Below are 111128 nucleotides of genomic sequence, written 5' to 3' on the forward strand. Positions count from 1 at the left end.
GCTTAACTGACGAGGCGATTAGCATGCACCAGCAGAACAATAACAACAGCGGTTGGATGATGCCGGCAGAGTGGGTGAAACACGCCGCGACGTGGATGGTCTGGCCACACAATCAGGCGTTGTGGGAGTCGGGCTGGCGCGTGACTTTGCCGCAAGTGCAGGAAGATTTCGCCCGTGTGGCCAACGCCATCGCGCGGTTTGAACCGGTGAAACTGGTGGTCGATCCATCGGCGTTGGCCAGTGCCAAAGCCCTGTGCGGGCCGAACATCGAACTGATCCCGCTGGCGGTCAATGACAGTTGGTGCCGCGACTCCGGCCCAAGCTTTATCTGCCATCCGCAGCATGGTTTGGCTGGGGTGAGCTGGCGCTTCAACGCCTGGGGCGGCAAATCCGCGCACGATCTGGATGAAAGCCTGGCGCGCCGTGCACTCAATCATTTGCAGCTGGAATGCTTCGGCACGGCGCTGAGTAACGAGGGCGGAGCGATTCACGTTGATGGCCAAGGCACGTTGATCACCACCGAATCGGTGCTGCTCAACCCCAACCGCAACCCCGGCGTGAGCAAAGCCGAGATGGAAGACATCTTCAGCCGTCTGCTCGGCGTGAAGAAAACCATCTGGCTGCCCGGCGACCCGGACTACGTGACCGGCGACATGACCGACGGCCACGTCGATGGCGTCTGCGCCTTCGCCCGTCCCGGCGTGTTGTTGGTGGATGCCACTCACGATCGTAGCTCGGTGTACGCCGAAGTCGCCCGGGAAAACCGCCGCGCGCTGGAACTGGCCACCGATGCTCAGGGCCGCAAGTTCGAACTGATCGAACTGTTTGAAGCGTCCGATGCGGTGGACAGCGAAGCCGAAGTTTTCTGTGCTTCGTACACCAATTTCTACATCGCCAACGGCGCGATCATCATGCCGGCGTACGGCATCGAGGCCGACCACATAGCCGCAGAAACCTTGGCCAAAGCCTTCCCCGGGCGCGAAGTGGTGCCGGTGCAGATCAACCATCTTGCGCATGGCGGCGGCGGTGTGCATTGCATCACCCAGCAGCAGCCAGCCTGGCCATTGGAGGCTTGAGCCATGACGCTGCTCAAAGTCGCCACCACGCAAATGCCGTGCACTCGTCAGCTCCTACACGGCACGTCGACATTTCACTTTGCGCGCAGGTAGCGCATCAGGTTTGCGGTTTTTGTGATTACGCCATAGGCCACTGCCACGATCATCAATCCGGCCACCGCCACGCCGAGCGCATTGAGGCCAGTGAGGATCTGGATATCGAACGCCAGCAGCAGGATGAATACGACATAGCTTGCGACGGTCTGTCTGAAGAACGCCAACACCAGCGGTATGAGCGCGACTGCCGCCGAGTGCGCAGCAACGCTCAGCAGGATTTCGATGATCAGATCCGAAGACGCATCCTCGACTTGTGCTTGCGCGATGATCAGCATGGGGCCGTCTATCAACCAGTGCAGCCCGCCGATCACCGCCAGGCTGATGGCGATGATCAGCAGAATACTGATCAGCCTGATATTCATTGATCGTCCTTGCGGCCATGCGCGGCGGCTGCCAGTTGTTCGGTATCAACGCGCACAAACACCGAATCACCCACGGCTGTCAGCACCTCTCCGGCATACACCTCGCAAATCACCCGCGTCTTGCGTCCGACTTCTCCCTCGACTTTGGCTTTCAGCGTCAGCGGCACGCCCATCGGCGTCGGCTTGATGAACTTGATGCCGAGGTTGCCAGTGACGCAGTTGATGCGTGGCAGGCTTTCGACGTCGCGCTGTTCGGCGCGGTAGTGGTAGGCCATTGCCGTCCAGTTCGAATGGCAATCGACCAGCATCGCGATCAAGCCGCCATAGACCAGATCCGGCCAGCCGCAGAATTGTGCTTCCGGCTGGTGTTCGGCGATGACGTGCACGCCGTCTTTGTGCCAGAAACTCTTGATGTGCAAACCGTGCGGGTTGCTGCTGCCGCAGCCGTAGCAAACACCGTCGGGCGCGGCGCTGTCTTGCAGGGAGGTGTCGAGCGTGGCCATGCCGGGATCATCCTTAAAAGTGGAAGCTGAACCGGGCTGATATTAACGCTGAATGCAGATCCTCGATATTCACGGACAGAAAACGCAGTACCCGGACCGATCGCGCAGGGATTTTGCTGACAGGCTTTTCTGTCACATTGCCGCTTGGTTGATTGCAGATAGTGGCGGCCCCAACCTGTTTCCCGTGAGGCTGCGCCGTGTTTCAACGTCTTGTGTGTTCGCTGTCCGTTTTGAGCCTGTCCATCGCCGCCGCGCAGGCGGCTGACCTTGATACGCCGAGTCTGCAGGGTATCGACAACTTCCGCGATATCGCCGGCACCACCAGCGCCTATTCAACGGCCAATGACGGCACGATGCGTTCGGGTGTGTTCTATCGCTCGAATGCGCTGACGCCGACTGCGGCAGATCTGACCGTCCTCAATGGCTTGGGGATCAAAGCCATTTACGATCTGCGCACGCCAAGCGAAATTGCCGCCACGCCGGACACACTGATCAGCGGTGCGACCTATCGCAACATCGACATTATTGGCGCCACCACGTCGGGTTCGAACATCACCAACATTTCGTTCCACAGCGCCGCCGAAGCCGTGGCGATGATGCAGGAGACCAACCGCGCCTTCGTCAGCGATGCCGGTATGCGCGGGCAGTTCACCACGCTGTTCAACGAACTCGCCGGAGTCGATGGAGCGGCGCTGTTCCACTGCACCGCCGGCAAGGATCGCACTGGCTGGACTGCCGCCGTGCTGCTGAGTATCGCCGGGGTCGACAGCGCCACGATCATGGACAATTACCTGGCGACCAACGAGTACACCGCCGCGCGCGTAGCGAAAACTCTGGCATCGATGCCTGCAAGCATGGCCGCGATATACGCGCCGCTGCTCGGCGTCGAGGCGAGTTTTTTACAGGCCGGTCTCGATCAAGTGACCACCCAATACGGCAGCATGGACAACTACCTCAAACAGGGATTGGGTCTGTCGCAGGAAACCATTTATGTGCTGCGCGGCAAGATGGTTTATTACAACAGCCTGCCGGGTCAGCAGGGCCTGATCGGCAACGCCGGCGCCGGCGCGCAACTGTTGCAGCAACTGCAAAACAGCAGCCTGTCGGGCAGTTACAGCGACTACAACTATTACCTGCAATCAGCAATCGATGCCGGCACTCTCGGTGGTGTCGAATCCACGGTCGGCGGCCAGGTGCATGCCGATGCCGCGAGCTATTTGCTGCGTCAGGGCGCGATGATTGATCAGGCCGCGGCGCCGTTCACCAGCGGCACCGATCTGAAGATTGGCCAAACCCGGCTGTGGAGCACCGGACTGGCGGGTTATCTCGGCACCGACGGCTCGGCGGATGCTGCCAGCAGCAACGAGCACAGCCAGGGCCTGATGATCGGCCTGACCCAACGTTTCAGCGAACAACTCAGCGCTCACGCCGGTTTCGGTTACAGCAAGGGCAATGTCGGCGGCGCGAGTGGCGAGGCGGATACTGATCTGACGTTCTTCGCGGTCGGCGCACGCTTCGCTCCGAATGGTCTGGAGCGCGGGCTGTTTGTCGATGCGGATGCCAACGCCGGTTGGCTCGACTACGAGAGCAAACGTGATCTCGGAGGCGGCCTCGGCTCAGCCAAGGGCGACAGCCACGGCAATCTCACTGGCGCGACCTTGGCGCTGGGGTATCGGCTGCCATTTAGCGGGATGATTTTTGAGCCAAGCCTCGGTATGCGCGTCAGTCATCTGGACCTGTCGGGCTTCAGGGAGAAGGGCAGCGAACTGGCGCTGGATGTCGACAGCATCCGAGAGACGCGCCGCAGTGCGGTGGCCAACCTCGACGTGTCGTTCGCCCCGGTGGCCTTGGGCGCATGGCAACTGGTGCCGGGTGTTCGTGCGGGTTACGAGCATGTGCTGGGTGATCATCAGGTCGATAGTGAAGGGCATTTGCTCGGGCTGGATATCGAGCAGCGCGCGGCGTTCGACAATCGTGATCAGTTCACGGGTGGGGTGAATGTCATGGCCAACCTCGGCGCGTTCAGCGTCGGCGCGGAAGTCGCGGCCAGTGGCGGTGGGGACAGCCATGGTTTTGGCGGCAGTCTGAAGGCCAGTTACCAGTTCTGACGTTGCGGGTTTCAGCCCTTGCGCACCTGCGCGGGGCTGACGCCGTAGGCGCTTTGGAAATACTGGCAAAACCGGCCGACGTTGCTGAAGCCGAATTGCAAAGCCACATCACTCACTGTCGGTGACCCGTTTGTAAGTGCGTGGTGGGCGCGTTCCAGCCGTACTTGCCGCTGATAACTGACAATCGAAGTCCCGGCAAAGCGCCGAAAACCGTCCTGCAACGCGCGCAGGCTGACATTGCTCAAACGCGCCAGATCCGTACCACTGACCTGATGATCGGGGTGCGCCTGAAGGTAATCGATGGCCTGCTTCACATGCCTTGGTGCGATCAGCGGTTCGGGTCGATTCAGGGCTTCACTGAAGTTATGCGGCCAGGCTTGCAGCACAGCATCGACCAGCATTTCCCTCAGACGCGAGGGCATCAGCGAACCGCTGCTCAGTAGCAAATCAAACTCCGTGCCGGTCGCCAGATCAATCAGCGCGCGAATGCCCTGGAAGGCCTTGATGTTCAGATCCACCATGGGTTCGAAGCGCAGTTTTTGTAGCAGCGGCTTGCCGAGCAAAGTCGACAGTCGCTCGGTCAAAATCCCGCGCCCGATCGAAAGCCCATGCTGCGCGTGATTGTCGATAAAGCGCATCGAACGCAACTCGGCTTTGTCTATGGCCAATCCGACTTGAGTCAAACCGACTGATTCGCTGCTGTGTTCGAAAACAATCTTGCCCGCCGTGGGAATCACAAACGTGATCTCGTCAAACGGCGCCGGGAACGCCACGGTGAAATCGCCGCGATAGTGCATCCGGCGAAAACTTACGCCTTCGTGCCGCCCGTAAACACCACCGATAATGATGTTGCTCGGTAGCGGCGACGAGTCGGCGTAGCGATTGCCGAACATCCGCGAGAACAGTGCGCCGAAGTCGTCGCAGTTCATGGCGTCGGAGCGAAGAATGATCGGTTGGCGCGTCGGGCTTGAGAACACCTTGGGTGATCGCCTTGCAGAGAGGGAGGCGCAAGGACGCTACCAACCAACAATGACAAACCTGTGACCACCACAAAACCCTGTGGGAGATTCTATGTTTGGGGGGAAGCCCCCAAACCTGTTTTTGACTGAGTCCATATCCGTTGCTGCGCTGCACCTCCTCTCGATGTGTTTGGCTGCGCCAAACGGTCGCTGCGCTTCCACCCCCGGATCAATCCCTCCACCCAGCCTGCCGACGGGCGCTCGAGATCAAGAGCCGCAGCCGAGCTAACGCTCATCCTGTTGAGTGGGGCGGCTTCGCCGCGGGGGTGTACGCAAATTTCTATTGTGGGAGCTGGCTTGCCAGCGATGGCGGCCTGACAGCCGACCGATCTCTAGCAGATGTACCCAGTTCCCACTGTGGGAGCTAGCTAGCCTGCTAGCGATGGCGCCAGAACATCCACCCAACATCGTGAATGTCCCAACGCCCTTACAAGCCTCGCCGCCTCAATCCTGATTAATCTCCCGATCCTTGGTCTCCGGCAAGAAGAACGTCCCAAGCACCGCCGTCATCACCGCAATCACAATCGGGTACCACAAGCCGTAATAGATATCGCCAGTCGCCGCGACCATGGCAAACGCCACCGTCGGCAGGAACCCGCCAAACCAGCCGTTGCCGATGTGATACGGCAGCGACATCGAGGTGTAGCGAATACGCGTTGGGAACAGCTCAACCAGCCACGCCGCAATCGGCCCGTAAACCATGGTCACGTAGATCACCAGGATCGTCAGCAGCAGCAACACCATTGGGTAGTTGGTCTTGGCCGGGTCGGCTTTCTCCGGATAACCGGCCTCTTTCAGTCCGCTGGTAAGGGCCGCGGTAAAGGCGTCGTTGCGGGTTTTGAAATCGGCGGCTGGCAGCACACTGCCTTCGAAGCTCTCGACAACTTTATCGCCGATGCGCACTTGCGCCACCGTGCCCGGTTCGGCTTTGACGTTCTCATACGGGATCGCACGCTTGGCCAGAATGGTCTTCGCCAGATCGCAGGAACTGGTGAATTTGGCCTTGCCCACCGGATCGAACTGGAACGAGCAGGCGTCAGGATCGGCAATGACTTTGACCGGATTCTTCTCCTGTGCGATGAACACGTCGGGATTCCCGTACTGCGTCAGCGCATGGAAGATCGGGAAGTAAGTCAGCGCCGCCAGAATGCACCCGGCCATGATGATGCCCTTGCGCCCGATGCGGTCGGACAGGCTGCCGAAGATCACGAAGAACGGCGTGCCGATCAGCAGCGAACCGGCGATCAGAAGGTTGGCGGTTTGCGGATCAATCTTCAGCGTCTGCAACAGAAAGAACAGCGCGTAGAACTGCCCGGTGTACCAGACGACGGCTTGGCCTGCGGTGCCGCCGAGCAGCGCCATGATGACTATTTTCAGGTTGTCCCAACGAGCGAAGGATTCAGTCAGCGGCGCCTTCGACGTCTTGCCTTCAGCCTTCATCTTGAGGAACACCGGCGACTCGCTGAGTTGCAAACGGATGTACACCGACACCGCCAGCAGCAGGAGCGACAGCAGAAACGGAATCCGCCAGCCCCAGGCTTCGAACGCCTCAGTGCCCAGCACGGTGCGGCAGGCGAGAATCACCAGCAGCGACATGAACAGGCCCAGCGTCGCTGTGGTCTGAATCCACGAAGTGAAAAACCCGCGTTTGCCCTTCGGTGCGTGCTCAGCCACATACGTCGCCGCGCCGCCATATTCACCGCCGAGCGCCAGACCTTGCAGCAAACGCAGGGTAATCAGAATGATCGGCGCCGCCACCCCGATGGTCGCGTAACCGGGCAGGAAACCGACGATAGCCGTCGACACGCCCATGATCACAATCGTGATCAGAAACGTGTGCTTGCGCCCGATCATGTCCCCCAACCGGCCAAACACAATTGCGCCAAACGGCCGCACGGCAAAGCCTGCGGCGAAGGCGAGCAGGGCGAAGATGAAGGCAGTGGTCTCGTTGACCCCGGCGAAAAAGTGCTTGGCGATGATCGCTGCCAGAGAGCCGTACAGGTAGAAGTCATACCACTCGAACACCGTGCCGAGGGACGAAGCGAAGATGACCTTGCGCTCTTCGCGCGTCATCCCCTGATTCGGGGCGCTGCCAGTCGATGCTGTGTCGATAACCGCCATGGGTGTTCTCCGTCGTACGTTTTTGTTTTAGGCCGGAGCACCTAACAATGTTGCTGTACCCGTGGCCTGGGGTGTGGCGCTTCGCGGGTTGCGGGAAGCGTGGACAGACTGAGGGCCTCGCGCTGGGGGCGGGGTTAGGTTGAGCTTAATTGGGTTTTTGCGGATTTCCAGTTGATGTACCTGACTGACAGGTGTAGTGCGCGTCGGTCGTGGTAGCGACTTTTAAGGGGATTTAGGAAATTACGGTTATTTCTTATTGTTATTAAAGACTGTCATTTTTATCAGGTGCGGCCGAGTGTGGTTGTGTTGATACTGCTTTTCGAGAAGGGGCGATTTTATTAGGTCGCAAGGCATTGAACTTCTGCGGTGGAAAATAAATCTGTCCCCTTTGTTGCCTTTGTTGCCTTTGTTGCCTTTGTTGCCTTTGTTGCCTTTGTTGCCCCATTTGTTCTTCGTCCCCTTTGTCTGTTCGTGAGTAATAAAATATGCCTTCCAAGATCATTAAAAATATTCCGGTTCATGCCGCTGATGAAGCGCTGCTCGCTTTGTTGAAAGAGAGTTGCGCGGAAAAAATTACTGGGTTAGGAAAATCAAAGGGGACAGATTTATTTAATCGTCCCCTTTGTGCCTTAAGACATTTTCTCTGGTCGCCCTCGCTCTCTAAGCAGGACTCGCCTACCGGTTATCTGCTCAATTTCGTCTACGAATTTCAAACCGCCCGTAAGCTGCCCCCTTTGAAGCGCGCCCCTTATAAGTTGTAATTCGTCCGTTGGCGTAGCCATCTCGACAAATGACTTGTAACGCTCACGCCGGACGGCGTCATTAGGCCCGAGTTCCAGAAAGCAAGGATCCTTGTCCAGCCACGTGCTTTCCGAGAAGTCGTTGAGACGTAGAGCAAAACTCGACCAGCGATAGCCCTCCGCACACGCCACCATATTCGCTCGCACCGGGTTTAACTCGATGTATCGGCTGCACGCCAGCAGATAGGTGTCGGACTGCACAACACTGGATTTGTAGCGGCTCTCCCACAACGTGCCAGTTCGCCCGTCGATCTTGTTGCGATAACGCGTCATCCGACCCGCTAGAGTTTTCATGAACTGTCCAAGGGCGGACGTATCGTCTCCAGGGGCAATCAGCAAATGGACATGGTTGGTCATCAAGCAGTAAGCATAAACTTTTATACCTAATGCTTCTTTGAGTTCGCGCAGGTCAGAAAGATAGTGCTCGAAATCCTCCGGCTCGGCGAAAACGACCTGCTTGTTATGGCCACGCTGCACGATGTGGTGCGGGTAGTTTGCTAGCACAATGCGTCCCGTTCTGGGCATTAGTTGTCCTACATCCTTGTTGAGATCCCTAAGAAGACTAGAAGGGAATGAGTGCGACGCATGGCGGATTTGTCAGGGAATGTATCGAGCAGGACTGGGATGGATTGAATTTTGAATAAGTCAGATTAATTTTACTGATATAGCGTTCGGGAATTTTCGTTGTTCTAAAAAGATATTAAAGACTGTCATTTGTATCAGGTGCAGATGAGCCTCATTGTGTCGATACTTCATTTGGTGAAGGGGGCAGTGGTGGAAATAAATCTGTCCCCTTTGATCTTGCCCTTTGATCTTGTTTCTTGGGAGGTGTTTATTTTGATCAAAACAATTAGTGTTGCTGATGTTTCTTCGGGTGTGAAGGTAGAGGATATGAGTCTTCAACTTGTTAAACAAAAAATAGCAACGAAGGTTTTAGAGGCCTCAATCGATAGGAGTTCCAGAGTCGCAAAATTTATTTTTGAATCTAATGGAGATGGCGACCTCTGGTTCCCGCTAAAAGCGGGCAGTTATAATGATGATTTTTGGAAGAGAAAGTGATTCAGACAAAAATAACCAAAAGGGGGTAGATATATCGCAACCAAAAGGGGGTAGATCTATTTAATCTCTCTTTGTTTCTGGCCCCCTTGGTTTCTGAAAAATCAATCCAATTTTAGTCTGTCTATTTTAATTTTCCCGAGGAATGCAAACATGAATGAATGGAAAGGTGTTGTAACTAATGTTGAGAAAGTCACACAATTAAATCGCTATTCAGGAGAGCCGGATGCGCTAATGAGTATTAAGTTATTTATCACGCTGAGTGATGGTACAAAGATAATGGCGCCAACTTCAAGGTGGGAGATAATGTCAAGGGTGGCGGTCTTAATGGCCCTTTCGTAACAAAAATCTAAGCCAAAAGAGGGGCGATTGCCTAGAAAAAAGTAGAAAAAATGGACGGATTTATTTAACCGTGTCCTTTCTGGAAGTTTGATTTTTTCTATGTCCTTGCTTATCAAGGAAATGAACTTATGAAGCTTCCGGTTGTGCATGCCATCGTTTTGTCTTTCGTCGCTGCGGGTATGCCTGCATTGGCACAAGCAGCTTTAGCCACCTGTGATGGGGTTGTTTTACATCTGAGGACCTCCGACATAGCGATAGGATCGGCCGTTGAGGTGGATGTGACAGTACGCAGCGATCTAGTTGGGAAGGTTAGCGGTGTAGTGCAATTCGCGGCCTTTAAAGGTTCAGGCTCGATACTCAGCTCAGCCAACAAAACATTCTCGGTCGCGAATACTAAGGTCGTAGTAAATACGAAGCCTACATCTATTATTAATAACTACAAAGGCACATTGTTAGGTGTGGTGAATGGTGTTCAATGTGAGAAGAGGGTGGAGGGTGCGCTCGATTTGCACGCTCCATAACAAATCAAAGGGGAGATACCCATTGGACGGTTACTAATCAAGATTAAAGGCTGTCACCTTTGTTTTGCATCGACGAACTTCACTCCGCTCGTAGCGCATATCGTAAGTGCGGCCATGTAGGAGCTGCCGCAGGCTGCGATCTTTTGACTTTGAAGATCAAATGATCGCAGCCTGCGGCAGCTCCTACATTGGTGTAATACGGTATAGATCTATTCGGTCGGGACTAGATTATCCAGCACCTGATTCACCGCCAACTCACCTAACATCACAATCTGCGCAATACCTAGCAGCGTTCTGCGATGTGTGCCTTCAAGCAGTGCGGCAAAGTCGCTGAGCATCACGTTGGCTGAGCCGAGGGTTTCGCTGGCGTCGACCAATAAGGCTTCGTTGCTGGACTTGGGGTTGGCGATGTAGAGGCGGTTGGGGTAGTAGGGCGCGGCCATCATGCGAGCGGCGAGTGGGCCCAAGTGGTAGTCGAGGGCGCGTTCGGCGGCTTCGTTGAATTTTTTTGAGTCAGGACATTCGTAGGGCGATGTCGGGTCTGTGATGTGTGCCGGTTCGGTAACCGGTGGATTTGGCGTGACTTTGAACATATGCATTCTTTTCCGTGGTGAAGCCGCCAGACCCGAGCTACTAAACAGGGGTGGAGGCAGCTGTGCGCAGGTTAGTAGACCGGGGAAAAGAACAAAGCCGGCGTGCCCGAGGGCACCCTGCACACAGCCACCATCAGATACAGGTATGTGATTACCTGAATGACAGACGCCTGTGCACTGTTCAAATACCAACGGGCTACTAAACCCGATCACTGCGAATCAGTGACCCGATCAAAGTTACCGGCCGACCCCAGGTCGCACAAGCCGGCGGATTCTGGCCTAGCGGTAGGTAACGGCGCAAGGAATTGTGGGCATTCGGACGTAACACGGCGTTTCGCTAAACTGTCCTGCACTGATCGGTTTATCAGCTTGCAAGCATCAAAGAAAAGTCCCACAAAACCCCATGCCACTCGTCGGCAGCACCGCACTCAATCCCCCGCACTCCCTCAAACCCCACATGACCAAAACCATCACCGCCCAAGACCTGCACATCGCGATCACCCCCCAAAACGAACCAGCCCTGTTCAAATGGCTGCTCGCCAGTTTCCTCATGGGCAAGCGCATTCAGGCCGACATCGCCGCTGAGGCTTACCGGGTGATTGTCGATAAACACCAGCGCGACACTCCACGCAAACTCGCCAATTGCACCCACCGTGAACTGGTGCGCATGCTCGGCGAGGCGCATTACGTGCGCTACGACGAAACTACCGCCACGCGTTTACTGGCTCTCGCCGCGAAAATCAACGAAGAATACGCAGGCAAACTCAGCGCCATTGTCGAGGCCAGCACCGACCGCAGGGATTTTGAACAGCGTCTGCAAGCCTTCGAAGGCATCGGCCCCAAAACCGTGGAAATCTTCATGCGCGAAGCGGGCAGGGTGCTGTTTTGATGTTCATCGGTTGCGCAGGCTGGAGTCTGAGCCGCGAATACTGGCCGGACTTCCCAACCGAGGGCACGCACCTGCAACGCTACGCCACGCGGGTCAATTGCGCGGAGATCAACAGCTCTTTCTACCGCCCGCACCGCCGGAGAACCTACGAACGCTGGGCAGAATCCGTACCAGCGAACTTCCGTTTCAGCGTCAAGCTGCCAAAGCTGATCACTCACGAACTCCAACTGCAGCACTGCGATCAGGCGCTCGACGAATTCCTGCAGCAATGCTCGGGATTACAAGAAAAACTCGGATGCCTGCTGATCCAACTCCCCCCAAAACTGGCCTTTGACGCACCAGAGGCAGAAGCCTTTTTCAGCAAACTCCGAGAACGCTTCAACAAAGACGTAGTGCTCGAACCACGCCACGAATCCTGGACAACCGCTAACGATCTGCTGATAGAACATCGCATCGCCCAAGCCGCAGTCGATCCCTCGCGCATCAGCACTGACACAACTCCACAAGGCTGGTCGGGCGTGCGCTATTGGCGCCTGCACGGCTCACCCCGCATCTACCACAGCGCATACGACCCAACGTACTTGCAACAACTCGCCAACCAACTGCAAACCACCAACACCTGGTGCATCTTCGACAACACCGCCAGCGGCGCCGCCCTCGGCAACGCGCTGTCACTGGTTACTTGCTGCGAGTCCAGACCTTGATGTAATCCACGCGAAACGTCGAAGGCAGATCTGCATCGTCAACCACCCCAAACCACTGCCACATTGCCTCACTGTCGAACACGATCTGCATCGGAAAATTCCAGTGCGTGTTCTTCGCCTCACGCACCAGCACGCCGTCGACGTACCAGCGCAGCGTGTCCGGTTGCCAGTCAAACCCGTACACATGAAAGGTGCTCGCGAAACGCCACGGCGCGGTCCAGCTGCTGCCTTCGCTCAGGTGTTGATTGTTGCCGGGTCTGGCCCAGACGTGGGCGTTCATGTTGTACAGCCGATCAAACTTGCCATCGCGGGTCTTGCCGCCGATTTCGAAGATATCGATTTCTGTGGCGTTGTCCGTCAGCCCGGTCCAGGCCAGCCAGAATGCACTGGAACCGGCGGAGTTCATCGGTTTGGCGCGGGCTTCGTAATAGCCGTAAAAGCCGCGCTCAATGGTGCGCACCATCGCCGAGCTGTAATCCTTGTACCCAAGGCGCACGTACTTTTCCGGCAACTGCTGTTTGCGGAAGTAGATGTTCAGATTGCCGCTGCCGACCTTGGCGTTCTCCGGCAAGAACAGCGCCGGTTTGCGCCCCAGTGAATCGGTGCCGGTGGCGTCGTTGACGTGCCAGCGGTTGCGGTCGAGCGCCGTGCCGTTGAAGTCGTCGGACAGGCGCGTGTCGAGCAGCCATTGCCCGGCATTGGCTTGATCGGACAGTGGGAAGTTGGGATTAGTCTGAGTTGGAGTCGGACCCAGCGGCCCGCTTCGAGTCCACGCGCTGGACTGCTGCGGGATCGCCACTTCCCACTTTTCAGCGAGGTAGGCGAACACCCGTTCGCGCTCGGCTTGCGACACCAGCGGCCGGTCGTAGACCAGCACTTCGGCGATGTCGCCACGCAAAATCTCCGAAGTGCCGACCACGTTGCGCGCCACCGCGAACGGGCCGATCGGCACGTCGGTGGCTTCGACAAACGCGATGGCCGGTTCATAGGCCGTGGTCTGCTGCACGCTGAGGCCGAAGTTCGGCGCGACGTTGTCGTTGTCGGCCAGTTGCGGACGCGAGCTGAACAAGCGTTGCCAGGCTTTGCCGCCAGCCTGTTCCGGCAAGCGTCGCGACACTACGAACACGCTGACCGGCCCGGTCCCACTACGAATCGACGGCCCGATAAACGCCGACACGCCGCTGAAGCGCACCACCGAACGACCGTTGATGGCGTCGTTGACCAGTGTCGGCAACGCGCTCGCCGCCGGATTATCCAGACTGACATTGACCGCGCGCGGGGATTTATCGCGCCAGCTCAACACGCCGTTCTGCCCATCGATACTCATGTGCGTCGGATCGGCGCCGTCCAGCCACAGCACCAAACCTTCGGTGACCATCGGCGCCGCCAGCGCATTCGTCGACAACAACCACAGCCAAATCACGCATTGCCTGAACATACGAAACTCCTTCCTTGAGTGAACCGGCTATTACTTGCCCGCGACTGCCAGCAACGGCGCAATGGGCGCGTGATAGCCGTGGGGATTGTTCGACTGCCAGCGCCAACTGTCGGTGAGCATCTGCCCGAGATTGCGTTGCGCCGACCAGCCCAGTTCACGCCCGGCCTTGCTCGCATCGGCCCAGCATTGCGCCACGTCACCTTCGCGGCGTGCGGCGAAGCGGTAGGGAATGCTGATCCCGGTGACGTCTTCGAAACCCCGGATGATTTGCAGCACGCTGTAGCCGATGCCGGTGCCGAGGTTCCAGATGTGAATGCCGTGGTCGCCGTGCAGTCGCTCAAGCGCCTTGAGATGCCCTTCGGCCAGATCGCTGACATGGATGTAATCGCGCACGCAGGTGCCGTCGACGGTCGGGTAATCGTTGCCGTACACGGTCAGTTCGCCGGATCGGCCGATGGCGACTTGGGTCAGGCATGGCAGCAGATTATTTGGCACACCGTTAGGGGCTTCGCCGATCAGGCCGCTTTCGTGTGCGCCGATCGGGTTGAAGTAGCGCAACAGAGCGATGTTCCAGCGCGAGTCGGAGCGCGCCAGATCGGTGAGCAGTTCTTCGGTCATCAGCTTGGAGCGGCCGTAGGGATTGGCCGGTTTGCCAGTGCCCAACGCTTCGTCAATCGGCGTGCGCGCCGGCTCGCCGTACACCGTCGCCGAGGAGCTGAACACCAGATTGAACACATGCGCGCGAGCCATCGCCTGGCACAGGAACAGCGTGCCGACCACGTTGTTCGCGTAGTAATCCATCGGTTTGCGCACGCTTTGCGCCACCGCTTTGAGGCCGGCGAAATGCACCACGGCGTCGATGGCGTAGGCGCTGAAAATCTCGTCGAGCAGCAGTGGATCGCGGATGTCGCCTTCGATGAACTCGATCTGCGAGCGGGTCAGTTGTTCCAGCCGCGCGATGGATTCGACGCAGCTGTTGCTCAGGTTATCCAGCACCAGCACGCGATGGCCGGCCTCCACCAGTCTTACTACCGTGTGCGAGCCGATGTAGCCGGCACCGCCCGTGATCAGCGTGGTTTTGCGCATGACGAAATGCTCCAGAGAGACAGCGCTGCTCACCGGGTGGTGAACACCGATTTGAATTCATGCGGCCAGCGCGGATGCAGCACGCTGTAGGCGAGGGTGTAGGTCAGCGCGCCGGCGAGGATGTTGGCGCCCAGATGCAGGTAGCCCGAGAGGCCGGATTGATGCGAGACCCAGACGACTACAGCGGCCATCACCAGCGTCGCGAGGACGCTGCGGTAAGCCGAGTCGAAGAAGCTGCGCCAGCGGTAACCGATGGCGGTGTTGAGGCCACGAATCTGCAACGGCGTGATCGCCAGCATGCGCAGCAGCAGCGCGACGGCTGCGGCCATGCCGCCGTAAACCGGCCCCAGCGCATAGACGAGTGCCAGCGCAAGTACGGTGGTGGCGACTTCAGCCTTGAGCGTCAAATACGTGCGGTTGACCGCCACCAGCGCCGTGGTCGCGTACAGCGCCAGATTGCCCAGCGCGGCGGTGACGGCCAGCACTTGCAGCAGCACAATCGCGTCGGCCCATTTGTCGCCGAAGATCAACAGAATGATGTCTTCGGCAGTCAGGGCGATGCCGACGAACAACGGCGTCAGTAGAAATCCGCTGATGGCCGTCGAGTCGCCGATCAGGCCGATCAGCCGCGACGGTTCAGCGCTGCGCCGGGCAAATGCGGGCAGCGCGTAACTCATCAAGCCGTTATAAATCGCCGAGCGCGGCAGATCGATGATGCGCATCGCCAGGTTGAACATGCCCACCGCATGCGCGCCGGCGGTCATGCCGAGCACGATGTTGACCCCGCGTTGCAGGGTTTGCGAACTCATCACATTGATCGCCACCGGCGTGCCGCTGCGCAGCAAATCGCGCAACACCGCACCATCGATGACGAATGGAATGCGCCGCCGATCACCGCGCATCAGCACCACCAGCGCCAGCAGATCCATGATCAGCGCCTGGGCAATCACCGCCCACGCGCCAAAGCCCAGCAGCGCGACGACGATCCCGGCGCTGCCGCCGGCGACCTTGCCCAACAGGGTACGCGAGGCCAGCAACTTGAAATTGCCGGTGCGGCGCATTTGCGCGACATAGACCCGCGCCATCATGGTGAAGAGGATTTTCACCGAGGCGATGGCCGTCATCCATTGCAGCACTGGCGACGAGGTATACAGGAATGCGCCGAGCGAAATCACCACGATCGAAACAAGGCTGATCAGCACCGAAAACCAGAACGCGCTGCTGATGTGCTTCTCCTCCAGACGCTCAAGCCTGACCAGCGGATCTTCCAGCACTGACGAATACAGAATGCCGACCACTTCGACGATGGCGATGATCACCGTGCCGATCCCCAACTCGGTCGGCGTGAGCAATCGCGCGTAGACAACGAAGGTGATCATCGACAGGAAAATCAGGCCGAATTTCTCGGTGAAGATCCAGATCAATGTCGTCAGGCGATGGTTGGCCATGGCAGCACCCGCGCTTCAGGAGGTCTTGCGCAGGGTCTTCGCCACGGCGTAGACGTAGCGCAGGGTCGGTTTGCCGCGAGAGAAAAACAGCGTCTGCCACGAGTGCCCGAGCATGTTGCGAAAGACCTTGATCACCTGCGCATGCTCGCCGCGCCGGGAGAATGCCGCGAGAAATTCGGCATGGTTGGCCAGCACGAAATGAATACGTTGCTGCTTGCTCAGCGTGGCGCCGTAGCGGGTCAGAAACAGCTCGATGAAACGCATTTTGTGCGGGTAGTACTTGATCGGTTGCGCGGTGATGTTGCCGGCGTTGACCCCGCGCCGATGCAGTATTTCCGGCACCGTGTGGATTTCCCAGCGCTCGGCAATGCGTGTCCACAGCAAGCGGTCTTCGGCAAAGCGCAGGGTCTGATCAAAGCCGTTCAACGCCACCAGCACTTCGCGCCGCACCAGCACGCCGGAGGTGCCGTTGATCACGTTCTCGCGCATGAAATCGGCAAAGTGCTGGCCGCTTTTGCGCCGGTCTTCGAGCTGCCGGCGGCCGTCGCTGAACTCGCTCATCTGATAGCAATCGATCAGCCCGACATCATGGCCGTCCGCAGTCAGCTGTTCGTACAACGCCAGTTGTTTTTCGAGCTTCTGCGGGTGCCATTGATCATCGGCATCGAGGAACGCAATGAAGGTTTCGCTGGCGTTGAAAATCCCTTGATTGCGCGCGCTGGCTGGGCCTTGGTTGGCCTGTTGCAGGAGCAGCACCGGGAACGGCGCCACAAAGTCCCGAACAATTTGCGGGCCTTGGTCGGTGGAGCCGTCGTCGATCACGATCACCTTGTCCGGACGCCGGGTTTGTTCGGTCAGCGAATCGAGCGTCTGGCCAATACTCTCGGCGCCGTTGTACAGCGGAATCACCACGCAGACTGTTGGCTTGTCATTCAACATGTTTTGTACTCCTTGGCCATGACGGCGCGCCGACGCGGCAGTGGCGCAAGGCGTTTGATGGCGTGGTGACGGAACGACAGGGCCAGAACGCAGAACACCAGGAACTCGCCCGAGCGATAGTTGGGGATCACGTAGGCCACGTAATTGGTCACCACGAACAGGCCGATGATCACCAGCGCACAGGCGTGATAGCGCGCCGATTGATCGGCGGTGATCGCGCGGTATTGCTTGGTCAGCGCTTCGGCGAACAACAGAATCAGCGCGATCAACTGGATCAATCCGCCATTGAGCAGGGTTTCGACGTAGCCGCTGTGTGCGTTGCCGATGTAGCCCCAGCGGGTGATGAAGCCGTCAGCGTCGGGGCTGGTCCAGAACGCGCCGAAGCCGTAGCCCTTGAGGAACCGCTCGTCGATCAGCGGCCCCAGCAGCTCCCAGATCAGCGTGCGGTCGGTGAGTGACGGGTCACGCCCGAGCCATTCCAGCAGCAGCGTGTAGTTGCCGTAGAGAAACAGGCAGATCAGCAAGTACACCACGGTGGCGACAAAAAACGCCGACAGCGAACGGTTGATGCGCAAGCGGATCAGCGTGAGGAAATACCAGTAGCTGGCGGTGCCTGTGACGATCAGCGCGATGCCGGTGGCGGACTGCGCGAGACCGATGGCGATCAGCGAAAACATCCCGTAAAGGATGGCTAACGGGTTGCGCTGGCGGATCATTGGCAGCAGCAACAGGATGCCGATTGCATTGAGCCGCGCGCCCGCGTTCTTCTCGGCAAAAATGCCCTTGAACGCGCCGTCGCGGATGCCGCCGGAAATAAACGCGATGTCGGGTCGGATCACGGCGAAGATCAACCCCACCAGCGCAGCGGCGCCGATCACGCAGCCGAGCACGAAGGCGATTTTTTCCAGGCTGTAGTGGTAAGCAATGAACCCGGCGAAGAACACCACGCTGAGCAGCGCGACAAAGCGTTTGAGGCTGAGCATCGGATCGCCGGACCAGCTTATAGAAGCTGCAATACACAGCAGAAAAACCAGTAGAAAGGTGTTTTGCCGGTAGAAGCTTTTGCTCAGGAACACCTTGTTGCGGATGAAGAAGAACAGCGGCACCAGCAATGTAATCAAGCCGCAGACCTGATTGACGACGTTGCCTTCGAGGTCTTTTTGCGCGTCATCCAGACTGGCCGCATTGCCCAGCCCGAGAAAGAAGCCGATCACCTGCAAGTAAAACAGCACGCCGAACAGGGTGAAGGCGTCGCGCAGGCTGCTGTAGCGAATTTGCAGGCGGTTCATGGTGCTGGACTCCCGAGCAACGCCGCCAGATAGGTGTGCACCGCGCGGCCACTGACAAAACGCGCCGCAGCGTCGAGACGCCGCTGGCGGTGCAGATCTCTGGGCAAGGCCAGTTCCAGGGCAATGGCTTGCGCCAGCGCTGCGGGATTTTCCACTTCGACCAGCGGCGCCACCGCGCCGTCGGCGAGGATTTCCTGCGGGCCGTAAGGGCAGCGGGTCGAGATGACGGGCGTGCCGGTCGAGAGTGCTTCGACCAGCGCATTCGGGCTGCCTTCAAAGCGCGACGACAGCACAAAGCAATCCGCCGCGCTGATCTGTGCCAAAGGATCGGCGGCGTAGCCCGGCAGGTCGATGCGTTGAGCGATGCCCAGGCTGGCAGCTTGTTCGAGCAATTCAGCCCTGAGCGTGCCTTCGCCGAAAATGATCAGCCGCGCACAGCGATCCGGCAGTTGGGCGAAGGCTTCGAGCAAGACATCAAAACCTTTCTGCCGCGCCAGCCTTCCGACCGCGACGATAACCGGTGTGGTTTTCTCCAGCAGCCATGGGTGGGTTGGGAGCCTTGGTGGCTTGTCGCGAAAGTCATTGTCGAGCACCGGGTTGTCGGCGATGGTCACGTCCCGCGCGCGGGCCAGTGTGGTATCGACCAGGTCCTCGGCGACCCCACGTGACACGCAGATCACCGGGTTCGGAATCAGCCGATAGAGCAGCGGCGCCAACCAATACGCGAGGCGCACCGGCAGGGCCGGGTTGACGTGTTTGTCGCGAGAAAACGCGTTGCGTTCGCTGACGTGCAGCCGCGCCAAAGTGCCCGACATTGTGGCGGCGGCGATGGCGATCACGTTGACGTGGGTGAGGGCGGCCAGTTGCGCGTCAAAGCGATTGTTGCGCAGAAAACGGGTCAGCGCCGGTACTGCGGCAGCGCTGCGCGGACTTTGCAGCTCGACCTGTTTGACCCGTGGATCAAGCGCCGCGACATTGATCCCGCCACCGGTGAGCATCAGCAAAGTCACGTCGTTGCCAGCCTCGACCAAGGCTCCCGCAAGGCGCGCCATCATTTTCTCGGCGCCGCCCGCGCTGAGATCTTGAAGGATGATCAGCAGTTTTTTCATTGATCCCACACCTGATAGTAGGCCTGCGCCGCGTGCTGACTGGTGTAGGGCAGCACCGCTTCGGCGGTCGCCAGCGCGGCGTTGACGCTGTCGGTGTTCAGGCTGCGCAGCATGGCTTTGGCCAGCGCCGGCACATCATTGACCGGTACCAGTTGCCCGAGTCGACCGTGGTCGAGCAGTTCACGCGGGCCGCTGCCGCAATCGGTGGAGATCACCGGGGTGCCGAGGGCCAGCGCTTCGATCAGCACGGTGGGTAAGCCTTCATGAAATGAACTGAGCACCAGCAGTTGCGCGTGGCGGATCAACGGGTAGGGATTGCGCAGGTGCCCGGTGAAATGCACGCGGCGCTCTATGCCCAGCGCAATCGCCTGGGCTTCGAGCGTCGAGCGTTGCGGGCCATCCCCGGCGAGCACCAGATACGGCACGTCGGCCTTTTTCGCCGCCAGCGCGTAGGCCTCCAGCAATAAGTGAAAGCCCTTGGTTTCCACCAGACGACCGATACCGAGCCAGAATCGCGCCGGCAGATCAGCCGGCAACGCTGCTTGTCCAGCACTGAGCAAATGCTCGCTGACCACCGCGTTCGGGCAGTAGCGAACGCGCGGCCGGCCCCACGGCATCAAACCGGCCAGTGCCTGGCGCAAACCCAGCGACACCGCCACGACTTTGCCGCTGCCGCACAGGTACAAGGCGTACAGCAGGCGCAGGCTGGCGACACCGGTTTTCTGTTCGGCGCAATCGAGTGCGGCGTGGCGCGTGTAGATCACCTGACACGGCGTGCCGAGGGTGGCGATCCAGCTACACAAATTGGCCTGTTCCTTGGCGCTGATCACGTGGGTCACGCCTTCGTGCAGGATCGTCCGGCGCAGTAACCGCACCGATCTGAGCAGGCCGCCGAAGCCATTGCCGCCGCCCGTTATGGTCGGCACGTTGTCTAGTTCCGGTTGTTCGCCGTTCATCACGAAGAAGCTCACGTGCTGGCCGTCCAGCAGGAACTGACGGGCCAGCCGCTGCTGCACGCACTCGACACCGCCGCCGGGCTTGAAGTCTTTCAGAGTGAACAGGATGTGCATGGGAATCCCCGGCGCTCACGGCGCTGTGATGTCGATGGCGACCTTGTGCCGAACAATCATTTCGGCCAGTTGCAGGAAGTTGCGCGGGTAGTCGAGCAGGTAACGCTTGATGGTGTGCGGCTCGCGGTACATGCGGTAGAACGCACGCAGATGCAGGCGATCGATGGCCTCGGGGTAGTAGTGCTCGCTGGCGCTGGCCTCCTGCCGGATGAAGCCGCCGCAGGTGAAGGCCACGCCGTCGAAACCGGCGTTCAGCGCATCGCTGACGAAGCGTTCCTGCAAACCTGCGCCAAGTCCTACCAGCAGCAAATTGGCCTGGCTGTCGCGGATGTCAGCCTGAATCCGCGCTGCTTGTGCCTGGTCGAAATAACCGTTGTGTGTGCCGGCAATGATCAGTTGCGGATAACGCCCGCGCAGCTTGCCGATGAACACATCAAGTTCGGCTTGTCGGGCGCCGATGATGTACACCCGCAACTGCTGTCGTTCGGCGTCGCGGAGCACCGGATCGGCAATCGAGGTGAAGTCGAAACTGACGCGCTGCACCGGTTGCCCGCTGACTTTGGTCATGAAGCCGGACATCAGCATGCCGTCGCAAAAGTAGGCGAGGGCGGCGGGTGGCTGGCGCATGAAGGTGCCGACCGAGGCGAAGTTGATAAAGGAAAACGCCCGGTTGCAGCTCAGCAGGCTCGGTGAATAGTGGCCGACCACTTCGAGGCGGATCATGACGCGTCACTCGCGGCGACGGGTGTCGGGCGGCCGACAGAAATGTAGGTGAAGCCGCGGCTGCTCAGGCGCTGCGGTTCGAACAGATTGCGTCCGTCGAAAATCAGCGGCTGCTTGAGCTGGCGTTTGAGCAGGTCGAAGTCCGGCGCGCGGAATAAGGCCCACTCGGTAACGATGATCAGCGCATCGGCGTTTTTCAGTGCCGCTTCCTTGGTGCCGGCCAAGGTCAGATCATCGCGGGCGCCGTAGTGCCGTTGGGTCTCTTCCATGGCTTTCGGGTCGTAGGCCTGCACGTTGGCGCCGGCGCGCCACAGCGCTTCCATCAGCACCCGGCTTGGGGCTTGACGAATGTCATCGGTATTCGGCTTGAAGCTCAGGCCCCACAAGGCAAAGGTCTTGCCTTGCAGCGCGCCGTTGAAGTGCTCGGAGATTTTGCGGAACAGCGTGGTTTTCTGTTCGTGGTTGCGCGACTCCACCGCTTTGAGCAGCCGCGCGTCGAAGTCCACCGCCTCAGCCGTGTGGATCAGCGCTTGCACATCCTTGGGAAAACACGAGCCGCCATAGCCGATGCCCGGGTAAATGAACTGGTAACCGATGCGCGGATCGGAGCCGATGCCGTGGCGCACTTTTTCGATGTCTGCGCCGAGTTTTTCCGCGAGGTTGGCCATCTCGTTCATGAAGCTGATCTTGGTCGCCAGCATGCAGTTGGCTGCGTACTTGGTCAGCTCGGCGCTGCGCACGTCCATGACAATGACTTTGTCGCGGTTGCGGTTGAACGGCTCGTACAACTCGCGCATGACTTCTTCGGCGCGCGGGCTGTCGGTGCCGATGATGATCCGGTCCGGGCGCAGGCAATCCTCGACCGCGCAGCCTTCCTTGAGAAACTCGGGATTGGACACGACGTCGAAAGTCAGGTCGCTGCGCTGAGTGTCGGCGAGTGCCTGGGCAATGCACTCGCGCACAAGGTCCGCCGTGCCCACCGGCACCGTGGACTTGTCGACGATGGTCGCGTGCCGCTGCAAATGCTCGCCGATGGTTTGCGCCACGCTGAGCACGTGTTTGAGATCGGCCGAACCGTCCTCGTCCGGCGGCGTGCCAACAGCGATCAACTGCACATCACCATGGCGCACCGCTGCGGCCAGATCGGTGCCAAAGCGCAGCCGACCGCTCTGATGGTTCTCGCGCACCAGCGCCTTGAGGCCCGGCTCGTAGATCGGCAGCGTGCCGTCTTCCAGCGCCTGTACCTTGGCGGCGTCTACGTCCACGCACAGCACGTCGTGGCCAACTTGCGCCAACGCAGCGCCCTGCACCAGGCCCACATAGCCTATGCCGAATACACTCACATTCATGGGTAAACCTCGGATGGGGGTGAAGCGGGGTCAGTAGATGTCTTTGGAAAACAGGGTGAAGGGCGTCTTGCAGAGGATTTTTATGTCGAGCCACAGCGACCATTGGTTGATGTAGTTGAGGTCTTGGGCGACCCGCAGCTGCATCTTTTCCAGAGTTTCGGTTTCGCCACGGTGGCCGGTGATCTGCGCCAGCCCGGTGATCCCCGGTTTCAGCCGATGGCGAGCCATGTAGGCGCGGACTTTGCCGGTGTAGTAGATGTTGTGGGTAACCGCGTGCGGGCGCGGACCCACCAGCGCCATGTGGCCGAACAGCACGTTGAACAGTTGCGGCAGTTCATCGATCGAACTGCGCCGCAAGAAGCGCCCGAGTGGGGTAATGCGGTCGTCTTCGCGGGTGGCCTGACGCACTTGCTGATCGTCGTGCACGCGCATCGAACGAAACTTCCAGACCTTGATTACCTGCCCGTCGCAGCCGTGGCGGTTCTGCTTGAACAGCACCGGACCCGGCGACGTGAGCTTGACCGCAAGCGCCACGCCGAGCAGCAGCGGGCTGAGCAGAATCAACGCGACTGCTGCCAGGCTGCGCTCGAACAAGTCCTTGCAGAACAGGCTGCCGGGGTGCGAGGTGATCAGGCTTTCGTTGAGGTAGATCGCCGGCATCCGTTCGATCTCCGAGATCGAATGGTTGAGCAAGACCATGCTGCCGAAATCCGGAATCCATACCACGTCGACGTTCATGTCGAGCAGGTCGATGTACAGCGCTTCGATGGTCGCGGCGTCGGCCATCGGCAGCACGATGTACACGCGCCGCGCTTCGAGGCGGCCGATGATTTCGCGAATGTCATCGACATGCCCGAGCAGCGGCAGAATGCTCGGCGCCGGGCGCACCGGATGGGTGGCGGCAACGAATCCGAGCAGCAGGGTGCGATCCGGATTGATGAGTTTTTTCGCCAGTTCATGGGCGGTCGGGCAGGTGCCGATGATCACTGCGCGACGCTCGTTGCTGATCATTTTCGAGTACAGGCGCGCGATGAAATGCAGCGGCAGGAAACTGCAGGCCTGGACGAGGAACCCGGCCAGCGCCCAGACGATCATTACTTGCCGCGAAAACAGCGCACTGGTCTGCGTGACGAAGGCGATGGCGCTGAGTACCGCCAGCAGAATCAGCCAACCGGCCAGCAAGCGGCCGAGTCCGATCAGCAAGCCGTGACGCTTGTGATAGACCTGCATCAGGCTGTAGGTCGGCACTGAGCCGAGGATGGTCAGGATCATCAGCATTCGGTATTCGCTGGGCAAATAGCCGATCCGCCAATGCACGAGCACGATCAGCAACAGATTGACCAGGGTCATTGCGGCCAGCCACTGGCCCCAGAAAGTCAGGCCTCGACGGTGGGCCATTTGCGCGGTGTATTGCGGCGTCATGACTTGATCTCACAAAAGAGGAATGACCGGGAGCATGTGGCGAGGGAGCTTGCTCCCGCTGGGCTGCGTAGCTGCCCCAAAATCCTGTGAGCGCTGCGCACTCAAGCGGGAGCAAGCTCCCTCGCCACAGGGGGTTGTGTTGGCTGGCTCGGTTGCGGTGAGCAGGGTTTAGCGCGGGGCGAAGTCGTAGTCGTAGAACGAGCGCGAATGGCTGTGGCCGTACTTTCGCGCCTTGCGCAGGTCGACCTGATTGAGCACCACGCCGAACACCGTGCCCTGACTTTGCTGGAGCATCGCCAGGCTTTTTTGCACCTGGCTGACTGGCGTGCTCTCGGCCTTGACCACGTAGATCACTGCGTCCGAATGCCGGGCCAGCAACAGCGCGTCGCTGACCATTTCCGCGGGTGGCGAGTCGATGATGATGTGTTGGTAGCGGCCCTTGAGCGCCTGCAACATGCGCCCCAGCCGTGGTGAGCTGAGCAGGTCCTGCGCGGGTGGCCGATGCGCTGAGCTGAGTGGGTCCCGCGCCGAGGGCAGGCGCGGCGCATCAAACGGATCGAACGGCTCGAGCGACAGACTGCCGGCCGGCAGCATGTCCAGATTGCCCACGGTGCGAATGCAATCCTCAAGTTTGGCAGTGCCGGCAATCACATTCGCCAGCCCCGGATTCTCCGGCGGGAAGTCGAAGTTCAGTGACAGCGTGGGCTGGCGCATGTCGGCGTCGATCAGTAGCACCCGCTCCAGCGAGGTCAGCGAACAGGCGAGGTTGTTGGCGATGGTGCTCTTGCCTTCCCCGGCGACGGACGAGGTGACCAGCACCACTTGCGACGGCGTTTCGCTGCTCTGCAACATCAGCCAGGTGCGCAGGTTGCGGATGGTTTCGCAGAAGCGCGGATGGTCGTTGTCCTCGAACAGTCGCGCCAGTTGCCGACGGCTTTTCTTCATCACTAATGGCACCACGCTGAGCAGCGGCACGCCGAGGGTAGACTCGATGGTTTCATCACTTTTGAAGGTGTTACTCAGGGTCTCGAGCAAGAACGCCAGCGCCACGCCGAGCACCGCAGCGGCCAGCGCGACGATGGCGACGATCAGGCTTTTGCGTGGTTTGCTGGCTTCGGTCGGCACAATCGCCGGATCGACGATGCGCGCCTTGGCTGAATCCATGTCAGAGGTGGCGGCGGTTTCTTTCAAGCGGGTGACGAAGGTTTCGTACAGCGCGCGGGTGCTATCAACCTCGCGCTGAAACTCGCGCAGCTGGAATTCCTTGCGCGAAATGTCCTGGATCTGCGCCTTGTTGGTGTTGAACGACTGACGCAGGGCGTTTTCGCTGGCGACCGAGAGCTGGTATTGACGCTCGATACCGGCGACCACTTGCTGGACTTGCAGACGCAGGCTGTTGGCGGCGGTGCGCAGTTCGGTCTTGGCCGAGACCAGCGCCGGATGCTTGGGCCCATAACGACTGGACAGCTCTTCCACCTTGGCTTGCGACTTGGCCAGATCGGCCTGGAACTGCTGAATCAGCGGGTTGCTCAACACTGCGGGGACGCTGGAGAGGCGACTGATATCGCCGTTGCTCAGCGCTTGTGCCTGACGGAACTGGCTCTCGGCTTCGGCGCGATTACGCCGCGCATCGATCATGCGGTTGCCGGTCATTTGCAGCTCGTTGGCGCTGATAGTGGCGACGCCATCGACATCCACCAGACCTTGCTCTTCGCGATAACCCTGCAGCTTGTTTTCCGCATTGCGCAGGTTATTGCGCAGTTCCACCAGGCGGGTGTTCATCCAGCTGGTGTTGTTTTGTGAGGACTTGAGGCTGGTGTCCTGCTGACTGTCGATAAAGCTCTGGGCCAACGCATTGGCCACGGCCGCAGCGAGCGCAGGGTCAGGCAGTTCGACTTCGATTTCGATCAATTGGCTCTTGCCGACAAACTTGACGCTGGTGTGCAGCATCAGGTTCTGCGTGACGGCGTTGAACACGTCTGCTTCGGTTGGCGCAGGCTTCGCGGCGGGCAGCAGATCCATCCATGGCAACCATTGATCGCGATTGAGTTCGGCCAGCCATTGGCGCGGTGCGAACCATGAGGTCGGCCGCTGGCGCGGGTCGGTGAGCGGATTGCTGGTGAGGTTGAGCTTTTTCACCGCGCGTTCGGCCAGCTCGCGCGATTGCAGCAGGGCCAGTTGCGTCTGCAAATAGTCGGTGGTGGTTGAGCCGCCCGAGTCGTTGGTCTGCTGAAAGCTCATCACCGGTGGGGTTTTATCTTTGATCAGCAATGTGGTGCTGCCGATGTATTGCGGGGTGATGAACGACAGCGCCGCCACCGCCAGTGCGCAACTGAGCGCCACCAGCAGCGCGATGTTCCACTTCGCCGCCCAGACCACGCGCCATAGCTGCAGCAGGTCGAGGGTGTCCGATTCTTCAGCATGCTGCTGATGCATATGCGTCTGGAGCGGGCGTTCGGTGTAAGTGCTAGGGCTGTTATCGATCATCAGAAAAACCCCTGTGCGATGGAAATCGTGTCACCGGGACTGATGACGGTGGTGCGGCTGATGTCGTCGATCACCGGCGGGCCACCGGCGCCGCGCAGGATCGTCACGCGTTTCATCGAGGCGCGCTCGGTCAAACCGCCGCCCAGTGCAATGGCTTTTTCAAGGGTGAGGCCGGGCTGGAACGGATAGCTGCCGGGCTTTTGCACTTCGCCATTGATGTAGAACGGGCGGTATTCGATCTGGCTCAGGCTGACTTTCGGGTCGACCAGATAGCCTTGCTTGAGGCCGTCGACGATCTTGCGTTCGACCTGATTCGGGGTGAGTCCGGCGGCAGTCACTTCGCCGAGAAACGGGTAGGAGAAGGTGCCCGCGTCGTTCAGGCGCACCTTTTTGATGCTCAGTTCCGGCTCGCCGAACACGGTGATGCGCAACACATCGCCGGCGGCCAGTTTGTAGTCGGTGGCGGGGTCGGCTGCATGGGCCGCCGGGATCAGCCACACCAGCAACAGCAGATAAACAATGCGCGAGTTCATGGGCCTGGCCTCTCAGAGACTGACGTCGAAACTGATCTGGAACACGTTGCGGGTGAAGCTTTCATCGTCGGCATCGGAGTCGTTGTCGCGGTAGCGATAGCCGAGCTCGACATCCAGCCAGCGGCGCATCTTGTAGATCACCGCGAGGTTGTAATCCTGCAGGTTGTCGGTGCGGTCCTGGCCTTCGTACTCGTAGCGACCCATGCCGGCCTGGGCGACGGTGATCACCCGTTCCGTCCAGCCGTGGCGCCAACCGACCTGGGTGAAGGTCGACTTGACCGCGTCGGCACCGTCGTCGCCCTCGGCCAAAGCCTGGCGGGCGAGAAAAGTGAAGGTCGAATAGGTGCGCGGCTTGAATTGCAGATCGACTTGCCAGGTGGGGTTGCTCAGGTCGTCGGAGGCGTTGTCATCGAAGTTCTTGCGTTCATAACCGAGCTTGAGCGTGCCGCTGGTGCGCGCGGTCATGTCCCATTCGGCACCGGCGAGCAAGGCGTCGGATTTGCTGCTGCGCAGGCTGTCCGATTGCAGGTAGTCGAAGCGTGTGTGGTCGTATTCGAGCAGGCTGCGGGTCTTGCTGCCGAGACGGTGATACCAGGTGGTGTTGAAACCGCTGGTATTGCGCTCCTTGTCATCGTTGATGCCATCGGCGTTGTCGTAACGCAGTTGCGCATAGTTGGCGCCGAAGTCGAGCTGATTGGCCGCGGTCTTGGCGCCGTAGGTGTACACGCCGTTGACCCGGGTATTTTCGATCTTGTCGTTGATGCCATCGACTGCCGTGGAGGTGGTGCGCTCGTATTTGCGCGCCTCGGCTTCGAGTTTCAGCCGATGACTGTCGGTGAATTCCATGATGCTTTCGGCACGCAGGCGCTGGGCGGTGTTGGAGGCGTCGGAATCCGAGTGATAGATGTAGCGCGTCGGTTGCCAGATCACCCGCGTGGCGCTGTTGCGATCTTCGGCCTTGAGTTCGAACGAAGGCGCCAGCCGGGTGATCATGGTCGACTCGACATCGTGTTCAAGTTCGCGAAAGTTATCGTCGTAGCTTTCCGACATGGAGAAGGTTGGAATGAAGTCGAAGCCATACACATTGATGGCTTGCGGATCCAGACTCCAAGCCGCCTCGGGGTAAGCAAAAGCCAAAAGCAAGGCGACAGGGCAGCGTGACTTCAGGGCCATGAGCCGTGCTCCTGGAGAAGTTTTTGTTGTGCGAAAGGGAGTGTTCCGGCGGTTACTGGCGTTGCCGCTCGACGATGTTCAGCGGTACGCAGACATGTTGTTGGCGGTTGAGAAACTGCAACAGGATCATCACCCGCTCGGCACCTTGCATCGACATGAACACGCCTTCCAGAGGCGAAAACGGACCTTGAACGATATTTAGGGTTTCGCCGGGTTCAAGCGTGTGGTTCGCCGGGGGTAGCACCGGTTTCAGGCTGCGCTCGCGCAGGTGCTCGATCACTTGCCCATGCACGATGGCCGGCTCATGGTTGAACTCGACAATGCGACTGACACCACGGGTCGAGCGGATTGGCGCCCAGTTGTCATCGCTGCTTAGTTGGATGAACAGGTAGCCCGGAAACAATGAGTCGAGCACCTTCAAGCGTTTGCCACGCACAATCTTTTCGCCCATCAGTTGCGGGCGAAAGGTCGTGTAGTCCTGCTGGAGCAAGTTGAATTGAGCCCGTTCATCCTGGCGGGGCTTGCACTGCAATAAATACCAGTTGGAGCCATTGCGGCTAACTGTCTGCATGCTGGAGTACTCCATACATAGCCAAAGTTTAAGCGCGCCAACGCACAGGTCGGTGCGGGTCGGCAGGCTTGCTAGTAGGTAGTAGGCTGATCAAGGCCAAATTGGCGAAACCAGATGCTAAGTGTGTTTTATCGGCAGTTTGAAGTGTTTCAAATTTGAATCACTTGCGCGGGGTATTAGTTATATGGTCGGTTGTCTTGAGCATAAGCCAGCGGCAGTTTTGTTTGGGCAAAGCTACCGCACGGTGTGCATTCGCAACCTTTGATCAATGTACTTGGATATTGGCCCGGCACTGCCTGGATGGAAACCGCCATGTTTGAGCGAGTCAACGCCGGGGTGGGATTAGTTATCAGCCAGTCTTGGCTTGCTGTCAAATGATAACAGTCAAAAAGCGCGCCTTTTATCCAATAGTTAGGGTCGAACGTCATAACCTGCTGTTTCTATTGGACTTAAAATTATAGTTATTTAACATTAAACTTTTTCAGTGCTGTGAAGTCACGTTGGCCGGATTCCCCGGTAGTGGGTGATGTCAAACTAGATACATTGATTGTCATGTTGCTGTGATCTGCTGAAACTTGTGTTGGTGCAACTCTTTGTTGTTGCTGAATTTTAACTCTGGCTGTTGCGTGGTCTACATATGCCTGACTTCGATTAGTTGCTACGCCAGCGCGCCGCGCCTAGATTTAATGCTCTGCCAGATGTTCACTTTGGATCCATGCCGCCATCGAAACACATGTTCTGATCGGGAGTGCTCGTCATGACGATTCTGGTTACAGGTGCCGCCGGATTTATAGGCTTTCATACGGTTCAGCGCTTGTGTCGCGAAGGTTTTGAGGTGGTTGGCGTGGATAATCTCAACGCCTATTACGATGTGTCGTTGAAGCGCAGTCGGCTGGAGCTGTTGCAGACAGCGCCGCAGTTTGAGTTTCTGACGCTGGATATCGTCGACAAGTCGGCGCTGGTCAGCCTGTTCGAAACGCACCGCTTTGAATACGTCGTGCACTTGGCGGCGCAGGCTGGTGTGCGTTATTCGCTGGATAATCCCGACGTTTACGGGCAGTCGAATCTGCTCGGCTTTTTAAATCTGCTGGAGGCCTGCCGGCAATATCCGCCTCAACATTTGATCTATGCCTCAAGCAGTTCGGTGTACGGCGCCAATCACAAGATGCCATTCAAAGAGGACGACCCGGTCGAACAGCCAGTTTCCCTGTATGCCGCGACCAAACGCGCCAATGAATTGCTCGCCTATAGCTATTGCCATCTGTATGGACTGCGGGCCAGCGGACTCCGGTTCTTTACCGTGTATGGCCCTTGGGGCCGGCCCGACATGGCGTTGTTCAAGTTTACGGAGGCGATGCTGAAGGGGCGGGCAATCGATCTGTACAACCAGGGCGAGATGGCACGCGATTTCACTTATATCGATGACATTGTCGAGGCGATCTTTCGCCTGTTGAGCAAACCGCCTGCAGGCGAGGGGCAGCGCGGCGCCAATCGACTGTTCAACATCGGACGTGGCAGCCCTGTAGCGCTGCTGGAGTTTGTCGAGTGTCTGGAGTCGGCGCTGGGCATCAAGGCGCAGCGCAACTTTTTGCCGATGCAGGAGGGCGACGTAGTGCGCACCTGGGCCGATGTCTCGGCGTTGGCGGCACACATCGGCTTCAGCCCGCAGGTGTCGGTGGATGTCGGGGTGCAGGCGTTCGTTGAGTGGTACCGCGCGTACTACCGGCTATAGCGATGTTTTTCACATCGCGCGGCGGGCTGTAGACTGGCTGGCCAGAATTTCGATCACTCCTACAGGATTCTCATGGCCAATCAAGACATCACCTTCACCCCTGATCCGGATGCGGACTCGATCTCCTCCGACGTCACCGAGTTCAACGGCATTCTGATGTCGACGCAGATCCCGACCCGCGCCGATGGAAGCCTGGAACTGGGCGACATCACCGCGCAAAGCGAATGCACATTGCAGGCACTGAAAGTCGCGCTGGAGCGTGCCGGCAGTTCGATGGATCGGGTGATGCACCTGACCATCTACTTGACCGATATGGCTGATCGCCCGGCATTCAATGAAGTCTACAAGCGCTTCTTCGCCAAGCCATGGCCAGTGCGTGCGGCGGTTGGTGTGGCTTCACTGGCGGTTGAAGGGATGCGCGTGGAAGTCACCGCAATGGCCGCCAAGGCCTGATCCAGCGACATATTTCCTTTGTGGGAGCTGGCGTGGGTCAGCCAATACTGATGCTGGATCTGCCGACGCCATCGCTGGCAAGCCAGCTCCCACAGGGATTGCGGTGTCTCCAGCATTGTCGTCAGCTGCCACCCGGCAGCACAGGCGTGCCGGTCGCGCGTTTCGCGGCTACAATGCGCGCCTCGACCGTGACAGCCTGACTAAAAAAATATATGTCCTTGCCCAAGCATCACCTGGAATTGCTCAGCCCCGCCCGCGACGTGGCCATTGCCCGCGAAGCTATCCTGCATGGCGCCGATGCGGTGTACATCGGTGGCCCGAGCTTCGGCGCGCGGCATAACGCGTGCAACGAGGTCAAAGAAATCGCCGAACTGGTGGAATTTGCCCGCCGTTACCACGCGCGCATCTTCACCACCATCAACACCATCCTGCACGACAACGAACTGGAGCCGGCACGCAAGCTGATCCATCAGTTGTACGACGCCGGCGTTGACGCGCTGATCGTCCAGGATCTGGGCGTGATGGAACTGGATATCCCGCCAATCGAGCTGCACGCCAGCACCCAGACTGACATCCGCACTCTGGATCGCGCCAAGTTCCTCGATCAGGCCGGTTTCTCGCAGCTGGTATTGGCTCGTGAGCTGAACCTGCAAGAAATCCACGCCATCGCCGCCGAAACTGATGCCGCCATTGAATTCTTCATTCACGGCGCGCTGTGCGTGGCGTTTTCCGGCCAGTGCAATATTTCTCACGCGCAGACCGGACGCAGTGCCAACCGTGGCGACTGCTCGCAGGCTTGCCGTCTGCCGTACACCCTGAAAGACGAGCAGGGCGGCGTGATCGCCTACGAAAAACACCTGCTGTCGATGAAAGACAACAACCAGAGCGCCAACATCCGCGCGCTGGTCGAGGCGGGCGTGCGTTCGTTCAAGATCGAAGGTCGCTACAAGGACATGGGCTATGTGAAAAACATCACCGCCTATTACCGCCAGCGCCTCGACGCCGTGCTCGAAGATCGTCCGGATCTGGCTCGCGCCTCCAGCGGCCGCACCGCGCATTTCTTCCTGCCCGACCCGGAAAAAACCTTCCACCGTGGCAGCACCGATTACTTCGTCAGCGAGCGCAAGGTCGACATCGGCGCGTTCGATTCGCCGACTTTCACTGGTCTGGCCGTCGGCGTGGTCGAGAAAGTCGGCAAGCGTGACATGCAAGTGGTCACCCACGAGCCGCTGTCCAACGGTGACGGTCTTAACGTGCTGGTCAAGCGCGAAGTGGTGGGTTTCCGCGCCAACATCGCCGAGGCCAAGGGCGAATTCGACGAGGACGGCGAGAAGCGTTATCGCTACCGCGTCGAGCCCAACGAAATGCCCGAAGGCATGCACAAGCTGCGGCCCAACCATCCGCTCAATCGCAACCTCGACCACAACTGGCAGCAGGCCTTGCAGAAGACTTCTGCCGAGCGTCGCATTGGCCTGACCTGGCTGGCGCGTTTGCGTGAAGATCGCCTGGAACTGATCGCCACCAGCGAAGAGGGCATCAGCGCCAGCGTCCGTCTCGACGGCCCGTTCGGCGTGGCCAACAAGCCGGAACAGGCGCTGGAAACCTTGCACGATCTGCTCGGCCAACTCGGCACCACCGAGTACCACGCGACTTCGATCGAGCTGGATGCCCCGCAAGCGTTCTTCATTCCGAATTCGCAGCTCAAGGCTCTGCGCCGCGAAGTCATCGAAGCGCTGACCGCCGCGCGCATTGCCGCGCATCCACGTGGTGGGCGCAAGGCGGAAACCACACCGCCGCCGGTGTACCCGGAATCACATCTGTCGTTTCTGGCCAACGTTTACAACCACAAGGCGCGCGAGTTCTATCATCGCCACGGCGTGAAGCTGATCGACGCGGCCTACGAGGCCCATGAAGAAAAAGGCGAAGTGCCGGTGATGATCACCAAGCACTGCCTGCGTTTCTCCTTCAACCTGTGCCCGAAACAGGCTAAAGGCGTGACCGGCGTGAAGACCAAAGTCGCGCCGATGCAGTTGATCCATGGCGACGAAGTGCTGACCCTGAAATTCGACTGCAAACCGTGCGAGATGCACGTGATCGGCAAGATGAAAGGGCACATTTTCAACCAGCCGCAACCGGGCAGCGTGGTCGGGCATATCAGCCCGGAAGACTTGATGAAAACCATCCACCGAGCGCCACACTAAAAGCGCTGCAAGCGCGACGTTTCGGCGTCGCGCTTGCGTTCGATGGCGCCCGCGCTTACAAGTCTTGTTCCAACAAGAACAGTGGGCAGCGCCTTGATCGAACGACGCCAATTCAGCGGTGGCATGAAGGGCAAGAACCTTCGCTATCTGAACGAGCCTTCCAGCGGCCCGGGGCGCATGACCCGCACGGGGTTTGTGTTGCTCGAGCATTTCTCCTTGCCGGCGTTTACTCAAGCGCTGGACACCCTCATTACTTCGAATCTGCTGCGTCCGGGCTTGTTCTCGACGCGGACCTTTGGCCTGGACGAACACGAAGTCGTCAGTGATCTGGGATTGGTGATTCGCCCGGATGCACGGCTCGATGTCAGCGCACTGCAAGAACTCGATCTGCTGGTGATTTGCGGCGGTTATCGCACCGAACTGAAGGCCAGCGATGAATTCATCGGCGTGCTGAAACACGCGGCAGAGGCGGGCATCATTCTCGCGGGCTTGTGGAACGGCGCCTGGTTTCTCGGCCGGGCAGGGGTGCTGGAAGGCTATCGCTGTGCGATTCACCCGGAGCATCGGCCGGCGCTGGCAGAGATTTCCAGGGCGACTCAGGTCAGCAGCGAGCCTTATGTGATCGACCGTGACCGCTTGACCGCGTCCAGTCCGTCCGGGGCTTTTCACATGGCGCTGGACTGGATCAAGTCGCTGCATGACAAGGCTTTGGTCGAGGGCATCGAAGACATTCTGGCGTTCGAGGAATCGCGCTATCGGCGGATCAAACCGACCGAAAACATCTGCGTCAGCGCGCCGTTGCGTGAAGTGGTGAAACTGATGGATGCCAACCTTGAAGAGCCGTTGGAACTGGAGCAACTGGCGGTATACGCCGGGCGTTCGCGGCGCCAGCTCGAACGGTTATTCAAAGAACAACTCGGCACCACGCCACAGCGCTATTACATGGAACTGCGCATCACCGAAGCGCGGCGCTTGCTGCAACACACCGAGCTGTCACAAGTGGATGTGCTGGTGGCGTGCGGGTTTGTCTCGCCGAGCCATTTCAGCAAGTGCTACAGCGCCTATTTCGGTTATCGCCCCTCAAAAGAAAAACGCCTGATCAAGTAACTTGCGGCGATGGGCTCTTGTGGCGAGGGAGCTTGCTCCCGCTGGACTGCGCAGCAGGCCCAGATTTTAGGGGTCGCTTCGCAACCCAGCGGGAGCAGGCTCCCTCGCCACAAGGTTCGGTTATGCGTCACAAGTGATCCGCGTCGATGATCGCCTTGGCAAATGCTTTCGGGTCTTCCTGCGGCAGGTTGTGGCCGATGCCGCCGTCGATCAAGCGGAACTGGTATTTGCCGGTAAAACGCTTGGCATAGTCCGCCGGCGCCGGATGCGGCGCGCCGTTGGCATCGCCTTCGAGGGTAATGGTCGGCACGCTGATCGATGGCGCGCTAGCGAGCTTCTGTTCCAGCGCATCGTATTGGCTTTCACCCTGCACCAGACCCAGACGCCAGCGGTAGTTGAACACCGTGATCGCCACATGATCCGGGTTGTCCAGCGCAGCGGCACTGCGCTCGAACGTGGCGTCATCGAACGCCCACTTCGGTGACGCCAGTTGCCAGATCAGCCTGGCGAAATCGTGGGTATTTTTCTGGTAACCGGCGGCGCCGCGCTCGGTGGCGAAGTAGAACTGATACCACCATTGCAGCTCAGCCTTGGGCGGCAGCGGGTTCTTGCCGGCGGCCTGATTGCCGATCAGATACCCGCTGACCGACACCAGCGCCTTGACCCGCTCCGGCCACAACGCCGAGACAATGCCCGCCGAACGCGCGCCCCAGTCGTAGCCGCCGAGCACTGCCTGGTTGATTTTCAGCGCGTCCATGAAATCGATAACATCGCTGGCCAGCGCTGCAGGCTGGCCATTGCGCACGCTTTTGTCAGAGAGGAAATGGGTGTCGCCATAACCCCGCGCATAGGGGATCAACACGCGATAGCCCTTGGCGGCGAGCAGCGGCGCGACTTCGTCGTAGCTGTGAATGTCGTAAGGCCAGCCGTGCAGCAGAATCACCACCGGACCATCGGCCGGGCCGGTTTCCGCGTAGGCCACGTCGAGCAAACCGGCTTTGATGTGCTTGAGCGGGCCGAACGGCAAACTGACGCTTTTCACGACCTGCGGCGCAGCACTTTGCGCATTGGCGACGTTGAAAACGCCGAACTGCATCAGTGCAGTCGCGATGATCGACAAGCCCAGCAGGCGCCGGCTGTTGGCGGATGAGGTGGTGCGCAGTGCATGCTTCATCTGAAGTCCCCTTTGCAAGCGACGGGTCAGGGCTCTGGCTGAACCCTGCAAACCTTGAACTTCAGTAAATCTTCTCGACGTATCTGCGCTGTTTCAGTTTTGCTCGCCAAATGCCGTGGGCTGTACCCGCGAGCATTCGGTACACACTGCGATACAAACCCCGGCCAATAAAAAACCCCGAATCATCGGGGTTTGTTTTGCGTCCATGAAGCAGGCGCTAAGCCTGGGTCACGTGCTTCGGCCCGGCCAAGGCCCAAGCGATCAATCCAAGCAACGGTACAAACACGATCAGTACGATCCACACACCCTTGTTGCTCGATTTGCCTGCGCTTTTGCGCACCCGGTTGATGGCCCACAACTCGACCAGCAACAGCACGACGGCCAACACAACCCATATTGTTTCGATCTGCATGAGCTACCTCCTGATGGTCTGTGCTTTAGGCGGGCGTACGGGCGCGGGGTTCATTAATTTTGCGCAGGGCCCCGGTTTCGAAGACATGACGATAGACTCGCCAACTCGCTCGCTCCCTCCTGTAATATGGCCGACCCAACCTCGACGAGCATGAAAATGGACTCTCACTCGCTTCTGGCTTTCACCCTGGTCGGTGCAATTGCCATCGCCAGCCCCGGCCCCGCGACGTTGATGGCGATCAACAACAGCCTGGCTCACGGCCAGCGCAGCGCGATCTGGTCGTCCCTTGGCAACGCGAGCGGTCTGTTCTGCCTGTCGGCCGCTGCGATGCTCGGCCTCGGGGCGTTGCTTGCCAGTTCTGAAGTGCTGTTCAACGCGGTAAAGATCATCGGTGCCTGCTACCTGTTTTATCTCGGGATCAAGCAGCTCACCAAGAAAGGCCCGATGCTTGCGCAAGGTGCTGAGGATGAAGTGATCAAGAGCCGGCCGACGCGCACCAGGCTGTATAAATCGGCGTTCCTGACGGCGGTGACCAATCCCAAGGCGACGATGTTTTTCACTGCATTGTTCCCGCAGTTCATCAATCAAAGTGAGGCGTTGCTGCCGCAGTTTTTGATCCTGACTTCGATCTTCATGGCGCTGTCGGTGACGTCGCTCAGCATGTACGCAGCGCTCGCCTCGCGAGCCAAGGGTTGGTTGACCCGGCCGGAGCTGTCGCGCTGGGTCAGCCGGGTGGTGGGGACGACGTTTATCGGTTTCGGCGCGGCGATTTTGACCATGCGGCGGCAGGCTGCGTAAGCGCTGCGTTTTATCTCTGTTTCAGCACGGTAGAGCGCTTGGTCGGTAACTTCGCGCTCAAGATGCGCCGGGCGGCATGTATCACGTGCCGCGTAAGTGCTTCCATACGCGGTGACTGTACGGCCCAGGCGTGCCAATAGAGCGCGACATCGGCGAAGTGGCCGGGCGCCAAATCCACCAACTCCCGGTTTTTCAGCAAATCGCTCACTTGCAGTTGCGGAATCATGCCGTAGCCGAGGCCGCGGCGAATGGCCTTCAGGCGTGCCTCCGGAAGTGATAAGTAGTGAATCGGGAACGTGTCCGGGTGCAGGCCCAGGCGAGACTGCATGAATTCGGACTGCAACGTGTCTTTGCGCGAGTACGCAAAAATCGGCGCCTTGCGCGCCGCGTCGCGTGTCAGCCCTTTGGCAAACCATCGCGCCTCAAAGGCCGGGGACGCCACCAGCTGATAGCGAACCGACCCCAGAAGCTCTGCGAAACAACCCCGCATTGGCAGAGCGCGCGTGCCGATGCACGCAATGACTTGGCCACTTTCCAACAGCGTGTAGGTGTGATCCTGGTCGTCGACCACGACATCGAGCAGGATATTTTCGCTCACGAAGAACTCGGCGAGTGCCGGGAAAAACCATGTACACAGGGTGTCACCGTTGACGCCGACCACGACTCGCAAGTGGTCTTTTTCATCGCCGGACAGATCATGCAGCAGCTCTTCCTCAAGCACTGTTGCGCGGCGAAGATAGATCATCAGTTTTCTTCCAGTCAGCGTCGCCTCGCACGGGCGCCCGCGCACCACCACTGCACTGCCGAGCCGGACTTCGAGCGCGTGAATCCTCTGCGATACCGCTGAAGGCGTGACACTCAAGCGTTGCGCAGCCTTCTCAAAACTGCCACTTTCCACTACCGCCAGAAACGCCTGCATTTGTTTTGCGTCGAGCTTCATGACTGCAGTCCTGATTAAGTATTTCTAATCGATACTGAAATCTACTTCGTTTTTCTTCATATAAATACCGATTTGCTCAATCATTACCCTGTCGCAATGTGATTACGGTTGCAAATTGCGGTTATTGTTCAGAGTCGAAAGATTAACGTATTTGGTTTTTAGTGTGTCGCAGTCAGATGCTCTGTATCTGTGTCGACGTTATTGCCTGATTTGATTCTGCACATGGATTCTATGAAGGACGTTCGACTCCAAAGGATTTCAGAGATTTAAAGTTGTGAAGGTATCAGGAAATGAACACCGACAAGGTTTTGGTGCTGCGCACATGTGCCAATAACATGGCCGACCACTGCGGTCTGGTCTGGCCCATCTCAGGATGGGTGGAATGCAAGTATTGGGAACCTACGCGAAAGCTTGAAAATGGCTTGACCGGGTTGCTTTGGGGGCAGGGGCCAGACGCTCATTTGAGTATGCAGACAGATGCGCGATGGGTCGTATGTGAAGTTGCGGTGAGTGACCTGATTTTTCTTGAAGATGATGAAGGGGTCAAATTTTCGCGGGCTGAAGTGGTTCATGTGGGTACACGAGATAGCGCAATGGGCTATCTCTGCGATAACGCTGAGAAGTTTGAATCCTCGACGACGAATTTGATTGAGGCATTTGTTTTGCCTGAAGTGCAGCCAGACACCAGTGCGGCAACTCCCGTCCTGGCGCTGACAGCTGACATTGCTCCCGATACCGTCAAACGCCGGACTACTGTGCGGGTTGTGCAAAAACTCGAAACCGCTGTTTATGGAAGTACCCTGACTGGTGCAAATCAGAGTCAGCTCATCGCAGGCTATGGCAGCACTGAAACGGCTGGAGATCGCAGCACGCTGATTGCTGGATATGGCAGTACCGGGACGTCGGGCTCCGATAGTTCGATCATTGCCGGCTACGGCAGTACCCAAACTGCCGGAGATGAAAGCTCGCTGACGGCGGGATACGGCAGCACGCAAACTGCCAAAATTGGCAGCGATCTCACCGCAGGCTATGGCAGCACCGGCACCGCAGGCTCCGACAGCTCGCTGATCGCCGGTTATGGCAGCACGCAGACTGCCGGAGGTGAAAGCTCTTTGACCGCCGGTTACGGCAGTACGCAAACGGCGCAGGAAGGCAGTGATCTCACGGCGGGCTACGGCAGCACCGGCACCGCAGGTTCCGACAGCTCGCTGATTGCCGGTTATGGCAGTACGCAGACTGCCGGGGAAGACAGCTCCCTGACTGCCGGTTATGGCAGTACCCAAACAGCTCAATTGGGCAGCGATCTTACTGCCGGTTACGGCAGTACGAGCACCGCGGGTTCAGACAGCTCGCTGATTGCCGGTTATGGCAGTACGCAGACCGCCGGGGAAGACAGCACCCTGACTGCCGGTTATGGCAGTACGCAAACGGCTCAATATGGTAGCGATCTCACTGCCGGCTATGGCAGCACAAGCACAGCAGGCTCAGACAGCTCGCTGATCGCAGGCTATGGCAGTACGCAGACTGCCGGGGGAGATAGCTCCCTGACCGCCGGTTATGGCAGTACGCAAACGGCTCAATTGGGCAGCGATCTCACCGCTGGTTATGGCAGCACCAGCACCGCTGGCTCCGACAGTTCGCTGATCGCCGGTTATGGCAGCACCCAGACTGCGGGAGGAGAAAGCACCCTGACTGCCGGCTACGGTAGTACGCAGACGGCTCAGGAAGGTAGTGATCTCACCGCCGGCTACGGCAGTACGGCTACTACTGGATCCGGGAGTATGGTGACTGCCGGGTATGGCAGCTCGCAAACCGCCGGGCACGGAAGTGCATTAATCGCTGGTTACGGCAGCACTCAGACAGCAGGCTACAAAAGCATTCTGACCTCGGGCTACGGTAGTACTCAGACAGCCCAGGAAAGCAGCGATCTCATCGCCGGCTACGGCAGTACTGAAACCGGTGGATACGACAGCTCATTAATCGCCGGGTACGGCAGCACACAAACCGCCGGGCACGGCAGCGTTCTGACTGCCGGATACGGCAGTACCCAAACAGCGCAAGAAGGCAGCTCGCTGACCACGGGTTATGGCAGTACAAGCACAGCCGGGCCTGACAGTTCGCTGGTCGCGGGTTATGGCAGTACGCAAACCGCCGGTCAAGAAAGCACGCTCACGGCGGGCTACGGCAGTACCCAGACGGCGCAGGAAGACAGTTCACTCACTGCGGGTTATGGCAGTACTTCAACAGCCGGATTCAACAGTTCGTTGATTGCAGGCTATGGCAGTACTCAAACAACCGGCTATGACAGCACCCTGACTGCCGGCTACGGCAGCACGCAAACCGCTCAGGACAACAGCTCGCTTACCGCTGGCTACGGCAGTACGTCGACTGCGGGTTATCAAAGTTCGCTGATCGCCGGGTACGGCAGCACCCAGACCGCCGGCTATGATTCAACGCTCACCGCGGGTTATGGCAGTTGCCAGACGGCTCAGGAGCAAAGCTGGTTAACTACCGGCTACGGAAGTACATCGACCGCCGGCTGCGAAAGCACGCTGATCGCCGGCTACGGCAGTACGCAAACCGCAGGCTACCAAAGCACACTGACCGCAGGTTACGGCAGTACTCAAACCGCTCAGGAAGAAAGCTCGCTGACCACCGGTTATGGCAGCACCTCTACTGCGGGTTATAGCAGTACGCTGGTGGCCGGTTATGGCAGTACTCAAACCGCCGGTTACGCCAGCATTCTGACCGCAGGTTACGGCAGTACGCTGACCGCTCTGGACAGCAGCACGCTCACCGCGGGTTATGGCAGCACGCAAACGGCTGGTTTTGATAGCTCGTTGATGGCCGGTTACGGCAGCACGCAAATCGCTGGTTATGCCAGTACGTTGACCGCCGGTTACGGCAGTACCCAGATGGCAGCGCGCGACAGCACGCTCACCGCAGGTTATGGCAGCAACGGAACAGCGGGGCAGGACAGCTCACTGATTGCCGGTTACGGCAGCTCCTTGACCAGTGGCATGCACAGCTTCCTCACCGCGGGTTATGGCAGCACGCTGATCAGTGGACTTGAAAGCGTGCTGACCGCCGGTTACGGCAGCAGCCTGACTGCCGGCATGCACAGTAGCCTGACGGCCGGTTATGGCAGCAACCAGATCGCCAGTCACAAAAGTTCGCTGATTGCGGGCCAGGAAAGCACGCAGATTGCCGGGCACAAAAGCATGTTGATCGCCGGCAAGGGCAGTTCGCAGACGGCGGGTTCGCGCAGCACGTTGATCGCCGGCGCTGACAGCATCCAGATGGCCGGTGACCGCAGCAAACTGACGGCGGGTGCGGGCAGTAACCAGACCGCGGGCGACCGCAGCAAACTGTTGGCTGGCAGCAAGAGTTACCTCACCGCGGGCGATCGAAGCAAACTCACGGCGGGCGACGATTGTGTGCTCATGGCCGGTGACGCCAGCAAGCTGACGGCCGGCAAGAACTGCGAGCTGACCGCAGGCGCCAACAGTCGCCTCATCGCGAGCATTGGCTCAACCCTTACCGGCGGCGAAAACTCGACATTGGTATTCCGCTGCTGGGACGGCAAGCGCTACACCAACGTGGTGGTCAAGACCGGTACGGATGGCGTTGAGGCAGATATGCCCTATCAGTTGGATGAGGACAGAAGCGTCGTCATCAGAGCTGATGATCAGGCCGAAAGTGCAGCGATCTGATCGCCTTCATACGGTTGCGTAGCGCTTTAGAACCGCGCCAAGCAACCGCTGCCCATACAACCCGACCCCAAGCCCCGACACAATCAGCACCACCGCAATAATCTTGTTCAGCGACAATTGCTCATCAAAAATCACCACCGAACCCAGCAACCCGAACACCGGCACCAGCAACGACAACGGCGCGACGGTGGACACCGGATATTGCTTGAGCAACGAGTTCCATACCCAGTAGCCGAACAGCGTGTTGGGATAGACCTGAAACAGAATCGACAGGACGGCGCGGTAGTCGAGTTGGCTGACCAATGCGCTGTACCCCGTCGTGCCGTTCACCGCGTAATCCAGTGCAAACAGCGGTATCGGCGAGAACGCACTCGACCACACCAGAAACGCAAAAACCTCGGTGGTTCTGGCTTTCTTGTTGATCACGTTGGCCGCGCTCCAGGCAACTGCGCCGAGCAGCACCAGGCTCAAGCCAAGCGTGGTGACGGTGCCATCGACGATCGAAAGAATGCTCAGCAGACCACACAACGCGAGCGCCATGCCCGCGTATTGAAAGCGCGAAATCCTTTCCTTGAACACCCACGACCCGAGCAGGATGGTGAAGAACGCGCTGAACTGCAGCACCAGCGAAGCAATGCCCGCCGAAAGCCCGGATTTGATCCCGAGATTGACCACGCCCCACAACCCGATGCCGAACACCAGTCCGTAGCCGATGATGTAGCGCCATTGCACGTCAGGTTTCGGGATGAACAGGATCGCCGGCAGCGCGCACAGGGTGAAGCGAATGCCGGCGAGGATGAACGGGTCAACCGTGGTCAGTCCCAGTTTGATCACCGAGAAATTGATGCCCCAGATTGCGGTAATCGCAATGGCGAGTAACAGGTGCCTGGCCTTCATGCGGGTCTTCCTTGAGCGGGCGTTGAGTGATGAAGCGTGAGAAACCACAGGAGCAGGGCGGTCGCGCTGATCGCAGCGCCGAGCAGGCTGACCGCGATCCAGCCCCAGCGCGCGTAAACCTGGGTCGCGGCGACGGCGCCCAGTGCGCTACCGACTGAGTAGAAACACATGTACGCCCCGACCATGCGACTTTGCGCGTCGGGTCGTGCGGCGAAGATCATGCTCTGGTTGGTGACGTGCACGGCCTGCACCGCGAAGTCGAGCAGGATCACGCCGATGACCAGCGCGATCAGCGAAGACTCGGTAAAACTGCTGGGCAGCCATGAAAGCGTCAGCAGCGCGAGGGATATGCCGGTCACCCGTTGCCCCAAACCCCGGTCAGCCCAGCGACCGGCACTTCTGGCCGCCAGCGCACCCGCAACGCCGGCCAAGCCAAACAGGCCGATCGCCGTATGAGAAAGCGACAGCGGCGGGGCGCTCAATGGCAGCACCATCGACGTCCACAGCACCGAGAAAGCGCCGAAGATCAACATCGCCAACAGGCCTCTGACCCGTAACGTGCGTTCGGTGATGAACAGTTTGAACAGAGAACCGATCAGCGCCCGATACGACTCTCGATGGCGCGGCAGCGCGGTGACCGGTGCGACTTTCCACAGCACTGCGGCGATGCTCAGCATCAACCCCGATGACACAAAATAAACCGCACGCCATCCCGCAAGATCTGCAATCACACCAGAAGTAAACCGCGCCAACAGAATGCCCAGCACGATGCCGCTGGTGACCGTGCCCACGGCTTGTCCGCGTTGTGCGGGCGTTGCGAGCATCGCGGTGTAAGCCACCAACACTTGAACCACCACGGCCAACAAACCAACGGCGATCATCGCGCTCAACAGGACCAGCCATTGCTGTGCAGCGCCGACAGCCGCGAGCGCCGCTGACGACAACAGGACTTGAGTCAGAACCAGCCGCTTGCGATTGACCAGATCCCCCAACGGCACGATGAACAATAACCCCAGCGCGTAACCAACCTGAGTCGCCGTCACCACGATCCCGATCATCGACGGCGCTACGCCCAGGCTCTGAGCGATGGAATCAAGCAACGGTTGGGCGAAGTAAACATTGGCCACTGCCAGCGCGCAGGTGACCGAAAACAAAAACGTCAGCGCCGGCGATAGCCCGTCAGTCGCACGCGATGTGTTGATGGCCAATTTTGCATCTGCTGTCATGCACGCCTCCATGGCGTTAAACTGGTTTCAAATTAAAACCTGAGCTGATTGTTGCAATATCAGGTTTCAAATTGCAACCATGTTTCGCCTGGCGGGTCGCTAGACTCGCCAGGATCAAATTTCGGGAGGTCCCAACATGGTCGAAGTCGCATCACCGTCAGGCAACGAATGCCCAGTCGCCAGAACCCTTGAGGCCATTGGCGATCGCTGGTCGCTGATGATCATCCGCGATGCGTTTGACGACATTCGCCGCTTCAGTGAGTTTCAGAAGAGCCTCGGCGTGGCGAAAAACATTCTGGCGTCGCGCCTGAAAGCCTTGGTCGAGGTCGGGGTGTTTGATGTGCAACCGGCGTCGGACGGCAGCGCTTACAAAGAGTACGTACTGACCGAGAAGGGGCGGGAGATTTTTCCGCTGGTAATCAGCATGCGCCAGTGGGGCGAGCGCCATCTGTTCGAGCCGCAGGAGACGCGCTCGCTGTTGCTGGATAACGCCTCCGACCAACCGCTGCTGCCGATTGAAGTGCGCTCGGCAAGCGGTGAGAAACTCGGGCCGCGTGACTGCCACCGGATACGCCTTATTGGCGGCAAGCTGGCTGGTTGATGCGCGCGCTGATCCACTGTCGGCTGTGGCTCAGAACCCGTGCTGCGACAGTTGTGGGGAAGTGAATGAAGCCATGGGGACAGGCCGGCAACAGGTGCAGGTCAACTTCGGCGGCTTGCATCCACTGTTGAGCAATCAGCAGCGTGTCGTCACGCAGCGGATCAAGTTCACCGGCAAACAGCAACGCCGGAGGCAGACCGCTGAAGTCGCCATACAGGGGCGATAGCGGCGGTTGGCGGCGTTGTTCGTCGCTCCTGTCTGGCGTGAGCATGCGCAACGCGTCAAACATGCCTGGGCCATCGAGCAACAGCGTTTCCGGGCCAGCGGCGCGCACGCTGGGCGTTCCGGTCAGGTCATAGACGCCGTAATACAGAACCGTCCCCCGGATTCTTTGCAGCAAGTCAGGCCAGGCTTTTAGCGACAGTAGCGTCGCAGCGGCAAGATGCGCACCAGCGGATTCGCCGACGACGATAACCGGCAGGTCCTTGAATTCTTCGCAGTCGCTCAACAGCCACTGAGCGGCACCCAGGCAATCACCCAGCAAGCCTTCGATCGGCGTCGACACCGCCAACCGGTAATCAACCGACACGGTGATCACCTCGCACGCGTTGACCATCGCCACGTTGAACGCGTCATCCATTTGCGCATTGCCAATCACCCAGCCGCCACCGTGGTAATCCAGCACCACGCCTTTTACCTGGCCTTTGGGCCGGATAATCCGCAAAGGAACGGACACGCCATCCACTGTGATGACCTTGGTTTCGGCAACAACTCCGCGCAATGTCCCCGCGCCAGAGATCTGCGCAACCCGCAACAAACCCTGAATCAAACGCGGCGTCAGACGATTGCGAATGCGGAAACGCGGCAGCCACTTGAGCTTGCGGTTGAACCGCTGCACCTGCTCCAGATCTCTTTGGTCTAATGGTGCAAATTCTTTGCTATCCAATCTCTCACTCCCTTGTCAGGATTAGCCCCCGCGAACCCGCGGATTGTAGTGTGACCGCGCGTGACCCATAAGCGCTTCCTAAAACAAGACAAAAATCAGGAGTCATTGATGCAACCGATCCGTCTCGGTCTGGTGGGCTACGGCAAGATTGCCCAGGATCAACACGTGCCAGCGATCATGGCCAACCCGGCGTTTGAATTGGTGGCTGTCGCAACGCAAGGGCAGCCTTGCGCCGGCGTTGAGAATTTCCGATCCCTGAGCGAGCTGCTGGAAAACGGCCCGCAGGTCGATGCGATTGCCTTTTGCACGCCGCCGCAAGGTCGCTTCACGCTGGTGCAAGAAGCGCTGGCGGCCGGCAAGCACGTACTCGTGGAAAAACCGCCGTGCCCAACCCTCGGTGAAGCGCTGGCGCTGGTCGATCAGGTCAACGCGCAAGGCGTCAGCGGGCTGTTCGCCTGGCATTCGCGTTACGCGCCGGGCATCGAAGCGGCGCGTGACTGGCTGGCCAGCCGCACTCTGCAAAGTGTGCAGATCGACTGGAAGGAAGACGTGCGCAAATGGCACCCCGGTCAGGCGTGGATCTGGCAGCCCGGCGGCCTCGGTGTATTCGATCCGGGCATCAACGCCTTGTCGATTGCCACCCACCTGCTGGCGTTGCCGCTGTTTGTCGAATCCGCCGAGCTGCGCGTGCCGAGTAACTGCCAGTCGCCGATTGCCGCGTCGATCAAAATGTCCGACGCGCGCCAGCTCGATGTACGCGCCGAGTTTGATTTCGATCACGGTCACGATGAGCTCTGGAGCATCGAAGTCCGTTGTGCCGAAGGTGTGCTGCGCCTCGACAATGGTGGCGCACTGATGAGCATCGACGGCGTGCGCCAAGCGGTGTCGGAGGAGGGCGAGTACGCAGCGGTGTACCGACATTTCCAGCAGCTGATCAAGGACAAAACCAGCGACCTCGATCTGCAACCGCTGCGGCTGGTCGCCGACAGTTTCTTCGTCGGCAGCCGCGAGTTGGTCGCGCCTTTTTACGACTGACCGACGCAAGCGTCAGGCGGGCGGTTGGGCCGGTTTTGCCAGCTCGATTCCCGCCGCGCTCAAGCGCTTGAGGATTTCGAACAGCAAATCACTCTTGGTCGTGCCGACAATCCTCGGGCTGGCGACGTAACCGGTCACCGTCAACGTGATCCCGTCCGGCGACAGCTTGCTGAAGCGCACGAATGGCGCCGGGTTTGCGAGGATGGTTTCGTGTTCGGTGTAGGTGTCGAACAGCAGGTTCTGCACTTGCTCCGGGTCGATGTCCAGCGGAAACATCAGCTCCAGCGTCGCTACACCCTGGGCGCTGCCGCCGAGCGTGACGTTGCGCAGATTCTGCGAGATCAGCTGCGAATTGGGCACGATCACAATCGAGCGATCGCTGAGCTGGATCTCGGTGGCGCGCACATTGATGCGGCGGATATCGCCCTCGACGCCGCTGATGCTGATCAAATCGCCAACCTTGACCGGGCGCTCGGTCAGCAGGATCAGACCGGAGACAAAGTTCTTCACGATCTCCTGCAAACCGAAACCGATGCCCACCGACAGCGCACTGACGATCCACGCCAGATTGGTCCACTGCACGCCTAGCGACGACAGCGTCAACAGAATTACCAACGCATAACCGATGTTGGAAAACAGTGTGCTCAGCGAGGCGCACATGCCCGGGTCCATATCGGTCTTGGGCAGAAACTCGTGGTCGAGCCAGCGGCGCAAAGCGCGGATCAGGTAGATGCCGATCAGCAGCGCCAGCATCGCGTTGAGCAAGTGCCCAGGCACGATGTTCAATTTGCGCAGGCCGGCACCGCCAAGGATGGTGCCGATGTTGGCGATCAGTTGCCCGAGAGTCGTGCCGATACCGCCGACGAACATGGTAATTACGGCCAGCAGCAACAATCCGGCGCGCCCCACGCCCGCCAGCAGCGTCGAGGCTTGTTCAAGGCGCCGATCGCCGATGCCCAGCAACTGCTTCAACGCCTTGCCGCTGGAGTGGCGCGGCGAGAACAGGTACTCGCAGCTGTCCTTGAGCAGTTGCATCAGCAGATAAAATCCGCAGAACACGATGAACGCCCACACCAGCTCGTAAGTGATAAAACGCGCCAGCGACACGTAGCCGATCAGCAGCGCGCCGAGCGCAATTACCATTGCCAGAGTGGCGACGGTGTACACCACACCGGCAAATGTATTGCCCGCGACCGGCGCTTCACCGGCCGCCGCCAGCGCCTTGCGCACCTTGCCGAGTCGATACAGCAACGTCGCCACAATCCCCATCACCACCAGCGCTATCACCCCACGCCCGGAGATCACGATCTGGCTGCTCATCCCGGAAGCGTTGAAGATCTGCACCAGCGTGACCAGCACCAACAGCGTACCGGCGAGAATCTGAAAGAATGGCTTGAGTGTGAGTGCGACCTCGTCCGCCATCCCCGGCAAACGCCATGTCGGACGCTCGGTCGAGAGCAACGCGCGGCTCAACCCGGTGATCAGCACACAGGCATAAACCACCTTCTCGAATTCATCGGAAAACGTCGCCAGCATCGGCGGCAACGGTACATGCCGAGTGCAGGCGTAAAACAACAACTCCAGCGCAATCGCTGTGGCCGCCAGCGTTGCCAGCGCGGAAGCGAATGCCAGCGAACTGCGGCGCAAGCGTCCCTCCGGCATCCGATGAATACACACCCATGCCAGCCACCGATCAGCGAACCGCCGGCCCAACGTCCACACCAGCCAGGCCAGCAGCACAAGAACGCCGGTGTAAAACCGCTGTTGCGGCCTCAATGCTTCGGCACCGGTTGCCTTGATGTGATCAACAAAACCCCCCAACCGGTGACGGTCGTCCCACGACGGCGCAACCAGCGGCGCCCAGAACCCGGTGCTCAACACACTGTGGCTGCGCAGGGTCAATTCGCTTTCCAGCAGCGTTCGCCTGATGCCCGCGATCTGGGTGATCAGTTCAGTCGCACTTTGCTTCAGCGTCGCGACATTCTTCAGCGCGGTATCGACCTTGTTCTTTTGCTCGGTCAAGGCCGCACGCTGCGCCACGATATCCGCCTGCTCGGCCGCCACCTCACCGACCGGTGCCGCGCCCAAAACACCAAGCTGCACGGTCAACTGCGCCTGCTGCGGCAACAACGAGGCCGACAACCGATCCAGGTCCAGAATAAACGCCTGCACCCGATCCTGCGGGCCTTCGAGCTGGTTGTAATTGTTCGCGGAGGATATCTGCTGTTTGAGACCGTCAAGGCGCTGTTGCAGTGCCTGCAAATCGGTTTGAGTGACACCGGGGAGCGGGGCAGCGGTGTTGATCTCGGCCGTTCCCGGCAGATCGGCGGCCGACACCGACGCGATGGCTGGGCCGAGGAGGAGAAGCGCGAAGAAAAACAATAATGCTTTTTGCATGGGGGCTCGAACCGGGTTGATCACACAATCCTAAGAGGTTAGGTGATCGAAACGCGGAGCGAGGAAAAGTTTGGGGTGGAGTAGTTGAGCAAATGATTCAGATGCGGATTGATCGTGTCGTTGCGACATGGCGAAAAAACCTCATACCGACGGGCCACTCGCTAAATACGCCGGTTGCGAGTCATATAGCGGCTGTGCTTCGCCGAGTGCGCGCGCGATGATCAGCCGTTCGTAAGCTGCGAGGCTAGTCCTGCAAAGCTGGCAGTAAACGTCCCCCGGATCGCTGTGCCAGGAAAACAGGACGATGATCTCTTCGCTGCTGACTTCGAGGATCAACTGCATAGATGCTTCAAAGCCGGTATTCGCCGTCAGGTAAGTGAACTCCTGAATGACGGCGCTACCGCACCAACTCAATTCTTCCCATGCCCGCAGATTGTCTGGCAGAACCGGCACATGATCGGATTTTGAATCTTCCTGAAACTTGCGCAAAACCGACAGCAATCTTTCGCAAGAGAGAACCTGTAATTCGTATCTGCACTGCCCGTAATGCGCCATATGCACGGTTTCAGCCACTGGAGCGGCATTCAGTACTATGGCCTCTACAAGGTAGCTCTCTGCTATCTCCGAAGGCTGCTCATCCCAACCGTTCAAATCGGCAACAGGCGGGCACCACATGACCCGCACTGTTTCACCGACGCTTACCGGCTCGCGGCTTTCGAACCAGGCGAACGTGCTTTCGCCAACGCTCGGCAAAATATCGCCGAGGCGCAGTTCCTTTGCTCCGTAATCAATGCCGGAGTCTTGCGACCAGAATGTCGGGAAACAGATCTTCATGTCGTCAATCTTCATGCGGTACGGAAATAACGGCCAGATCAGCGCTTGCTGAACGCCAACCGCGCAGCAAACAACACAAAAATCAGTCCCGTGGTGCGATCCATCCAGCGGATCACCTTCTCACGCCGCAGAAACCCTGCCAGCGGCTGCGTAGCGCCAATCAACACAGCAGACCAGACCAAACCGAGCAGCACATGAATGCTCACCAGCCCGAACGTCCACGTCACGAGCGGCGCGCCCTGCGGAATGAACTGCGGCAGAAAAGACACGTAGAAAATCCCGATCTTCGGGTTGAGTACATTGCCGAGCATGCCTTTTAAAAACCAGTTTGAACCCGATTTGCCGTTGGCCTCAACCGCGCCCAACGAGCGGCGAGGGCGCAGCAGCATGTTCAACCCGAGCCACGCCAGATACGCCGCGCCGCAGTACTTCAATACGTTGTAGGCCAACTCGGAAACGGCGATCAACGCACCCAGGCCGAACGCGACCGCAGCGCCCCAGAGCAGACAGCCGGCATTGATGCCCAGCGCGGCGCGAAAGGCTTGTTGCCGGCCTTCAACGGTGGCGGTGCGCAAGATCAACGCGGTGTCGAGACCGGGCGTCAGCGTCAGCACTGTGGCGGCGAGGGTGAAGGCGAGGAGGTTGTCGGCGATGGACATGGATGCGTGAGTTCTTGGTGAGTGTGCGGCTACGTTAGCGGTTTCAGGTGGACGGTTCCAGCAGGGAAATCAGGCGCGGTTCGAGCGATTGCGCGGTTACTTCGAGCAATGCCAGCGTCACCGGTAACTTGAAACGACGCGGGCCGGCACTACCCGGATTTATGTAGAGCCGCTCACCGCGCCACTCGATCAAAGGTTTGTGGGAGTGGCCGGTGATGACGATTTTGATCGCGGGATCGAGGTCGGCCGGGACGTCGGCGATATCGTGGACGAGCAGGGTCTGGTAGCCGTTGAGGTCGAAGGTCAGGACATCGGCCAAGTCTTGCGCCCATGGCGCGGATTGATCGTTGTTGCCGCGTACGGCGTGGACCGGGGCAATCGTTTCGAGCTGGGCGAGAATGGCAGCGCTGCCGATGTCGCCGGCGTGGATGATCAGCTCGCAGGACTGGATCGCCGCCAGGGCTTCGGGGCGCAGGAGGTTGTGGGTGTCGGAGATGATGGCGGTTTTCATGGGGTGTTGAGTCTGGTCAGCTGGGCAATTGGCTGGTATCTAACTACGCTTATGGCTTCTGGGGCAATTTGCGACGGACCGGTCTTGGCCTCGGTTGCGATTTGCACATCGCCACTGTCACCAGTCCAGACGTTCAGAGTAAGGGAGATAAATCTCCCCTTTTTTCTTGTCAGCTTGCTCGCTGAACTCAGCGTCGATCGTAATCCTCTTCCAGACCTTCAGCGTGGAGCGCGGCTTTGACTGCCGGACGGGCCTCGACACGCGCCATGTAGCCTCTGAATTCCCAGAACGTGTCTAGCGAAATCTTGAATTTGGCACACCAGCGTGTGAGGGCGTAGAGGTAGGCGTCTGCCACGGTGAACACGTCGCCCAGAATGTAGGCGCGACCATCGGCCAGCAAGCTGTTGAGGTAAGTCAACTTGGTGATAACCGGCCGCTGAGCGTCAGTGGCATCCGCATCGGTAGCCAGGTAGAACAGCGGAGTGAAAGACTTGTGAAAGTCCGAGGACAGGAAGTTCAGCATCTCGTGCAAGCGTGTGCGTTCGAGCGTGCCATTGGCAGGCACTAATGCAGGGGCGTAGCGGTCCGCCAGGTACTGTGTAATGGCTGGGCCCTCTGTCAGAAGATTTCCCTCGAACTCAAGGGCGGGTACAGTGCCCTTCGGGTTGATCCGGTAGTAATCGTCGCCCGATGCAGTCTTGTGCTTCCACAGATCGACCATCGATAGTTCATGGGACAGGTTGGCTTCGCGTAGCACGATGTGGACGGCCAGTGAGCAAGAGCCAGGGGAGTAATACAGTTTCATCTGAGTGCCTTGAAGATAATTTAGGAGGTGAGCGTTAAGAGCAAACAGCAGCATTGTTCCTTTCGGAGATGAATCTCTGCAGGAATGCGGCCGCGCGCGACTGGTCGATCAGGCGTGAAGTTGCTGTCCAATTCTGGCGACGCGAGCTGCGTAGAGCTTTACGGTTTCGAGGTCTCCTTGCGGAATGCCTTGGGCATCCTGATCGGATGGCGACTGCACCAGCGCGCCGACCGATCCGCCCAGGTTATTCACGTCTGCCCGCGTGGACCCCGATGAATTGGCAGGAGCCAAACCGAGACTGACCCAGATACCGCCGTGCTGCGATGCCAGCGTTTGCAGAAAGATCAGGGAAACTTGTTTGTCACCGTTCAAGCTTGCGCTGTTGGTAAAGCCTCCGAAGGCTTTGTCCTGCCATTGCCGAACGAACCACTTGTTGGACGTGGCATCGGCGAATTTTTTAAATTGCCAAGGCACCGAACCCATGTATGTCGGGGCACCGAAAATGATCGATTGCGCTCCGTCCAGTTGATCCCATACAGTCTCGGGAATGTTGCCCTCGCCATCGATCTCGATCAGCGCTGCCTGTGCACCCTCTGCTGCCGCTTCCGCCACGCGCCTGGTATGGCCATATCCGGAAAAATAAACAACGACCGCTTTTGACATGATGATTTCCAAGTGAGTGAAGTTGACGGCAGAAATCGTAATTGGTCGCGCAAAAAAGAAAAATCTGATCCAGAATGACTCTTGGTTCAATAATTGCGAACAATAGATGGATAAGCTCACCGCCATGGCCACCTTCGTGAAGGTGGTAGGCGCCGGCAGCTTCACGCGTGCTGCCGATGCCCTGAATCTTCCCAAAGCACGTGTTTCCCAGCGCATCAGTGACCTTGAGAAATATCTTGGCGTGCGATTGCTCAACCGTACGACCCGTGCTTTGAGCCTCACAGACGACGGCAGCGCCTACTTCGATAAGTGCCAAATCTTGCTGCAGCAGATTGATGAGCTGGAGGCGACTCTGAATGGAGGGGCTGCAACCCCCATCGGCCGCCTGAGAGTTGACTCTCTGGTCTCCATTGCACGCTGGGTGATTGCTCCAAGGTTGCATGATTTTCAGATGCGTTATCCGAGGATCCAATTGCGATTGAGCAGCTCTGACCGCATCAGTCACTTGCTGGAGGACGGCATCGATTGCACGATCAGGGGAGGTGCGCTCAAGGATTCGAGCATGATCGCTCGACATCTCTGCGACATTCATATGGGGCTGTATGCATCGCCCGAGTATCTTGCTTCTGTCGGGAGTGTGGACACTCCGAATGCGCTGTCGCAACTCAAGCGAATAAGCTGGTTCAGCGGTAGGGAGCGCAACCCGTTTGTCTGGGAACTCGAGTCGGGGACTCAACGCTTCGTGGTGCAGCCTGGCGAAGGTATGCAGTTCGACGAACCCGATGTCGCTATTTCGGCATGCATGGCGGGAGGCGGTATCTGCCCAGGTGCCCCTTTTGCGGTTGCCGGATTCGTCCGATCCGGGAAGCTTGTCCCGGTACTACCCCAATGGCAGTTCTCCCCCCGCCCCGTTCATATGGTCTATCCCGGCTCAAGGCACCTGTCGGTTCGCGTGCGCTGCTTTGTTGACTGGGTTCTGGAGATTTTTTCAGAAAACGGCGAAATCCGACTCACGCCCTTTGCGCTTGCACAGGATTCCAGCCATCCGCGATGAGTGACATCGCCGGTTTGCAGAGTTCTCGGCTGATCAGAGTTACGGCAATATTCCTCCGACCGCTTTTGGCGTCAATGTAAAACCACAATATCCGAGATCGGTTTACGCCGGCGTTTCTCCATCCTCGCGTCATCTGCTCGATAACCCCGTGCGATTACCAAAGGGATAACGCAACCCAGTTGAAGGCCGAGAGGCGTGGCGACTTTGCTAGCCGAAAACCACTCCATCGTCCTGAACAGCCCTTACAAACTCTGATACCGCCGCTCAAAATCCTCCGCCAACTGCTCAAGCGTGACACTCCCCAATCGCTCCAGAAGCAACGCCTGCGCCGCATCAAACGCATCTGTCAGCGCAGCGTTCACCGCTTGCTCGACCAGGCATTTTGGATGGTCGGTCGACAAACCAATGGCAAAAACCGAAGACGAGCCCAAGGCTTGGTGGATATCCAGCAGCGTCATGTCCGCCAACGGTTTCGCCAGTGTCCAGCCGCCACGGTGACCCTTTTCCGAACTTACATAACCCTGTTCCTTGAGCAGCGCCATAGTGCGTCGGACCACCACTGGGTTGGTGCCGAGCATCTGCGCGATGGTGTCGGAGGTGGCCGGTTGTTCGTGGCGGGCCATGTGGATCAGTACGTGCAGCATGCGCGACAGGCGGGTGTCGTTTCTCATGGATGGTGATCTTCTGAATTGCTTGCGCCGAGTATCGCTCGATACTGCATAAGTTACGAGACCGTTGACACCTCAATGTCACGTAACTTACGGTGTGTCTAGAATTCTTCGAGCAGGTCGAAGACTCACGGAGACACCCATGGTTTACGACGTGATCATCGTTGGCGGCAGCTATTCCGGCATTTCCGCAGGCTTGCAACTGGCGCGGGCGCGGCAAAAAGTGTTGGTGATTGATGCGGGGCAGCGACGCAATCGCTTCGCGCGCACCTCACATGGATTTCTCGGGCAGGACGGCCACGACCCCGCAGCGATAGCCGATGAGGCACGCGCTCAGTTGCTTGCCTACCCGACTGTAGAGTGGCTTTCGCAGTCGGCCATGCAGGCGAAGGCGGGCGGCGATGGATTGGTGATAACGGCCGAAAACGGGCGCGAGTTTGCGGCACGGCGTCTGATCCTGGCCACCGGCGTGGTGGACGAATTGCCCAAGGTTCCCGGACTGGCAGAGCGCTGGGGGCAGCGCGTGTTTCACTGTCCGTATTGCCACGGCTATGAGCTCGACAGCGGGCCGATCGGGGTATTGGCCGCGTCGCCTGTAGCGATTCATCAGGCGCTGATGTTGCCCGACTGGGGGCCAACAACGCTGTTGCTCAACCAGGCGTTCGAGCCGGATGCCGAACAGTTGGAAAAGCTCGCCGGTCGTGGGGTTGTGATAGAGCGCGAACCTGTGTTGTCGGTAGGCGGGGAACAAGCCGATGTGTTACTCGCCAGCGGCCGTGTAATCAAATTTGCCGGGTTGTTTACTCAGCCTCTGACGCGCATCGGCAGCCCATTGGCGGCACAACTGGGCTGCGCGTTTGAAGCTGGGCCAACGGGGGAATTCCTCAAGGTCGACGCGATGCGCGAAACAACCGTCCCCGGCGTATTTGCCTGCGGGGATGCGGCCGTTGGCGCGGGCAATGTGGCAATCGCCGTGGGCGACGGTGCACGCACGGGAGGCGCGGTGCACCAGTCGCTGATTTTTCGCTGAATGCAGGCATCGAGACCTGCAAAGCCAATCGAGTGATCAGGTCGTAACCTCCGACCACTCCAGCGACTCGGTCTCGCGCCATTTCACTTCGGTCACCCCGTATTTCTCCGCTTGTGGTTTGGACACCACCTTGAGTGGCGGCCTCCCGGGTTTCGGGATTGGCGCCATCCCCGCATCACAACTCGCCCAGTGCCACGCGTCCGCATTGCGCATCGATTTTGTGCGGATGACGAAGGACTTCGGCGCCCCATGGAGTTTGTATTCGATGACGAAAATATCAGTGTTCATGAGACCCTCCTCTAGCTCATAAGCACAAGGAGTGACTGCGTCAGAAAAAATTCCAAGATTTTTCCGGGCAATTACAAGTCCATGAATCTGCGCGAATATTTTTCATTGTGCGGCCCCTGATGGGCAGTGCAGGCAAGAAGAAAATCACCCCTCGTCGGACGTTCTGAACCGGCCGTCAATTCCGAAGCTCCATTCTGAAACCTATCGGGATCGACGCTGCCATGAGTCATTTCAAAACCATGCTCCTGCCCGTTCAACTCCGGCGACTGCATGCGCTGGATTCCTGGTATCGCACTTTTGAAAATTGCGCGTTGCGGATGGATTGCCCGGACAGCTATCACGAAGAGCTTCTGCGTCAGGCAGATGAGATGGATCGCAAGTGCATCGTTGACTGGGATGAGTGGCGCGAGCTGCGCGTGGCCGCCGATCAGGCTTACTTGCGGGCAGTCGCGGGCGAGGATTACCAGCGGGGCGAGCAAGACACATCGAAGGAGGATTGAATGGATCTGCCGACCGATTTGCGCGCACGCCACGGCGCAATCTTCATGGCTTCGGGGCTGACGCGTTTCGCGCTGTGGGCGCCTGATGCGCAGGCAGTCAGTGTCGTGACCTCCGACGGTCGATCATGGCCGATGCCAGCACAACAGGGTGGCTGGTTCGTGCTCGAAGTCGTGTGCGCGGCGGGCACTCTCTACAAGTACAGAGTTGACGCCCATCTGGAGGTTCCTGATCCGGCTTCGCACGCTCAGGCTGAAGACATTTATGGGTACAGCGTGGTGCTCGATCAAAACGTCTTTCGTTGGCAGCATCAGGCGTGGCAGGGGCGACCCTGGCATGAGGCGATCTTTTACGAACTCCACGTTGGCCTGGTAGGCGGCTATGCGGCAGTGGAGGCGATGTTGCCGCGCCTGGCTGATCTGGGCGTCACGGCTATCGAGTTGATGCCGCTGGCGCAGTTCCCGGGTATTCACAATTGGGGTTATGACGGCGTGTTCCCCTACGCGCCGCAGGCATCCTACGGTTCTCCGCACGAACTCAAGTCGTTGATCGACACCGCGCACGGGCTGGATTTGGCGGTGGTACTGGACGTGGTCTACAACCACTTCGGGCCAGACGGTAATAATCTGAATGCGTATGCCAGGGAGTTTTTCCGCAGCGATAAGGAAACACCGTGGGGCGACGCTATTGATTACCGGCGGCGTGAAGTGCGCGATTTTTTCATCGACAGCGCGCTGATGTGGCTGCAGGACTACCGTTTTGATGGCTTGCGGCTGGACGCCGTCCACGCCATCGAGGATCCGACTTTTCTCGAGGAATTTTCGCAGCGCGTTCGACAGCAGTGCGGCGAGGCTCGCCAGGTCTGGTTGATCCTGGAGAACGAACTGAACGAGGCGCATCGACTTGAACAAGGTTTCGATGCGCAGTGGAATGACGACGGGCATAACACGCTGCACGTGCTGCTCACTGGCGAGACCGACGCCTATTACGCCGACTTCGCGCAAGCCACCACGCAAAAACTGGCCCGGATGCTGAGCGAGGGGTTTGTTTACCAGGGCGAGGCGACCAGCGATGGCCAGCCCCGCGGGGAATGCAGTGTGCATTTGCCGCCGAGTGCATTTGTGCTGTTCCTGCAAAACCACGATCAGATCGGCAATCGCGCTTTCGGCGAACGGCTGGTACATCTTGCTCCCACGCCAGCCTTGCGCGCTGCCACGGTCTTGTTGCTGCTCTCGCCGATGATTCCGTTGATCTTCATGGGCGACGAATGTGGGGCCGATCAGCCGTTTCTGTTCTTCACTGACTTTCGCGATGAACTGGCGCAGCAAGTGTGTGAAGGGCGGCGAGGGGAGTTTGAAAATTTTGCCGCGTTTGCGGACAAAGAAACACGCGAGCGCATCCCTGATCCGAACGCCACATCGTCATTCGAAAACTCGATACCGGCACTGGATGCACCATCAAAGCAAAAAGACCAAGACCTCAATCCCGCCGACTGGTTGGCCTTGTACCGTGAGCTGCTGCAACTACGCCAGCGTGAGATTTTGCCCCGACTGCCTGGCGCCAAAGCGATTGAAACACTGGTGCTGGGTGATAAAGCAGTATCGGCGCGCTGGCGCATGGGCGACGGTTCAGTCCTTCGGATCGATTTGAATCTCTCGGACCGGATCGTCTACCAGTTCGAAAATCCTGTGGGCCGAACGCTCTATGAACTTCCTGCGAGAAATGAGGAAGATTCGCTACGCTTGTCGCTTGATCGCTATGCGGTTTTAGTCACGCTCCAACCGAGCGGGGCGGACGCGTGAAACGCTTCACGCACGCTTCGGCATCGTTACCACGAATGTGGTGCCGCTTCCGTGCTTTGAAATGACCTCGACGGCGCCACCGTGTGACGTAACGATCTCCGACGCGATGAACAAACCCAGACCCAGACTTTCACTGGGCCCATGGTCGGCAACCGGGTGCTGAGAAAACCGGCCCATCGGGTTGAAAATGAACGGCAGCACATCGTCCGGAATCGGTTGACCACTGTTGTGTACCGAGAACGTCACACCGTCCTGCGAAGCATCCAGTGTCACCCTCACAGGTTGCTGGTTATCACCGTGCTGCACGGCGTTGCCGATAATGTTGGAGAACACCTGCTCCATTCGCGCGCCGTCAAATTCGCCCTCACAGGAAGTGCTTTTCTCGAAGAGGATATCCGTGCCTGGATGGAATGCCCGAAGCTCATCAACAATGCGCTCGCACAAAGGCACCAGGTCCAGCCGCTCTCTTTTCACCGGAATCCCCGGGCCCATCTGGCATCGCGTCAGATCCAGCAGATCGCCGACAATCTGGCTGGCGCGTTTGACGCTGGTGTAAATCTGCGATGCGATTTTGGTCCCTCTGGGTCCGATGTCCTCCGAGCGTCGCAACATGTCGGCCCCGAGCAAAATAGCGCCCAGCGGCGTTCTCAAATCATGCCCGAGAATGCCCAGAAAGACGTTGCGTGACACTTCGACCGCGCGTGAGTAGCTGGCGATGGATTCCGCCAGCGCCTGGTCGATTGCTTCGTGAAATCGGGTCATGTCATCCACGTCGAGTGGCGTGCCAGCCTTCATTTGCTTTGACCACTGACTGAGCACGCTCGCCCTGAGCGCACGGTACTCGGACGCCATCTGATCGATGGTGAAACCTGCCATCAGTCGGGTGACAGCGTGGGTTTCCGCAGGCGTTTCGACCGGGCTGGCAGGTGCGTTGCCATGGGATTTCGCAAGCTGCTCCTGGGCCGTTTGCTTGGTGCGCAGATCGACCACGATGGCCTGGAGCATCTGTTCGGCGTGATCACGCAACGCGTTGGTACCTAACGGTGCGCCAGGCGTGTCGATGGTCCGTGCGAAATCTTCCCAGTCCTGCAAGATGGGCTCGATGTTGTCGGTGATGAAATCTGACAGCCGCATGTAGGTGATCCTGATAAAAATACAAAGTACGCGACGGGCTATGGACGCGATGCAACCTCATCCAGATGCTGCAACAGGCTCAAAGGATCCTCGTAAACCCGCAGCGCCCCGGCGCGCTCAAGCTCACCAGTATCGTAGCCGCCCGACAACAGACCGATGCCGGTTGCCTTGCTGCGTCTGGCCGCGAGCATGTCCCACACCGCGTCGCCAATCACCAGGCATTGCTCTGTCGGCGCATCGAGTTTTTGCGCCGCCGCCAGAAACAGGTCGGGATCCGGTTTGCCGTACTTGACGTCATCGCGCGTGATGAGATTGACGCCTTGCGGATCAAGCCCGAGCGCCTTCAAGTTGATGCTCGCCGTTTCGATCCCGCCGCTGGTGGCAATGCACCATTTCAATTTCTCTTCGGTCAACGTGCCCAGCAATTCAATCGCACCGGGCAGGGCGGTGATCTGATGGCGCAGATCCTGATAAACCTCAGCGTGCTTTTTGCTCAGCCTTTGCGCCTGTTCTGCGCTGATCTCTTGCCCGGTTTCCCGCGACAGCGTTTTCAGCATCAGCCCGCCGCTCATGCCGATCTTGCGGTGAATACGCCACATCGCCAGTGGAATACCTTCTGAATCCAGCGCCGCTTTCCAGGCGAATACATTCTGGTAAACGCTGTCGGTCAACGTGCCGTCAAGGTCGAAAATAAATGAAGTCTGCGGGCGCATGCGGATACCTGTCTGTTGCTTGCATCGTAAAAATGAACTTCCTGCACCTCTTGATTAGACGTGCTCTATTTTTCGAAAGCATGAGGGGGGAGTCGTTCATTCTTTTGCTCGAGACAGGCTTGCAATTGCAGACTGATTGCGTCGATTCAGACCACTGGTCAGCCACGTAAAACGTCCAGCAGCCGCGACAGCACTAAGTATCAAGGTCTTGGGATTTACGATATGTCGCTTACGGTGTTGGTAGTAGAAGATGACGAAACATTGCGCTCCCTGATCGTGGAGGCTGTCTCGCTGCTGGGTTTTCGAGTGCTGGATTGTGCCTCTGCGGATGACGCGCTCACCACTTTGGTTGACTGTTCTTCAGTGGCGTTGGTCATAACCGACGTTTGCATGCCGGGCAGTATGGATGGAATAGGGCTGGCGAAAATGATCTGGATACGGTGGCCATCTTTGCCCGTGATCATTACCTCCGGCAACCGTACGATGCCGGAGGACTTACTTCCCGATCACGCAATGTTCCTGCGCAAGCCCTGGACGCTCGATGTGCTGCACAGCGCGATTACGGTGTATTTGCCGGAGTAGGATTGAGCGAGCGCCTATCACGATTCAGCGCGCCGTTTCGTTGGCCTAAGTTAGAATTGCTCTCGGCAGGGTAGACCGCATAAACGTCTTTGGAGGGGCCGCATGATATTGCCGAAGCACGAGCTCAGTGAGCTATTGGTTAACGCCGAATCCCATGGCTTAGCGCTGAGTGATCTGGCAGGCACTTGTGACAAGTTACGTATTGCGCCGACAGACCTGCTGAACGAGTTGTCTGTCGCAGTTGCGCATGGCTACCTACAGAGGGCCCTGAGCTATGATTTTTGCGATGCTGTCATGAACGGGATCATAGGTGCTGTGGTTGAAGTGGGGATGACTGACGATATGCCTCAGCCGGCTTTCGCCCTTTATCAGGCATTCGATCAAGGTGAATGGATTCGCCGTTACGATCCTCCGGAGACCAACCCGGCTGAGAAATACACGAGGCCGATGGTCGAGCAAATCATGCGCAAGCTTAGAGGTTAGTTTCCGCAGATCCCAACGCCAGCAACCCGATATGAGGATAGCGATGCCTGTAGATTTGGATGAATTGTTGGAAAACGTGAACGATGAGCAATCGTTTATCGCGTTTGTTCAGGCGCTGGGTTGTGATTTTGCCAGAGAGCGTGTGCTGGAGCGGTCGCCTCCTTCATCTCCGTATGGGCCCGGGGTTTTGGGTTGGGAGAATGGATCTGTCGATTCGTTTCTGGATGCAGCAGCTGCCTGGGCGATCGCTGACTCCAGGAATACTCCGTCGAGTACTTCGCAACCCAATGTATGGCAGCGTTGTGCGGAAATTCTACTCGCTGGCAAGTTTTATGAGTAAGCGAAGGTAAAACGGAGAGGGGACAGATTTATTATCCGTAAATAAATCTGTCCCCATTTTTACGGCATCTCACTTCGCAAACGCATATTCCCCACCTTGTTCCAGCGCCTTGCAATACGCCTCTCTGCCCTGAAAGCGCTTCACCCACGCCGCGAGATTCGGGTACGCCTGCAACTTGCCCTGCGCCCCGGCGATTTCGCCGATAAAACTCATTTGGATATCTGCGCCGGTCAGTTCTTCGCCCAACAGATACGGCGAGTGTTCCAGCGCGTCGTTCAGGTAACCGAGATAGTTAGCCACTTCCGATTCGATACGCGGATGTAACGGCGCGCCGGCTTCACCCAGGCGTCCAACATACAGGTTGAGCATCAGCGGCAGCATCGCCGAGCCTTCGGCGAAGTGCAGCCATTGCACGTACTTGTCGTAGGCGGCGCTGGCTGGGTCCGGTTGCAGGCGGCCGTCGCCGTGGCGGCGGATCAGGTAGTCGACGATCGCGCCGGATTCGATCACCACGTTGGCACCGTCCTCAATCACCGGTGATTTGCCCAGCGCATTGATCGCCTTGAGTTCCGGCGGCGCGAGATTGGTTTTCGGGTCGCGCTGGTAGCGCTTGATCTCGTAGGGCAGACCGAGTTCTTCGAGCAGCCACAGAATGCGCTGCGAGCGTGAGTTGTTGAGGTGGTGGACGATGATCATGTCGGCGCTCCAATGTGCACGGCCAGGGGGTGTATGAGCAGACTGCTATGCGACAGCAGAGTGCCCTGAATTGATTGACTTGTCTGACGGCAGTGGAGGATTTTGATTCAGGCGCATACCCATCTCGACCGCGCGGTTCTCAAACCCGAACTCTGCATACATGCGCGCCGCACGCTCATTGAACGGCCAGACCGTCAGTCTCAAGTCCTGCGCGTCATGCTCGACCGCCCAATCCCTGACACGCTGAATAAGCCCGCGCCCGATGCCTCTGCCGGAAAACCGTTCGGCGACACACACCGAACCGATGCGCACCACGTTCATCGGCTGCATCAACGGGCCGACGCTTGGCGCTATGTTGGCAGTAATGAACGCGGCAGGTTGCTGATCGACATGCGCGATGAATACAACGTGCCCCGCCTTCTCGAACACGCCTGACCAGTGCGGCAGATCACGCGCAAAATCTTCGGTGGGCGCGGCGTAAATGTCTGGCCGGGCAACGTGGTGGACCGCGTTGAGCAATTGACCCAACTCGCACATGGTCAGTGCGTCGTCTGCGGTGGCGGTTCGGTAGGTGATGGTGTCTTCCATGAGGTGTGGCTCTCGACGAATGGGTAAGGGCTACGCAAATTATCTGGTAAACCGGGTAACACTGACTTTGCATATGAGGCCGACGGCCGCAAGGTCACGCAGTTTTGTCACCACGGCTTCGCGCTCGGTTTTAGGGGTAAATGAATCCTGAACTGCATAGCGACCATCGCACCACGCATTGAGATGGCGGAGCCAGAAATCCTCCACAACCGGCTCTTTTTCCAGTCGCTGCAACAGGTACGCCACCTGCTGCCAACCGGGCCGCAAATGTAGTATTTGTTGGCGGCGACGTGGCGATAACTCATGCCAGTCGCGATCCAGTTTCTCGCCGACCAACGCGTTCACTGCAGACCAGGACTGCTTGTCGAGCCGCACGATTGCTGTGGCGAACACCTTGTCGCACGGGTCATCAAGTGCCCCGAGTAACTCGGGCAGATGCGCCTCGCCAAGCAGGTGCGCCGTTGCCTGACGCACTGTGGGAAAGCTGGAGCGCAGCGCTGCGGTCAGCCATCGTTGGTCGAGGCAGGCGTCAATTTCGCCCGCCAGACCAAGGATGCCTAGCCACTCGCGTTTGCCTGTCGGGTGATCGTGCGCCAACCGTTCATCCAAGACTTCCAGCGTATCGAGGTCGTGACGCGGTGCCGACCAGCGCGCCAGACTGCGGATCGCGGGCGATGCATCGAGCAACGCCTTGCGCAACAGCGGTCGCGGTTCTTCGAACAACGGCAGTAGAGCGCGAAGCACGCACACCCGCACTTTCGCCCCCTGACGCGCCAAAGCCTCAACTAACAAAGGTGAGGCTTGCTGTGCCGGCAATTGCTGGCAGGCAGCTACTGCATCCAAGCGAACGATCAGCTCGCGATGAGCCAAGGCATCGCGCAGGAGGCCTTGCGGGTCGGGATCGTTCTCCAGTAAAAGCGCAAACAGATAGCGCGCGGCTTTACCCTGTCGTGTAAGGAAATCGGCATGGACTTGCGCGCGAGTTTCGGGCAATTGCAGTACGGCGCGAGCGGCATGCAGGGTCGGGCCGTGGTCGGCTCTTTGCCGCGCAGCCAGCGCAATGAGCGGCACCAGCGCGAACAACAACGCCGAAGCGTGCAAGGGCGTCAGATAACGGTTCAGCCCGGCCCGCGCCAGTTCACGGATCTGCGGCACCCAATCATTCAGGCGCACGATCAGCGCCACGAGTGTTTCTGGCGAAGCGTCGTTGCACAGTTCTCTGACTGCGACTTCGCGCACGAAACCGTTGTCGTGAGTGCTGAGCTCTATCCATGATCCGCTGCCCTTGGCGTTCGCCAGCAGCTCCAACGCTTCGGCGCGTCGACGCTCCTCCCATTTGCACTCGGATGTGTGCTTGTTCTTCAACCTGTCCAGCCATTCCCATGTGGAGCTCACGCTGCAATCCTTTCTGTACGCTGGTGCGGTCTGTTTGGCGGATACTCTAACGACTTTTTCCGGCTGGTTGGCCAGTGGCGCAAGGAGATTCAAATCATGGAGATCAAACGCGCCCACCCCGGCGATGCCCAAGTGGCATTCGACATCCGTCTGCGAGCGATCAGGCATCAATGCATCGGCGCCTATACCGAGGAACAAATGCTGATCTGGACCAAAGGCGCGGCCGAGGACGGATATTGCACGCTGATGGAAAAGCACTTCTATCTGGGCTGCGTCGAGGGCGAGCCGATGGCAACCGGGATGCTCGATCTGGAGCATCGGGAGATCGGCGCGATCTTCGTACTGCCCGATTTCATGCAGCGCGGCCTCGGTCTGCAGATGCTGGATTTCCTTGAGTCTGTGGCGCGGGAATCGGGCCTCGAAAAAGTCAGCCTGGATGCCACGTTAAATGCGGCGGACTTCTATCGACGTAGCGGTTATGAAGGTGAGCAAACGGCGATTTACCATTCGCCGTCGGGTCTGCAACTGGCGTGCATTCCGATGGTGAAGCGGCTGTAGCGCCGCGTCACAGTTCTAGCCGCGCGGTGCGTGCGCCAGAAACTCTGTGATCAGCGAAGTCACCTGCTGCTGCAGCACCTCCCGCGCGCGGCCACCCTCGGCATCGCCGCAAATGATGCCATCGCCGGGCGACGATTCTTCGATCAACTCCACCGCACCGGGTTTGCATCGGGCCATGAAGGTGAAGTGGCTGGCGTCCGCGATCTCGACGTAGCGCGACGACGCTGCGGGCAAGCGTTTTGCCAGATCGGCGGATTCCAGCTGCACGGGGAGGTCTACCGACGGCACGCCCGCGCCGATCACCAGCACGGGCACCGGCAGGGCCGCAAGGCTCGCATCGGTGAAGCCGCGGGACAGGCCGAGGTCCAGCGAGACGACGGCGCTGATCCGCTTGTCGCTCAAGTCAGCGGCCAGACGCGCCTCAGGGGTGGGATTGAATTTTTGGTAGTTGATGCAACTGCTCAGTTGCGTATGAACCTTGCAATCCTTGGCAAACAGGTCTGGATCGAAACGCGAGCCGGCGAGTTCAAGCGCGGTCCAGCCTCCGAGCGAATGGCCGACGACGGCAATGCGTTGCTTGGCAACGGCGCCAAACTTTTCCGGTTGCGCCGTCACTGCATCGATGGCCCGGCGAATGTCGTTGGGCCGTTGCCATAGCTGCGCCGCTGCCTGCGGACTGCGATCTTTGCTGGTGGTGCCTGGGTGATTGACCGCCGCCACAATGTAACCCTTATGGGCCAACGCGCTGGCCAGCCACGCCTGGTTGATCCAGTTACCGCCGTTACCGTGAGAAATCACCACCAATGGATGTTCGCCCGCAGTCGGTGGCGCGTCGGGCACAGCAGGGTTACCGACGAACACGATGGTGTCGGCGATCAACTCCGGAGTAGCGGTGGTTGTGCTGGGGTACCAGACGACCATTTCCAGCGGGCGGTTGTTTTGTGCGTCCGGCAGGGTAGTGGTCTGAAAGCCGATAGGGCTGTCGACTGCGAATGCGGGGGTGGTCAGGCAAATCAGAAGGAGTGAGGCGAAAGCTTTTTTCATTGTTTTTATCTTCCTTGAATGGATCAACTCATCGGGAGCAACGCGTCAGGCGAGTCTGCCCCTGAGCGACGCTGCCGCCGATGCTAACAGCGGGGTATCGCGACAGGCTAGTGCCAGGCAGAACCGCTGCGTGATCGATGGTTATCGACGCGTCGAGATGGCGGAGGCCGCGATGTCCCACGTCAGCATTATCTGGGTAATCGCCGCATCGATGACCTCGTGCGATGTGTTGTCCCGAGCAAGGATCGAGATGCCCTGCAAGAAACTGTCAAACACCGTCGCCATGCCGTGCGCGTGGGTATTTCCCGGTAGTTCACCGGCAATGATTCCCCGCTCGACACACGCCAGAATCCCCGCGCGAGTGCGGGCGCGGGAGTGGGACAGCGCCGCGACCACCCGCGCATTTTCCGGGCTGGGTGCGCTCATCACGCCGAGGGTGACCATGCAGCCCTTCGGGTGGCCGTCTTCACACTGCATCAGCGCCGACTGCCGCAGTGCGGTTTCGATGGCGCGGCGGGGCGGCAGGTTCTCGTCCCACAGGCATTCGGTGACTTGGGCAAATGTCGTCAGATAACGCTGTACGCACTCATCAAACAGCGCTTCTTTGGAGCCGAACGCCGCGTAAAAGCTCGGCGCGGAGATCCCGCCACCCATGCCGTTTTTCAACTGCGCGAGCGAAGTAGCGTCGTAGCCGTGTTGCCAGAACAGCAGCAGGGCCTGCTCTACGGCCTGGTCGCGGTCGAAGTTACGTGGGCGGCCCATTTGTGCCATTTCAACACTCCTCTGAGGAAGAGATAAATACTAGTCGATACATAAGTCGTTGACAACGAGGCGTGTCGCCCGCAACATTTGTATCGATCAGTATTTAAATCCGCGATACGCTCTCAAGGAATCTCCCGTGACCCCCTCAATGACCTTATCCGCAGCGCCCGAACGCTTGCCAATCGGAGCCTTGCTCGCGCTGGCGATGACTGGCTTCATCTGCATCGTCACCGAAACCCTGCCCGCAGGTCTGTTGCCACTGATTAGCGAAGGCCTGGCGATTTCCCCGTCGATGGCCGGCCAGATGGTCACGGCTTACGCACTGGGTTCGGTGCTGGCAGTAATCCCGATGACCATCGCCACCCGCGGCTGGCGCCGGCGCAATGTGTTGCTGCTGACTATCGTCGGCTTCTTGCTGTTCAACTCCATTACCGCATTCTCATCGCACTACGGCGTGACGCTGGTGGCGCGCTTCTGTGCCGGGATTGCGGCGGGGTTGGCCTGGAGCCTGCTGGCAGGTTACGCGCGGCGCATGGTCGAACCTCATCAACAGGGCAAGGCGCTGGCACTGGCCATGGTCGGTGCTCCGATTGCGTTGTCTCTGGGCGTGCCGCTCGGGACCTGGCTGGGTGGGCTCGTGGGCTGGCGCACGACTTTCGGCATCATGTCGGCGATGACCCTGGTGTTGATCGCGTGGGTGCTGGTTAAAGTTCCCGATTACCCGCCGCAGGCCGCGCACCAGCGCATGTCGCTGCGCACTGTGCTGACCACTCCGGGTGTCCGACCTGTGCTGGCGGTAGTGATCAGCTGGATGCTGGCGCATAACATCCTCTACACCTACATCGCACCGTTTGTGGTACCGGCCGGGTTGGGCAATCAAGTTGATCTGGTGTTGCTGGTGTTCGGCATTGCCGCATTGCTGGGGATCTGGCTGACGGCCAAACTGGTTGAGCCGTTGTTACGCAAGACTGTGCTGGTGAGCCTTGCAACATTTGCAGCGGTCTGCGTGCTGTTAGGCTTGCTGGGCAGCGTGCCTGAGGTGATCTACATGGGCATGGCAGTCTGGGGACTGAGTTTCGGCGGCGCAGCGACCTTGCTGCAAACCGCGCTGGCGGACGCGGCCGGTGATGGGGCGGATGTGGCGCTGTCGCTGAATGTTGTGGTGTGGAACAGCGCGATAGCTGGCAGTGGGGTGATCGGCGGGGTATTGCTCGATACCTGGGGAGTCGCCTCTTTCCCATGGGCGATGGTGGGGCTGGTGGCTGTGGGTTTCGCGATTGTCTGGCGTGCGCAGCTGCATGGGTTCAAAACAGGTCCGAGAGCGACGGGCAAGCCTGCGGTGGCGGGGCACTGAGTCAAGCGTCCAGCCACAGCTCCGTCGCATAAATTTGAAATGTGCTGCATTGCCCGACACAATCGCGCCCCGATCCGGCCTACAGCGCCGGACGTTCGTGGTGAAAAGGATCTGCAGTTGAATCAACACACTTTGTCCATGCGCCTGGAACGCGTGGCGGCGCATGTGCCAGCGGATGCGCGGCTGGCCGATATCGGTTCGGATCACGGCTATCTGCCGGTGGCGTTGATGCGCCGTGGCGCGATTGCAGCGGCAGTCGCGGGGGAGGTGGCGTTGACGCCGTTTCGCGCCGCACAACGCACTGTGCGCGACAACGAACTCGAGCAGAGGATCAGCGTGCGTATGGCCAGTGGTCTGGCGGCAATCGAGCCGGGCGACGGAATTACCGCGATCAGCATCTGTGGCATGGGTGGCGAGACGATTCGCGACATTCTCGAGGCCGGCAAGGCGCGACTGCGTGGCCGCGAGCGCCTGATCCTGCAGCCCAACGGCGGCGAACAGCCCTTGCGCCAATGGCTGATGCAACACGACTACCGCATCGTCACTGAAGAGCTGCTGCGGGAAAATCGTTTTTACTATGAAATCATCGTCGCCGAGCGCGATGAGCCGGTGGCGTACAGCCCCGAAGAGCTGTACTTCGGCCCACTACAGATGCTCGCGCGCAGCCAGGTGTTTTTGAGCAAGTGGCAACACATCTTGCGGCACAAGCAGCAAACACTGACCAGCTTCGCTCAGGCGCGGCAGGCCGTTCCCGAGGATAAGGTGCAGGAGACGGCGCAACAGGCCAAATGGATCAGCGAGCTGCTCAGCCAAGCCTGACAAGCGGCTTTCAAGGACGCACCAAAGGCAACGTCACAGTGAATTCGCTGCCTTTGCCTTCGCCTTCACTGCGACCAATCACCGTGCCGCCGTGGGCTTCGACCAGTTCGCGCACCACCGTCAGACCAATCCCCAGGCCCGACCCGTTGAAACTGATGGCGCTTACGTCCTGTACATAGGGATCGAAAATGAAGGGCAGGGCATGCGCGGCGATGCCAATACCATTATCGGCAATACGGATCACCACCAAGTCGGATTCGGATGCAACAGACAGCTCGACCGTCCCGTCATTCGGCGTGTACTTGGTCGAGTTGGTCAGCAGATTGTGCAGGATCTGCGCGAGACGCACCGCATCACCGTTGACCATCAGCGTTTCATCAGGGAAATGAGTGGTCAACTGCAGGTTTTTAGCGCTCATCATCGGACTGCATGTCTCGATTGCACTGTTGATGACTTGCACCATATCAACGTCGCAACGATTCAGGCGCAGCTTGCCGCTGCTGGCGCGCGACACATCCAGCAGGTCTTCGACCATGCGCGACATATGCTGAATCTGGCCTTCGATCAGCGCCCGCATGCGTGGCAACTCAACGCTCGGCATCTTGACCATGCGTTCGGCAATCATGCTGATGGGAGTCAGTGGATTGCGTAGCTCGTGGGCGACTTTCGCCAGAACGCTTTTTTGCTGCGCCAACGCCTGCTCGGCCCGCGATTGCAGGTCTTGGGCGCTGAGGGCGGCGAGAACCAGTTGCTCGTTGGCTTCAAGGGTTTCCAGATAAGACTCGGACAGCTCGGCATTGGCCGGCGCATCCGCATCCGACAACGCCCCGAGCAGCGCCAGGACCAATTGTTGATTGGCCTCGATCAGATGCTCGATTTGCGGGCTGTCGCGCAGTTCACTGTTGACGTCGACCAGTTCTTTTTCCAGCGTTACCAGCAGCGCCCGGGCATTGACGATTTTTTTGCCCAACAACAAGAGCTCGCGGGCGGCATTGGCCAGCTCGCGTTCGTTCTTGCCACCGGTTTCAATCATGTGAAGTACTCAGTCATATTCGTCTCCCAGACGTAGAGCATCAGGACGTGCTTTTAGTCGGGCGTCCGCCCAACAACCCTTCACGACCGTGCAGCATTTCGCCAACCTGCAACCCGTTGTCGTCGATCTGATACAGACGCAATTCATCCGAATGCGCACTGGCACGAACCTTGACCACACCCATGATGCGCAACAAGCGGCTGTCGACCTCGATATAGCGCTGCACGATGATCGCATCGGTGAGGAACGCCGTACCGTAAGGGCTGAACCGCAGATCGGTATACCGATCTTCGAGTTCGGAGGTCATCAACACCGTAACACCATATCCGGTCAAGGCGATGACCAGTCGCGACAACGATTCGCGGAAGTCGTCGCGAAAGGTCGGTGCCACCGCCAGTTCGAAGCCCGAGAGGGAGTCGATGACCACGCGGGTGGCGCCCAGACGGCGGATCTCGTCCAGCAGCATTTGCACAATCTCATCGATCGACAGATCGGGCGCGTGGCTTTCGACCAGTCCGACTTTGCCGCTCTCGATCAATGTCGTGAGTTGAGCGCTGCGCAGGTGATTGGGCCGCTGCTCGAAGACTGCGATGACCCCGGTTTCACCGTTGCGCGCGCCTTCGGCGAGGAACGTCGAGGCGAGGATGCTTTTGCCTGATCCCGAAGGTCCGGCAACCAGCAATGAATAACCGCGGGGCAGGCCGCCGCCGAGCATTTCGTCAATGCCCGGTACGCCGATACTCAGACGTCCAGACTGCTTGCCGGCCGCTGAATCGGCCATTACTGCCCCGTCTGCGCCTGCGGGTGGAAAAACCTTGATCCCGCAATCGGCAATCCGGAAGGTGTGCAGCCCCGGCAGAGTCGGCTGGCCGCGCATCTTCATGATTTCCATCTTGCGCACCATCGAGTTGCGCTGGACGCTCTGACGCAGCCAGATCAAGCCATCGGCCACGGTGAAAATCGGGTTTGTGTCGGTTTCGGTGAAGTATTCGCCGATCAGGAATGTGGTGGCCTGCCAGGTGGTCATCAACATACCCAGTTGTTGCACGAACTGAGGCAGATTGTTGTTCGGATTGACCTGTGTCTGGCTCGCCAGCACCACCGAGCGGAACGAATCCACAAACACCAGGCCCGGCGAGTATTTTTCGACTTCGATGACGATGCGGCGCAACACTTCGTCCAGATCACCGGCGAGTGTGTCGTCAGCCAGGTTGATGTAGCGCACCGATTTGTTGATGGTTTCGCTGTCAAAAAAGTCGAACTGCTGCTGATAGCGCAGCATTTTCAGTGGCGGCTCGCCCAGCACGGTGAAAAACAGCGCAGGACGCTCCGGGGTGGCCAGGGCGAACATCATTTGATGCGCCAGCGTGGTCTTGCCGCAGCCGGGCGGGCCGGCGATCAGATTGAAGGAAAACTCCGGCAAACCTCCGCCCAGCACCTCGTCCAGCCCAGGTACGCCCGTAGCTAAACGGTTGATTGTTACTTTGCTGCTCATGGCGAGATTTCCTGCGCGGGTGGGGCGCTCGAATTGATGTCCCACACATCCAGAAGCAGACGTGCGCAGAGCGAATTACCGATCAGCGTGGCCAACAGCGCATACAGCGCTTTCAACCATTCTTCGCCAAGGAAAATGACGTCGGTTCGATTTTGCTGGACGAGGATGGATCTGAGATCCTCCAGATCCAGAGGGTCTGCGAGGCGCCGAGCAATGTCGGCCAGCCGTGGCTGCGCAGAGGTGCAGAGGTTAAGACTACGGCGAAAGAGTGCAGCGACCCCTATGGGGCCAATGACCGGAACGAGCGCAGCGCTTGTGTCGTGGAGCAACGTAATGATCGCACCGGCGACTTGGTCGATGTCTGCGATGTGATCAACCCGGAGCGCCAGGGACGCAACGATCCGGCGGCCCTCTTCGCTTTCCGTAGGCATGGCTGAAAGATTTCCGATGTGTGTACGTCGAGTCTACACGGGTGGGGTGGATGCAGCGGTGTTTTCCAGAGGTGCACAACAGATGGACAGTGGTTGTTGCGGATTAGTTTGATATATCGGGATTTGGCGGGCGCATGGCTTGCGGGCAAGCTTTTTTCCGCGTCAGCCAGGCGCTCGACGGCACGTCCGATAATTGCCTAAGCTGCACGCCTCAGCCGTAGTCATTACAAGGAATGCACATGATCGATGGACCCGCTGTTGTTACGGTTTTCCTGGTTTACCTGGCCGGCGTGGTGATTCCGGGGCCGAACTTCGTCGCTGTCGTGCACAAAGCCGTGGCTGCCAGCCGTTCGGAGGCGTTGGCGCTGGTCGCCGGTATCGTGCTAGTCAATCTGTTCTGGGGCGCAAGTGCCATTGCAGGCGTTGGCATCGTGTTTGCCGCGTTTCCCTGGGCGGCACTGATCGTCAAGGTGCTCGGCGCGGCCTATCTCATGTGGTTCGGATTACGCCTGCTGATCAAGTCGGGGCAGGGCGTGTCGATCTCTGAGCGGCCGAGTGTCGACGGAAGCTGCCGTCAGTCGTTAATTCAGGGCATCGTGACCAACATCGGCAACCCAAAATCCATGGCGTTCTACGCCGCAGTGTTCTCGGCGGCCGCCCCCGCGCATGTCTCGACCGGCACATTTTTGTCGATGTTGGCGGTGGTGGTTGTGGTTTCGCTGACTTGGTATGGATTGGTGGCGATTGCGCTGTCGCAACCGAAGATTGCGTCTGCTTATCGGAGCAGAAAAACCGCGATTGACCGGGTGTGTGGTGGGTTGATTTTGTCGTTGGGGGTTCGGCAGTTGGTTCGGTAGGTACACAAGCGGGCGCTTAAACCTGATCGGAGTTTGGTGGCGATCTGAGTGGGGGCTTTGGACACGTTGAACGCAGTCCATCGATATGCTCCATGAGACCGTCAGGAATGCTCTGCCACATCGGGTCGAGTATGAAATCCACACCTTCGCGCCGCGCCATCTTTGCCGCTGGCACAAAGTCTGCGTCGCCTGCGATGAGGACAATCTGATCGACCTGCTGTTTGAATGAAAGAGAGGCAACGTCGACACCGATTCTCATATCCACGCCTTTTTGGCGTGTATCAATGCTGACGTCAGTGTCTGTCAGATCTGCGATCTGAATTTTTCCTTTTAGCAATTCTGCGATTTTCGCGGGCTTGATCGTCCATTTCACGTCTTTCGACAGATGTCCCAGCCGCAACGCCAATTTTCGTTTGCTGCGCAATCGAACGTGCAACTCCCTGCGGAAAACGGCCTCTCTGGATTTCGAAAAATCCACAAGCTTCTTAGTGATGGGGTTGTGTTGCTTGGTGTCCAGCGGAGGGCAGTCGTAGAAGAAAATTCGGTAAAGCTCTCTTCTCGGATGCTGATGTGGCCCAAGGGGGAGGCCGTTAGGACGGGGAATGCTTCTGGAGGACAGATGAGCTGTCGCCCAACGGTGAACCAAATCGGCAGCCCGCTCGGCATTGAACGCATTTTGAGGTTCGATTCTGCGAAATCGTTTGATGAAGTACGCGCCGTCAACCAAAACTGCTGTGGGCATGCTTTTCCTGAAAACAAAAACGCCCAAGGGTTTGGCACGTCCTGGATGGTTAGGACGGCTTACTGCCTTGGGCGGGATGAGTGGAGACTAAAGAGTGCTGACGATAACGTCAATCACGGCTTTGTCGTTTCGTGCAAACGGCTGGCATTTCATTTCGCCTGGCTTGCGTATTCGCCGATGTGCTGCGATGGGGAAACGATAAAGCCTTGAGAACGAGCCTACAAGCCAGCGCTTTCTGCCATGTTTGTAGGCAAATGCGCAGGCTGTCGTAGCCTTGAGGAAAGAATGGTGGGTTATTAAACGGTAAGCGCTAAACACTCTGTCTCCACTCCACAGGCCCGCCACTCATCCATACCAGAACCTAAAAAGGAGAGTATCTAAAAGGGGACTATCTAAAAGGGGACGGATTTATTATCTGAGCCTTCACGCAGGCTCTTCCAGCCTGCGCCCGTGCCCCAAAGAATCACGCTGCATCGATTGCAGGTTTTTCTCGATGGTTTCGCACAGGGCTTCCATCTGAATCTGGTGTTCGCTGTGGCGAAACGGGCTTTGCAGGTCGGTGCCGATGCGTTCGATGGCCAGCAGCATAAAACCGACCACGGTCGAGGCCAGTGGTGTGTACCAGCCCAGCGACTCAACCAGGCCCACCGGCACGATCAGGCAGAACAGCGAGATAAACAGCCGCGGAAAATACACGTAAGGGTAGGGCAGCGGCGTATTGGCAATCCGCTCCATGCCGCCCTGGCTGTTGGACAAATCCACCAAAGTCGACTCCAGCCGGGCCAGACGAATGCTGTCCAGCCGTCCGGCCTTGTACTCCCGCGCCAGCAACGCCGCTGAGCCGGTGAGAATGTCGTTGGCAAAGTTATTGGTGGTGCCACTGCGCGCAAATTCATCCGCGGGAATAAACGCACGGATTTCATCCGGGCACGGATGGCCCTGCAGATGCGCCGCGAGGCAATTCACATACGCCACGTGGCGGCGCAGCAAGGTCGACTTGACCGGATTGACCTCCGCGCCAGCGTCATCCAGCAACGTCAGCACCTGCCGGGCGAAGCTGCGCGAATTGTTGATCATCGACCCCCACAACGTCCGCGCTTCCCACCAACGGTTATACGCGCTGCTGTTGCGAAAACTGATCAGCACCACCAACGCCGAACCGAGCAATGTCAGCGGCATCAACGGCAGGTTGATCTTGGCGTTGAGGAACAGCATGAAGTCCACGGTTACGGCGATGTCCCAAAGCAACAACCAGAACAAAGCCCAACCCACATAACCCATGGTCTTGATGATCAGACGGTATTTTTTGATGATGGCAGCTTTCAAACGGAAACCTCGTGGCGAGCGGTAAACATTAATGCCTAAGCTCGGACGGTGTTTTTGGGTGAAAGGTTCGCTGGCGGCTCGAGTCGTTGCAGAAGCAGCCGACGAAGATACAGCGGATGGCTGTTAAACGCGGCGCGTTCAGGCGCTCATAGCCTGGAAGCAATTTCCTTCCAGATGTCGCTGTAGTTGTATTTCAGCCAGCGAACCAACGCTTTATCAAACTGCCTGCGAAACCAGTTACGTTCTCTTGCAGCCAGCCTTTCCTCTATCGAAGCCCTGAGTAGGTGGGGATCGAAGCCCGTCCACACCGGGGGCACGGGCGCCACGAGGTTGGTGAAGCACACTGGTGCGACCTCTGAGTAAAGGATTTCGTAAAGTACGTCAGGATCGACGCCTCTTACGCTATTCGCTATGTAGTCATACTCGATGGCGAAATCGTTGAACGGCCAGGAGAGTGCGGCTCTGACGTCGGTCAACTGCGGCTCACTCAGTAAATGTCCCAATGCGAAAACTCCTTCAGCTCTTCATCCAATGAATCGGCGGTTGCTTGGCACGCGCTGCCACCTTCTTTCCAGTTTCTGAAAGGCTGTCGTTGCAGGTCAAGCGTAACGACGCCCTGATCGTCAAATGCGTCTATGGTTAAAAGACACCCCTTGGTCTTCTGAAGGAACGAACCATGCCCAACGTTCGCTCGTTATTTGCCGCGATTACTTGTCTCGCGCTTGCCTGCGGTTCGGTGACGACACTGGCGGATCCTGGTAATGGGAAGGGGCAGGGAAAAGCGCAAAACGGCCAAGCCCATGGCAATTCGAAATCGCATACAAACAAGAGCAAAAATGCCGACGCAGACCGGAGTCATGGGCCGAGTATTGACCGCGGTAGCGTGCTCGGAATTGTCGGTGGTTATCGAGACTACTGGAGCCAAGGCCCAGCGTTGCCACCCGGCATTCAAAAGAATCTTGCGAGGGGTAAACCGCTTCCACCCGGGATCGCGAAAAAACTCGATGGCCGGCTGGTCGGCAGACTGCCTCATTACGACGGATACGAATGGCAGCAGGCCGGTACCGACTTGATACTCGTCGCGCTGGCGACCGGGATCATTTATGAAGTTCTCAACGGCGCATTTGATTAGTGGGAAATGGTGACAGATTTATTTTTCTGCACTGCGCGGTCAGCATTCGTGTGGTTGCGCGACCTTGACGTGATCTGACGCCTGACTCACTTCCAGCCTTGTTTAATCAGGTTTTTCGATGGCGTTTAAGGACACTAAACGTTACTCCCTAAAGGCTACACCGGCTTGCGCCATTGCCTACGACTACGCCAGAATCCGCCGGCTTGTGCGTCTACGGCGCGGGTTCTATTGTGGGTCGGTCACTGAGAAACAGTGATCGGGTTTGGTAGCCCGTGTCCGTCAGCAGCACAAGACTACTGTCTTGCGGCGACTCTCATCGTCTCCGTTCTATGGTGGTCATGCGCGGGGCGTCTTCGGACGCGCCGGGGTTCCTGACGGCCGGTCTACCAACCTGCGTATGGCCACCACCCTTCGTTTGGTAGCGAGGGTGATGGCTCCTAATCGCTTATCCGTTGGGAGTTACACCATGATAAAACCTACGCCAAATCCTCCAGAAACCGACCCGGTTTCCCCGTATCAATTCCCCGACTCAAAAACCCTGAACGAAGCCGCCGAACGCGCCCTCGACCATTACCTGACACCCAAACAACGCATCATGGGCAACCACCACAAGCACGACCCCATGTTCATCGCCAATACGGCCTATGACACCGAATCGCTACTGGCTAACGCCAGCGAATCTCTCGGTTCGGCCGGGGAAATGCTCCACAACTTTGCTGCCGTGCTGGATCCTGCCCACCGGAAGACTGCGCTGGGGATTGCGCAGGTGGTGATGTTGGGGGAGTTAGCGGTGAATCAGGCGCTGGATAATGTTGAGGTGAAGGTGTGAGCATTTGCCACCTCGTCTAGGGGGCTGTGAGATCACATAACGTGACCATCGCTTGGCCGGAGTTGCTTGGTGACAGGCAGCTATCGGCCAGAAGCAGTCGGTGGACAGACTACGGGCAAATAGATTGTGTCCTGCTACCCTCTTTATCGTAGTCGGGCTTGCCATCATCCCTATCGCGTTATCCCTTGATAGATCTCGCGCTTACCATGACATGGCATGTCAACTAATGAGAGAGTGTCAGGATAGCGCCATGAAAGTTCGATGCCCTAGCTGCGGTTATATCGCAGACAAGCTTTCGGCAAGCCTTAGGTGTCCTAAATGCGACGATTTTTCCCACGACTGGCTGATTTATGATTGGGAAAGCTTTGCTTCAATTAAGCGTCGACATATTAGATACAACTTATTCATTATTGGCATGACTTTCATTAATTTACTTGTGGCGATCACCTTGAAATCAACAGATGTGTTTCAATGGTTGTTCACCTTGTTGTTTATCCCAGCCATTATCAGTTTGTTTTATTGTCGAAAACAGCTTGATAGTGAATCGGAGTATGAGGGGCATAGAGGCAGAGCTTTACTTTTCTGGATTTTCGGTTTCGGGGGTATCTAAAGCGGCTAAAGAAAAAAGGGGACAGATTTGTTTCTCAGAAAATAAATCTGTCCCCTTTTCTGTTAAAAATGTTACGCCTTAAACACTCCATTGCTTGTCTATGAAAGAACAGTGATGGCCAGAAAATATTAATTTGCTGCACGGTGCATTCTCCGCGCATTTTGATGCGCCGCCACCTACACTCAATTCGAATGGTTCCGGCTTGAAATCAACGGAGTGAATTAGATGGCCAATTCCGCAGGCAAGCGAAGAAGGGTAGGACTGGCAGGCTTGGTGGTCATGGCCGTCGTTGTTTTGACCAGTTGCAATTACGGACATCGACCGTATCAGCAAGCGCCTTTGCAGCCTATGCACGGCCTATCTAATGTAGATGTGGAATTGGATGATTTTGGCAATTTCTGGGATCGCAAAAAGGCGGAAGGTGTTCTCAATGCGATCGATGACAGCGCGGCAAAGTCCAATGTGGTTGTGCTGCTATTTGTCCATGGCTGGCATCATAACGCTGCCGAAGATGACACTAATCGCAGCGATTTTCACATTACCGTAAAGGCGGTAGATGAAAAGCTCAAGGATGAGATTTACCAAGACGCCAGAACGAACTTAAACATTGGAGGTGATGTGAAGGTCGTAGGTGTCTATCTTTCCTGGCGAGGTGAGTCGCTTCCTGGATTTCTGGATTATTCAACATTCTGGGGGCGCAAGGCTGCCGCGGAGCGTGTAGGGGATGGCGCGGCGCGCGAGTTTATCTTCCGCCTCAACGAGATATACAAAAAACGTAACCAAAGTGATCAGAAGCATTTCATGGGATTAGTCAGCATCGGCCATAGTTTTGGTGGGCAGGTGCTCTACAGATCCGTCGCGGCATCGCTAGAAGATAATTTCCTTCTGCATGAGGCGCAACCGGCTCAGATGCCAGTGGCCAGCGTGGGCGACGTCACCGTGCTGATCAACCCCGCGTTTGAAGCTGCACAGTTTGATCGCCTGCGAGCGTTGCAGTCCAGATATTCCTACAGCCCGGCACAGACACCTGTACTTCTGGTGTTTTCAGGGGAAAGAGATTGGGCGCGGCAATGGTTTTTCCCGCTCGGACGGCGTGTCAGTGCCTTGTTCAGGCCGGCATTTTCAAGCGATGAGAAAAAAGCGGAGTGGATTACGGCTCTGGGTGAGTACGAACCACAACGTACCCATTTGCTGACTCTACAGCCCAATAAAGCTTCCTATAAGTTTTCCAAAGATTATTGCCAGCAAGCGTTGAATTTTGACCTGACCAACCCCGGTGTTCCGTTTGCTGGTGCGAACCTGACCGCATTGTCAGGTCGGAGCAAACCGTACAATCCGGTTGTGGTTGCCTACAGTGATAACGAGTTGATAGAAGCCCACAATGGCATCTTCAAGGAGGACTTTCGCACGTTCCTGATCGATTACGTCGCATTGCTGGAGGGGAAGCGGTTATGCCTGAAAGCTCAGTCTTCTTCACTTTCAATCGTCGGAGCGCATGATCCGACCTAACAATCGTGCATCAGCTTACGCTGTGCAGAGTGATCGCGACCTGAGTTGGTGTGGTGTCGGTTGCGGGGAGTCTATTTGATGAGGATTCGCCATTGGCGAACTCCCGAACCATCCCAACTCTAAACCTTAACCCACCACCCCCGACTCCACGCACTCAACATATCCACACTCAAAGAAAGGGCTGAGACAGGTGTAAACCTATTTCAGGACTAGACACATGAGGTGTTTGTGACAGCCAGAAACATGTCGTAACAGCGTCGCCCCACGTTTTGGAAAAGGACACTCGGCAGGCCATTGCTGACGTGGCAACCTGCTCGTACCTCTACTCCGCGAGCCAACAGCGGCACTGTGCCGAGTCCCAGGCCCTGTTTGACGAACCCTGAAAGTTTTAAAGACCATTGGAGCGTCAATGTCAGCCAACACGCAAACACTCCCCATCACCCTGAACCCGCAACTCGACTTCGACCAAAACGCCGCCAGCGTTTTCGGCGAGTCGCTGACCAGTGAATATAGCCAAGCGACCCCATTCCCGCACATCGTCATCGACAACTTCCTGCAGACAGACGTCATCGCTAGCATCCGCGAAAACTTCCCGGTTGAACCGACCAACAACGAAATGCTTTACGAGCGCGGCTACAAAGGCCAACTCAAACGCCAGATCAGCCCGAACGAATGCAGCCCCTACTTGAAGAGCTTGTTCAACGCCTTCAACTCCGCGCCGATGCTGCAATTCCTTGAAAAGCTGACCGGCATTCACGGGCTGATTTCCGATCCCTATTTCACCGGTGGTGGCCTGCACGAAACGAGAAGTGGTGGTTTCCTCGGCGTACATTCCGACTTTCGCCTCAACAAAAAGCTCAACGTTGAGCGGCGGCTGAATGTGATCATTTATCTGACGGAGGATTGGCAGGAGGAGTACGGCGGGAACCTGGAGCTTTGGGATATAGGGATGAAGAAATGCCTGAAGAAGGTTTTGCCCATTTATAACCGCTGCGTGATCTTCAACACGGACAAGGACAGCAATCACGGACATCCGGAGCCGTTGACTACGCCTGAGGGCATTACTCGGCGATCCATTGCGCTTTATTACTACACAGCGAGTACGCAAGCGGCAGATCCGTCGCAGCGCAATAAAACTCACTATAAGCCGCGACCGAAGGATCGCTGGAGTTTGAAGTATTACGTGAACAAGTTGCTTAAGAAGCGGTGAGGGGGCTACTTGCTCACTGATCACGATATGCAGGCTTGAGGATGCGAAAATCTACGCCTTAACCCACCGCCCCCGACTCCACGCACTCAACATATCCACCCCCAAAACCAACACCAACATAGCCAAAATCACCGTACTCGCCTGCGCCCCCTGAAACAGACTCAAGCTCACATACAACATCTGTCCCAGCCCCCCAGCCCCAACAAACCCAAGCACGCTGGCCATCCGGATATTGTTCTCCCAGCGGTACAAACAATAAGCCAGCAACTGCGGCGCAAGGTTCGGCAGCGTGCCGTAGCAAAACGCCAGAACCGGATTGCCGCCTTGCAAACGAATCGCTTCCGCAGGTTCCGGCGGTGTGTTTTCCAGCGCTTCGGCGAATAGGCGGCCAAGTACGCCGGTGGTGTGCAGGGCGAGGGCGAGGGTGCCGGCGTTGGGGCCTAGGCCGGCGGCGAGGACCATGAGGGCGGCCCAAACCAGTTCGGGGATGGCGCGCAGGGCGTTGAGCAGCAGGCGCGCGGCGCTTTGCAGGGGCCAGCCGAAGCGGCCGGCGGCGGGGAGGGCGAGAAAGAGTCCGAGAATGGCGGCGAGCAGGGTGCCGAGGGCGGACATGGCCAGGGTTTCCATTGAGCCGTGGAGTACTGCTTTCAGGTAACCGGCGCTGAGGTCGGGGCTGAGGAAGCGCTGCACGTAGCTGCCCATGTGTTGCAGGCTGTCGGCGCTGGCGAGCTCTTCGAGGTCGAGGCCGAGGTAGGCGAACGAGGCGATGACTGCGCCGAGGATGCCGGCGATCAGCAGCAGGTTGATCAGGCGCTTCATGCCAGCCTCCAGCGCAGCAGGCGGCTGAGTTGGTCGGCGCCGAGTACCAGCAGCAGGAAGGTCAGCAACATGCTTGCGACTTCACCGCCGGCGAACATGCGGATCGATAGGTCGATCTGTTGTCCCAAGCCTCCGGCGCCGACGAAGCCCATTACGACTGACGCGCGAATCGCGCATTCCCAGCGATACACCGTGTACGAGAGCAATTCCGCCGCGACATTGGGCAGAACGCCGTAGGCGAAACTCGCCAGCCGTCCGCTGCCGGCCTGCAACAAGGCGTGGGCCGGGCGTTGGTCGGTGGATTCATAGATTTCGGCGTAGACCTTGCCGAGCATGCCGCTGTAGGTGATGGCGATGGCCAGCACGCCCGCCGCCGGGCCGAGGCCGACGGCGCGCACGAACAGCAGCGCCCAGACGATTTCCGGCACGCTGCGCAGGAAGATCAGCAAGCCGCGCACCGGCCAGCGCAGCAGTCGGCCGAGATGGCTAGGTCGCCCGCTACGCGAAGCCGCAGACAGCGACAGCGCGCGGCTGGCGAGCAGGCTGGCCGGCACCGCCAGCAGCAGCGCCAAAGCCATGCCGGCCGTGGCGATGGCCAGGGTTTGCAGGGTGGCTTTCAGCAGTAATTGCAGAAAATCCCGATCATGCGCCGGCGGCCAGAATGCCGAGACAAAGCGGCCCATTTCATTTTGGCTGTCGGCGTTAAACAGCACGCCCAAATCCAGTTCACTGAGCTGAATCCCCGGCCACAGCAACGCAATCGCCAACAACGTCAGCAGCAAGCGTGGCCAAGCAGCGGGATCGCGTGAGTCAGCACTCAGCATCGAGGAATCTGCACAGTCAAAGACGCGGCGGCGGTCACCGGCGATTGCAGTTGTTCGTTGGCGTACAGCGCATCAAGCATTTCGCGGCTGACTTCAGCAGAGGGGCTATCAAACAGAATCTGCCCATCGCGCAAGCCAATGATGCGCGGGAAGTGCGCCAGCGCCAGTTCCACCGCATGCAGGCTGGCCACCAGCGTGACGTTATGTTCCCGCGCATGTCGCGACAGGATCGACAGCGTGTGGCCGGCCAGCACCGGGTCCATCGCCGAAACCGGCTCATCTGCCAGCAATATCTCCGGCGCCTGATACAGCACTCTCGCAATGCCGACGCGCTGCAATTGCCCGCCGGACAGTTGCTGGCATTGAGCGAAGAGTTTGTCGCTCAGATCCAGCCGCGCCAGCGCCGCGCGGGCGCCGGGCACATCCAGCGGATGCAGCAGATTGAGCAGACTTTTACCGAGGCTCCATTGCCCGAGTTTGCCGGCCAGCACCGCCGTTACTACCCGTTGCCGTGGCGGCAGCGGCGGTGCCTGATGCACCAGACCGATACGTGCGCGCAGGCGTTGCCGTTGACGGGCAGACAGGCGCCAGGCGTGTTGGCCCAGCACTTCGATTTCGCCGCTGCTGGGGCGCACAGCGGTGGCCAGCAAGTTGAGAAGACTCGATTTACCCGCACCGGACGGGCCGATGATCGCCACTTGCTCGCCCGCACCAATCTGCAAATCCACACCACGCAAGGCTTCGACCCCGTTGGCGTGGCGCAAAAAACCTTGCTTGAGGCGTAACGTCATTTCAACAGGTCGGCAGCGCGGGCGGCTTCCTCGATGCCTTTGTAGTTGTCCGGGCTGGTTTCGATGAAACGGCTGGCGGCTTGCAGATCGAGGATCTTCTTCTGCTCAGGATTGGCCGGGTCGAGGTCAAGGAAGGCTTGTTTGATCTTCGCCGCCAGCGCCGGGTCGAGGGTGCCGCGCACGGTCCAGTTGTAATCGAAGTAGGTCGGGGTGGTGGCGAAAACTTTGACCTTGTTGGTGTCGACCTTGCCGGCATCCACCAGTTTCTGCCAGACGCTGGCGTTGAGCACACCGGCATCGACTTTGCCGGCCTGCACCCAGGCGACGGTGGCGTCGTGCGCGCCGGAGTAGCCGACGTGGCTGAAATACGATTCTGGCTTGATGCCGTCCTTGAGCATGAAATAGCGCGGCATCAGGCTGCCAGAGGTCGACGAGACCGAGCCGAACGCGAAGGTTTTGCCCTTCAGATCGGCCAGGCTTTTGACGTTCGGGTCGGCGCTGATGAATTTGCTGGTGAACTGCGCATCCTGCTCACGCTGCACCAGTGGAATGACTTTCGGATCACTTTTCAGCTGCGCCTGAACGAAGGTGAAACCGCCGAGCCAGGCCATGTCGAGACGGTTGGTGGCCAAGGCTTCGACCACTGCCGGATAGTCGGCGACCGGCACAAACTCAACTTTCATGCCCAGCTTCTGCTCCAGATTGGCGCCCAACGGCTCGAATTTGCGCAGCAGTTCGGTCGGTGCTTCGTCGGGAATGGCGCTGACTTTCAAAACGTCGGCGGCTTGCGCCAGCACGGCGGATAAGGACAGGGCCAGGCCTGCGGTCAGTGCCAGGGTGCGCTTGAGCATGAATATTCTCCGTTTCATAAGCGTCGAGATGGATGCGCCGCGATTGCAAATCACAGCGGTGGCAAAGTCAGGTTAGACGAAGCGGGCGAGAGTATACGTCTTGAGGTGGTTTCACCGAGGTGGCTTTGTCACGGTTTATTGCGTGGCTTCAGGTTGACGGTTGCGGCTCGCCGACCTCATCCGGCGCATCCTGCCAGATCAATCGCGGATCAAAACTCATCGCCGCGAGCATGGTGAACACCACCACCAGACCAAAAAACAGAATGCCCACGCGCGGCTCGATGTCACCCAGCGCCTGGAACTTCACCAGCGCCGCCACCAGTGCTACTACGATCACATCAAGCATCGACCAATAGCCGATCAGTTCAACGAAGCGGAACATTTTCGAGCGCTCGCGCCGTGCCCAGTTGCTGTTGCGCTGCACGGTGATCAGCAGCAGCGTCAGCGCCACGAATTTGATGCCCGGCACGGCGATGCTGGCGATGAAAATGATCAGCGCGATGTCCCACGCGCCGTGCTGCCAGAACTCAATGACGCCGCTCATGATCGTGCTGTCGGCGCCATTCCCGAGCATTACGGTGTTCATCACCGGCAGCAGATTGGCCGGCACATAAAACGCCAGCGCCGTGAACATGTAAGCCCAGGTTCTGGCCAGTGAATTGGTTTTGTAACGATGCAAATCAGCGTCGCAGCGCGGGCACTGCTGCGGTTCACCGGTCATGTCGCAGGCGAGTCCGCAGCTGTGGCACAGGCACAGATTGAGTTCGGGGGCGGTTGGTGGCCGGCTCATAGAATCTCCCACAGGTCGCGCACATCGCGCCCGGCAATGCGGATCAGCAACAGACTGAGCGCCGCCAGCGCGAACAAGCCGATGCCTGGCAATACGTCGAGCATCCCGGCCAGTTTGAACACTGCGACCATCGCCCCGAGCAGGCACACTTCGAGCATGCTCCACGGGCGCAGCGTCTCCAGCCAGCGCATGCAGGTCTTGAATCCCGGCGAGCGCTGTGAGGCGAGGGCGAAGCCCAGCACCCAGGTCAGCAGCACCAGTTGAAAGGCCGGGGCGATAATGATGGAAATCGCCGCGACCATCGCGATAAAGGTGATCGGCCCCTGACTCAGCGCCAGCACCGAATCCCACAACGTCGCGCTGTTCTTGATGCCTTGCAGGCTGATGCTCATCACCGGGTAGAAATTGGCGAACAGCCACAACATGCTCGCGGTGAAGGTCAACGCCAGCCGTTGTTGCACCGTCAGACCGTTGTAGCGCTGCAGCACGCCGCCGCAACGCACGCATATAGTCTTCTGATGTTTGGCGAGCGGGACTTTTTCGTACACGCAGTCGCAGTGCTCGCAGATGATCAATTGATCAGTCGTGGCCATGGGGCGCTCGAGGATGAAGGGCAAAGGCTGCCTTCAATATAGAAGCGCTGCGGCATTCGGCAACCCGCGCGTGCCTTTGGTCTGCCGGATGGCCGCTTTATCGGCAAGCCGCAGCCGGATGATTCAAACCGGCTGTGTTGCAGCTTCTGCGGCGATGGCGGCCAGTACGCTCGGTCGGGCGCCGATTCTCTTCATGTACAGCGCCAGCGCTGGCCAGTCGTTGATCTCGATATTGAAGGCCGGCAGCCAAGTGAGGACGGTGAACAGATAAGCGTCGGCCACGCTGAAGCTTTCCATCAGGTACGCCTGAGTGCTGAGAATTCGATTGAGATAATCCAGGCGTTTGAACAGTTTTTGCTGAAACATCTTCCTGGATGATTCCGGCAGATCAGCGCTGAATAACGGCGCGCAGCCGCCATGAATTTCCGAGCTGATGAAATTCAAATGCTCCTGCAACCGCGAGCGCGCCCAGGTACCAGCGGCCGGCGCCAAAGCTCGGCTGGGCATAAGGTCGGCAAGGAACTGCAAAATCGCAGGGCCTTCGGTCAGCACTTGGCCATTCTCCAATTCCAGCGCCGCCACGTAGCCCTTCGGATTGATCTGGCGAAAATCGCGGCCGTCGGCAGTGCGTTTGGTCTGGTTGTTGACCCTTATCAGTTCAAACGGCAAGCCAAGTTCACGCAAAACAATGTGCGGCGACAGCGAGCAGGTCATGGGCGCGAAGTACAGTTTCATGGGATTTCCTTTGTAAGTTGTCGAGCAGCATCCACCAACGCTGCGACGCTTCGCAAAGGACATCTCGGGTGCTAGCGTATGACAAAATCTCATGGATCGAAGCCTGTATATGCTCACCCGACTACCCTCACTCAATGGATTACGCGCGTTCGAATGCGCCGCCCGACACATGAGCTTTACCAAGGCCGGCGAAGAGCTGAACGTCACGCAAACTGCGATCAGCCACCAGATTCGGCGACTGGAAGATGAGCTCGGCGTGCGCCTGTTCATGCGTTTGAAGGACGGGCTGGCGCTGACCGATGAGGGCCAGGTTTATCTGCCCGGTGTGCGCGCCGCGTTCCATGAATTGCGCCATGCCACCGAGCAGTTGTTGGAATCGAGCAACACCAGTGTGTTGACCATCAGCACGCTGGTGTCGGTGGGGTCGAAGTGGCTGTTGCCGCGGTTGCCGTCATTTCGCGAGGCGCATCCGGAGATTGATGTGCGCATCAGCGCGTTCACCGAGCTGGCAGATTTTCGCAAGGGTGGCATCGACGCGGCGATTCGTTACGGCGACGGCAATTGGCCGGGGCTGCGCGCCGACTGGTTGATGTCCGACGAGATTTTCCCGGTGTGCAGCCCGCGCTTGCTCGCCGGGCCGAATGCGCTGCGAACCCCGGCCGATCTGGCTAATCACACGCTGCTGCAAGTCAACGGTGTGACCGGCAATGACTGGAGCAATTGGCTAAGCGCTGCCGACCAGCCGCATCTCGCGGCGAAGGACGCGCGTCTGACGTTCGATCTGGCGCTGATGGCGGTGCAAGCGGCGGTGGACGGGCAGGGCGTGTGCATTGGTCGTTCCACCTATGTGGAAGACGACTTGCGTGCGGGCCGGCTGGTGGTGCCGTTTGATCTGCGCTTGAAGTCAGACTCGGGGTTTTACCTGGTCGCGCCACATGCCACGGCTGACTCCCGGAAAATCACGGCTTTCAGAAACTGGTTACTCAGCCGCGTGAACATTTAGGCCTGTCGGATAGACAGGCCTACATGAATCAAGGTTTTTTTGCGTCTTTGGAATCGCTTGAGGTGGCGGCGTCTTTTGCCGTTTCGTGCGATTCAGCGCCAGAGTTGTTACCGGAGGCTTCTTCGCCTTTTTTATCGGCCTTGTCGTATTTGGATTCCGAGCCTTGAGCCTGATCGACCCCGGGAATCCCGCTCGGTGGCGCGGCGGATCCCGCAGAGGATTTGTCGGCCGCCAGCACCGACAGCGAACAGGACGACAGCAGCCCGGCGAGCGTGAGAACGGCGATTGTTTTGTTCATCATCAAATCTTCCGTGCGAGGGGGTGTACTGCGTTGGAAGATTGTCGACGCCAAAGGTGCAGCGCACAGGACGAGCGGCAAGTTGCTCGTCTTCAGATCGAGCGCTGATTGACCCGCGCGCTCAGTTGCTCGGCGCTTTCCTTACGTTCCGAGTAGCGATCTACCAAAAAATCCTGACGATCGCGCAGCAGTAACGTGAACTTCACCAGTTCTTCCATCACGTCGACCACCCGGTCGTAATAGGCTGAAGGCTTCATCCGGCCTGCGTCGTCGAACTCCATGAAAGCCTTGGGCACCGAGGACTGATTAGGGATGGTGAACATGCGCATCCAGCGGCCGAGCACCCGCAACTGATTGACCACGTTGAACGACTGCGAGCCGCCACACACCTGCATCACCGCCAGCGTCTTGCCCTGGGTCGGGCGAACGGCGCCGAGTTCCAGCGGTATCCAGTCGATCTGCGCCTTGAACACGCCGGACATCGCGCCATGGCGTTCCGGCGAACACCACACCTGACCTTCCGACCACAGCACCAGCTCGCGCAGTTCCTGCACTTTCGGATGCGTATTCGGGGCGTCATCCGGTAGCGGCAGACCGGACGGATTGAAGATACGCACTTCAGCGCCGAAGTGTTCCAGCAGGCGCGCGGCTTCTTCTACCAGCAGGCGGCTGAACGAGCGCTCGCGGGTCGATCCGTACAGCAACAGCATGCGCGGTTTGTGCTCGCCAGGATTCGGCGTTCGTGGCTCTTCGAACAGGCTCAGATCGAGATTGGGCAGGTGCTCTGACATGAAAAGTGTTCCTTAAAGTGTGCCGATTCGGGCCAGCTCTAGCGAGAGTTGCTCGCGGCTTAGCGTATCGAAGGGAAGCCCGAGGAAGGCCGTGCAGCGCTGCTCGATGCGCGCCAATGTGGCGCGGAAAGCCGCGTCGATTTGCGCTTCGTCACCGATCACGTCGGACGGATCTTCCAGCCCCCAATGGGCTTTCAGCGCCGGGCCGAAATACACCGGGCAGGTTTCGCCCGCAGCCTTGTCGCAGACAGTGATCACCACATCCGGCGGGTTGTCCGCGAAAGCGTCATTGCCCTTGCTGTGCAAGCCGTCGATGGAGATACCGGCCTGCTGCAACGTGGTGAGGCTGCGCGGCAGGACCTGGCCCTTGGGGAAACTCCCGGCGCTCACGGCTGCGAAACCGTGGGGTGCCAGGTGATTGAACATCGCTTCTGAGAGGATGCTGCGGCAACTGTTGGCCGTGCACATGAACAGGACTCGCATAAATACTCCTTGCGCGTCGGGCGCAGGTTTGGAATTCAGCAGCAGGCTGCGTCGCGGACAGGACGGCTATCCATGTTTTGCAGGCGCGCAGCGTTGCTGTGCAGCCATTCGGAATTGGCTTGCGCAGTCAGCTGCAATATCTGCTGCACCCACTCTGGCAGCGCCGGGTTGAGGCGGTAATAAACCCATTGGCCCTGACGCCGATCCAGCAGCAGACCGCTGCTGCGCAGTTGCGCGAGGTGACGGCTGATCTTTGGCTGACTGTCGTCGAGGGCACACATTAGCTCGCACACGCACAGTTCACCCTGACTGGCGATCAGCAACGTGGCACGCACGCGGGTCTCGTCAGCCAGGCTTTTGAAGAGTTCGGGAGGGGTGATCACGTAGGCGGCTCATTACATGTGGATGGCCGAATATACGGATATCCATATGTTCTGAGCAAGCTTGAATTTGCGAATGGGGGGCGGGGCGCTGGAGCCCCCCGCCCGAAACCTGTCTTCAGCGGTTTTTGATCAGGATCGAAAAATTCAACGCAGCCGCGACACACAGCCAGGCAAGATAAGGAAACAGGATCAAACCGGTGATCACGTCCAGTTGCAACGCCAACACCACCATCGCCGCGACCACCAGCCAAAGCACGGCCAAAATCACCATCGCCGCGAAAATCTTGTGGGCGCCGAAGAACACCGGTGTCCACAGCGTATTCAGCGCAATCTGTGCGGCCCATAACGCCAGAACTGTCTGGCTGCCGGGGATCAAGCTCAACCGGTAACCGGCCCAGGCGAGCAGCAGGTAGATTGTCGTCCACGCGACCGGGAACAACCAATTGGGTGGCGTGAAGCTCGGTTTGGCCAGCGCTTCATACCAGTCGCCCGGTTTGAACATCACGCCGGTGGTTGCCGCAGCAGCGCAGGCCAGAAGGAAAATAAAGAAAGTCATCACCAGTCCTTAGCTGAAATCAGCTGTCCGCTTTTGAAAAGCCATGTCGGCAGTCTTAAAGACACAGACCGTTTCGCTAGCGGAAAAGTTTGGATCGAGGCGAGACTTGTTCTCGGCTATCAGTGCAGGACTCTGCGGCTCTCGCCGATTCTGATGCGGTCAAGTGCGCGGTTCAAAGCATCCAGCGCGTCGAGAAGGGCTTTGGCTTCGGCTTCGCGGCCATCCCCCCACAAGCGCTCGGCCATTTTGTTCAGCGCCTGGATCGAGCGCTCTATTTCGGCGGCGGTGGGGGTCTGGCTTTGCGGTGGCTTCTTCGGCATTTCGGTAACTCTCGGGCTGATGCCGCAAGCTTACAACGCGAACTGCCTGGTGCGAGCGCGTCCCTGCGCTGAAGCTGTTTAGAAGCTGTACTTGGCAGTCAGCATCATGTTGCGCGGGGAGCCATAACTGTCGCCGCCGTAATCCGCCGTGGTGGCAATCGACGAGTAGTAGCTGCGGTCGAAAATGTTGTTGGCGTTCAGTTGCAGATCCAGGTGCTGGTTGACGCGGTAGCCGGCCATCAGATCGGTAACCGCGTAGGCGCCTTGTTTGAGGCGGTAGCTGCTGCCATCAGCCAGTTCGATGTCGTTGTACATGCGGCTCTGCCACAAGATGTTGCCGCCCACGCGCAGTTTTTCCAGTGGGCCCTGAAGGTGGTAGGTGGTGGTCAGTTTGAACAGGTGCTCCGGGGTATCGGTGTCGAACTGTTTGTTGATCTTCTGCGGATTTTCCTGGTCCTTGATGGTGTGCGTGCGGGCGTAGGTGTAGCCAGCGCCGACCTGCCAATTGTCGGTGAGCGCGCCTTGCAGCTCGAAGTCGATACCCTGGCTGCGGATCTCGCCGGAGCCTTCATAGCAGGCAGACTGCGGGCAGTTCGGTACGAACACCTGTACCGCGCGGTTTTCCTGATCGACGCGGAACACGGCGAAACTGGCATTCAGCGCGCCGTCAAAATACTCGCCCTTGATGCCGACTTCGTAGTTTTTGCCGGCAATCGGTTTGACCGGTGCGCCCGACGTATCCTTGTTGCTCTGTGGAGTAAAGATGTCGCTGTAGCTGGTGTAGAGCGAGTGATGCTCGTCCAGCTCGTAGATCAGACCGGCGTAGCGCGTGACGTTGCGTGTGACCTTGTAGTCGCCATCGCTATCACGGTTGTCGTAGTCATACCAGTCCAGACGCCCGCCGAGGATCAGCTTCAGTGGATCAGCGAGGCTCAGGCGGGTGGTCATATACACGCCATCCTGAGTGGTAACTTCGCGCGTGTTGTCGGTGTGGGTGAAGTTCGGCTTGCCGGCGTTGATCGGCCAGTTGGTGTCGTACGGGTCGTAGTTGTGGGTGGTCATGTCGTAGATGCGCTTGCTTGCGCCGACCACCAGTTCATGGCTACGCCCGAATGCTTCGAACGGACCGCTGAAGAACGCGTCCAGACCCGCCTGGTTTTCATCGTGGGCCGACTGGTAAACAGTGCGCGCCAGCGTGTTATTGACCCAGCGCGACTGATAGGAACCGGAGAACAGCGCGTTCTGTTCGGAGTAGTTGGCGTTGACCTGCAGCTTCCAGTCGTTGGCCAGTTGCTGGCGGACCTCGGCGAACAGCGTGTTGATCTCCTGATCCTTGTTTTCCCACTTGGTGCCCGGGTTGTACGACCGCGGCAGGTCGAGGTGATGGCCATCCTGGCCGATCATCGATGAACCCCAGAAGTAGTTGGTCTTGTCTTTCTGGTGCGAGAAACCCAGGGTCAGCGTGGTGTCTTCGCTCAGGTCGGCTTCAGTGATGGCGTAGAACAGATCGTGTTGTTCCTCGACGTCATCGATGAAGCTGTTTGTGTCCTGATAAGACGTGACTACTCGACCGCGCAGGGTGCCGCTGTCGTTGAGCGGGCTGGAAGCGTCGATTTCGCCGCGATAGTTGTCCCAGGTTCCGGCCGCGCCCGTCAGGGTGACTTTCTGCTCGGCCAGTGGCCGTTTGCGCACCATGTTGATCGCCGCCGAAGGGTTGCCCGCGCCAGTCACCAGGCCGGTGGCGCCGCGCACAACTTCTACCCGATCAAACATCGCCAGATTCGGCTGGGCGCCCACGGTTACCCCGTTGTAGCCGCTGGGAATGCCGTCGTACATGATGTTGTCGATGTCGAAACCGCGCGCGGTGTACGACTGGCGACCGGGACCGCTGGAGAAATTCAGGAACAGCCCCGGCGTGTATTTGACCACGTCGTTGATGCTGGTCATCGCCTGATCGTCCATGCGCTGGCGGGTGATGACCGTCACGGCTTGCGGCGTTTCACGCAAGGTCAGCGGCAACTTGGTCGCGGTGGCCATGGTGCCGGTGGTGTAGGAGTTGGAGCCTTCGGTGGTGCTGCCCAATACATTCGAGGTGATTGCGGTCGCGCCGAGTTCGAGGACGGCTGGCGGGGCGCTGTCCTGGACCGGATTGCCTTCTTCGGCCAGTGCCGGAGTGATGATCGCCATGCAGACGGCCATGGACAGGAGATTGCGTGACGGATTGAAACGGCAATGCGAGGCGGGGCGCGACATGATTACTTCCTGACTTCTAACTAAGAGTAATGGAGCTATTGCGAATCATTACGATTAATTGTGTCAGGGTTTTTTACAGTGACAAAGGCATTCGTGAAAAAAATGTGAATTGGAAGCGGGAACCGGCGCTTTCGCCTGATGAACTCAAGCGAAAGCTCTGAGGGCATTTACGTCGGTGGAGCGCCTACGCCTGATCCAGCGTCTCCGCCACGCCTTGCTCCTCACCCAGAAAACCACCGCTTTGATGTTGCCAGAGCCGAGCGTAGGTGCCGTTGCGGGCCAGCAGTTCCGCGTGAGTGCCTTGTTCGATGATGCTTCCCTCATCCATCACAATCAGCCGATCCATGGCCGCGATGGTCGACAGCCGATGGGCGATGGCGATGACGGTCTTGCCCTGCATCATTTCATCGAGGCTTTCCTGAATGGCCACTTCGACCTCGGAATCCAGCGCGCTGGTGGCCTCGTCGAGCAACAGGATCGGCGCGTTCTTGAGCATCACTCGCGCGATGGCGATGCGCTGGCGCTGACCACCGGACAGCTTGATGCCGCGCTCGCCAACAAGCGTGTCATAGCCGGTATGGCCATTTTGGTCGCTCAGTTGCTCGATGAAACCGGCGGCCTGCGCATTCGCCGCAGCAGCACGCACCTGGGCGTCGGTGGCATCCGGGCGACCGTAGGCAATGTTGTCGCGAATGGAGCGGTGCAGCAGCGACGTGTCCTGAGTGACCATGCCGATAGTGCTGCGCAGGCTGTCTTGAGTCACTTGCGCGATATTCTGTCCGTCGATGCGAATTTCACCGCTGTTTACGTCATAGAAACGCAGCAGCAAATTGATCAGCGTGGATTTACCGGCACCGGAACGGCCGACCAGACCGATTTTTTCGCCCGCACGAATGTTCAGGTTGAGGCCGTCGAGTACCTGGCGTTCACCGTTGTAATTGAAGCTGACATTGTCGAAAATCACCGCGCCGCCCGCGGGCACCAGCACGCCGGCGTTCGGCGCATCCTGCACCTTCGGGCCGCGGGTCAGGGTGGCCATGCCATCCTGTACGGTGCCGATGTTTTCGAACAGTGACGTCATCTGCCACATGATCCAGTGCGACATGCCGTTGATGCGCAGCGCCATGGCAGTAATCGCCGCCACCGCTCCGGTGCCGACTTCGCCCTGATGCCACAGCCACAACGCATAGCCGCCGGCGCCAAGGATCAACCCGACCACCAGCGCCTGATTGACGATCTCGAACTGACTGACCAGACGCATTTGCTTGAAGCCGGTCTGTTTGAAATCCTCCATCGCCGCGCGCGCAAAGTGCGCCTCACGTTTGGAGTGCGAGAACAATTTGACGGTGGTGATGTTGGTGTAGGCGTCGGAAATCCGTCCGGTCATCGACGATCGCGCATGCGCCTGTTCTTGGCCGACTTTGCCCAGGCGAGGCACGAAGTACAGCATGGCCAGCCCGAACAAGACGATCCAGCCAAGAAACGGCAGCATCAGTTTCAGGTCAAAGGCGCCGGCCAGCGCGATGATCGCAATGAAGTAAACGCCGATGCCCGGGGCGATTTCGATCAGGGTGAAGAGCACTTCGCGCACCGACAGTGCGGTCTGCATCACCTTGGTCGTGACCCGGCCGGAGAACTCATCCGAGAAAAACGAAAGGCTTTGCCGCAGCATCAGCCGATGGAAATCCCAGCGCAGCCGCAGCGGCAAATTGATCGCAAGAATCTGGTGCTGAACCATGGTGCGCAGCGCCACCAGCCCGATGCTGGTCAGCAACACAATGCCGATACCCCACAGCACGCGACGTTCTTCCTGCCCGTTGATATCGCCGCCGGCCTTCCAGGTCGAGAGCAGATCCACCACTTGCCCGAGGAAGGAAAACAGCCAGGCTTCGTAGATCGACACACTGGCACTCAACAGCGCCAGCAGCAGCACATAACCGCGCGCACCGCGTGTGCAGGCCCACAGAAAACGCATCAGGCCGTCGGGCGGTGGCGGCGTTTCGTCGGGGGGGAATGGGTCGAGTCTTCGTTCAAACACGCGAAGCATTGTGGTCTCCGAAAAGGGCAGGTTGAGGGATTCTGCCATTTAAAGGATGTCTTGGGGGCTTGGGCATCAAGGGTATGACGCTGTCATGCGCGCAGGTAGGTCAGTGCACCAATGATGGTTGGGTCGCAACCGAGACGGTGAGGGTCACGACAACCAGCACGACGAGTACCCAGAACATCACCATGACTGTGAGCATGACGACCTTCAGGCTTTGGTAAAGCCAGCGCAACCAATGGCCCTCGGGTTTTGCTTGCGAGCGGTTTCTGAGCAGGCCTTTCAAATAGAAGCCGAGGAGGGCCAGGAGTGCGCCATCAATGAAAAGCGCAGGCAGGCCGGCTTCGGGAAAAATGCTTCCCCACCGATAGAATGACGACCGGCTCAGAAACACCACATAACAGGTGAGGCTGCCGTATGGGATGGCTCTCCACCATTTACCGGTCAGCGCTCCGACCATCAGGCACAGAATCACCATGAACGGGTTGAGGAGGATACTGATCATCCACTCCAGCACGTTGGGGAAGTATCCGGGTGAAAGGATGCTGCGCCAGATGTGTTCCAACATTGTTCAGATTCCTGCCTTCCATGGAGTGAGTGTTGCTTCCGTGCTTTCGTGCTGTTGCCCGGTATCGGCATGTTGTCCTGCAGACCGATGCAGTGACAGCCGTGTAGAAAATCTCAGGACGCCAGAAACGACAAAGCCCTGAATAATCAGGGCTTTGTCGGTACAAATATGGCGGAGGCGATGGGATTCGAACTCATGGACCTGTTACAGTCGACGGTTTTCAAGACCGCTATTCAAAGCCTTTAAAATCGCCGCGTGCAGCGATTTTTCGTTCCATTACTTTTGTTTTTCGACACCCCTACAGGCCGCGAATTATAAGGGCGTCGCTTTGAGTTATGGAACGCTTTTTTGGGTTATTTTGAGGGTTTCGCGATGGCACCGACACGGCGATAAACGCGCTCGGTAATGTCGCCTTTCGTGTGCCCGAGCAACAGACTCGCGTCGCCCACATCACTGATCTCCGACGCGGCCTTTGGGCGAATGTCGCGGAACTGGAATTCCCCGATCCGGCCGGCCAGCAGCTCGTCACCTTTCTCAATCGCTTCCAGTTTTGCTTTCTCGCGCGCCGCATCCCACCGTTTTCTCAGCATCGTCGCCGTCATCCTCTTGCCGCTCCGGCTCACGATCAGATAGCTCGAAACCAGCAGGGTGTTTCTCTCTGTGATTTCCGCGATCAGCTTACCCAGGCTGTTTGCCTCCCCGGCGGTGGTCATCTGGATGCGCAGCTTTTTGTGCGTCTTGTTCTGCTGGACGGTCAGGTATCCGCCTTCGACGTCATCCTTCCGCATGACCAGCACGTCTGCCGGCCGCTGTCCGGTCAGATAGGCCAGGTCCATCGCTTCTTTCAGCTCCTGAGCTGCCTTCTTGTAAACCGCATCCCACACCACATCATTCGCGTAATAATCCCTCGGCGTCTCCTTATTCTTGCGAACTCCTTGGCAGGGGTTTTCCTTCATTGTCAGCCCCCACTCGCGGGCAATGTTGAAAACGTGGGAGAGGGTGGCGATCTCACGGTTCGCCCGCACCTTGGCCGAGCGAGCGTCTCGGTAGCCGGCAATGGTTGCCGGCGTGATCGAGTCAATCGGGGCACCGTCGAACATCGGCCGGAGCTGCTTGATCTCCGCCATGTTGTCCTTTTGCGTGCGCGGGGCCTTCTTGGGCACGATCTCGCGGATGTATCGGTCAAAGATGCCTTTCATCGTGCGCAAGTCGAGCGGCTTTTCCTTCGCTTCAAGTTCCGCCCATTTGAGCCTGGCTTTGTCGAGATCCTTGCCCAGCGGAATATCCTTCCCGAGCAGGTCGCGGTAGTAGTAGGCCGTCCAAACGCTGCCGTTTTTGCGTTTTCGTGAGCGTTGATACATCCGGGGCGGCAGGTGGTGGTGCTCGGTCTTGCGGGGGCGCATATCAATTCACTCGCGAGTAGTCAGGCGTCCATGCCGGCGCCGCCGGCGGTGGGTTCGGATCGGCAATGGTTGGGCTGATCATGCCCAGCTTCATGCGGGCATACATCCGACCCACCAATGGGCGTTTGCCGCGGCTTTCGACGAACACCCACTGGCGATCAATAAGCCAGCGGCGCTGATCCGTTTCGAGCTCAGTGTTGATCGAGCCGAACACCGCCAGCGAATGAGCTTTGAACTGCTCCAGGTTGCTGGCAGTGACCATGCCAGTGACTTCAATGCGCAACGCTGGCAGTGTTTCTGGCGTCTTTCCGACGGCCTCGGGCAGCACTTCGGCGGGCGTGAAGTCGAGCAGATCAGCCTGGAACTGCTTCCAGCCAGCGACCAGCTTGGCGGCGCGGCCAGGCACTGGCGTGTATTCCATCGACACGAAGTTTTCTTCCGTGCCGTCGGAGCAGACAAAGATCACTTTCTCGGCGCCGCTCACCAGCAGTTGCTGCTCAAGCTGCCAGTAATAGTGCGGATCGAGATTTCCGTCGCGCACGTCGGCCGCGAGCTGCTCGTTCCACATTTTGTGTTCGAACAGAATGTCGCCGAGGATTGTGCAACCATCGAGCGAGGCGAGCAGATCGCCCTCGGTACCGACGATAGGAAAAAGGTCCTCACCGATCCGATCTTCGAGGATCGGCCGAGCCAGCGCTTCAGCTTCGTGGCCTTTATCGAACAGGTTTTTCTGCACCCACCACGACACGTCGCGGTCGAGGCCGGTCTTTTTCGCATGCAGCAGTTCGGTGCGCTTGATTTGCTTAGAAGCGCCCATCATCGCTGGCGCCTCGGAGGCGGTGAAGTAGTTCGCGCGGAGGGCGTGCCAGGCGTCGGTGCCTTGCGCGACATTGTGGATTTTCATTCTTGCTCTCCTTCAAGTGATGCGAGCGCCTTGATCTTGGCGATCTGCTCTTCGCTCAGGGTGAATTTGCTGCTGACGGTTGCAATCAGGTGGTCAGGTGCAGATCGACCGGAGTCGACAGCAACGCGCCACTTCGGCAGATTCTCCGCTAGCTTTTCTTCGGGGTAAGGCGGGAGGTCAGCTGGTGCTGCGCCACGCGCCGGTGATACGTCGCGAATGGTTGGTACGGTTTCTTCCAACTCATCCGGGCTGTACACGCCGAGGATCACGTCCGGGCAGTAGAGGCGCGACCAACGTTTGGTGGCGAGGTACGCCAGTTGCTGGCGAGGATCGTCAGCCCAGAGGGTGCTGTTGCGAGTGCGAGCCTGGGCAAGCAGCAACTCAAGGACTCGCGGCTCGTCTTCGCCCCGGAAGGTCGCCCAGACCTTCACGCCCAGCCCTTGCTCGTCCTCAAGCTTCCAGCCTGGCTGACGGTATTGTTTGCCTTCGCTATTGGTCTTGATGTCGAACTGGCCGATCACCTTTTCCCAAGCACCGAACCACTCGTAGTGCAGACGATCCACCACCGGTGCGCAGGTAGTGATCACCGCGTTTACCAGCTGCGCTTCGTAGCCCAGCACGCCGTTCACCAAATGCGTTTTCTGCGCCACCGCGAAGGGGTTCATCCTCCACTGCATCGATTGCATGACGACCGCCAGACAATCCGCTGAGTTGCCGTTGAAGTGCTTCGGCAGCGTGGCCCGGCCCAGCGCCATGACTTCGGCCAGACGCATCATCTTGTCGAGACTGTCGCCATCGAGGACCAGCGAGCTGGTGCTGGTCGCTGCATGAGGAAGAACGTGCAGGGTTTGTTCGTGCGCCACCGGCGCCACGCTTTGTGCGGACATGACAATTCCTTGCCGCGCACTGGCGCAGCGATTGAATGCTTTGTTTATTGAGTGATGCGGTCAGCGAGGGTGCTGAGCAACATCAGGAGGGTGAAAACGCCGAGGGAGGTGAACGCACCGCGCCAAATAAGCAGGCGCCGCGCCCACTGGCGACCGGTCACGGCCTAACTCTCACTGCAATCTGTTTGCCCTTCATGCTGGGTGCCAGGCGCTGCGGGAGATTGGCGACCAGATCCTCGCGTTTGCGGCCGATCACCTCATTGAAGGGAAGGCCAAAACCGAGAATTGCGATCTTGTGTTCGATGTCGTCGAGCTGCTCTTCAATCAGCGATTTAACCGGTGCCGTGCTCATGCCGCCTCCTTGCGCTGCTGACAGATGTCACGCAGCCGTTTGCAGTAGTGATTGAACTCGTCGATGGAGATAGCGCCGTCGGTGAACAGACGGGTGATGAGCTCCTGCCCAACGGTCCAGCACTTCGATGTAGTCCGCCCGCTTGAAGGAGACATCGTTGCTCATCGGGCGTATCCCATCTTGATAGCGGTGACCGGTTTGATGATCGGGTACTCGCGGTGAATGAAGTAACCGCCGCCGTCGTTGGCGTGGTCGTTTCCTTGGCTCTTGTCTGGCTCGCCGTTGGGCGCCCAGATCTGTTGCTCTAGGCCATCGGCGTAGGTCGGGCAAGTGAACGGGTTGACCAGGTAACGCCGCTCGCCTTGCGCATTGCAGAACATGGCGTTCATGGCGTTGATTCGATCCTTCACCGGCGGGTTAGCCGCCGGCGCGATGACTGTAAAACCTGCCTGTTTGAGCATGGCGATGTCGGTGATGCTGGCGTTGACCGACTTGCGTGAATCACCGGAGGCGTCCGGGTAGATCCGAATCTCGCAGGTCTTTTTGAAGTCATTGCCGTCGTGCAGCCAGTAGCGTTCTTTGATGCGTTTGATCATGTCGGGCGTGTCGTAGCCATCCATCAGCTCGTCCACTGCGCGCGGCAGTCCCTGATCACGTTTGACGTGGGTGATCGCCGCCATCTTGCCAACGTTGAAGTCCATGCCGATGAACAGCGGCTCACCGGGCTGCACAGTGTCAAAGCACTGATTCAGCTTGCGATCGTACGAGTGGTAGATCGATCCGGACGTCAGGTTGACGAACTGGCCGTTCAAGTACGCCCGGATCAGTTGCTCGGGGTACGATTCCATCAGTGATGGGATGTAGTCATCCGGCAGGTTCAGCTCGTTGTCGAAGGTGCTGGCCTGCACCAAACCATACATACCGGCCAGTCCAGGCTTCTCGCGGATTTGCTTCACGAACTGCTGGAAGACGAACTTAAACCCTTCAGGGGTCGTGGTCACGTCAACGCCATTCTTCAGGCCCGGTACGTTGTAGCGCATCCGGGCAATGATCTTGCGCCAGGCGTGTTGAGCCTTCAGTGAAGGCAGCACGTCGAGTTCATCTACCAGCGCGTGGCCGATCTTGAAGCCGACGATGGTCTGCGGCTTCTCCATCGAGCGGCAGATCGTCGTGCTGCGATACTGCCGGCCGCTGTAGAAGTCGACCTCTTTGTCGCTTTCCTTCGTTCGGACTTTCAAGCCCCAGTCGTAGGCCACTTCTTCAATCGTTGGAAAGAAGATGTCGCGTATCTGCGGGTAGGTCGGAGCGAAGTACCCCGAGTTGATACCTGGCCATTCCCAAACGTGTTTGCACAGCGCGGCACAGCCAACCCAGGTCTTGCCCGATCCAAACCCGGCCACGAAACCGCGAAACTTTTGTGGAAGCTGGAGGAAGTCAGCCTGCGGAACATTCAGGCTCGGCATCCGGCTTCCTCGCGTTGATCACATGAACCTGAACTGAGGTCGGTACAACCGGCTCTTTGTGAAACGCGAGGCCGAGCAAGCCATTGCGTGTATGCCCCGTCGCATTCTTGAACACGGCCCGCTCGCGGTACGCCTTGTTGCGATCGGTGTTTTCCGGCGACTTGTCATGGGCATTGATGTACGGCAGTCGGTCAACCACTCGGTGCTGGCCGGCGCAGACATCGCGCACGGTTGTTCGTCGCCATCCGATCTGATGGCATCGGCCCCAGCAATTTCTGTTTCTTCAACTAAGACGCCAAAAGCTTTCGCGCTATGTGTTTTTCCTGCGTGGCAAGAGCACAACTCGACTGCGAGCATGAGCGAAACAATTAGTGGCTACCGGATCGTCAACGGCTTTGCTCAACAAACTGACGACGTGCTGGATATAGCCCAATCTAAAACAGGAAGTGTTGCGAAACTTTACCAGCGTGTTGCGTGGTCGCAAATTGGGCGAGGAGAGTTGCGGGACTCGCTTCAGAAATGCAAGTAAACACAGGCCGCCGAAAGGCGGTTTTTTTATGGACGGAGAAAAGTATGGCCACCATTTCGCGTGCTGCAAATATGACAAATATCAAGCTATCAGGATCGCTTGCGAAAAAGTTCGGAAGAGAACACACCAGGCAGATCGACTCCGGGTCGTCTCGCGAGGTTTTCAAGGCTTTGAGTTGCACGGTTGAAGGGTTTGAAGCAGAAATAAAGCGTCTCGCTGCCATGGGTATGCGCTTCGCGATATTTAGAAATCGAGCCAACGTTGGCGAGGCAGAGTTAGAACTCGCGGGTACTCGCGAGATTCGGATTGTTCCAGTCATCGAGGGAAGCAAGCGCGCAGGCGCCCTACAGACGATTGTTGGCGTTGTACTCTTGGCAATTTCCTATGCTCTTCCGTTTACCGCACCATATTTAACCCCCGCTGGTATTGGCTTGGTCGCCGGCGGCGTTATTCAAATGCTCAGCCCCCAAGCCTCAGGCCTGAAGCAGAGCGCATCCCCCGAAAACTCCCCGTCCTACGCCTTCGGCAGCGCCAAGAACACAACCGCCAGCGGTAACCCGGTGCCGATCTGCATCGGCGAGCGCCGGTGGGGTGGAATGATCATCTCGGCCTCGATCGTGGCTGAAGACAAAGCGTAATCAAAACAGCAGCACACAGACCGCCCGCGAGGCGGTTTTTTTATGCCTGGAGGAAAGCATGGGCGCAGCAGCACAGATCGATATCCATGGCGAGAAGGGCGGCAGCAGCAAGCCGAAGTCGCCGACCGAAGCCAGTGACAGCCTGCGCTCGACCAACTTGGCCAAGCTGCTGATCGCTGTGGGCGAGGGCGAATTCGACAGCGTACCCACCGATTACGACATCTACTTGGATAACACGCCGATCCGCGATGCCAGCGGCAACTACAACTTCCCGAACGTGCGGTGGGATTGGCGTTCAGGTTCGGTGGATCAGACTTACATCCCGGGCATCCCATCCGTCGAGAACGAAACGTCGCTCAACGTCGAACTGCGCAGCGATGCGCCGTGGGTGCGGTCGATCACCAATACGCAACTGTCGGCCGTTCGCATTCGCTTGGCCTGGCCAGCGCTGCAACGTCAGGATGACGAAGGCAACGTGGGCGGTTACCGCGTCGAGTACGCCATTGATGTGGCCACCGACGGGGGCGCCTATCAGCAAGTGCTGGTGGACGCGGCCGACGGCAAGACCACCACGCGCTACGAGCGCTCGCGCCGCATCGATTTGCCTGACGCCACGACTGGCTGGCAGATCCGCGTGCGCCGCCTCACGCCGAACCAGAACAGCAACAAGATCGCCGACACGATGCTGATCGCCGGTTACACCGAGGTGATCGACGCCAAGCTGCGCTACCCGAACACAGCGTTGCTCTACATCGAGTTCGACGCGGAGCAGTTCACTAACATCCCGGCCGTTACAGTGAAGTGCAAGGCGCGGCGCTGGATGGTGCCGAGCAACTATGACCCGATCCAGCGCACCTATACCGGTACGTGGGACGGCAGCATGAAGTCGGCGTGGACCAATAACCCGGCGTGGATCACCTACGGGGTGTGCACCGAAGACCGATTCGGTCTGGGCAAGCGCATCAAGCCGTTCATGGTCGACAAGTGGGAGCTTTACCGGATCGCGCAGTATTGCGACCAGTTGGTGCCGAATGGTTTGGGCGGTATAGAGCCGCGCTTCCTCTGCGACATGAACCTGCAAGGCAAGGCTGACGCTTGGTCGCTGTTGCGCGATATCGCCGGCATTTACCGTGGCATGACGTACTGGGCGCAGGGCCAGTTGGTGATGCAGGCCGACATGCCGCGCGCTCAGGACTTCGACTACGTCTTCACCCGCGCCAACGTCATCGACGGCAAGTTCTCCTACGGCAGCGCCTCGGCGAAGACCCGGTACACTCGTGCGCTGGTCAGCTATGACAACCCGGCGAACAACTACGACACCGACGTCATTCCGTTCGCGGATCTGGCTCTGCAACGGCGCTACGGCGACCGGCCAACTGAATTGAGCGCCATTGGCTGCACTCGCGCTTCCGAGGCGCAGCGGCGTGGCAAGTGGGCGATCCTCAGCAACAACCAAGACCGCACCGTGTCGTTCAAAACCGGCATGGAAGGCGTGATTCCGTTGCCGGGGCATATCATCCCGGTGGCTGACTCGCTGCTGGCGGGGCGCGAGGTTGGCGGGCGGATCTCGTCGGCGTCCGGCCGCGTGGTGACGCTTGATCGTGACACTCAAGCCAAGGCTGGTGATCGGCTGATCATCAACTTGCCCGGCGGCCGCGCGGAAGGTCGCACAGTGCAGAGCGTCAACGCCCGAGCCGTGACGGTCACCACCAACTACAGCGAGCCGCCGATTGCGCAACTGCAATGGGCGCTAGATGCCGATGACCTTGCGATTCCGCTGTATCGCGTGTTGCGCACCCGGCGCACGACCGAGGGTGATTTCGAGATCAGTGCGCTGCAGTATGAGCCTAGCAAGTTCGCCTACATCGATACCGGTGCGCGCCTGGAAGAACGGTCGATTAGCGTGATTCCGATCACCGTCGTTCCGGCGCCCGCGAGCGTGTCTCTGTCCTCGACTTCATCGATTGTGCAGGGCCTGGCCGTGGCCACGATGACCATTAGCTGGCCGGCGGTGCCCGGCGCAGTCGGTTATGACGTGGAATGGCGCAAGGACAGCGGCAACTGGATCAAGCTGCAGCGCACCGGCATGACCAACGTCGACGTGGTCGGCATCTATGCCGGCGCATACGTAGCCCGCGTCCGCGCGGTGAGTGCGTTCGACATCACATCGCCGTGGCGCAACTCGATCCTGACCAACCTCAAGGGTAAACAGGGTCTTCCGCCGGCGCTGAGCTATCTGACGGCCACGCCGCTGATCTTCGGCATCTACCTAAAGTGGGGTTTCCCACCAGGTGCGGAGGACAGTCAGCGGACTGAAATCTGGTACGGGCCGACGACCAGTCTGGAGGCTGCGACCAAGCTGACTGATCTGGCCTACCCGCAAAGTGATTTTTCGCTGCTGGGCCTGCGCGCCGGTGTGACGTTCTACTTCTGGGGCCGCATCGTCGACAAGATCGGCAACATCGGGCCGTGGTATCCGATCGGCATGGGTGTGCAGGGCCAATCCAGCTCGGACGCCGCGGCGATTCTCGAAATGATCGCCGGCCAGATTGGCGAAACGGAGCTTGGCCAGGACCTGCTGGACGAAATCCAAAAAATACCGGGTCTTCAGGCGCAGATCGATGCGCTGGACGGCCTGAAGGGCTACGACCCGGAAGCAACTTATGTGGAGTACGACTTGGTGGTGCTGGGCAAGCGGATCTACCAGGCGACTGGCCCGGTGCCGCTCAACATGCCGCCGCCGAACCCGCTCTACTGGCTCGACGTTGGGCAGACCGTAGAAACCGCCAACGGCCTTGCCCAGCAAGTTGCAACCAACACTGCCGAGATCACTGAACTCGACGGCGTTGTAACGGCACAGGCGACAGCGTTTCAGGCGCTGCGCGCTTCATACCGGGAAGACGATGGATCGGGCGACCTTTCGGACGCGATGAAGGGTTGGACCAGCACGGCGGCCATTGCCTCTGAAAGCAAAGTCAGGGCGTCTGAAGGTGAAGCGTTCGCCAAACGGATCACTACGTTCGACGTAAAGATCGCCGCGAACGAGGCCAACATCACCGAACTGGAGCAGGTGGTGGCAACCACCAACGCGGCGACCGCTACGAAGATCGATCAGCTCGGCGCCTCGGTTGGGCAGAACACCGCTCTGATCCAGCAGACCTCGGTCGCCTACGCAGACACGGCTGGCAAGCTGACGACGATGTGGTCCGTGAAAATGCAGGTTACGGCAAACGGTCAGTATGTCGCGGCCGGCATCGGTCTTGGCATCGAGAACACTGGTGCCGGGCTGCAAAGCCAATTTCTTGTCGCCGCTGATCGCTTTGCCATCGTCAACACTATTGCCGGCGGCGCCATCTCGGTTCCGTTCGCGGTGCAGGGCGGGCAGGTGTTCATGAATTCGGCGTTCATTGCCGACGGCACGATCACCAACGCCAAGATCGGCAGCTACATCAGCTCGACCAACTATATTCCCGGCCAGCAAGGCTGGATTCTCAACAAAGACGGAACGCTGGAGATCAACGGCATCGTGCCCGGACAGGGGCGGCTGGTGATCAACTCGCTGAACGTCTCTGTTTACGACGCCAACAACGTGCTGCGTGTCCGGCTAGGCTATCTGGGGTGATTAATGGCAGATGGAATGCGGATCTGGGGCGCCGATAGCGTGCTCCAGGTAGATGAGAACTCGTTCACCATCCGCGTGGTGCTCTCGACGCTGGTCACATTCAGCAATGCGACGAAAACCAATCAAGACTTCTCCGTGCCGGGTGTCGGGCCTGCGAATGGTGTTGCCATCGTGGTGCCTGTCGGTGCCTACACAGACCAGCAAATGCAGTTCGAAACGGAACTCGTCGACAACGTGGCGCGGGTCTACAACCACACGCGAGGATACGCCAGCACCATCGCGTCAGGCACGATGCGACTGATCGTAATGAGGTTCAACTGATGGACTACGGGCTCGAATTTACGAACAACAGCAACGTAGTCACCATCGACTCGGAATTTTCCAGGCTGATGGTTATATCGAGCGGCCGATATGCGCCAACGGAAGAAGGGGGCATGGGGTCAACGACATACTTTGCCAGGCCGGTGACATCTCAGGAGCCACCGCTGGTATTCGTCCGACCGGACACCGTTGCCGGAATCGCCGGCCTGAGCAACATGAGGTTGATCGGCTCGGCGGGAAACTGGACTGGCTTCTATGTTCGGGCTTACAGCACGGCGACCGCCCAGCCCAATGGCCGTTACTTTGTCGCGGCCTTCGCGGCGCAGGCGGTTGCTCAGTACGGCATGCGGCTTTGGGATGGAAATAGCAAAATGCTTTTCGATTCGGGAACGCCGAACGCCACTTTCACGCGCAGCTTCCAGAACTGGAACTACGTAAAGTCGGATATGACTGACCAGGGTTTATACCGAAACTACTACTCGGTGCCGTTTAACTTCCCGCAGAACGAATTCATGCTGATCAACAATTTCGGGATGAAAATGGTGTCCGGGGGGACAATTCCAAGGCAACTTTATTGCACCTGGGATTTTTCCACCGGCACGCTTTACGCGGTCACCGTCGCAGCTAACAACCCATACGCCTTTTTCCTGCCGGCAGTCTTCGCAAAACAAGCCGCGTAATCAAACTCCAATAGGATGCAAGTATGCCTTGGCACAGACTTGGTACGGTTTCTGTCACCCAAAATTCAAGTACGGTGAGTGGCGTCAACACCGCTTTCGCCGCAAACACCCGGATCGGCGACGCGTTCATTGGTCCCGACGGTCGCCAGTACGAACTCGGAAACGTTGCGAGCGATACGGTGATCTCGATCATTCCTCCATATTTGGGGCCGACTGTTTCCGGTACGAGCTACGCAGTAGCACCGATTCAGGGTTACCAGAAAGGTCTGGCTGACGAGGTGCGGAGTTGGGTCAACACCTACGGCCAGAAAATGGCCGCGCTCGGCACCACGGGCAACTACGACTTGCTACCGCTGAACAAGGGCGGTACCGGTCTGGCGGTGAATACCAGCGCCGAACTGTTGACCGCTCTAGGCGCCATGCCTGCGGCGGGTGGTGCCTACACACCAATCTTCAACGCTCTGCGAGTGGTAACCGGAGCGGTGCCTTCCGGTGGTGGCGGGTTTCTTGGATGGAACGAAACTGGCAACGGCAGTGGTATGTCCGGTGCTGTGTCCTTCACCTGCAACCAGGGAGGCGGTACGGGTGGCTTCAGTTGGCGAACCGTAAACCAAGGCAACACCGCAGGCGGCCCGTTCATGACGTATTCGTACGCCGGCGTGCTGAACGTGCCCACAGGACTTCAGCTAGCGGGTCGAAATGTCGTCGAGAGCGGTTCCAACGCTAACGGTAACTGGATTCGATTTGGCGACGGAACACAAATCTGCACGTTCACAACCGGCTCCATAGGAGCCAGCACAGTGCAGGGGAATTGCTGGATCAGTGCTCCCGCCATTTGGACCTATCCGGCTGCCTTCGTTGCGAGTTCAGAGCCGGTGGTGACTGGCGTGGCGAACTCTGGAAATAGTGTCGTTTCTCTGAACTCGGCCCCGACGCCCACCAACGTGTCGTGGTCTCGGGTTTCTTTTTATGGTGATGCTACCGGCCGGGCCTCCCGCCTGATGGCCGTTGGCCGATGGTTTTAAGGAAGGTATGCCCATGATTATCAAGCTTTCACCAATCCGTATGGATGGCACTTTGGCGCTGTTCAAATCCGGTGACGCCCTCACAATTGATGGCGAAACCTTCGATTTCACCGAGCTTCCAGATGGTGCAGTGTTGCCGGCAGAAGCTGTCGGGTGCCCGAGCGTTGTTCAACCGGTAGAGCGCGTTGGCGGTCAGTTGATCATCACGCTGTCACTGCCGATCGCTGTCGACGCCGGTGAAGCCGCGTGCTTTCCGGCTGATATCGCCAACCCACCCGATGGCGAAGTGAGGTTGCCTCAATGAACATCGATTTCAGCAAGATGATCACCGCTGAGCAACGCAAGTCAGACCAATTAAAGGCCGATCTTGACGCCGCTTATGCACAGCGCCGCGCTGCCTATCAGGCGGAGTCTGATCCGCTTCGGCTTGAGATTGCCTATGACGCGATGATGCAGGGGCTTGAGCCGGACTTCACGCCATGGAAGGCCTCTGTGACCGCGATCAAATCACGATACCCATTACCAGAATCCACTCTGGTCTGATTGAGAAAGAACAAGCAGCCGCCCGAGAGGCGGTTTTTTTATGCCTGGAGAAAAGTGATGACTGCAACCGAAAAAGACCGCGACATCCTCGCCCGTACGCTGTGGGGTGCCCCATGAGAATTCTGCCAGTGCCCGCCGGCGTCAACCTCGGCGCGCTGGAGTGGCGCCGATGCCACGCCTCTGATGATTATGAAGTCAGCGAGTATGGCCACGTACGGCGACGCACCCCTGGGCGCCGAACCTATCCGGGCAAGATTCTCTCATTCTGCTGGCACAAGGCTGGATACCCGCGCTTCAAGCTCACGATTAATGGTGAGCACCAATATTTCGAGGCTCACCGTCTTGTCGCAATAGCGTTTCTTGGGGCGCCGATCGGATCTGGTATGGAAGTCGCCCACGGCGATGGGAAACCGAGCAATAACCACTACAGCAACCTCTCATGGAAAACCCGGATCGAGAATGAGGACGACAAGGTCGCCCACGGTACACGGACGACCGGGTCTCGAAACGGGGGCGCAAAGTTAGATGACGGGGCAGTGCTGCTTATTCGTGCAAGGCGCACAGCTGGCGCATCCCTTGCCGTAATCGGAGAAGAGTTCGGCATCGCCTTCCAGACCGTTTCAAAAATCGTTAATCGAAAATCTTGGAGTCATATCTGATGAGCGTGACGGAGAAGGAGCGCGATATTTTGGCGCGCACGCTGTACGGTGAGGCCCGGGGTGAGGGCGTGACAGGCCAGATCGCCGTGGCCTGGACCATCCGCAACCGAGTGAACGATGGCAAGACCAAGTCGTGGTGGGGGGAGGGCTATGCCGGCGTTTGCCAGGCCCCGTACCAGTTCAGCTGCTGGAACAAGACCGACCCCAACTATCAGTTTCTGACCAGCGTGAAGCAGATCCCATTCAGCGAACTGGGGCAGGCGCGGATTGCTGCTAATCAGGTGATTGACGGCAAGGTGCCGGATCCTACCGGTGGCGCCACGCACTATTACGCGCTCAGCATGAAAAAGCCGCCAGCGTGGGCGGCGAAGGCGAAGCAGACCCTCAAACTGGGCGGGCACGTCTTCTTCAAGGATGTGCCGTAAATTGGATCATTCTTCTTCGCTATTGCGCCTCTCCCTAAGCAGTCGCTGATTTTTACTCTGTAAGTACTGTCTTTGATGCTCCACCTCAGCAAAGCTGCGTTTTTCGCGCAATAAATCAGTCTTTGCCCAGTCCAGTTCTACCCGAAGTGAATCCCGTACACGGGTGATCTCATCATTCATGCGCACCAGCCCCTGAACATTTTCCAGAGCTCGTGCCAGTTGAAGGGTGAGCGACTCGAATTCGTTCTCATACATCCGGAGCTGGTGACGGCAGGTTTCGAGCGGCTCGGGATTGCCAAGCCAGCCGTCAGTGTTTTCGATATCGGAGGGATTCACGGTAACGCCTTTGCTTGGCACTGTTTGCATATACAGTAATCGAGGCGCGTTGGTTGGGCGAGGGTGAGGCGACGAGCTGTTGTGGATGGCGGTCCACGATCCTGCGCGGAGGGTTACCGGGGATTGCTTTGGGAAAAAATGATTGTTGGACAAACTAATCCGGACGCATGGACTAGGCTGTTCCCAACCATCATTTTAGGACTGATCCCATGCCCGATAACTCAGGCTCCAACATCGCCACGGCAGATGCGCTGACATTGCTCCTGCATAACCAGCATGCGTTGGCGGCTGCAATAGAGGAGGTCACCGTATGGCTTTCAGCTAATGGCGTGGAGGTAGTTGCAGATAACGCTGTGATCGCTATGGAGACCCTAGACACAAACGCAAAAGCGATTACAGATGCGATCATGCGGATACGGCAGTCTTAGGAATCGCCCTAGCAGGCGGCAATCGGCCAGAAGCTGCCGGTCACCAAGCGGTCGCGCGCAAAATGAAGTGACCAATTAAGCCTTTATCTGATGCCCTAATGCAGTTCATTTCTGTCGCAGTCAGCCAGCCAGGGCTGTTTCTGGGGAGCTTTTGACTGAAGTCAAGCGCAGCGGCTATCGAAAGCATAAAAAACAGACATTGTATTTTTTCAACGACTACACTTATACATTCGTCAAGTTAATTAACTTTCTAGTCTAGATGGTATGCCCTTTTAAAACAGCTCTCCTCCATCCAACCCTATCAAAGGAATTTGCATGAAAATTGAAATTCTTAAACAGGCAGTTATGGATTCACGAGACGGCATCACCATCTCTGACAATGGTATTGACGACAATCCGCTGATTTTTGTAAATCCTGCTTTTGAGCGCATGACCGGTTACTCGTTTGAAGAAATCACGAATGTTAACTGTCGATATCTACAAAAAGACGATCGAGAACAGCCTGAGCTTGAAATTGTTTCCAGTGCCGTTAAAAATGGAGAGTACTGCCTTGTAACATTGCGTAACTATCGCAAGGATGGGACGATGTTTTGGAATGAGCTGAGCATATCTCCAATTCATGATGAAAATGGTGTTGTGACAAATTTTTTGGGTATACAAAAAGATGTAACGCCTCGCATGCTAATATTGCAGCAGCTTCGCGACGAGCATCAGTCTCTTGAAGAGATGAAGGCGCACTTCGAGCAATTATCTATAAAAGATGGGCTGACAGGTATTTATAATCGTCGTTTTTTTGATACGCAGTTTGAAGTTCAATGCAGAATCGCGTGCCGTACCAGTGATTCATTGACTCTCGCCATGATTGATGTTGATCACTTTAAGTTATTCAATGATGTTTACGGGCATCAAGCTGGCGACGAAGTATTGAAGCGTGTCGCGGATAGTTTGAATATGTCTTTCCAGCGAGGCTCTGATTTTGCAGCTAGGTATGGCGGTGAAGAATTTGTAGTTCTTTTCAGCGGAATGACAATCGAGCAATCAGCTCGGCACGTCGAAACTCTATGCCAGCTAGTGCGAGATTTGAGAATACCGCAGTGTGCTTCTAAGACAGGGTACTTAACTATAAGCGTTGGTTTTTCAGTACATATATTTAGTCCTCTGCACCCATGTAATGATCTGCTAGCCCGAGCCGACAGAGCTCTTTACATAGCTAAAGAACGTGGTAGAAACCAACACTTTAACCTATAAGGTCTGTACGTAAGTCTGGAGAAAATGGCTTTGATGATTTTGCTCCTTCATTCCAGTGAGAATAATCTGGGCAGATGTCTACACTCAATCTAGCCCTCGCTCTTTCCCCTCAACTTGGCCAAGCCCTGCTTGATGTGACCAGCGCTCTCGCCGATCCCCCACAAGGCGGCACGAAACTTTTCACCAACGCCGGCCAAACCTTGCTGTTCTGCGTGAAGCGTCAACCATCAGGGTCGCTTCCAAACCGAGCTGATTCTGGTACATCCTTTCCAGCGCATCCGATAACGAATACTCGTCTGACACTGCTCCCACTCCTTTCGAAAAAGAACAAGCATAGCTTCTGAAGGGCAGTGATACCTGGAGCAAGTTATCTGGAAGTCCGCTTCTGGCCGATTGCAGCCTGTCGTAAACGGCCGCAATTGAACCGAAGAGGACGTTCGATTCGCTGAAGAAACGATCAGCATGTTACTTTTACCGGACACAAGCGGAGTACTGCACCTCTGATATGGAAATTACGATGCCCGTCGATACCCGCGAAACCTGCATTCAGTCGCCACACCTTCGTATTGAGCCATTCTGCGCGCAGGACGCGGTTGAATCCTACACTTGTATAACTGCTTCGTTGACTCGCTACATGTCGTGGGAACCACCTGCTTCGCTTGAGGATTACGCACAAGTCTGGCGGCAGTGGTTGCCTTCAATCGCTGATGGCAGCGACTTTGTGTTCGCAATTAGACAACTCGAAGATGCCCGTTTTACTGGCTTGGTTGGATTGCACGATACCCAAAGTGAAACACCAGAGCTGGGTATCTGGATTCGTGAAGATGAACACGGGCTAGGCTTTGGAGGTGAAGCGGTCCGAGCGGTTGTTCAGTGGGCCAGCCAGCGAATGGTAGCAAAAAACTTCATCTACCCCGTTGCGACAGACAACTATGCAAGTCGACGTATTGCCGAGGCTCTGGGTGGGATCATCCTCGAGATGCGCACATCAGCCAAGTACGACTCGGTTGTTTACCAAATACCAACCGTTTAATCACCTCTGTCACACCCGTGACTGACTGCTTTTGGCCGAGGCTGTGTAAAAACGTTTTTCAGCGCGATTGGAGCCCAGTGTTGGACTGAGAATCGCGTTTCTACGCAAAGTCCAGATCGCTGAGCAGCCGAAAATTTTCAGATTTCGCATAGACGCGCGATCTTCAGTTTTGACGAAGCGTTTTTACACACTCTGGGCCGAAAGCGGTCAGTCGAGGTCATCAATACAGTCAGGGACATCTTGATAGTTCCTCGTTACTGTCGATCGTCCAGAGCGCGCCACACACGTTCTCCGCGACGCAGACATATCCGCGCTGCTCGACGCCACAGCGTCAGCTCCATGATGGCGGCTTCGAGGGCGAGCTGGTTTTCGTTGATTTGTAGAGCAGGGAAGGAAGCAGATCTGAATTTTGCATCGGGCTTCCTCCGTGAAAGAACCCAGCGCAGCACCGTGTTACATGGGGAGTGTTTGCCGATCGGCAGGACGCCGGAGAGGGGGAAGAACAGGCCGAGTTATGGAACACGTCCATAAAAGTTATGGAACGCATCAGGACGAGCGCGAATTTTCTCAAACCCCAGAAACGACAAAGCCCTGAATAATCAGGGCTTTGTCGGTACAAATATGGCGGAGGCGATGGGATTCGAACTCATGGACCTGTTACAGTCGACGGTTTTCAAGACCGTTGCCTTAAACCACTCGGCCACACCTCCGTTGCGTTGCGGGCGCCATAATACCTGAATGAAACACACTGTCAAACTCTCTGCATGGCTTGTTACAGAGCGTCTGTTATGATCTTTGCGACTGAACGTTTCAAACCAACAGGAGTGTCGCCATGCGCGAACAGGATTACGCAGTTAATAACAGCGTGCAGGCTGAGCAGCTAGAGGTTAGCCGCGTCCTGCGCAACACTTATGGCCTTCTGGCGCTGACGCTTGCATTCAGCGGCGTGATGGCTTTCGTGGCTCAGCAGATGCGTGTTGGCTACCCGAACATTTTCGTGGTGCTGATCGGCTTCTACGGGCTGTTCTTCCTCACTAACAAACTCCGCGATTCCGCGTGGGGCCTGGTGTCGGCATTTGCCCTGACCGGTTTCATGGGTTTCCTGCTCGGCCCGATCCTCAACCGTTACCTGGGCATGCAGGGCGGCGCTGAAGTGGTCAGCTCCGCGTTCGCGATGACCGCACTGGTCTTCGGTGGTCTGTCGGCGTACGTGCTGATCACCCGCAAGGACATGAGCTTCCTCGGTGGCTTCATCACCGCCGGTTTCTTCGTCCTGCTGGGCGCAACCCTGGCGAGCTTCTTCTTCCAGGTCAGCGGTCTGCAACTGGCGATCAGCGCCGGTTTCGTGCTGTTCTCGTCGGTGTGCATTCTGTTCCAGACCAGCGCGATCATCCACGGTGGCGAGCGCAACTACATCATGGCGACCATCAGCCTGTATGTATCGATCTACAACCTGTTTGTCAGCCTGCTGCAAATCTTCGGCATCATGAGCCGCGACGACTGATAGCTAGACGCGCAATAGCAAAAAACCCGCTTCGGCGGGTTTTTTGTTGCCTGCGATAAAGGCTAATTGACGATGATGCTGCCATCGGCATTCTGCTTGTAGATCGTGTAGGGCAG

The 111128-nt window shown here is 58.3% G+C and carries 115 protein-coding genes, 1 tRNA gene and 6 pseudogenes (1 of these 122 cut by a window edge); 46 read left to right on the plus strand and 76 right to left on the minus strand.

Annotated elements, in window-relative coordinates; all coding sequences use genetic code 11:
* The first annotated feature begins 23 nt into the window (after window positions 1–23).
* Window positions 24–1076 (plus strand): agmatine deiminase family protein, encoded by a 1053-nt coding sequence (locus ACP7EE_RS11750; protein ID WP_426201282.1) that lies wholly within the window; start codon window positions 24–26, stop codon window positions 1074–1076.
* Between the two features lie 74 nt (window positions 1077–1150).
* Here the strand turns inward: ACP7EE_RS11750 and ACP7EE_RS11755 are convergent, their stop codons facing one another.
* The gene (locus ACP7EE_RS11755) at window positions 1151–1534 is read right to left on the minus strand and encodes a hypothetical protein (protein ID WP_426201280.1); all 384 of its coding nucleotides are present in this window, start codon (window positions 1532–1534) and stop codon (window positions 1151–1153) included.
* The gene (locus tag ACP7EE_RS11760) at window positions 1531–2037 is read right to left on the minus strand and encodes a PaaI family thioesterase (RefSeq protein ID WP_426234627.1); all 507 of its coding nucleotides are present in this window, start codon (window positions 2035–2037) and stop codon (window positions 1531–1533) included. The genes ACP7EE_RS11755 and ACP7EE_RS11760 overlap by 4 nt, the downstream gene beginning before the upstream one ends.
* Before the next feature lie 197 nt (window positions 2038–2234).
* Here ACP7EE_RS11760 and ACP7EE_RS11765 point away from each other — a divergent pair, with 197 nt between their 5' ends.
* Window positions 2235–4145, plus strand: coding sequence for a tyrosine-protein phosphatase (locus ACP7EE_RS11765; protein WP_426234628.1), 1911 nt, complete (start codon window positions 2235–2237; stop codon window positions 4143–4145).
* Between the two features lie 11 nt (window positions 4146–4156).
* Here ACP7EE_RS11765 and ACP7EE_RS11770 read toward each other — a convergent pair whose 3' ends face one another.
* The 3 genes from ACP7EE_RS11770 to ACP7EE_RS11780 form a co-directional block, all read right to left on the minus strand.
* Window positions 4157–5122: an AraC family transcriptional regulator gene (locus ACP7EE_RS11770; RefSeq protein ID WP_426234629.1), complete on the minus strand. Its 966-nt coding sequence runs from the start codon at window positions 5120–5122 to the stop codon at window positions 4157–4159.
* A 486-nt stretch (window positions 5123–5608) separates the two neighbouring features.
* A complete protein-coding gene (locus ACP7EE_RS11775; protein WP_426234630.1) occupies window positions 5609–7285 on the minus strand; it encodes an MFS transporter in 1677 nt (558 codons plus the stop codon).
* Window positions 7286–7914: 629 nt separating this feature from the next.
* On the minus strand, window positions 7915–8610 hold the full coding sequence (locus ACP7EE_RS11780; RefSeq protein ID WP_426234631.1) for a transposase: 696 nt from the start codon (window positions 8608–8610) through the stop codon (window positions 7915–7917).
* A 204-nt stretch (window positions 8611–8814) separates the two neighbouring features.
* On the opposite strand from ACP7EE_RS11780, the gene ACP7EE_RS11785 reads away from it, so the two are divergent.
* From ACP7EE_RS11785 to ACP7EE_RS11795, 3 genes are all read left to right on the plus strand, one after another.
* The gene (locus ACP7EE_RS11785; protein ID WP_426234632.1) at window positions 8815–9144 is read left to right on the plus strand and encodes a hypothetical protein; all 330 of its coding nucleotides are present in this window, start codon (window positions 8815–8817) and stop codon (window positions 9142–9144) included.
* 150 nt (window positions 9145–9294) lie between these two features.
* On the plus strand, window positions 9295–9483 hold the full coding sequence (locus ACP7EE_RS11790) for a hypothetical protein (RefSeq protein ID WP_426234633.1): 189 nt from the start codon (window positions 9295–9297) through the stop codon (window positions 9481–9483).
* Window positions 9484–9611: 128 nt separating this feature from the next.
* Window positions 9612–10004 carry a hypothetical protein gene (locus ACP7EE_RS11795; RefSeq protein ID WP_426234634.1) on the plus strand — a complete coding sequence of 131 codons (393 nt, stop codon included), beginning with the start codon at window positions 9612–9614 and terminating at the stop codon, window positions 10002–10004.
* 209 nt (window positions 10005–10213) lie between these two features.
* On the opposite strand, the gene ACP7EE_RS11800 is transcribed toward ACP7EE_RS11795, so the two are convergent.
* Window positions 10214–10597, minus strand: a complete 384-nt coding sequence (locus ACP7EE_RS11800) for a DUF6124 family protein (protein WP_426234635.1) — start codon at window positions 10595–10597, stop codon at window positions 10214–10216.
* 457 nt (window positions 10598–11054) lie between these two features.
* Here ACP7EE_RS11800 and ACP7EE_RS11805 point away from each other — a divergent pair, with 457 nt between their 5' ends.
* Together ACP7EE_RS11805 and ACP7EE_RS11810 are read left to right on the plus strand one after the other, a co-directional pair.
* Window positions 11055–11486, plus strand: coding sequence for a DNA methylase (locus tag ACP7EE_RS11805; protein ID WP_426234636.1), 432 nt, complete (start codon window positions 11055–11057; stop codon window positions 11484–11486).
* Window positions 11486–12190 (plus strand): DUF72 domain-containing protein, encoded by a 705-nt coding sequence (locus tag ACP7EE_RS11810; protein ID WP_426234637.1) that lies wholly within the window; start codon window positions 11486–11488, stop codon window positions 12188–12190. Before ACP7EE_RS11805 ends, ACP7EE_RS11810 begins: the two co-directional genes overlap by 1 nt.
* Here the strand turns inward: ACP7EE_RS11810 and ACP7EE_RS11815 are convergent.
* The 14 genes from ACP7EE_RS11815 to rfaH all read right to left on the minus strand — a co-directional run bounded on the left by ACP7EE_RS11815 (window position 12165) and on the right by rfaH (window position 28827).
* Complete coding sequence (locus tag ACP7EE_RS11815; RefSeq protein WP_426234638.1) at window positions 12165–13628, minus strand: LamG domain-containing protein; glycoside hydrolase family 16 protein; 1464 nt, start codon at window positions 13626–13628, stop codon at window positions 12165–12167. The genes ACP7EE_RS11810 and ACP7EE_RS11815 overlap by 26 nt on opposite strands.
* A 30-nt stretch (window positions 13629–13658) precedes the next feature.
* On the minus strand, window positions 13659–14714 hold the full coding sequence (gene galE, locus ACP7EE_RS11820; RefSeq protein WP_426234639.1) for a UDP-glucose 4-epimerase GalE: 1056 nt from the start codon (window positions 14712–14714) through the stop codon (window positions 13659–13661).
* Between the two features lie 29 nt (window positions 14715–14743).
* Window positions 14744–16162: an oligosaccharide flippase family protein gene (locus ACP7EE_RS11825; protein ID WP_426234640.1), complete on the minus strand. Its 1419-nt coding sequence runs from the start codon at window positions 16160–16162 to the stop codon at window positions 14744–14746.
* Between the two features lie 15 nt (window positions 16163–16177).
* Window positions 16178–17101, minus strand: a complete 924-nt coding sequence (locus tag ACP7EE_RS11830; protein WP_426234641.1) for a glycosyltransferase family 2 protein — start codon at window positions 17099–17101, stop codon at window positions 16178–16180.
* Complete coding sequence (locus tag ACP7EE_RS11835) at window positions 17095–18390, minus strand: O-antigen ligase family protein (RefSeq protein ID WP_426234642.1); 1296 nt, start codon at window positions 18388–18390, stop codon at window positions 17095–17097. The genes ACP7EE_RS11830 and ACP7EE_RS11835 overlap by 7 nt, the downstream gene beginning before the upstream one ends.
* A complete protein-coding gene (locus tag ACP7EE_RS11840) occupies window positions 18387–19499 on the minus strand; it encodes a glycosyltransferase (protein ID WP_426234643.1) in 1113 nt (370 codons plus the stop codon). The genes ACP7EE_RS11835 and ACP7EE_RS11840 overlap by 4 nt, the downstream gene beginning before the upstream one ends.
* Entirely contained in the window at window positions 19496–20569 is a 1074-nt protein-coding gene (locus tag ACP7EE_RS11845; protein WP_426234644.1) for a glycosyltransferase, read from the minus strand. Before ACP7EE_RS11845 ends, ACP7EE_RS11840 begins: the two co-directional genes overlap by 4 nt.
* Before the next feature lie 15 nt (window positions 20570–20584).
* Window positions 20585–21292 (minus strand): WecB/TagA/CpsF family glycosyltransferase, encoded by a 708-nt coding sequence (locus ACP7EE_RS11850; protein WP_426234645.1) that lies wholly within the window; start codon window positions 21290–21292, stop codon window positions 20585–20587.
* A complete protein-coding gene (locus ACP7EE_RS11855) occupies window positions 21289–22641 on the minus strand; it encodes a UDP-glucose dehydrogenase family protein (protein WP_426234646.1) in 1353 nt (450 codons plus the stop codon). Before ACP7EE_RS11855 ends, ACP7EE_RS11850 begins: the two co-directional genes overlap by 4 nt.
* A gap of 30 nt (window positions 22642–22671) precedes the next feature.
* Window positions 22672–24063 (minus strand): undecaprenyl-phosphate glucose phosphotransferase, encoded by a 1392-nt coding sequence (locus ACP7EE_RS11860; RefSeq protein WP_426234647.1) that lies wholly within the window; start codon window positions 24061–24063, stop codon window positions 22672–22674.
* A gap of 168 nt (window positions 24064–24231) precedes the next feature.
* Window positions 24232–26547, minus strand: coding sequence for a GumC family protein (locus tag ACP7EE_RS11865; protein ID WP_426234743.1), 2316 nt, complete (start codon window positions 26545–26547; stop codon window positions 24232–24234).
* A gap of 2 nt (window positions 26548–26549) precedes the next feature.
* On the minus strand, window positions 26550–27083 hold the full coding sequence (locus ACP7EE_RS11870; RefSeq protein ID WP_426234648.1) for a polysaccharide biosynthesis/export family protein: 534 nt from the start codon (window positions 27081–27083) through the stop codon (window positions 26550–26552).
* 12 nt (window positions 27084–27095) lie between these two features.
* Complete coding sequence (locus ACP7EE_RS11875) at window positions 27096–28256, minus strand: outer membrane beta-barrel protein (RefSeq protein ID WP_426234649.1); 1161 nt, start codon at window positions 28254–28256, stop codon at window positions 27096–27098.
* Window positions 28257–28308: 52 nt separating this feature from the next.
* Window positions 28309–28827 (minus strand): transcription/translation regulatory transformer protein RfaH, encoded by a 519-nt coding sequence (rfaH, locus tag ACP7EE_RS11880; RefSeq protein WP_426234650.1) that lies wholly within the window; start codon window positions 28825–28827, stop codon window positions 28309–28311.
* A 757-nt stretch (window positions 28828–29584) separates the two neighbouring features.
* On the opposite strand from rfaH, the gene ACP7EE_RS11885 reads away from it, so the two are divergent.
* From ACP7EE_RS11885 to ACP7EE_RS11900, 4 genes are all read left to right on the plus strand, one after another.
* Window positions 29585–30559, plus strand: coding sequence for an NAD-dependent epimerase (locus ACP7EE_RS11885; protein ID WP_426234651.1), 975 nt, complete (start codon window positions 29585–29587; stop codon window positions 30557–30559).
* Between the two features lie 72 nt (window positions 30560–30631).
* Window positions 30632–31012, plus strand: a complete 381-nt coding sequence (locus ACP7EE_RS11890) for a RidA family protein (RefSeq protein WP_426234652.1) — start codon at window positions 30632–30634, stop codon at window positions 31010–31012.
* 212 nt (window positions 31013–31224) lie between these two features.
* Window positions 31225–33213, plus strand: coding sequence for a peptidase U32 family protein (locus ACP7EE_RS11895; RefSeq protein ID WP_426234653.1), 1989 nt, complete (start codon window positions 31225–31227; stop codon window positions 33211–33213).
* A gap of 42 nt (window positions 33214–33255) precedes the next feature.
* Window positions 33256–34320: a GlxA family transcriptional regulator gene (locus tag ACP7EE_RS11900; protein ID WP_426234744.1), complete on the plus strand. Its 1065-nt coding sequence runs from the start codon at window positions 33256–33258 to the stop codon at window positions 34318–34320.
* A 127-nt stretch (window positions 34321–34447) separates the two neighbouring features.
* On the opposite strand, the gene ACP7EE_RS11905 is transcribed toward ACP7EE_RS11900, so the two are convergent.
* Window positions 34448–35494, minus strand: coding sequence for an alpha/beta fold hydrolase (locus ACP7EE_RS11905; protein WP_426234654.1), 1047 nt, complete (start codon window positions 35492–35494; stop codon window positions 34448–34450).
* A 217-nt stretch (window positions 35495–35711) separates the two neighbouring features.
* The gene (locus ACP7EE_RS11910; RefSeq protein WP_426234655.1) at window positions 35712–35906 is read right to left on the minus strand and encodes a PLD nuclease N-terminal domain-containing protein; all 195 of its coding nucleotides are present in this window, start codon (window positions 35904–35906) and stop codon (window positions 35712–35714) included.
* A 156-nt stretch (window positions 35907–36062) separates the two neighbouring features.
* On the opposite strand from ACP7EE_RS11910, the gene ACP7EE_RS11915 reads away from it, so the two are divergent.
* The gene (locus ACP7EE_RS11915; protein WP_426234656.1) at window positions 36063–36704 is read left to right on the plus strand and encodes a LysE family translocator; all 642 of its coding nucleotides are present in this window, start codon (window positions 36063–36065) and stop codon (window positions 36702–36704) included.
* Window positions 36705–36714: 10 nt separating this feature from the next.
* Here the strand turns inward: ACP7EE_RS11915 and argP are convergent, their stop codons facing one another.
* Window positions 36715–37644, minus strand: a complete 930-nt coding sequence (gene argP, locus ACP7EE_RS11920; RefSeq protein ID WP_426201222.1) for an HTH-type transcriptional regulator ArgP — start codon at window positions 37642–37644, stop codon at window positions 36715–36717.
* Window positions 37645–38426: 782 nt separating this feature from the next.
* On the opposite strand from argP, the pseudogene ACP7EE_RS11925 reads away from it, so the two are divergent.
* Window positions 38427–41357 (plus strand): annotated as a pseudogene (locus tag ACP7EE_RS11925) (Ice nucleation protein); the annotation flags it as partial.
* A gap of 6 nt (window positions 41358–41363) precedes the next feature.
* Here ACP7EE_RS11925 and ACP7EE_RS11930 read toward each other — a convergent pair.
* Window positions 41364–42254: an EamA family transporter gene (locus ACP7EE_RS11930; RefSeq protein WP_426201220.1), complete on the minus strand. Its 891-nt coding sequence runs from the start codon at window positions 42252–42254 to the stop codon at window positions 41364–41366.
* Complete coding sequence (locus ACP7EE_RS11935; RefSeq protein ID WP_426234657.1) at window positions 42251–43480, minus strand: MFS transporter; 1230 nt, start codon at window positions 43478–43480, stop codon at window positions 42251–42253. Before ACP7EE_RS11935 ends, ACP7EE_RS11930 begins: the two co-directional genes overlap by 4 nt.
* Before the next feature lie 136 nt (window positions 43481–43616).
* Here ACP7EE_RS11935 and ACP7EE_RS11940 point away from each other — a divergent pair, with 136 nt between their 5' ends.
* A complete protein-coding gene (locus tag ACP7EE_RS11940; protein WP_426201216.1) occupies window positions 43617–44081 on the plus strand; it encodes a winged helix-turn-helix transcriptional regulator in 465 nt (154 codons plus the stop codon).
* On the opposite strand, the gene ACP7EE_RS11945 is transcribed toward ACP7EE_RS11940, so the two are convergent.
* Window positions 44056–45027 (minus strand): alpha/beta hydrolase, encoded by a 972-nt coding sequence (locus ACP7EE_RS11945; RefSeq protein ID WP_426234658.1) that lies wholly within the window; start codon window positions 45025–45027, stop codon window positions 44056–44058. The two genes, ACP7EE_RS11940 and ACP7EE_RS11945, sit on opposite strands and share 26 nt — an antisense overlap.
* A gap of 108 nt (window positions 45028–45135) precedes the next feature.
* On the opposite strand from ACP7EE_RS11945, the gene ACP7EE_RS11950 reads away from it, so the two are divergent.
* Window positions 45136–46062, plus strand: coding sequence for a Gfo/Idh/MocA family protein (locus tag ACP7EE_RS11950; RefSeq protein WP_426234659.1), 927 nt, complete (start codon window positions 45136–45138; stop codon window positions 46060–46062).
* 12 nt (window positions 46063–46074) lie between these two features.
* Here the strand turns inward: ACP7EE_RS11950 and ACP7EE_RS11955 are convergent, their stop codons facing one another.
* The 6 genes from ACP7EE_RS11955 to ACP7EE_RS11980 all read right to left on the minus strand — a co-directional run bounded on the left by ACP7EE_RS11955 (window position 46075) and on the right by ACP7EE_RS11980 (window position 52057).
* Complete coding sequence (locus tag ACP7EE_RS11955) at window positions 46075–48459, minus strand: DUF3772 domain-containing protein (RefSeq protein WP_426234660.1); 2385 nt, start codon at window positions 48457–48459, stop codon at window positions 46075–46077.
* A gap of 141 nt (window positions 48460–48600) precedes the next feature.
* Window positions 48601–49308: a hypothetical protein gene (locus ACP7EE_RS11960; RefSeq protein ID WP_426234661.1), complete on the minus strand. Its 708-nt coding sequence runs from the start codon at window positions 49306–49308 to the stop codon at window positions 48601–48603.
* A 23-nt stretch (window positions 49309–49331) separates the two neighbouring features.
* Entirely contained in the window at window positions 49332–49952 is a 621-nt protein-coding gene (locus ACP7EE_RS11965) for a LysE family translocator (protein ID WP_426234662.1), read from the minus strand.
* Window positions 49953–49995: 43 nt separating this feature from the next.
* Window positions 49996–50463 carry a metallophosphoesterase family protein gene (locus ACP7EE_RS11970; RefSeq protein WP_426234663.1) on the minus strand — a complete coding sequence of 156 codons (468 nt, stop codon included), beginning with the start codon at window positions 50461–50463 and terminating at the stop codon, window positions 49996–49998.
* 187 nt (window positions 50464–50650) lie between these two features.
* Window positions 50651–51268, minus strand: coding sequence for a glutathione transferase GstA (gene gstA, locus ACP7EE_RS11975; RefSeq protein WP_426234664.1), 618 nt, complete (start codon window positions 51266–51268; stop codon window positions 50651–50653).
* 108 nt (window positions 51269–51376) lie between these two features.
* Window positions 51377–52057, minus strand: a complete 681-nt coding sequence (locus tag ACP7EE_RS11980; RefSeq protein WP_426234665.1) for an NAD(P)H-dependent oxidoreductase — start codon at window positions 52055–52057, stop codon at window positions 51377–51379.
* On the opposite strand from ACP7EE_RS11980, the gene ACP7EE_RS11985 reads away from it, so the two are divergent.
* The gene (locus tag ACP7EE_RS11985) at window positions 52038–52985 is read left to right on the plus strand and encodes a LysR family transcriptional regulator (RefSeq protein WP_426234666.1); all 948 of its coding nucleotides are present in this window, start codon (window positions 52038–52040) and stop codon (window positions 52983–52985) included. The genes ACP7EE_RS11980 and ACP7EE_RS11985 overlap by 20 nt on opposite strands.
* A 242-nt stretch (window positions 52986–53227) precedes the next feature.
* Here the strand turns inward: ACP7EE_RS11985 and ACP7EE_RS11990 are convergent, their stop codons facing one another.
* Window positions 53228–53656: an Rrf2 family transcriptional regulator gene (locus ACP7EE_RS11990; RefSeq protein ID WP_426201195.1), complete on the minus strand. Its 429-nt coding sequence runs from the start codon at window positions 53654–53656 to the stop codon at window positions 53228–53230.
* A gap of 139 nt (window positions 53657–53795) precedes the next feature.
* Here ACP7EE_RS11990 and ACP7EE_RS11995 point away from each other — a divergent pair, with 139 nt between their 5' ends.
* On the plus strand, window positions 53796–54683 hold the full coding sequence (locus ACP7EE_RS11995; RefSeq protein ID WP_426234667.1) for an NAD(P)/FAD-dependent oxidoreductase: 888 nt from the start codon (window positions 53796–53798) through the stop codon (window positions 54681–54683).
* Window positions 54684–54719: 36 nt separating this feature from the next.
* On the opposite strand, the gene ACP7EE_RS12000 is transcribed toward ACP7EE_RS11995, so the two are convergent.
* Window positions 54720–54971, minus strand: coding sequence for a DUF6555 family protein (locus tag ACP7EE_RS12000; RefSeq protein WP_426201191.1), 252 nt, complete (start codon window positions 54969–54971; stop codon window positions 54720–54722).
* Window positions 54972–55192: 221 nt separating this feature from the next.
* On the opposite strand from ACP7EE_RS12000, the gene ACP7EE_RS12005 reads away from it, so the two are divergent.
* Both ACP7EE_RS12005 and treZ read left to right on the plus strand, forming a co-directional pair.
* Window positions 55193–55471, plus strand: a complete 279-nt coding sequence (locus ACP7EE_RS12005; protein ID WP_426234668.1) for a hypothetical protein — start codon at window positions 55193–55195, stop codon at window positions 55469–55471.
* The gene (treZ, locus tag ACP7EE_RS12010; RefSeq protein ID WP_426234669.1) at window positions 55472–57271 is read left to right on the plus strand and encodes a malto-oligosyltrehalose trehalohydrolase; all 1800 of its coding nucleotides are present in this window, start codon (window positions 55472–55474) and stop codon (window positions 57269–57271) included.
* Window positions 57272–57277: 6 nt separating this feature from the next.
* On the opposite strand, the gene ACP7EE_RS12015 is transcribed toward treZ, so the two are convergent.
* Window positions 57278–58405 (minus strand): ATP-binding protein, encoded by a 1128-nt coding sequence (locus tag ACP7EE_RS12015; RefSeq protein WP_426234670.1) that lies wholly within the window; start codon window positions 58403–58405, stop codon window positions 57278–57280.
* Between the two features lie 38 nt (window positions 58406–58443).
* The gene (locus tag ACP7EE_RS12020) at window positions 58444–59118 is read right to left on the minus strand and encodes an HAD family hydrolase (RefSeq protein ID WP_426234671.1); all 675 of its coding nucleotides are present in this window, start codon (window positions 59116–59118) and stop codon (window positions 58444–58446) included.
* A gap of 222 nt (window positions 59119–59340) precedes the next feature.
* Here ACP7EE_RS12020 and ACP7EE_RS12025 point away from each other — a divergent pair, with 222 nt between their 5' ends.
* The 3 genes from ACP7EE_RS12025 to ACP7EE_RS12035 all read left to right on the plus strand — a co-directional run bounded on the left by ACP7EE_RS12025 (window position 59341) and on the right by ACP7EE_RS12035 (window position 60523).
* Window positions 59341–59700 (plus strand): response regulator, encoded by a 360-nt coding sequence (locus ACP7EE_RS12025; protein WP_426234672.1) that lies wholly within the window; start codon window positions 59341–59343, stop codon window positions 59698–59700.
* A 102-nt stretch (window positions 59701–59802) separates the two neighbouring features.
* Window positions 59803–60183, plus strand: coding sequence for a hypothetical protein (locus tag ACP7EE_RS12030; RefSeq protein WP_426234673.1), 381 nt, complete (start codon window positions 59803–59805; stop codon window positions 60181–60183).
* A gap of 43 nt (window positions 60184–60226) precedes the next feature.
* On the plus strand, window positions 60227–60523 hold the full coding sequence (locus ACP7EE_RS12035) for a DUF7660 family protein (RefSeq protein ID WP_426234674.1): 297 nt from the start codon (window positions 60227–60229) through the stop codon (window positions 60521–60523).
* Between the two features lie 69 nt (window positions 60524–60592).
* Here the strand turns inward: ACP7EE_RS12035 and ACP7EE_RS12040 are convergent, their stop codons facing one another.
* From ACP7EE_RS12040 to ACP7EE_RS12050, 3 genes are read right to left on the minus strand one after another with little or no spacing between them, the layout of a single operon-like run.
* The gene (locus ACP7EE_RS12040) at window positions 60593–61219 is read right to left on the minus strand and encodes a glutathione S-transferase family protein (protein ID WP_426234675.1); all 627 of its coding nucleotides are present in this window, start codon (window positions 61217–61219) and stop codon (window positions 60593–60595) included.
* A gap of 45 nt (window positions 61220–61264) precedes the next feature.
* The gene (locus ACP7EE_RS12045) at window positions 61265–61807 is read right to left on the minus strand and encodes a GNAT family N-acetyltransferase (protein ID WP_426234676.1); all 543 of its coding nucleotides are present in this window, start codon (window positions 61805–61807) and stop codon (window positions 61265–61267) included.
* Window positions 61808–61846: 39 nt separating this feature from the next.
* Window positions 61847–63202: a PBS lyase gene (locus ACP7EE_RS12050; RefSeq protein ID WP_426234677.1), complete on the minus strand. Its 1356-nt coding sequence runs from the start codon at window positions 63200–63202 to the stop codon at window positions 61847–61849.
* A 93-nt stretch (window positions 63203–63295) separates the two neighbouring features.
* Here ACP7EE_RS12050 and ACP7EE_RS12055 point away from each other — a divergent pair, with 93 nt between their 5' ends.
* Window positions 63296–63760 (plus strand): GNAT family N-acetyltransferase, encoded by a 465-nt coding sequence (locus ACP7EE_RS12055; protein WP_426234745.1) that lies wholly within the window; start codon window positions 63296–63298, stop codon window positions 63758–63760.
* Between the two features lie 15 nt (window positions 63761–63775).
* On the opposite strand, the gene ACP7EE_RS12060 is transcribed toward ACP7EE_RS12055, so the two are convergent.
* Both ACP7EE_RS12060 and ACP7EE_RS12065 read right to left on the minus strand, forming a co-directional pair.
* Window positions 63776–64804 carry an alpha/beta hydrolase family protein gene (locus tag ACP7EE_RS12060; RefSeq protein WP_426234678.1) on the minus strand — a complete coding sequence of 343 codons (1029 nt, stop codon included), beginning with the start codon at window positions 64802–64804 and terminating at the stop codon, window positions 63776–63778.
* A 141-nt stretch (window positions 64805–64945) separates the two neighbouring features.
* Window positions 64946–65575 carry a TetR/AcrR family transcriptional regulator gene (locus ACP7EE_RS12065; protein WP_420650922.1) on the minus strand — a complete coding sequence of 210 codons (630 nt, stop codon included), beginning with the start codon at window positions 65573–65575 and terminating at the stop codon, window positions 64946–64948.
* 127 nt (window positions 65576–65702) lie between these two features.
* Between ACP7EE_RS12065 and ACP7EE_RS12070 the strand changes: the two genes are divergently transcribed.
* Both ACP7EE_RS12070 and ACP7EE_RS12075 read left to right on the plus strand, forming a co-directional pair.
* Window positions 65703–66920: an MFS transporter gene (locus ACP7EE_RS12070; protein ID WP_426234679.1), complete on the plus strand. Its 1218-nt coding sequence runs from the start codon at window positions 65703–65705 to the stop codon at window positions 66918–66920.
* A gap of 117 nt (window positions 66921–67037) precedes the next feature.
* Window positions 67038–67739, plus strand: coding sequence for a tRNA (adenine(22)-N(1))-methyltransferase (locus tag ACP7EE_RS12075; protein WP_426234680.1), 702 nt, complete (start codon window positions 67038–67040; stop codon window positions 67737–67739).
* 10 nt (window positions 67740–67749) lie between these two features.
* Here the strand turns inward: ACP7EE_RS12075 and ACP7EE_RS12080 are convergent, their stop codons facing one another.
* From ACP7EE_RS12080 to ACP7EE_RS12090, 3 genes are read right to left on the minus strand one after another with little or no spacing between them, the layout of a single operon-like run.
* Window positions 67750–68772 (minus strand): sensor histidine kinase, encoded by a 1023-nt coding sequence (locus ACP7EE_RS12080; protein WP_426234681.1) that lies wholly within the window; start codon window positions 68770–68772, stop codon window positions 67750–67752.
* 40 nt (window positions 68773–68812) lie between these two features.
* Window positions 68813–70267: an RAD55 family ATPase gene (locus ACP7EE_RS12085; protein WP_426234682.1), complete on the minus strand. Its 1455-nt coding sequence runs from the start codon at window positions 70265–70267 to the stop codon at window positions 68813–68815.
* A complete protein-coding gene (locus ACP7EE_RS12090; protein ID WP_426234683.1) occupies window positions 70264–70698 on the minus strand; it encodes a hypothetical protein in 435 nt (144 codons plus the stop codon). Before ACP7EE_RS12090 ends, ACP7EE_RS12085 begins: the two co-directional genes overlap by 4 nt.
* A 239-nt stretch (window positions 70699–70937) precedes the next feature.
* Here ACP7EE_RS12090 and ACP7EE_RS12095 point away from each other — a divergent pair, with 239 nt between their 5' ends.
* The gene (locus tag ACP7EE_RS12095; protein WP_426234684.1) at window positions 70938–71555 is read left to right on the plus strand and encodes a LysE family translocator; all 618 of its coding nucleotides are present in this window, start codon (window positions 70938–70940) and stop codon (window positions 71553–71555) included.
* A 16-nt stretch (window positions 71556–71571) separates the two neighbouring features.
* On the opposite strand, the gene ACP7EE_RS12100 is transcribed toward ACP7EE_RS12095, so the two are convergent.
* From ACP7EE_RS12100 to ACP7EE_RS12110, 3 genes are all read right to left on the minus strand, one after another.
* Entirely contained in the window at window positions 71572–72297 is a 726-nt protein-coding gene (locus ACP7EE_RS12100) for an NYN domain-containing protein (protein ID WP_426234685.1), read from the minus strand.
* Between the two features lie 423 nt (window positions 72298–72720).
* Window positions 72721–73623 (minus strand): bestrophin family protein, encoded by a 903-nt coding sequence (locus ACP7EE_RS12105; RefSeq protein WP_426201155.1) that lies wholly within the window; start codon window positions 73621–73623, stop codon window positions 72721–72723.
* Window positions 73624–73769: 146 nt separating this feature from the next.
* Window positions 73770–74126 (minus strand): DUF7079 family protein, encoded by a 357-nt coding sequence (locus ACP7EE_RS12110; RefSeq protein ID WP_426234686.1) that lies wholly within the window; start codon window positions 74124–74126, stop codon window positions 73770–73772.
* 173 nt (window positions 74127–74299) lie between these two features.
* On the opposite strand from ACP7EE_RS12110, the gene ACP7EE_RS12115 reads away from it, so the two are divergent.
* The 5 genes from ACP7EE_RS12115 to ACP7EE_RS12135 all read left to right on the plus strand — a co-directional run bounded on the left by ACP7EE_RS12115 (window position 74300) and on the right by ACP7EE_RS12135 (window position 78913).
* Complete coding sequence (locus ACP7EE_RS12115; RefSeq protein WP_426234687.1) at window positions 74300–74755, plus strand: anti-virulence regulator CigR family protein; 456 nt, start codon at window positions 74300–74302, stop codon at window positions 74753–74755.
* Between the two features lie 466 nt (window positions 74756–75221).
* Window positions 75222–75584 (plus strand): DUF6124 family protein, encoded by a 363-nt coding sequence (locus ACP7EE_RS12120; protein ID WP_426234688.1) that lies wholly within the window; start codon window positions 75222–75224, stop codon window positions 75582–75584.
* Window positions 75585–75834: 250 nt separating this feature from the next.
* On the plus strand, window positions 75835–76194 hold the full coding sequence (locus ACP7EE_RS12125) for a hypothetical protein (protein ID WP_426234689.1): 360 nt from the start codon (window positions 75835–75837) through the stop codon (window positions 76192–76194).
* Between the two features lie 225 nt (window positions 76195–76419).
* Window positions 76420–77703, plus strand: coding sequence for a hypothetical protein (locus tag ACP7EE_RS12130; RefSeq protein WP_426234690.1), 1284 nt, complete (start codon window positions 76420–76422; stop codon window positions 77701–77703).
* A 409-nt stretch (window positions 77704–78112) separates the two neighbouring features.
* On the plus strand, window positions 78113–78913 hold the full coding sequence (locus ACP7EE_RS12135; RefSeq protein WP_426234691.1) for a 2OG-Fe(II) oxygenase: 801 nt from the start codon (window positions 78113–78115) through the stop codon (window positions 78911–78913).
* Between the two features lie 51 nt (window positions 78914–78964).
* On the opposite strand, the gene phnE is transcribed toward ACP7EE_RS12135, so the two are convergent.
* The 7 genes from phnE to gstA (ACP7EE_RS12170) form a co-directional block, all read right to left on the minus strand.
* Entirely contained in the window at window positions 78965–79732 is a 768-nt protein-coding gene (phnE, locus tag ACP7EE_RS12140) for a phosphonate ABC transporter, permease protein PhnE (RefSeq protein ID WP_426234692.1), read from the minus strand.
* On the minus strand, window positions 79729–80556 hold the full coding sequence (locus ACP7EE_RS12145) for a PhnE/PtxC family ABC transporter permease (RefSeq protein ID WP_426234693.1): 828 nt from the start codon (window positions 80554–80556) through the stop codon (window positions 79729–79731). The genes phnE and ACP7EE_RS12145 overlap by 4 nt, the downstream gene beginning before the upstream one ends.
* Window positions 80550–81347 carry a phosphonate ABC transporter ATP-binding protein gene (locus ACP7EE_RS12150; protein WP_426234694.1) on the minus strand — a complete coding sequence of 266 codons (798 nt, stop codon included), beginning with the start codon at window positions 81345–81347 and terminating at the stop codon, window positions 80550–80552. Before ACP7EE_RS12150 ends, ACP7EE_RS12145 begins: the two co-directional genes overlap by 7 nt.
* Entirely contained in the window at window positions 81344–82216 is an 873-nt protein-coding gene (locus ACP7EE_RS12155) for a putative selenate ABC transporter substrate-binding protein (protein ID WP_426234695.1), read from the minus strand. The genes ACP7EE_RS12150 and ACP7EE_RS12155 overlap by 4 nt, the downstream gene beginning before the upstream one ends.
* 130 nt (window positions 82217–82346) lie before the next feature.
* Window positions 82347–82988: a paraquat-inducible protein A gene (locus tag ACP7EE_RS12160; RefSeq protein WP_426234696.1), complete on the minus strand. Its 642-nt coding sequence runs from the start codon at window positions 82986–82988 to the stop codon at window positions 82347–82349.
* The gene (locus ACP7EE_RS12165; RefSeq protein ID WP_426234697.1) at window positions 82985–83581 is read right to left on the minus strand and encodes a paraquat-inducible protein A; all 597 of its coding nucleotides are present in this window, start codon (window positions 83579–83581) and stop codon (window positions 82985–82987) included. Before ACP7EE_RS12165 ends, ACP7EE_RS12160 begins: the two co-directional genes overlap by 4 nt.
* A 123-nt stretch (window positions 83582–83704) precedes the next feature.
* Window positions 83705–84316: a glutathione transferase GstA gene (gene gstA / locus ACP7EE_RS12170; protein WP_426201121.1), complete on the minus strand. Its 612-nt coding sequence runs from the start codon at window positions 84314–84316 to the stop codon at window positions 83705–83707.
* 109 nt (window positions 84317–84425) lie between these two features.
* Here gstA (ACP7EE_RS12170) and ACP7EE_RS12175 point away from each other — a divergent pair, with 109 nt between their 5' ends.
* On the plus strand, window positions 84426–85319 hold the full coding sequence (locus tag ACP7EE_RS12175; RefSeq protein ID WP_426234698.1) for a transcriptional regulator GcvA: 894 nt from the start codon (window positions 84426–84428) through the stop codon (window positions 85317–85319).
* 28 nt (window positions 85320–85347) lie between these two features.
* Here the strand turns inward: ACP7EE_RS12175 and ACP7EE_RS12180 are convergent, their stop codons facing one another.
* From ACP7EE_RS12180 to ACP7EE_RS12260, 17 genes and pseudogenes are all read right to left on the minus strand, one after another.
* Window positions 85348–85617, minus strand: coding sequence for a hypothetical protein (locus ACP7EE_RS12180; RefSeq protein WP_426234746.1), 270 nt, complete (start codon window positions 85615–85617; stop codon window positions 85348–85350).
* Window positions 85618–85709: 92 nt separating this feature from the next.
* Window positions 85710–86408, minus strand: a complete 699-nt coding sequence (gene arsH, locus ACP7EE_RS12185; RefSeq protein WP_426234699.1) for an arsenical resistance protein ArsH — start codon at window positions 86406–86408, stop codon at window positions 85710–85712.
* 12 nt (window positions 86409–86420) lie between these two features.
* Window positions 86421–86891, minus strand: a complete 471-nt coding sequence (locus ACP7EE_RS12190) for an arsenate reductase ArsC (RefSeq protein ID WP_426234700.1) — start codon at window positions 86889–86891, stop codon at window positions 86421–86423.
* Between the two features lie 35 nt (window positions 86892–86926).
* Window positions 86927–87274, minus strand: coding sequence for a metalloregulator ArsR/SmtB family transcription factor (locus tag ACP7EE_RS12195; protein ID WP_426201111.1), 348 nt, complete (start codon window positions 87272–87274; stop codon window positions 86927–86929).
* A 115-nt stretch (window positions 87275–87389) separates the two neighbouring features.
* Window positions 87390–87830, minus strand: a complete 441-nt coding sequence (gene tspO, locus ACP7EE_RS12200; protein ID WP_426201109.1) for a tryptophan-rich sensory protein TspO — start codon at window positions 87828–87830, stop codon at window positions 87390–87392.
* Between the two features lie 119 nt (window positions 87831–87949).
* Window positions 87950–88150, minus strand: coding sequence for a hypothetical protein (locus ACP7EE_RS12205; protein ID WP_426201108.1), 201 nt, complete (start codon window positions 88148–88150; stop codon window positions 87950–87952).
* A gap of 78 nt (window positions 88151–88228) precedes the next feature.
* Window positions 88229–90403 (minus strand): TonB-dependent siderophore receptor, encoded by a 2175-nt coding sequence (locus ACP7EE_RS12210; protein WP_426234701.1) that lies wholly within the window; start codon window positions 90401–90403, stop codon window positions 88229–88231.
* Window positions 90404–90587: 184 nt separating this feature from the next.
* Window positions 90588–92450, minus strand: coding sequence for an ABC transporter ATP-binding protein (locus tag ACP7EE_RS12215; protein ID WP_426234702.1), 1863 nt, complete (start codon window positions 92448–92450; stop codon window positions 90588–90590).
* A gap of 100 nt (window positions 92451–92550) precedes the next feature.
* A complete protein-coding gene (locus tag ACP7EE_RS12220; protein WP_426234703.1) occupies window positions 92551–93012 on the minus strand; it encodes a hypothetical protein in 462 nt (153 codons plus the stop codon).
* 353 nt (window positions 93013–93365) lie between these two features.
* Window positions 93366–94415 (minus strand): tyrosine-type recombinase/integrase, encoded by a 1050-nt coding sequence (locus tag ACP7EE_RS12225; RefSeq protein ID WP_426234704.1) that lies wholly within the window; start codon window positions 94413–94415, stop codon window positions 93366–93368.
* A gap of 1 nt (window position 94416) precedes the next feature.
* Window positions 94417–94593 (minus strand): annotated as a pseudogene (locus ACP7EE_RS12230) (DUF4224 domain-containing protein); the annotation flags it as partial.
* Window positions 94591–95319: pseudogene (locus ACP7EE_RS12235) on the minus strand (YqaJ viral recombinase family protein); the annotation flags it as partial. The pseudogenes ACP7EE_RS12235 and ACP7EE_RS12230, both read right to left, overlap by 3 nt.
* Window positions 95316–96206, minus strand: coding sequence for a RecT family recombinase (locus tag ACP7EE_RS12240; RefSeq protein ID WP_426234705.1), 891 nt, complete (start codon window positions 96204–96206; stop codon window positions 95316–95318). The pseudogene ACP7EE_RS12235 and the gene ACP7EE_RS12240, both read right to left, overlap by 4 nt.
* 157 nt (window positions 96207–96363) lie before the next feature.
* A complete protein-coding gene (locus ACP7EE_RS12245) occupies window positions 96364–96558 on the minus strand; it encodes a hypothetical protein (protein WP_426234706.1) in 195 nt (64 codons plus the stop codon).
* Window positions 96555–96713 (minus strand): hypothetical protein, encoded by a 159-nt coding sequence (locus ACP7EE_RS12250; protein WP_426234707.1) that lies wholly within the window; start codon window positions 96711–96713, stop codon window positions 96555–96557. The genes ACP7EE_RS12245 and ACP7EE_RS12250 overlap by 4 nt, the downstream gene beginning before the upstream one ends.
* A 6-nt stretch (window positions 96714–96719) precedes the next feature.
* Window positions 96720–98021: a terminase large subunit domain-containing protein gene (locus ACP7EE_RS12255; protein WP_426234708.1), complete on the minus strand. Its 1302-nt coding sequence runs from the start codon at window positions 98019–98021 to the stop codon at window positions 96720–96722.
* A 43-nt stretch (window positions 98022–98064) separates the two neighbouring features.
* Window positions 98065–98271, minus strand: a pseudogene (locus ACP7EE_RS12260) (DUF4055 domain-containing protein); the annotation flags it as partial.
* Here ACP7EE_RS12260 and ACP7EE_RS12265 point away from each other — a divergent pair.
* From ACP7EE_RS12265 to ACP7EE_RS12310, 10 genes are all read left to right on the plus strand, one after another.
* Window positions 98188–98550, plus strand: a complete 363-nt coding sequence (locus tag ACP7EE_RS12265; RefSeq protein ID WP_426234709.1) for a hypothetical protein — start codon at window positions 98188–98190, stop codon at window positions 98548–98550. The pseudogene ACP7EE_RS12260 and the gene ACP7EE_RS12265 sit on opposite strands and share 84 nt — an antisense overlap.
* A gap of 44 nt (window positions 98551–98594) precedes the next feature.
* Window positions 98595–99188 carry a tail assembly protein gene (locus ACP7EE_RS12270; RefSeq protein ID WP_426234710.1) on the plus strand — a complete coding sequence of 198 codons (594 nt, stop codon included), beginning with the start codon at window positions 98595–98597 and terminating at the stop codon, window positions 99186–99188.
* A gap of 58 nt (window positions 99189–99246) precedes the next feature.
* Window positions 99247–102810, plus strand: coding sequence for a host specificity protein J (locus tag ACP7EE_RS12275; RefSeq protein WP_426234711.1), 3564 nt, complete (start codon window positions 99247–99249; stop codon window positions 102808–102810).
* 15 nt (window positions 102811–102825) lie between these two features.
* The gene (locus ACP7EE_RS12280; RefSeq protein WP_426234747.1) at window positions 102826–103131 is read left to right on the plus strand and encodes a hypothetical protein; all 306 of its coding nucleotides are present in this window, start codon (window positions 102826–102828) and stop codon (window positions 103129–103131) included.
* A complete protein-coding gene (locus ACP7EE_RS12285) occupies window positions 103131–103811 on the plus strand; it encodes a hypothetical protein (protein WP_426234712.1) in 681 nt (226 codons plus the stop codon). The genes ACP7EE_RS12280 and ACP7EE_RS12285 overlap by 1 nt, the downstream gene beginning before the upstream one ends.
* Window positions 103812–103834: 23 nt before the next feature.
* Entirely contained in the window at window positions 103835–104836 is a 1002-nt protein-coding gene (locus ACP7EE_RS12290) for a phage tail protein (RefSeq protein ID WP_426234713.1), read from the plus strand.
* Window positions 104837–104849: 13 nt separating this feature from the next.
* Window positions 104850–105140: a hypothetical protein gene (locus tag ACP7EE_RS12295; RefSeq protein WP_426234714.1), complete on the plus strand. Its 291-nt coding sequence runs from the start codon at window positions 104850–104852 to the stop codon at window positions 105138–105140.
* A complete protein-coding gene (locus ACP7EE_RS12300) occupies window positions 105137–105379 on the plus strand; it encodes a hypothetical protein (protein ID WP_426234715.1) in 243 nt (80 codons plus the stop codon). The genes ACP7EE_RS12295 and ACP7EE_RS12300 overlap by 4 nt, the downstream gene beginning before the upstream one ends.
* 113 nt (window positions 105380–105492) lie before the next feature.
* Window positions 105493–106038 carry an HNH endonuclease gene (locus ACP7EE_RS12305; RefSeq protein WP_426234716.1) on the plus strand — a complete coding sequence of 182 codons (546 nt, stop codon included), beginning with the start codon at window positions 105493–105495 and terminating at the stop codon, window positions 106036–106038.
* On the plus strand, window positions 106038–106463 hold the full coding sequence (locus tag ACP7EE_RS12310) for a cell wall hydrolase (RefSeq protein WP_426234717.1): 426 nt from the start codon (window positions 106038–106040) through the stop codon (window positions 106461–106463). The genes ACP7EE_RS12305 and ACP7EE_RS12310 overlap by 1 nt, the downstream gene beginning before the upstream one ends.
* Before the next feature lie 6 nt (window positions 106464–106469).
* On the opposite strand, the gene ACP7EE_RS12315 is transcribed toward ACP7EE_RS12310, so the two are convergent.
* Complete coding sequence (locus ACP7EE_RS12315; protein WP_426234718.1) at window positions 106470–106799, minus strand: hypothetical protein; 330 nt, start codon at window positions 106797–106799, stop codon at window positions 106470–106472.
* 209 nt (window positions 106800–107008) lie between these two features.
* On the opposite strand from ACP7EE_RS12315, the gene ACP7EE_RS12320 reads away from it, so the two are divergent.
* Entirely contained in the window at window positions 107009–107227 is a 219-nt protein-coding gene (locus tag ACP7EE_RS12320) for a hypothetical protein (protein WP_426234719.1), read from the plus strand.
* A 315-nt stretch (window positions 107228–107542) separates the two neighbouring features.
* Complete coding sequence (locus ACP7EE_RS12325; RefSeq protein WP_426234720.1) at window positions 107543–108475, plus strand: diguanylate cyclase; 933 nt, start codon at window positions 107543–107545, stop codon at window positions 108473–108475.
* 89 nt (window positions 108476–108564) lie between these two features.
* Here the strand turns inward: ACP7EE_RS12325 and ACP7EE_RS12330 are convergent.
* Window positions 108565–108778 (minus strand): annotated as a pseudogene (locus tag ACP7EE_RS12330) (hypothetical protein).
* Between the two features lie 214 nt (window positions 108779–108992).
* Here ACP7EE_RS12330 and ACP7EE_RS12335 point away from each other — a divergent pair.
* Window positions 108993–109508 (plus strand): GNAT family N-acetyltransferase, encoded by a 516-nt coding sequence (locus tag ACP7EE_RS12335; RefSeq protein ID WP_426234721.1) that lies wholly within the window; start codon window positions 108993–108995, stop codon window positions 109506–109508.
* Between the two features lie 215 nt (window positions 109509–109723).
* Here ACP7EE_RS12335 and ACP7EE_RS12340 read toward each other — a convergent pair.
* Together ACP7EE_RS12340 and ACP7EE_RS12345 are read right to left on the minus strand one after the other, a co-directional pair.
* Window positions 109724–109923, minus strand: a pseudogene (locus tag ACP7EE_RS12340) (hypothetical protein); the annotation flags it as partial.
* 207 nt (window positions 109924–110130) lie between these two features.
* Window positions 110131–110218, minus strand: a tRNA-Ser gene (locus tag ACP7EE_RS12345).
* A gap of 122 nt (window positions 110219–110340) precedes the next feature.
* Here ACP7EE_RS12345 and ACP7EE_RS12350 point away from each other — a divergent pair.
* Complete coding sequence (locus ACP7EE_RS12350) at window positions 110341–111012, plus strand: Bax inhibitor-1/YccA family protein (RefSeq protein WP_095118699.1); 672 nt, start codon at window positions 110341–110343, stop codon at window positions 111010–111012.
* A gap of 62 nt (window positions 111013–111074) precedes the next feature.
* Here ACP7EE_RS12350 and ACP7EE_RS12355 read toward each other — a convergent pair whose 3' ends face one another.
* Window positions 111075–111128, minus strand: partial view of a YceK/YidQ family lipoprotein gene (locus ACP7EE_RS12355; protein ID WP_426234722.1) — the 3' portion only. The gene runs 273 nt beyond the window's last position; the window shows 54 of its 327 coding nt (coding positions 274–327); its start codon lies beyond the right edge, outside the window; it ends in the stop codon at window positions 111075–111077.

The sequence above is a fragment of the Pseudomonas sp. TWP3-2 genome, assembly GCF_049897765.1.
In the GTDB taxonomy this organism is placed as follows: Bacteria; Pseudomonadota; Gammaproteobacteria; order Pseudomonadales; family Pseudomonadaceae; genus Aquipseudomonas.

Bases quoted from the DNA above. Each gene is read 5' to 3' on its own strand.
- ACP7EE_RS11950 (WP_426234659.1), top strand. From the start codon at position 45,136: ATGCAACCGATCCGTCTCGGTCTGGTGGGCTACGGCAAGATTGCCCAG.
- ACP7EE_RS11910 (WP_426234655.1), bottom strand. From the start codon at position 35,906: ATGCAGATCGAAACAATATGGGTTGTGTTGGCCGTCGTGCTGTTGCTG.
- ACP7EE_RS11905 (WP_426234654.1), bottom strand. From the start codon at position 35,494: ATGAAGCATGCACTGCGCACCACCTCATCCGCCAACAGCCGGCGCCTG.
- ACP7EE_RS12035 (WP_426234674.1), top strand. From the start codon at position 60,227: ATGCCTGTAGATTTGGATGAATTGTTGGAAAACGTGAACGATGAGCAA.
- ACP7EE_RS12255 (WP_426234708.1), bottom strand. From the start codon at position 98,021: ATGCCGAGCCTGAATGTTCCGCAGGCTGACTTCCTCCAGCTTCCACAA.
- ACP7EE_RS12220 (WP_426234703.1), bottom strand. From the start codon at position 93,012: ATGTTGGAACACATCTGGCGCAGCATCCTTTCACCCGGATACTTCCCC.
- rfaH (WP_426234650.1), bottom strand. From the start codon at position 28,827: ATGCAGACAGTTAGCCGCAATGGCTCCAACTGGTATTTATTGCAGTGC.
- ACP7EE_RS12060 (WP_426234678.1), bottom strand. From the start codon at position 64,804: ATGAAAAAAGCTTTCGCCTCACTCCTTCTGATTTGCCTGACCACCCCC.
- ACP7EE_RS12215 (WP_426234702.1), bottom strand. From the start codon at position 92,450: ATGCTTCGCGTGTTTGAACGAAGACTCGACCCATTCCCCCCCGACGAA.
- ACP7EE_RS11965 (WP_426234662.1), bottom strand. From the start codon at position 49,952: ATGTCCATCGCCGACAACCTCCTCGCCTTCACCCTCGCCGCCACAGTG.
- ACP7EE_RS11775 (WP_426234630.1), bottom strand. From the start codon at position 7,285: ATGGCGGTTATCGACACAGCATCGACTGGCAGCGCCCCGAATCAGGGG.
- ACP7EE_RS12205 (WP_426201108.1), bottom strand. From the start codon at position 88,150: ATGCCGAAGAAGCCACCGCAAAGCCAGACCCCCACCGCCGCCGAAATA.
- ACP7EE_RS11760 (WP_426234627.1), bottom strand. From the start codon at position 2,037: ATGGCCACGCTCGACACCTCCCTGCAAGACAGCGCCGCGCCCGACGGT.
- ACP7EE_RS12175 (WP_426234698.1), top strand. From the start codon at position 84,426: ATGCTCACCCGACTACCCTCACTCAATGGATTACGCGCGTTCGAATGC.
- ACP7EE_RS12265 (WP_426234709.1), top strand. From the start codon at position 98,188: ATGGGCATTGATGTACGGCAGTCGGTCAACCACTCGGTGCTGGCCGGC.
- gstA (WP_426201121.1), bottom strand. From the start codon at position 84,316: ATGAAACTGTACTTCGCGCCCATGACCTGCTCGCTGTCGCCGCACATT.
- tspO (WP_426201109.1), bottom strand. From the start codon at position 87,830: ATGACTTTCTTTATTTTCCTTCTGGCCTGCGCTGCTGCGGCAACCACC.
- ACP7EE_RS12115 (WP_426234687.1), top strand. From the start codon at position 74,300: ATGCCCAACGTTCGCTCGTTATTTGCCGCGATTACTTGTCTCGCGCTT.
- ACP7EE_RS11790 (WP_426234633.1), top strand. From the start codon at position 9,295: ATGAATGAATGGAAAGGTGTTGTAACTAATGTTGAGAAAGTCACACAA.
- arsH (WP_426234699.1), bottom strand. From the start codon at position 86,408: ATGTCAGAGCACCTGCCCAATCTCGATCTGAGCCTGTTCGAAGAGCCA.
- ACP7EE_RS12280 (WP_426234747.1), top strand. From the start codon at position 102,826: ATGCGGATCTGGGGCGCCGATAGCGTGCTCCAGGTAGATGAGAACTCG.
- ACP7EE_RS12310 (WP_426234717.1), top strand. From the start codon at position 106,038: ATGAGCGTGACGGAGAAGGAGCGCGATATTTTGGCGCGCACGCTGTAC.
- ACP7EE_RS12025 (WP_426234672.1), top strand. From the start codon at position 59,341: ATGTCGCTTACGGTGTTGGTAGTAGAAGATGACGAAACATTGCGCTCC.
- ACP7EE_RS12165 (WP_426234697.1), bottom strand. From the start codon at position 83,581: ATGGCCACGACTGATCAATTGATCATCTGCGAGCACTGCGACTGCGTG.
- ACP7EE_RS11875 (WP_426234649.1), bottom strand. From the start codon at position 28,256: ATGGCCCTGAAGTCACGCTGCCCTGTCGCCTTGCTTTTGGCTTTTGCT.
- ACP7EE_RS12250 (WP_426234707.1), bottom strand. From the start codon at position 96,713: ATGTCTCCTTCAAGCGGGCGGACTACATCGAAGTGCTGGACCGTTGGG.
- ACP7EE_RS11995 (WP_426234667.1), top strand. From the start codon at position 53,796: ATGGTTTACGACGTGATCATCGTTGGCGGCAGCTATTCCGGCATTTCC.
- ACP7EE_RS11835 (WP_426234642.1), bottom strand. From the start codon at position 18,390: ATGAACCGCCTGCAAATTCGCTACAGCAGCCTGCGCGACGCCTTCACC.
- ACP7EE_RS11840 (WP_426234643.1), bottom strand. From the start codon at position 19,499: ATGAAAAAACTGCTGATCATCCTTCAAGATCTCAGCGCGGGCGGCGCC.
- ACP7EE_RS11755 (WP_426201280.1), bottom strand. From the start codon at position 1,534: ATGAATATCAGGCTGATCAGTATTCTGCTGATCATCGCCATCAGCCTG.
- ACP7EE_RS12270 (WP_426234710.1), top strand. From the start codon at position 98,595: ATGGCCACCATTTCGCGTGCTGCAAATATGACAAATATCAAGCTATCA.
- ACP7EE_RS12085 (WP_426234682.1), bottom strand. From the start codon at position 70,267: ATGAGCAGCAAAGTAACAATCAACCGTTTAGCTACGGGCGTACCTGGG.
- ACP7EE_RS11935 (WP_426234657.1), bottom strand. From the start codon at position 43,480: ATGACAGCAGATGCAAAATTGGCCATCAACACATCGCGTGCGACTGAC.
- ACP7EE_RS12065 (WP_420650922.1), bottom strand. From the start codon at position 65,575: ATGGCACAAATGGGCCGCCCACGTAACTTCGACCGCGACCAGGCCGTA.
- ACP7EE_RS11895 (WP_426234653.1), top strand. From the start codon at position 31,225: ATGTCCTTGCCCAAGCATCACCTGGAATTGCTCAGCCCCGCCCGCGAC.
- ACP7EE_RS11825 (WP_426234640.1), bottom strand. From the start codon at position 16,162: ATGGCCAACCATCGCCTGACGACATTGATCTGGATCTTCACCGAGAAA.
- ACP7EE_RS12000 (WP_426201191.1), bottom strand. From the start codon at position 54,971: ATGAACACTGATATTTTCGTCATCGAATACAAACTCCATGGGGCGCCG.
- ACP7EE_RS12225 (WP_426234704.1), bottom strand. From the start codon at position 94,415: ATGCGCCCCCGCAAGACCGAGCACCACCACCTGCCGCCCCGGATGTAT.
- ACP7EE_RS11810 (WP_426234637.1), top strand. From the start codon at position 11,486: ATGTTCATCGGTTGCGCAGGCTGGAGTCTGAGCCGCGAATACTGGCCG.
- ACP7EE_RS12245 (WP_426234706.1), bottom strand. From the start codon at position 96,558: ATGAGCACGGCACCGGTTAAATCGCTGATTGAAGAGCAGCTCGACGAC.
- ACP7EE_RS12290 (WP_426234713.1), top strand. From the start codon at position 103,835: ATGCCTTGGCACAGACTTGGTACGGTTTCTGTCACCCAAAATTCAAGT.
- ACP7EE_RS11805 (WP_426234636.1), top strand. From the start codon at position 11,055: ATGACCAAAACCATCACCGCCCAAGACCTGCACATCGCGATCACCCCC.
- ACP7EE_RS12080 (WP_426234681.1), bottom strand. From the start codon at position 68,772: ATGATTGAAACCGGTGGCAAGAACGAACGCGAGCTGGCCAATGCCGCC.
- ACP7EE_RS11970 (WP_426234663.1), bottom strand. From the start codon at position 50,463: ATGAAAACCGCCATCATCTCCGACACCCACAACCTCCTGCGCCCCGAA.
- ACP7EE_RS12350 (WP_095118699.1), top strand. From the start codon at position 110,341: ATGCGCGAACAGGATTACGCAGTTAATAACAGCGTGCAGGCTGAGCAG.
- ACP7EE_RS12090 (WP_426234683.1), bottom strand. From the start codon at position 70,698: ATGCCTACGGAAAGCGAAGAGGGCCGCCGGATCGTTGCGTCCCTGGCG.
- ACP7EE_RS11870 (WP_426234648.1), bottom strand. From the start codon at position 27,083: ATGAACTCGCGCATTGTTTATCTGCTGTTGCTGGTGTGGCTGATCCCG.
- ACP7EE_RS12300 (WP_426234715.1), top strand. From the start codon at position 105,137: ATGAACATCGATTTCAGCAAGATGATCACCGCTGAGCAACGCAAGTCA.
- ACP7EE_RS12030 (WP_426234673.1), top strand. From the start codon at position 59,803: ATGATATTGCCGAAGCACGAGCTCAGTGAGCTATTGGTTAACGCCGAA.
- ACP7EE_RS11900 (WP_426234744.1), top strand. From the start codon at position 33,256: ATGGCGCCCGCGCTTACAAGTCTTGTTCCAACAAGAACAGTGGGCAGC.
- ACP7EE_RS11780 (WP_426234631.1), bottom strand. From the start codon at position 8,610: ATGCCCAGAACGGGACGCATTGTGCTAGCAAACTACCCGCACCACATC.
- ACP7EE_RS12130 (WP_426234690.1), top strand. From the start codon at position 76,420: ATGGCCAATTCCGCAGGCAAGCGAAGAAGGGTAGGACTGGCAGGCTTG.
- ACP7EE_RS12275 (WP_426234711.1), top strand. From the start codon at position 99,247: ATGGGCGCAGCAGCACAGATCGATATCCATGGCGAGAAGGGCGGCAGC.
- ACP7EE_RS12325 (WP_426234720.1), top strand. From the start codon at position 107,543: ATGAAAATTGAAATTCTTAAACAGGCAGTTATGGATTCACGAGACGGC.
- phnE (WP_426234692.1), bottom strand. From the start codon at position 79,732: ATGAAGCGCCTGATCAACCTGCTGCTGATCGCCGGCATCCTCGGCGCA.
- ACP7EE_RS11980 (WP_426234665.1), bottom strand. From the start codon at position 52,057: ATGGCGGTGAGCTTATCCATCTATTGTTCGCAATTATTGAACCAAGAG.
- ACP7EE_RS12040 (WP_426234675.1), bottom strand. From the start codon at position 61,219: ATGATCATCGTCCACCACCTCAACAACTCACGCTCGCAGCGCATTCTG.
- ACP7EE_RS11860 (WP_426234647.1), bottom strand. From the start codon at position 24,063: ATGACGCCGCAATACACCGCGCAAATGGCCCACCGTCGAGGCCTGACT.
- ACP7EE_RS12335 (WP_426234721.1), top strand. From the start codon at position 108,993: ATGCCCGTCGATACCCGCGAAACCTGCATTCAGTCGCCACACCTTCGT.
- ACP7EE_RS11940 (WP_426201216.1), top strand. From the start codon at position 43,617: ATGGTCGAAGTCGCATCACCGTCAGGCAACGAATGCCCAGTCGCCAGA.
- ACP7EE_RS11890 (WP_426234652.1), top strand. From the start codon at position 30,632: ATGGCCAATCAAGACATCACCTTCACCCCTGATCCGGATGCGGACTCG.
- ACP7EE_RS11885 (WP_426234651.1), top strand. From the start codon at position 29,585: ATGACGATTCTGGTTACAGGTGCCGCCGGATTTATAGGCTTTCATACG.
- ACP7EE_RS12295 (WP_426234714.1), top strand. From the start codon at position 104,850: ATGATTATCAAGCTTTCACCAATCCGTATGGATGGCACTTTGGCGCTG.
- ACP7EE_RS12210 (WP_426234701.1), bottom strand. From the start codon at position 90,403: ATGTCGCGCCCCGCCTCGCATTGCCGTTTCAATCCGTCACGCAATCTC.
- ACP7EE_RS11750 (WP_426201282.1), top strand. From the start codon at position 24: ATGCACCAGCAGAACAATAACAACAGCGGTTGGATGATGCCGGCAGAG.
- galE (WP_426234639.1), bottom strand. From the start codon at position 14,714: ATGCGCAAAACCACGCTGATCACGGGCGGTGCCGGCTACATCGGCTCG.
- ACP7EE_RS12015 (WP_426234670.1), bottom strand. From the start codon at position 58,405: ATGCGGCTGTCAGATTTCATCACCGACAACATCGAGCCCATCTTGCAG.
- ACP7EE_RS12190 (WP_426234700.1), bottom strand. From the start codon at position 86,891: ATGCGAGTCCTGTTCATGTGCACGGCCAACAGTTGCCGCAGCATCCTC.
- ACP7EE_RS12150 (WP_426234694.1), bottom strand. From the start codon at position 81,347: ATGACGTTACGCCTCAAGCAAGGTTTTTTGCGCCACGCCAACGGGGTC.
- ACP7EE_RS12125 (WP_426234689.1), top strand. From the start codon at position 75,835: ATGAAAGTTCGATGCCCTAGCTGCGGTTATATCGCAGACAAGCTTTCG.
- gstA (WP_426234664.1), bottom strand. From the start codon at position 51,268: ATGAAACTGTATTACTCCCCTGGCTCTTGCTCACTGGCCGTCCACATC.
- ACP7EE_RS11795 (WP_426234634.1), top strand. From the start codon at position 9,612: ATGAAGCTTCCGGTTGTGCATGCCATCGTTTTGTCTTTCGTCGCTGCG.
- ACP7EE_RS11785 (WP_426234632.1), top strand. From the start codon at position 8,815: ATGAGCCTCATTGTGTCGATACTTCATTTGGTGAAGGGGGCAGTGGTG.
- ACP7EE_RS11800 (WP_426234635.1), bottom strand. From the start codon at position 10,597: ATGTTCAAAGTCACGCCAAATCCACCGGTTACCGAACCGGCACACATC.
- ACP7EE_RS12095 (WP_426234684.1), top strand. From the start codon at position 70,938: ATGATCGATGGACCCGCTGTTGTTACGGTTTTCCTGGTTTACCTGGCC.
- ACP7EE_RS11915 (WP_426234656.1), top strand. From the start codon at position 36,063: ATGGACTCTCACTCGCTTCTGGCTTTCACCCTGGTCGGTGCAATTGCC.
- ACP7EE_RS12320 (WP_426234719.1), top strand. From the start codon at position 107,009: ATGCCCGATAACTCAGGCTCCAACATCGCCACGGCAGATGCGCTGACA.
- ACP7EE_RS12285 (WP_426234712.1), top strand. From the start codon at position 103,131: ATGGACTACGGGCTCGAATTTACGAACAACAGCAACGTAGTCACCATC.
- ACP7EE_RS11990 (WP_426201195.1), bottom strand. From the start codon at position 53,656: ATGAGAAACGACACCCGCCTGTCGCGCATGCTGCACGTACTGATCCAC.
- ACP7EE_RS12160 (WP_426234696.1), bottom strand. From the start codon at position 82,988: ATGAGCCGGCCACCAACCGCCCCCGAACTCAATCTGTGCCTGTGCCAC.
- ACP7EE_RS11955 (WP_426234660.1), bottom strand. From the start codon at position 48,459: ATGCAAAAAGCATTATTGTTTTTCTTCGCGCTTCTCCTCCTCGGCCCA.
- ACP7EE_RS12100 (WP_426234685.1), bottom strand. From the start codon at position 72,297: ATGCCCACAGCAGTTTTGGTTGACGGCGCGTACTTCATCAAACGATTT.
- treZ (WP_426234669.1), top strand. From the start codon at position 55,472: ATGGATCTGCCGACCGATTTGCGCGCACGCCACGGCGCAATCTTCATG.
- ACP7EE_RS12240 (WP_426234705.1), bottom strand. From the start codon at position 96,206: ATGTCCGCACAAAGCGTGGCGCCGGTGGCGCACGAACAAACCCTGCAC.
- ACP7EE_RS12180 (WP_426234746.1), bottom strand. From the start codon at position 85,617: ATGAACAAAACAATCGCCGTTCTCACGCTCGCCGGGCTGCTGTCGTCC.
- ACP7EE_RS11845 (WP_426234644.1), bottom strand. From the start codon at position 20,569: ATGCACATCCTGTTCACTCTGAAAGACTTCAAGCCCGGCGGCGGTGTC.
- ACP7EE_RS11830 (WP_426234641.1), bottom strand. From the start codon at position 17,101: ATGTTGAATGACAAGCCAACAGTCTGCGTGGTGATTCCGCTGTACAAC.
- ACP7EE_RS12135 (WP_426234691.1), top strand. From the start codon at position 78,113: ATGTCAGCCAACACGCAAACACTCCCCATCACCCTGAACCCGCAACTC.
- ACP7EE_RS11815 (WP_426234638.1), bottom strand. From the start codon at position 13,628: ATGTTCAGGCAATGCGTGATTTGGCTGTGGTTGTTGTCGACGAATGCG.
- ACP7EE_RS12005 (WP_426234668.1), top strand. From the start codon at position 55,193: ATGAGTCATTTCAAAACCATGCTCCTGCCCGTTCAACTCCGGCGACTG.
- ACP7EE_RS11985 (WP_426234666.1), top strand. From the start codon at position 52,038: ATGGATAAGCTCACCGCCATGGCCACCTTCGTGAAGGTGGTAGGCGCC.
- argP (WP_426201222.1), bottom strand. From the start codon at position 37,644: ATGAAGCTCGACGCAAAACAAATGCAGGCGTTTCTGGCGGTAGTGGAA.
- ACP7EE_RS12120 (WP_426234688.1), top strand. From the start codon at position 75,222: ATGATAAAACCTACGCCAAATCCTCCAGAAACCGACCCGGTTTCCCCG.
- ACP7EE_RS11850 (WP_426234645.1), bottom strand. From the start codon at position 21,292: ATGATCCGCCTCGAAGTGGTCGGCCACTATTCACCGAGCCTGCTGAGC.
- ACP7EE_RS11960 (WP_426234661.1), bottom strand. From the start codon at position 49,308: ATGAAGATTGACGACATGAAGATCTGTTTCCCGACATTCTGGTCGCAA.
- ACP7EE_RS12045 (WP_426234676.1), bottom strand. From the start codon at position 61,807: ATGGAAGACACCATCACCTACCGAACCGCCACCGCAGACGACGCACTG.
- ACP7EE_RS11855 (WP_426234646.1), bottom strand. From the start codon at position 22,641: ATGAATGTGAGTGTATTCGGCATAGGCTATGTGGGCCTGGTGCAGGGC.
- ACP7EE_RS12155 (WP_426234695.1), bottom strand. From the start codon at position 82,216: ATGAAACGGAGAATATTCATGCTCAAGCGCACCCTGGCACTGACCGCA.
- ACP7EE_RS11930 (WP_426201220.1), bottom strand. From the start codon at position 42,254: ATGAAGGCCAGGCACCTGTTACTCGCCATTGCGATTACCGCAATCTGG.
- ACP7EE_RS12305 (WP_426234716.1), top strand. From the start codon at position 105,493: ATGAGAATTCTGCCAGTGCCCGCCGGCGTCAACCTCGGCGCGCTGGAG.
- ACP7EE_RS12020 (WP_426234671.1), bottom strand. From the start codon at position 59,118: ATGCGCCCGCAGACTTCATTTATTTTCGACCTTGACGGCACGTTGACC.
- ACP7EE_RS12145 (WP_426234693.1), bottom strand. From the start codon at position 80,556: ATGCTGAGTGCTGACTCACGCGATCCCGCTGCTTGGCCACGCTTGCTG.